The sequence below is a fragment of the Sinorhizobium sp. CCBAU 05631 genome, from assembly GCF_002288505.1.
GTDB classification, from domain to species: Bacteria; Pseudomonadota; Alphaproteobacteria; order Rhizobiales; family Rhizobiaceae; genus Sinorhizobium; species Sinorhizobium fredii_C.
Genome location: NZ_CP023065.1, coordinates 572,726 through 688,068 on the forward strand (window position 1 = coordinate 572,726; position 115,343 = coordinate 688,068).

78 protein-coding genes and 29 pseudogenes (2 of these 107 running past the window's edge) are annotated in these 115,343 nt (G+C 58.6%); 53 read left to right on the plus strand and 54 right to left on the minus strand.

Annotated features, from left to right (window positions below; genetic code table 11):
- Positions 1 to 724, minus strand: a pseudogene (locus SS05631_RS29380) (IS630 family transposase); it reaches 385 nt to the left of the window's first position.
- A gap of 73 nt (positions 725 to 797) precedes the next feature.
- On the opposite strand from SS05631_RS29380, the gene SS05631_RS29385 reads away from it, so the two are divergent.
- The 4 genes from SS05631_RS29385 (at position 798) to SS05631_RS29395 (ending at position 3,032) form a co-directional block, all read left to right on the plus strand.
- Positions 798 to 1,289, plus strand: a complete 492-nt coding sequence (locus SS05631_RS29385; protein WP_050988446.1) for an AraC family transcriptional regulator — start codon at positions 798 to 800, stop codon at positions 1,287 to 1,289.
- Positions 1,290 to 1,421: 132 nt separating this feature from the next.
- Complete coding sequence (locus SS05631_RS32585) at positions 1,422 to 1,553, plus strand: hypothetical protein (protein ID WP_280106989.1); 132 nt, start codon at positions 1,422 to 1,424, stop codon at positions 1,551 to 1,553.
- Positions 1,537 to 2,295, plus strand: coding sequence for a hypothetical protein (locus SS05631_RS29390; protein ID WP_244412465.1), 759 nt, complete (start codon positions 1,537 to 1,539; stop codon positions 2,293 to 2,295). Before SS05631_RS32585 ends, SS05631_RS29390 begins: the two co-directional genes overlap by 17 nt.
- A gap of 164 nt (positions 2,296 to 2,459) precedes the next feature.
- Positions 2,460 to 3,032, plus strand: coding sequence for a hypothetical protein (locus tag SS05631_RS29395; RefSeq protein ID WP_037427435.1), 573 nt, complete (start codon positions 2,460 to 2,462; stop codon positions 3,030 to 3,032).
- 719 nt (positions 3,033 to 3,751) lie between these two features.
- Here the strand turns inward: SS05631_RS29395 and SS05631_RS32355 are convergent.
- Positions 3,752 to 4,225 (minus strand): hypothetical protein, encoded by a 474-nt coding sequence (locus SS05631_RS32355; protein ID WP_244412463.1) that lies wholly within the window; start codon positions 4,223 to 4,225, stop codon positions 3,752 to 3,754.
- A gap of 255 nt (positions 4,226 to 4,480) precedes the next feature.
- Here SS05631_RS32355 and SS05631_RS31240 point away from each other — a divergent pair, with 255 nt between their 5' ends.
- Entirely contained in the window at positions 4,481 to 4,744 is a 264-nt protein-coding gene (locus SS05631_RS31240) for a hypothetical protein (RefSeq protein WP_157213239.1), read from the plus strand.
- A 26-nt stretch (positions 4,745 to 4,770) separates the two neighbouring features.
- The gene (locus SS05631_RS29405) at positions 4,771 to 5,250 is read left to right on the plus strand and encodes a MucR family transcriptional regulator (RefSeq protein WP_037427433.1); all 480 of its coding nucleotides are present in this window, start codon (positions 4,771 to 4,773) and stop codon (positions 5,248 to 5,250) included.
- 264 nt (positions 5,251 to 5,514) lie between these two features.
- Here SS05631_RS29405 and otsA read toward each other — a convergent pair whose 3' ends face one another.
- From otsA to SS05631_RS29445, 7 genes are all read right to left on the minus strand, one after another.
- The gene (gene otsA, locus SS05631_RS29410) at positions 5,515 to 6,888 is read right to left on the minus strand and encodes an alpha,alpha-trehalose-phosphate synthase (UDP-forming) (protein WP_037427431.1); all 1,374 of its coding nucleotides are present in this window, start codon (positions 6,886 to 6,888) and stop codon (positions 5,515 to 5,517) included.
- Between the two features lie 45 nt (positions 6,889 to 6,933).
- Positions 6,934 to 7,722, minus strand: a complete 789-nt coding sequence (otsB, locus tag SS05631_RS29415) for a trehalose-phosphatase (RefSeq protein WP_037427430.1) — start codon at positions 7,720 to 7,722, stop codon at positions 6,934 to 6,936.
- Between the two features lie 807 nt (positions 7,723 to 8,529).
- Positions 8,530 to 10,359 (minus strand): sigma-54-dependent Fis family transcriptional regulator, encoded by a 1,830-nt coding sequence (locus SS05631_RS29425; RefSeq protein ID WP_037427426.1) that lies wholly within the window; start codon positions 10,357 to 10,359, stop codon positions 8,530 to 8,532.
- Between the two features lie 19 nt (positions 10,360 to 10,378).
- Complete coding sequence (locus tag SS05631_RS29430; protein ID WP_095678156.1) at positions 10,379 to 11,467, minus strand: Gfo/Idh/MocA family oxidoreductase; 1,089 nt, start codon at positions 11,465 to 11,467, stop codon at positions 10,379 to 10,381.
- Between the two features lie 44 nt (positions 11,468 to 11,511).
- Positions 11,512 to 12,141, minus strand: a complete 630-nt coding sequence (locus SS05631_RS29435; protein WP_172900211.1) for a cupin domain-containing protein — start codon at positions 12,139 to 12,141, stop codon at positions 11,512 to 11,514.
- Between the two features lie 23 nt (positions 12,142 to 12,164).
- Positions 12,165 to 13,022 (minus strand): phosphoenolpyruvate hydrolase family protein, encoded by an 858-nt coding sequence (locus SS05631_RS29440; RefSeq protein WP_095678158.1) that lies wholly within the window; start codon positions 13,020 to 13,022, stop codon positions 12,165 to 12,167.
- A complete protein-coding gene (locus tag SS05631_RS29445) occupies positions 13,012 to 14,220 on the minus strand; it encodes a Tm-1-like ATP-binding domain-containing protein (protein ID WP_095678159.1) in 1,209 nt (402 codons plus the stop codon). The genes SS05631_RS29440 and SS05631_RS29445 overlap by 11 nt, the downstream gene beginning before the upstream one ends.
- Positions 14,221 to 14,347: 127 nt before the next feature.
- Here SS05631_RS29445 and SS05631_RS29450 point away from each other — a divergent pair, with 127 nt between their 5' ends.
- The gene (locus SS05631_RS29450; RefSeq protein ID WP_037427621.1) at positions 14,348 to 14,932 is read left to right on the plus strand and encodes a phosphoenolpyruvate hydrolase family protein; all 585 of its coding nucleotides are present in this window, start codon (positions 14,348 to 14,350) and stop codon (positions 14,930 to 14,932) included.
- Positions 14,933 to 14,939: 7 nt separating this feature from the next.
- Here SS05631_RS29450 and ugpC read toward each other — a convergent pair whose 3' ends face one another.
- The 5 genes and pseudogenes from ugpC to istA (SS05631_RS29475) all read right to left on the minus strand — a co-directional run.
- The gene (ugpC, locus tag SS05631_RS29455) at positions 14,940 to 16,007 is read right to left on the minus strand and encodes a sn-glycerol-3-phosphate ABC transporter ATP-binding protein UgpC (protein WP_037427619.1); all 1,068 of its coding nucleotides are present in this window, start codon (positions 16,005 to 16,007) and stop codon (positions 14,940 to 14,942) included.
- Between the two features lie 44 nt (positions 16,008 to 16,051).
- A complete protein-coding gene (locus tag SS05631_RS29460) occupies positions 16,052 to 16,885 on the minus strand; it encodes a carbohydrate ABC transporter permease (RefSeq protein ID WP_037427617.1) in 834 nt (277 codons plus the stop codon).
- A 12-nt stretch (positions 16,886 to 16,897) separates the two neighbouring features.
- Positions 16,898 to 17,827 carry a sugar ABC transporter permease gene (locus SS05631_RS29465; protein ID WP_095678160.1) on the minus strand — a complete coding sequence of 310 codons (930 nt, stop codon included), beginning with the start codon at positions 17,825 to 17,827 and terminating at the stop codon, positions 16,898 to 16,900.
- A 78-nt stretch (positions 17,828 to 17,905) separates the two neighbouring features.
- Positions 17,906 to 19,201 carry an extracellular solute-binding protein gene (locus SS05631_RS29470; RefSeq protein WP_037426523.1) on the minus strand — a complete coding sequence of 432 codons (1,296 nt, stop codon included), beginning with the start codon at positions 19,199 to 19,201 and terminating at the stop codon, positions 17,906 to 17,908.
- 426 nt (positions 19,202 to 19,627) lie between these two features.
- A pseudogene (gene istA / locus SS05631_RS29475) lies at positions 19,628 to 20,707 on the minus strand (IS21 family transposase); the annotation flags it as partial.
- A 138-nt stretch (positions 20,708 to 20,845) separates the two neighbouring features.
- On the opposite strand from istA (SS05631_RS29475), the pseudogene SS05631_RS29480 reads away from it, so the two are divergent.
- The 3 genes and pseudogenes from SS05631_RS29480 to SS05631_RS29490 form a co-directional block, all read left to right on the plus strand.
- Positions 20,846 to 21,291 (plus strand): annotated as a pseudogene (locus SS05631_RS29480) (ATPase, T2SS/T4P/T4SS family); the annotation flags it as partial.
- A gap of 318 nt (positions 21,292 to 21,609) precedes the next feature.
- Positions 21,610 to 21,813, plus strand: coding sequence for a hypothetical protein (locus tag SS05631_RS29485; protein ID WP_234818709.1), 204 nt, complete (start codon positions 21,610 to 21,612; stop codon positions 21,811 to 21,813).
- A 340-nt stretch (positions 21,814 to 22,153) separates the two neighbouring features.
- Positions 22,154 to 23,005: an NYN domain-containing protein gene (locus tag SS05631_RS29490; RefSeq protein WP_162109184.1), complete on the plus strand. Its 852-nt coding sequence runs from the start codon at positions 22,154 to 22,156 to the stop codon at positions 23,003 to 23,005.
- Between the two features lie 88 nt (positions 23,006 to 23,093).
- Here the strand turns inward: SS05631_RS29490 and SS05631_RS29495 are convergent, their stop codons facing one another.
- Both SS05631_RS29495 and SS05631_RS29500 read right to left on the minus strand, forming a co-directional pair.
- Positions 23,094 to 23,786 carry an RES family NAD+ phosphorylase gene (locus tag SS05631_RS29495; RefSeq protein ID WP_037426520.1) on the minus strand — a complete coding sequence of 231 codons (693 nt, stop codon included), beginning with the start codon at positions 23,784 to 23,786 and terminating at the stop codon, positions 23,094 to 23,096.
- A 2-nt stretch (positions 23,787 to 23,788) separates the two neighbouring features.
- Positions 23,789 to 24,178 (minus strand): antitoxin Xre/MbcA/ParS toxin-binding domain-containing protein, encoded by a 390-nt coding sequence (locus tag SS05631_RS29500; protein WP_037426517.1) that lies wholly within the window; start codon positions 24,176 to 24,178, stop codon positions 23,789 to 23,791.
- Between the two features lie 288 nt (positions 24,179 to 24,466).
- Here SS05631_RS29500 and SS05631_RS32360 point away from each other — a divergent pair, with 288 nt between their 5' ends.
- The 5 genes from SS05631_RS32360 to SS05631_RS29525 all read left to right on the plus strand — a co-directional run bounded on the left by SS05631_RS32360 (position 24,467) and on the right by SS05631_RS29525 (position 31,839).
- Entirely contained in the window at positions 24,467 to 24,952 is a 486-nt protein-coding gene (locus SS05631_RS32360; RefSeq protein ID WP_244412405.1) for a hypothetical protein, read from the plus strand.
- Between the two features lie 115 nt (positions 24,953 to 25,067).
- A complete protein-coding gene (locus SS05631_RS29505; RefSeq protein ID WP_244412403.1) occupies positions 25,068 to 26,243 on the plus strand; it encodes a ThiF family adenylyltransferase in 1,176 nt (391 codons plus the stop codon).
- A 1,029-nt stretch (positions 26,244 to 27,272) separates the two neighbouring features.
- The gene (locus SS05631_RS29515) at positions 27,273 to 28,742 is read left to right on the plus strand and encodes a UbiA family prenyltransferase (protein WP_244412401.1); all 1,470 of its coding nucleotides are present in this window, start codon (positions 27,273 to 27,275) and stop codon (positions 28,740 to 28,742) included.
- A gap of 18 nt (positions 28,743 to 28,760) precedes the next feature.
- On the plus strand, positions 28,761 to 29,831 hold the full coding sequence (locus tag SS05631_RS29520; RefSeq protein ID WP_037426511.1) for an NAD(P)-dependent oxidoreductase: 1,071 nt from the start codon (positions 28,761 to 28,763) through the stop codon (positions 29,829 to 29,831).
- Between the two features lie 31 nt (positions 29,832 to 29,862).
- Positions 29,863 to 31,839 carry a hypothetical protein gene (locus tag SS05631_RS29525; protein ID WP_244412399.1) on the plus strand — a complete coding sequence of 659 codons (1,977 nt, stop codon included), beginning with the start codon at positions 29,863 to 29,865 and terminating at the stop codon, positions 31,837 to 31,839.
- A gap of 53 nt (positions 31,840 to 31,892) precedes the next feature.
- On the opposite strand, the gene SS05631_RS29530 is transcribed toward SS05631_RS29525, so the two are convergent.
- The 5 genes from SS05631_RS29530 to SS05631_RS29555 all read right to left on the minus strand — a co-directional run bounded on the left by SS05631_RS29530 (position 31,893) and on the right by SS05631_RS29555 (position 36,942).
- Positions 31,893 to 33,392 carry a GMC family oxidoreductase gene (locus SS05631_RS29530; RefSeq protein WP_244412397.1) on the minus strand — a complete coding sequence of 500 codons (1,500 nt, stop codon included), beginning with the start codon at positions 33,390 to 33,392 and terminating at the stop codon, positions 31,893 to 31,895.
- 26 nt (positions 33,393 to 33,418) lie between these two features.
- Complete coding sequence (locus SS05631_RS29535; RefSeq protein ID WP_244412395.1) at positions 33,419 to 33,796, minus strand: hypothetical protein; 378 nt, start codon at positions 33,794 to 33,796, stop codon at positions 33,419 to 33,421.
- Position 33,797: 1 nt separating this feature from the next.
- Positions 33,798 to 34,151, minus strand: coding sequence for an SMR family transporter (locus SS05631_RS29540; RefSeq protein WP_037426505.1), 354 nt, complete (start codon positions 34,149 to 34,151; stop codon positions 33,798 to 33,800).
- Positions 34,148 to 35,194, minus strand: a complete 1,047-nt coding sequence (locus SS05631_RS29545; protein ID WP_037426503.1) for an NAD-dependent epimerase/dehydratase family protein — start codon at positions 35,192 to 35,194, stop codon at positions 34,148 to 34,150. The genes SS05631_RS29540 and SS05631_RS29545 overlap by 4 nt, the downstream gene beginning before the upstream one ends.
- 1,055 nt (positions 35,195 to 36,249) lie before the next feature.
- Positions 36,250 to 36,942: a hypothetical protein gene (locus SS05631_RS29555; protein ID WP_050988412.1), complete on the minus strand. Its 693-nt coding sequence runs from the start codon at positions 36,940 to 36,942 to the stop codon at positions 36,250 to 36,252.
- Between the two features lie 2,280 nt (positions 36,943 to 39,222).
- Here SS05631_RS29555 and nodS point away from each other — a divergent pair.
- The 3 genes and pseudogenes from nodS (at position 39,223) to SS05631_RS29585 (ending at position 44,791) form a co-directional block, all read left to right on the plus strand.
- A pseudogene (nodS, locus tag SS05631_RS29570) lies at positions 39,223 to 39,851 on the plus strand (nodulation methyltransferase NodS).
- Position 39,852: 1 nt separating this feature from the next.
- Positions 39,853 to 41,543: pseudogene (gene nodU / locus SS05631_RS29575) on the plus strand (nodulation protein NodU).
- Between the two features lie 1,067 nt (positions 41,544 to 42,610).
- Positions 42,611 to 44,791: a prolyl oligopeptidase family serine peptidase gene (locus SS05631_RS29585; protein ID WP_037426499.1), complete on the plus strand. Its 2,181-nt coding sequence runs from the start codon at positions 42,611 to 42,613 to the stop codon at positions 44,789 to 44,791.
- A 398-nt stretch (positions 44,792 to 45,189) separates the two neighbouring features.
- Here SS05631_RS29585 and SS05631_RS29590 read toward each other — a convergent pair whose 3' ends face one another.
- A complete protein-coding gene (locus SS05631_RS29590) occupies positions 45,190 to 46,086 on the minus strand; it encodes a LysR substrate-binding domain-containing protein (RefSeq protein WP_010875267.1) in 897 nt (298 codons plus the stop codon).
- Between the two features lie 148 nt (positions 46,087 to 46,234).
- Between SS05631_RS29590 and SS05631_RS29595 the strand changes: the two genes are divergently transcribed.
- The 11 genes and pseudogenes from SS05631_RS29595 to SS05631_RS29640 all read left to right on the plus strand — a co-directional run bounded on the left by SS05631_RS29595 (position 46,235) and on the right by SS05631_RS29640 (position 54,775).
- The gene (locus tag SS05631_RS29595; RefSeq protein WP_037426496.1) at positions 46,235 to 46,996 is read left to right on the plus strand and encodes an SDR family NAD(P)-dependent oxidoreductase; all 762 of its coding nucleotides are present in this window, start codon (positions 46,235 to 46,237) and stop codon (positions 46,994 to 46,996) included.
- Positions 46,997 to 47,027: 31 nt separating this feature from the next.
- Positions 47,028 to 47,867 carry a transketolase gene (locus SS05631_RS29600; RefSeq protein ID WP_037426494.1) on the plus strand — a complete coding sequence of 280 codons (840 nt, stop codon included), beginning with the start codon at positions 47,028 to 47,030 and terminating at the stop codon, positions 47,865 to 47,867.
- Positions 47,864 to 48,901, plus strand: a complete 1,038-nt coding sequence (locus SS05631_RS29605; protein ID WP_050988411.1) for a transketolase family protein — start codon at positions 47,864 to 47,866, stop codon at positions 48,899 to 48,901. The genes SS05631_RS29600 and SS05631_RS29605 overlap by 4 nt, the downstream gene beginning before the upstream one ends.
- Positions 48,902 to 48,966: 65 nt before the next feature.
- On the plus strand, positions 48,967 to 49,971 hold the full coding sequence (locus tag SS05631_RS29610; protein ID WP_037426490.1) for a TRAP transporter substrate-binding protein: 1,005 nt from the start codon (positions 48,967 to 48,969) through the stop codon (positions 49,969 to 49,971).
- A gap of 21 nt (positions 49,972 to 49,992) precedes the next feature.
- A complete protein-coding gene (locus tag SS05631_RS29615) occupies positions 49,993 to 50,523 on the plus strand; it encodes a TRAP transporter small permease (protein ID WP_037426488.1) in 531 nt (176 codons plus the stop codon).
- Complete coding sequence (locus tag SS05631_RS29620; protein ID WP_095678161.1) at positions 50,520 to 51,779, plus strand: TRAP transporter large permease subunit; 1,260 nt, start codon at positions 50,520 to 50,522, stop codon at positions 51,777 to 51,779. Before SS05631_RS29615 ends, SS05631_RS29620 begins: the two co-directional genes overlap by 4 nt.
- A 10-nt stretch (positions 51,780 to 51,789) precedes the next feature.
- Positions 51,790 to 52,317, plus strand: coding sequence for an ATP-binding cassette domain-containing protein (locus SS05631_RS32370; protein WP_244412471.1), 528 nt, complete (start codon positions 51,790 to 51,792; stop codon positions 52,315 to 52,317).
- 41 nt (positions 52,318 to 52,358) lie between these two features.
- Entirely contained in the window at positions 52,359 to 52,682 is a 324-nt protein-coding gene (locus SS05631_RS32375) for a hypothetical protein (protein ID WP_240533549.1), read from the plus strand.
- Positions 52,670 to 52,879, plus strand: a pseudogene (locus SS05631_RS29630) (ABC transporter permease); the annotation flags it as partial. The gene SS05631_RS32375 and the pseudogene SS05631_RS29630, both read left to right, overlap by 13 nt.
- Before the next feature lie 43 nt (positions 52,880 to 52,922).
- Positions 52,923 to 53,824, plus strand: a pseudogene (locus SS05631_RS29635) (substrate-binding domain-containing protein).
- A gap of 56 nt (positions 53,825 to 53,880) precedes the next feature.
- Positions 53,881 to 54,775: pseudogene (locus SS05631_RS29640) on the plus strand (amidohydrolase).
- A gap of 348 nt (positions 54,776 to 55,123) precedes the next feature.
- On the opposite strand, the gene SS05631_RS29645 reads toward SS05631_RS29640, so the two are convergent.
- Entirely contained in the window at positions 55,124 to 55,471 is a 348-nt protein-coding gene (locus SS05631_RS29645; protein WP_162109205.1) for a DUF1778 domain-containing protein, read from the minus strand.
- Positions 55,472 to 56,010: 539 nt separating this feature from the next.
- Here SS05631_RS29645 and SS05631_RS29650 point away from each other — a divergent pair.
- Positions 56,011 to 56,241 (plus strand): type II toxin-antitoxin system Y4mF family antitoxin, encoded by a 231-nt coding sequence (locus SS05631_RS29650; RefSeq protein WP_010875278.1) that lies wholly within the window; start codon positions 56,011 to 56,013, stop codon positions 56,239 to 56,241.
- Positions 56,238 to 57,500 carry a type II toxin-antitoxin system HipA family toxin gene (locus tag SS05631_RS29655; RefSeq protein WP_037427543.1) on the plus strand — a complete coding sequence of 421 codons (1,263 nt, stop codon included), beginning with the start codon at positions 56,238 to 56,240 and terminating at the stop codon, positions 57,498 to 57,500. The genes SS05631_RS29650 and SS05631_RS29655 overlap by 4 nt, the downstream gene beginning before the upstream one ends.
- Here SS05631_RS29655 and SS05631_RS32380 read toward each other — a convergent pair.
- The 4 genes and pseudogenes from SS05631_RS32380 to SS05631_RS29680 form a co-directional block, all read right to left on the minus strand.
- Positions 57,432 to 57,867: pseudogene (locus SS05631_RS32380) on the minus strand (hypothetical protein); the annotation flags it as partial. The gene SS05631_RS29655 and the pseudogene SS05631_RS32380 sit on opposite strands and share 69 nt — an antisense overlap.
- A 533-nt stretch (positions 57,868 to 58,400) precedes the next feature.
- Positions 58,401 to 59,162: an IS21-like element helper ATPase IstB gene (gene istB, locus SS05631_RS29665; protein WP_037427675.1), complete on the minus strand. Its 762-nt coding sequence runs from the start codon at positions 59,160 to 59,162 to the stop codon at positions 58,401 to 58,403.
- Between the two features lie 15 nt (positions 59,163 to 59,177).
- Positions 59,178 to 60,718, minus strand: a pseudogene (gene istA, locus SS05631_RS29670) (IS21 family transposase).
- 745 nt (positions 60,719 to 61,463) lie between these two features.
- Positions 61,464 to 62,177 carry a hypothetical protein gene (locus SS05631_RS29680; RefSeq protein WP_010875281.1) on the minus strand — a complete coding sequence of 238 codons (714 nt, stop codon included), beginning with the start codon at positions 62,175 to 62,177 and terminating at the stop codon, positions 61,464 to 61,466.
- On the opposite strand from SS05631_RS29680, the gene SS05631_RS29685 reads away from it, so the two are divergent.
- Positions 62,176 to 62,409: a hypothetical protein gene (locus tag SS05631_RS29685; RefSeq protein ID WP_083854362.1), complete on the plus strand. Its 234-nt coding sequence runs from the start codon at positions 62,176 to 62,178 to the stop codon at positions 62,407 to 62,409. The two genes, SS05631_RS29680 and SS05631_RS29685, sit on opposite strands and share 2 nt — an antisense overlap.
- Before the next feature lie 433 nt (positions 62,410 to 62,842).
- Here SS05631_RS29685 and SS05631_RS29690 read toward each other — a convergent pair whose 3' ends face one another.
- Positions 62,843 to 63,532, minus strand: a complete 690-nt coding sequence (locus SS05631_RS29690) for an OmpW family protein (RefSeq protein ID WP_037427317.1) — start codon at positions 63,530 to 63,532, stop codon at positions 62,843 to 62,845.
- A gap of 1,160 nt (positions 63,533 to 64,692) precedes the next feature.
- Here SS05631_RS29690 and SS05631_RS32385 point away from each other — a divergent pair.
- The 3 genes and pseudogenes from SS05631_RS32385 to SS05631_RS29700 form a co-directional block, all read left to right on the plus strand.
- Positions 64,693 to 65,043, plus strand: a pseudogene (locus SS05631_RS32385) (Na/Pi cotransporter family protein); the annotation flags it as partial.
- 46 nt (positions 65,044 to 65,089) lie between these two features.
- The gene (locus tag SS05631_RS31245; protein ID WP_157213236.1) at positions 65,090 to 65,248 is read left to right on the plus strand and encodes a hypothetical protein; all 159 of its coding nucleotides are present in this window, start codon (positions 65,090 to 65,092) and stop codon (positions 65,246 to 65,248) included.
- Between the two features lie 31 nt (positions 65,249 to 65,279).
- Complete coding sequence (locus tag SS05631_RS29700; protein ID WP_245369179.1) at positions 65,280 to 65,732, plus strand: NUDIX hydrolase; 453 nt, start codon at positions 65,280 to 65,282, stop codon at positions 65,730 to 65,732.
- 885 nt (positions 65,733 to 66,617) lie between these two features.
- Here SS05631_RS29700 and SS05631_RS29705 read toward each other — a convergent pair.
- The 8 genes and pseudogenes from SS05631_RS29705 to SS05631_RS29740 form a co-directional block, all read right to left on the minus strand.
- Positions 66,618 to 67,043, minus strand: a complete 426-nt coding sequence (locus tag SS05631_RS29705; RefSeq protein ID WP_037427315.1) for a hypothetical protein — start codon at positions 67,041 to 67,043, stop codon at positions 66,618 to 66,620.
- Positions 67,040 to 67,584, minus strand: a pseudogene (locus SS05631_RS29710) (recombinase family protein). Before SS05631_RS29710 ends, SS05631_RS29705 begins: the two are co-directional and overlap by 4 nt.
- A 142-nt stretch (positions 67,585 to 67,726) precedes the next feature.
- Complete coding sequence (locus SS05631_RS29715; RefSeq protein WP_095678162.1) at positions 67,727 to 69,295, minus strand: hypothetical protein; 1,569 nt, start codon at positions 69,293 to 69,295, stop codon at positions 67,727 to 67,729.
- A 15-nt stretch (positions 69,296 to 69,310) separates the two neighbouring features.
- Positions 69,311 to 71,377 (minus strand): Tn3 family transposase, encoded by a 2,067-nt coding sequence (locus SS05631_RS29720; RefSeq protein WP_244412453.1) that lies wholly within the window; start codon positions 71,375 to 71,377, stop codon positions 69,311 to 69,313.
- Positions 71,372 to 72,147 (minus strand): annotated as a pseudogene (locus SS05631_RS29725) (ISL3 family transposase); the annotation flags it as partial. The gene SS05631_RS29720 and the pseudogene SS05631_RS29725, both read right to left, overlap by 6 nt.
- A gap of 466 nt (positions 72,148 to 72,613) precedes the next feature.
- Complete coding sequence (locus SS05631_RS29730) at positions 72,614 to 73,585, minus strand: hypothetical protein (RefSeq protein WP_015633430.1); 972 nt, start codon at positions 73,583 to 73,585, stop codon at positions 72,614 to 72,616.
- Positions 73,586 to 73,672: 87 nt separating this feature from the next.
- Positions 73,673 to 74,645, minus strand: a pseudogene (locus SS05631_RS29735) (IS110 family transposase).
- A 33-nt stretch (positions 74,646 to 74,678) separates the two neighbouring features.
- Positions 74,679 to 76,390, minus strand: a pseudogene (locus SS05631_RS29740) (ISL3 family transposase).
- A gap of 75 nt (positions 76,391 to 76,465) precedes the next feature.
- Between SS05631_RS29740 and SS05631_RS29745 the strand changes: the two are divergent.
- Together SS05631_RS29745 and nodJ (SS05631_RS29750) are read left to right on the plus strand one after the other, a co-directional pair.
- Positions 76,466 to 76,830: pseudogene (locus tag SS05631_RS29745) on the plus strand (nodulation factor ABC transporter ATP-binding protein NodI); the annotation flags it as partial.
- Between the two features lie 3 nt (positions 76,831 to 76,833).
- Positions 76,834 to 77,149 (plus strand): annotated as a pseudogene (gene nodJ, locus SS05631_RS29750) (nodulation protein NodJ); the annotation flags it as partial.
- A gap of 9 nt (positions 77,150 to 77,158) precedes the next feature.
- Here the strand turns inward: nodJ (SS05631_RS29750) and SS05631_RS29755 are convergent.
- Positions 77,159 to 78,304 carry a DDE-type integrase/transposase/recombinase gene (locus tag SS05631_RS29755; protein ID WP_348628910.1) on the minus strand — a complete coding sequence of 382 codons (1,146 nt, stop codon included), beginning with the start codon at positions 78,302 to 78,304 and terminating at the stop codon, positions 77,159 to 77,161.
- Positions 78,301 to 78,504 (minus strand): hypothetical protein, encoded by a 204-nt coding sequence (locus SS05631_RS32695; protein WP_348628911.1) that lies wholly within the window; start codon positions 78,502 to 78,504, stop codon positions 78,301 to 78,303. Before SS05631_RS32695 ends, SS05631_RS29755 begins: the two co-directional genes overlap by 4 nt.
- 312 nt (positions 78,505 to 78,816) lie before the next feature.
- On the opposite strand from SS05631_RS32695, the pseudogene nodJ (SS05631_RS29760) reads away from it, so the two are divergent.
- The 5 genes and pseudogenes from nodJ (SS05631_RS29760) to SS05631_RS29780 all read left to right on the plus strand — a co-directional run.
- Positions 78,817 to 79,299 (plus strand): annotated as a pseudogene (gene nodJ, locus SS05631_RS29760) (nodulation protein NodJ); the annotation flags it as partial.
- A 99-nt stretch (positions 79,300 to 79,398) separates the two neighbouring features.
- Positions 79,399 to 79,566, plus strand: a pseudogene (locus tag SS05631_RS29765) (carbamoyltransferase N-terminal domain-containing protein); the annotation flags it as partial.
- A 109-nt stretch (positions 79,567 to 79,675) separates the two neighbouring features.
- Positions 79,676 to 80,245 (plus strand): annotated as a pseudogene (gene noeI, locus SS05631_RS29770) (2-O-methyltransferase NoeI); the annotation flags it as partial.
- A gap of 101 nt (positions 80,246 to 80,346) precedes the next feature.
- Entirely contained in the window at positions 80,347 to 81,546 is a 1,200-nt protein-coding gene (locus SS05631_RS29775) for an IS256 family transposase (protein ID WP_037427698.1), read from the plus strand.
- A gap of 81 nt (positions 81,547 to 81,627) precedes the next feature.
- Positions 81,628 to 81,783: pseudogene (locus SS05631_RS29780) on the plus strand (methyltransferase); the annotation flags it as partial.
- A 108-nt stretch (positions 81,784 to 81,891) separates the two neighbouring features.
- Here SS05631_RS29780 and SS05631_RS29785 read toward each other — a convergent pair.
- Both SS05631_RS29785 and SS05631_RS29790 read right to left on the minus strand, forming a co-directional pair.
- Positions 81,892 to 82,869: pseudogene (locus tag SS05631_RS29785) on the minus strand (IS5 family transposase).
- A gap of 418 nt (positions 82,870 to 83,287) precedes the next feature.
- Entirely contained in the window at positions 83,288 to 83,752 is a 465-nt protein-coding gene (locus SS05631_RS29790) for a phasin (protein ID WP_034859947.1), read from the minus strand.
- 347 nt (positions 83,753 to 84,099) lie between these two features.
- On the opposite strand from SS05631_RS29790, the pseudogene SS05631_RS29795 reads away from it, so the two are divergent.
- Positions 84,100 to 84,812 (plus strand): annotated as a pseudogene (locus SS05631_RS29795) (IS6 family transposase).
- A gap of 268 nt (positions 84,813 to 85,080) precedes the next feature.
- Positions 85,081 to 85,914 (plus strand): IS5 family transposase, encoded by an 834-nt coding sequence (locus SS05631_RS29800; protein WP_014327878.1) that lies wholly within the window; start codon positions 85,081 to 85,083, stop codon positions 85,912 to 85,914.
- 216 nt (positions 85,915 to 86,130) lie between these two features.
- On the opposite strand, the gene SS05631_RS29805 is transcribed toward SS05631_RS29800, so the two are convergent.
- Positions 86,131 to 86,937 carry a glycosyl hydrolase gene (locus tag SS05631_RS29805; protein ID WP_037427513.1) on the minus strand — a complete coding sequence of 269 codons (807 nt, stop codon included), beginning with the start codon at positions 86,935 to 86,937 and terminating at the stop codon, positions 86,131 to 86,133.
- Between the two features lie 226 nt (positions 86,938 to 87,163).
- Between SS05631_RS29805 and SS05631_RS32390 the strand changes: the two genes are divergently transcribed.
- The 3 genes from SS05631_RS32390 (at position 87,164) to SS05631_RS31255 (ending at position 88,532) form a co-directional block, all read left to right on the plus strand.
- Positions 87,164 to 87,376 (plus strand): hypothetical protein, encoded by a 213-nt coding sequence (locus SS05631_RS32390; protein WP_223843498.1) that lies wholly within the window; start codon positions 87,164 to 87,166, stop codon positions 87,374 to 87,376.
- 452 nt (positions 87,377 to 87,828) lie between these two features.
- A complete protein-coding gene (locus SS05631_RS29815; protein ID WP_037427514.1) occupies positions 87,829 to 88,089 on the plus strand; it encodes a hypothetical protein in 261 nt (86 codons plus the stop codon).
- Positions 88,086 to 88,532: a hypothetical protein gene (locus tag SS05631_RS31255; protein WP_015633423.1), complete on the plus strand. Its 447-nt coding sequence runs from the start codon at positions 88,086 to 88,088 to the stop codon at positions 88,530 to 88,532. Before SS05631_RS29815 ends, SS05631_RS31255 begins: the two co-directional genes overlap by 4 nt.
- 141 nt (positions 88,533 to 88,673) lie before the next feature.
- Here the strand turns inward: SS05631_RS31255 and SS05631_RS29825 are convergent, their stop codons facing one another.
- Positions 88,674 to 92,819: a Ulp1 family isopeptidase gene (locus SS05631_RS29825; RefSeq protein WP_245369180.1), complete on the minus strand. Its 4,146-nt coding sequence runs from the start codon at positions 92,817 to 92,819 to the stop codon at positions 88,674 to 88,676.
- Between the two features lie 885 nt (positions 92,820 to 93,704).
- On the opposite strand from SS05631_RS29825, the pseudogene SS05631_RS31590 reads away from it, so the two are divergent.
- A pseudogene (locus SS05631_RS31590) lies at positions 93,705 to 94,049 on the plus strand (transposase); the annotation flags it as partial.
- A 386-nt stretch (positions 94,050 to 94,435) separates the two neighbouring features.
- Here the strand turns inward: SS05631_RS31590 and SS05631_RS29840 are convergent.
- Entirely contained in the window at positions 94,436 to 95,470 is a 1,035-nt protein-coding gene (locus SS05631_RS29840) for an IS110 family transposase (protein ID WP_095677963.1), read from the minus strand.
- 185 nt (positions 95,471 to 95,655) lie between these two features.
- On the opposite strand from SS05631_RS29840, the gene SS05631_RS29845 reads away from it, so the two are divergent.
- Positions 95,656 to 97,170, plus strand: coding sequence for an ISNCY family transposase (locus SS05631_RS29845; RefSeq protein WP_095678114.1), 1,515 nt, complete (start codon positions 95,656 to 95,658; stop codon positions 97,168 to 97,170).
- A gap of 243 nt (positions 97,171 to 97,413) precedes the next feature.
- On the opposite strand, the pseudogene SS05631_RS29850 reads toward SS05631_RS29845, so the two are convergent.
- Positions 97,414 to 98,437 (minus strand): annotated as a pseudogene (locus tag SS05631_RS29850) (IS110 family transposase).
- A 207-nt stretch (positions 98,438 to 98,644) separates the two neighbouring features.
- Between SS05631_RS29850 and SS05631_RS29855 the strand changes: the two are divergent.
- A pseudogene (locus SS05631_RS29855) lies at positions 98,645 to 100,041 on the plus strand (ISL3 family transposase); the annotation flags it as partial.
- A 415-nt stretch (positions 100,042 to 100,456) separates the two neighbouring features.
- On the opposite strand, the pseudogene SS05631_RS32700 reads toward SS05631_RS29855, so the two are convergent.
- From SS05631_RS32700 to SS05631_RS29880, 5 genes and pseudogenes are all read right to left on the minus strand, one after another.
- A pseudogene (locus SS05631_RS32700) lies at positions 100,457 to 100,597 on the minus strand (transposase family protein); the annotation flags it as partial.
- A 509-nt stretch (positions 100,598 to 101,106) separates the two neighbouring features.
- Positions 101,107 to 101,847, minus strand: a complete 741-nt coding sequence (locus tag SS05631_RS32395; RefSeq protein ID WP_348628915.1) for a transposase — start codon at positions 101,845 to 101,847, stop codon at positions 101,107 to 101,109.
- Positions 101,739 to 102,041, minus strand: a pseudogene (locus SS05631_RS32705) (transposase); the annotation flags it as partial. The pseudogene SS05631_RS32705 and the gene SS05631_RS32395, both read right to left, overlap by 109 nt.
- A 121-nt stretch (positions 102,042 to 102,162) precedes the next feature.
- Positions 102,163 to 102,615 (minus strand): aspartate 1-decarboxylase, encoded by a 453-nt coding sequence (panD, locus tag SS05631_RS29875; RefSeq protein ID WP_037427278.1) that lies wholly within the window; start codon positions 102,613 to 102,615, stop codon positions 102,163 to 102,165.
- 277 nt (positions 102,616 to 102,892) lie between these two features.
- Positions 102,893 to 103,381 (minus strand): hypothetical protein, encoded by a 489-nt coding sequence (locus SS05631_RS29880; RefSeq protein WP_050988441.1) that lies wholly within the window; start codon positions 103,379 to 103,381, stop codon positions 102,893 to 102,895.
- 243 nt (positions 103,382 to 103,624) lie between these two features.
- On the opposite strand from SS05631_RS29880, the gene SS05631_RS29885 reads away from it, so the two are divergent.
- Positions 103,625 to 105,949: a PAS domain S-box protein gene (locus SS05631_RS29885; protein ID WP_157213233.1), complete on the plus strand. Its 2,325-nt coding sequence runs from the start codon at positions 103,625 to 103,627 to the stop codon at positions 105,947 to 105,949.
- 45 nt (positions 105,950 to 105,994) lie between these two features.
- Here the strand turns inward: SS05631_RS29885 and SS05631_RS29890 are convergent, their stop codons facing one another.
- Positions 105,995 to 106,729, minus strand: a complete 735-nt coding sequence (locus SS05631_RS29890) for a response regulator transcription factor (protein WP_037427270.1) — start codon at positions 106,727 to 106,729, stop codon at positions 105,995 to 105,997.
- A gap of 921 nt (positions 106,730 to 107,650) precedes the next feature.
- Positions 107,651 to 108,098: pseudogene (locus SS05631_RS29895) on the minus strand (transposase).
- A gap of 307 nt (positions 108,099 to 108,405) precedes the next feature.
- Here SS05631_RS29895 and SS05631_RS29900 point away from each other — a divergent pair.
- Positions 108,406 to 110,886: an EAL domain-containing protein gene (locus SS05631_RS29900; RefSeq protein ID WP_050988439.1), complete on the plus strand. Its 2,481-nt coding sequence runs from the start codon at positions 108,406 to 108,408 to the stop codon at positions 110,884 to 110,886.
- A gap of 59 nt (positions 110,887 to 110,945) precedes the next feature.
- On the opposite strand, the gene SS05631_RS29905 is transcribed toward SS05631_RS29900, so the two are convergent.
- The 3 genes from SS05631_RS29905 to SS05631_RS29915 form a co-directional block, all read right to left on the minus strand.
- Complete coding sequence (locus tag SS05631_RS29905; RefSeq protein ID WP_095678164.1) at positions 110,946 to 111,518, minus strand: hypothetical protein; 573 nt, start codon at positions 111,516 to 111,518, stop codon at positions 110,946 to 110,948.
- A 420-nt stretch (positions 111,519 to 111,938) separates the two neighbouring features.
- Positions 111,939 to 112,382, minus strand: coding sequence for an NUDIX hydrolase (locus tag SS05631_RS29910; RefSeq protein ID WP_245369181.1), 444 nt, complete (start codon positions 112,380 to 112,382; stop codon positions 111,939 to 111,941).
- 332 nt (positions 112,383 to 112,714) lie between these two features.
- Positions 112,715 to 114,709, minus strand: coding sequence for a DNA/RNA non-specific endonuclease (locus SS05631_RS29915; RefSeq protein WP_037427262.1), 1,995 nt, complete (start codon positions 114,707 to 114,709; stop codon positions 112,715 to 112,717).
- 277 nt (positions 114,710 to 114,986) lie between these two features.
- Between SS05631_RS29915 and SS05631_RS29920 the strand changes: the two genes are divergently transcribed.
- On the plus strand, positions 114,987 to 115,343 hold the start of the coding sequence (locus tag SS05631_RS29920; protein ID WP_245369182.1) for a methyl-accepting chemotaxis protein. Its footprint extends 1,470 nt past the window's final position; the window shows 357 of its 1,827 coding nt (coding positions 1–357); it begins with the start codon at positions 114,987 to 114,989; its stop codon lies beyond the right edge, outside the window.

A 115,343-nucleotide genomic window follows, 5' to 3' on the forward strand; every position in this document is an offset into this window, starting at 1 on the left:
TGAGAAAACGGATGAACTCCTGATGCCTGTGACGCTGCATGTTCCTGCCGATAACGGTGCCGTCGAGCACGTTGAGGGCGGCAAACAACGTGGTCGTGCCATGCCGCTTGTAGTCGTGGGTCATGGTGCCGAGCCGGCCCTTCTTCAGGGGCAGGCCGGGCTGGGTGCGGTCGAGCGCCTGGATCTGGCTCTTCTCGTCGACCGACAGCACGATGGCATGGGCCGGCGGGTCGACGTAGAGGCCGACAACGTCTTTGAGCTTGGCGACGAACTGCGGGTCGTTGGAGAGCTTGAAGGCCCGCCAGCGGTGGGGCTGGAGACCGTGCGCCTTCCAGATGCGGCGCACCGCGCTGGCGCTGACGCCCACCTCGGCCGCCATCATGTCGGCAGTCCAGTGCGTCGTCTCGCCCGGCGGGTCGGCAAGCGAAAGCGCCACCACCTGCTCGCCGATCTCCGGCCCGAGCGGCGCAATGCGCGAGGGGCGCGTCTTGTCGCGCAAGAGACCCTCGAAGCCTTCCGTGGCGAAGCGCTCCTGCCAGCGCCACACGCAGGTCTTCGACTTGCCGGTCTGTCGCATGATCTCGACGGTGCCGACGCCATCGGCACTCAGCAGGATGATCTCGGCGCGCCAGACGTGCTTCTGCGGCGCATTGCGATCACTGATGAGGGCTCTCAGGCGTTGGCGATCGGTCGGCGAAACGGTGAAGGCTATTCCTGTGCGCATGCGCCACACTCGCATACGCACTCGCCAAAGGGAATCCCATACGGACTCTTATGTTAGGCGGATACCACTAGCCTTGGTTGCGGAAGGCAGCCTGGACCGAAGGGCCGTTTACTCCAAGGGGTACTTTGACTACCTGCTGTGGCCGCCTATAGAGCAGGAACTTCTGAGCAGACTTGCAGCCTGCACCGCCGAGATCGCTCGTCGTTCTGCTCCGCCATTCTTCTCAGCCGATCCCATGGTGCAGGACTCATGCGACCTGCTTGCACAGCAGGTCGACCAGAAGATCACCCTCAGCAAATTGGCTCGCATGATCGGCACCAATAGAACAACGCTCGTGAACCGGTTCGAGGCATCCTTCAACTGCGGCCCAATGACTTGGTTACGGCACTACCGGATGACCTTGGCTGCCGGGAGCCTGCGCAACGGCCACGAAAGCGTCGCCACCGTCGCAGAATCCCTGGGGTACGAGAACAGCAACAACTTCTCGACAGCATTCAAGGCGTTTCATGGCCTCTCGCCGCTACGCTATCGCAAAATGGTCGCGGGCAGAGAAAAGCCTGCCTGACGCAAAGGTGGAGGCCGGAATGAACTGGTATACAGCAACAGACGCCCAAAATATTCTCGCACTCAGGCTTTGCGCATTCAGGGCACCTCACGGCTCTTACAGTAACGCTCAGATCTCCCCAGGAGGACAAGCATGTCGAACGCATTTGCAGTGGATATTCACGAGCATGAACAGGCCTTTTCGGACAAGGACTACGAGGCGGCGCGCGCGTTTTTCTACCGCCATCCCCTGGTTTTGGCTGAGAGAAATGCTGCCCCCCAGTGACGACACGATCGCGAATCATCAAGGGGCAGTACAGTTTCACCTCATCGGCCAGAAAACGAACGATCCGATCTATAGCGGCATTATGAATGAGAACCAGGACAACCTGCTGGCGATAGGAGGACTCATTCACGACTACATGCACACCCATTACTCCATCATCGATTCACAAAAACTGGACATCAACACCTGGACAGACGTTGTTGCCAACATCCCCGACGTTTCGATCGGCAGACACAAGCAGAAGAGTTTTGCAAACAGGTTTGCCGGCACCTCTGTCGCAGTCACCTTTCTCTCCTTGCTTGCCAACGCAATCATCATAGATGGCGCATCGCTGCTGATCGATTTCCAGATCTTCCTCACCGAGATGGGCAACCTCACCTTCAGCGGCAATGGCGAGGCGCCGCAATACAAAGCACTGACATGCACCTACCAAAATTATCTTCTCGATAATGGGGCAGGCGGATATTACGATTACGGAGCAATCGTTCTGCGGCAGATAGGGTTCAAAGAGCACTTCCTTGAACTGAAATCCTCTTGCTCCTCGACGCAATACGTCAACGTCAACATCGACTATACCGAGGTCACCAGTCTGGTTCAGACACGACGGATCCGCAAAGGCGGCCCCGACCATGAAAACTTCCGAGGGCTCGTGAATGAAAACTCCACCGACCAGTTCAAGAAGGCAAAGAACTTCTTCAACGGCGGCTCGATCCCGCAAGGAGACATCAAACCGCAGGTCTGATCCTCAGGTCACTGGTTCGCGAAAGCAGCGCACCCCACCAGTGGCGTAGATTCGGACCTCTCGCTCCTGATTTCGATAACAACCCGGCAAGCATTTGCGACCGTCGATCCTCTCTCGCGTCCCGATGCGGCCTTCCGTCTCTCCGCTCAAGGAAAGAAACAAACATGAACCCATTCGCAAAAACAGCTGCAGGCCTTTTCGTTGTTATCGCGCCTCCGAGCAGCGACCCGCTCGAAGCGGAGAGGATCTGCTCTGGGCTGATCCAGAAACTATCCGAGAATCTGACCTACAACCTTGATCCCAGGGCGTGGCAGAACGCCATGCAAATGGTCCCGAACCAGGTGGAGGGCGCCTTGACCTCAAGGACGCTGAAGTGGACGATTGCAGATGGGGATTTGCCCGGTGCCCTTGCGTCAGTTTGCGCAAAAGCGGCTGGCGACCGGGCAACGGGCGTCGACCTGGCGAAGCCAATCAGAATCTACCTTAGCCAATACCGAGAACCTATTGCATTCAATTGTCTAATCCTGGCTCAACCAGACCCGGCGACAATCCACCTATTGTTAGCTTGCCTTACGGTGGTCGAAGCTGGAAGCCCTGACGGTTGCGCAATCACCTCGACGCTTCTCTCGGCGTCGCTGAACCTGTTCGACGAGCATACGCAGTCCACAATCACGCAGGTGTTTGGCCGCTTCGGCCCACCGAGCGACTCACCATACTACCTGCACCTAATGCCCTGATCAGTATACCCGCCGACGAGGTCGGCCGGGCCGCGAAAGGCACTGGTTGAAAACCAAAGTGCCTGCGGACGGTAGAACGATAACCGGATATCGAACCGCCCGCTTTCATTTATTCGAACGGCAGGGGCTGTCTTGAGTCGCAGCGCGCGTGGAGAACGCCTCAGGGCGAAAGCCATCGACAACACGCGCTTCTAATCGTTGCCCTGTGAAGGGAATTCTAGATCGCAGTCTTTAAATCGATAATTCAAGGAGATAGCGATTTTTGGCTAAAATTCCCAAACGCCTTGCAAAAGGCACAGGATTTATCTACTTTATGGTATGGCTTTGCCACGGGGTTATTGCTTTTACGCTAACCGCCATAAGGGACCTTCGGGTCCCTTATGTGTTTCTGGGGTTCCCTTCAGGAGCGACGTATTCCTTGTACGGATCGTCGTAGCACGAATATTTAATCGAGATCGTCGGATCATCGGTGCGAGCGTCTAGAAGTTGGCCTGACTCTGCGAAGCGGTCATATGCTCTATTTCTAAGACCCGTTGGGCGATGCCCCAATGGATGGACCACCAAGTCTGCCAATTGCAGCATCGGGTTTCCCTTGCCGTCTGGCCAGATCGACATCAATGTGTCAGCCAAATCGGCAGATGACATGGGACTGTGTTGAGCGGAGTTTTCAACGCTGAACTCTGTCCCGGTTGTCCGTAATCTCTGAAAGTAGCCTTCAATCAACCGATCCTCTGTTTCTCCTGTTCGTTCATAAACCACCGAAAGCTTACGTTTGAGGGAACGGGCATATTTGGCAGCCTTTCGACGGAAATATCGAAGGCGGTCCGGCTCATCTGCCAACGGACACCCTCAGGGTGCTTGTCATGGTAGCGGTCTCTGTAGCCTGGTCGACAGATGACGCAAGCATGGGCGGGAATCCGGTCGTCGATCAGGACTTCTTCCAGCTCTTGAAAGAACCGCGCTTTCTTCAGGAAACCAAAGCTCCCTCGCGCCCCTCTGATCTTGTTTCCGTGCAGCACGGGCACGTCCCATCTTGTGCAAAAGTCATTGGTCGCGCTGGAGATTTCGTGAACGGCCTCCGATGGAACAATGATTCCACCCAAGCCGAAGCTGAATACATGCGACCACATGGGCAAGGCTTCGCTCGCCTTGCAAGCCGTACGTGTTCCGAAATCATCCTTGAAGAAAATCAAGTGATTCTGGTCTGTAGCCAAAAACTGTAACCCGCTAAATATGGATGAGAATAAAATGATTCAATGGCTGATGACACAGGCGTCTCGCGGCTTAATTAGGAGGCAACCGGGGAAGTTGCAATCGAGTATTTGACGAAGACAGCGTGTGCCATTTTCGGGGTTACCTCTTGCCTGCCGTTTAACGCCGCCTCGGCGTCTTCTCTATCGGGGTCGTTCTGGGTGGCGGATAGTCAGTCGTTGACTGTGAGGGTGCCCGTGATCATGGAGAGCAGCCAAAAGCCGAATGCGATCAGCGAGCGTCGCCTTGAACTTCGCGGATCTAAAAGAGGTCACGCGTTTTTCAGCCGGATGGGCGTTTGCTCGGCCGTGCTTCAAGTTCCGGCCTGCTTACGCGACGAGAATGAACGCAGCGACCAACACGTCAAAAATCTACCGGAAAAACTTTCGGCAAAAATCAACTGGCTCTCTGTCGGCCCTCCTTCTGACCGAAATATCTGCAAATTGCGCGGACGGATCTAAGTGACGGAAGATGCAGGAGAAGAACATTGAACCAACCGCGTTCGGCGAGCGAGCAACGCAATCTTGAGCTGACAAGCCGGGTCGTCGCGGCCTACCTGAGCCGCAATATCGTTCCTGCCGCCGATCTGGCCAGTCTTGTTCAGCAGACGTATCTCTCGCTATGCAGCACCTCTCAGGCAGATAAGGCTGAGGAGGCTGAGGAGGCTGCCGTCGAAGAACAGCGCCCCGCCGTTCCGATCAAGAAGTCAGTGACCGCAGACTTCATCATATGCCTGGAGTGCGGCAAAAAATTCAAATCGCTGAAGCGACACCTGATGGCCAAGTACGGCCTCACGCCGCAGCAATATCGAGAGAAATGGGGTCTACCGGGTGATTACCCCATGGTTGCTTCAAGCTATGCTCAAAAGCGTTCCGACCTTGCGCGCGCTTTGGGTCTGGGAAAGAAACGGGCGGCACCAGAGTTAGATCCTCGCGCTCGCAAGACGATCAGTCTGAAATTCGGTTAATCCTCGCTCGGAAACAACAGTCGCATCGCATGCGAGGTGCGCACGGTAGTTCAGTGTATTCGGGCTCGGTTCCGAGGCAGCAAGAGCCGATATCGGGTTTGGAGACACGGGTCCCCGTGGAATCTCAATGGCGTGCCGACGATTCAAATGCGGCCATTTGGCTAAGGCAATACCGCCGTAGCCGGTCGCCGGTTTCGTTTTTGGCACGGCCGCGCCGCATACTGATGATCTTTGCCTACAAGCGCCCTAACCAAACCGATCCGATCATGCCGTCAGATCGTTGAGAAAATCCCGGCACCAGCGCGAAACGTTGTGCACCAGCAAGTGATCCATCATCGCCGTCCAACGTTCCTGCCGCGCTTCCAGCGGCATGCTGAGCGCGCGCGCCATGGCGTTTGCGGTGCCCTCTATTTCGTAGGGATTGACAAGAAGCGCTCCCTGGAGTTCGCGGGCAGCGCCCGCGAAGCGCGAAAGAACAAGCACGCCCGGATCGTCCGGATCCTGCGCGGCAACATATTCCTTTGCGACGAGGTTCATGCCGTCTCGAAGCGGCGTCACGAGGCCGACTTTGCCAAGCCGGTAAAGCCCTGCAAGAATGCGGCGGCCCACCGAGCGGTTGATGTAGCGTATAGGCACCCAATCGACGGCGCCGAGCGCGCCGTTCACCCTGCCGGCCTGTTCGGCAACAGTGCGTTGCATGGCTTCATATTCCGGCACTTCGGAGCGCGACTTCGGCGTGATTTGCAGATAGGTGACACGCCCCCGCTGTGCCGGATTGGCGAGGATGAAGCGCTCAAACGCTTCGATGCGCTGCGTCAGTCCCTTGGAATAATCGAGGCGATCGACACCGATGATGAGGTCGCGGTGCTCGATGCTTTCACGCGCCTTTTTGACCGTGCTGTTGGTCGATGCCTTTTTGGCGAATTCGGCGAAGGCCGCAGTCTCGATGCCGATTGCATAGACGCCGCCTTTGAATATGCGGCCATAGGCACTGAAGCGGCCTCCGCCAAGTGCGTCGCCGATGCCTTCCCGCCTGAGGCAGCCGGCGAAGTTCTCAAGGTCATGATCGGTCTGAAAGCCGACGACGTCGTAGTGCGACAGGCCGCGCATGATCTCCTCATGAACGGGCATCGTGAAGAGTACGTCTGCAGGCGGCCAGGGAATGTGGAGGAAGAAGCCGATGCGGTTCTTCAAGCCCATTTGACGCAGTTCCGCGGCGAGAGGGATCAGGTGGTAGTCGTGCACCCAGATGACGTCATCGGGTTTGACAAGCGGCGCCAGGCGATGGGCGAAGAAGCGGTTGACGCGGAAATAGCCGGCCATTTCCTTGCGACCGTATTCGGCGAGATCAAGGCGGTAGTGGCAGATCGGCCAGAGAACGCGGTTGGCGAAGCCGTGGTAGTATTCCTCTACGTCGGTATCGGTCAGATCCGTCAGCGCATAGGTGATGTTGCCCTGCTGCAGTTGCGCGAGCGGCGCCGGCTCGAGCTCGCCACTCGATTTTCCCGACCAGCCCATCCATATGCCGCCATGCGCTTCGAGGGCGACTTTCAGCGCGACCGCGAGCCCGCCAGCCGGCGCAATGCCACCCTTGTCCGGAACGGGTACGCGATTGGAAACAATGACGAGGCGGCTCATGCCGTATACCTTTCATGCAAGAAAATATGTCAGGTGCTCAAATATTCAGGGGGCCAACGCGGCGATGAAGCCGCGCAGGATCTCGGCAGAAGGGATGGAGCCGAGCGCTTCGCTCGCAGGCACAGGCGGTCCGATGCGGATCGAAAAGCCGCCGAGCCGGTTGACCGTGCGAAACATTGTTTCGTCGGTCACATCGTCCCCGATCGCGATCGCGCGCCTGCCGGCAAAGGGCGGCTGCGCGAGAAATGCCGCAACTGCATCGCCCTTGTTGGCTCTGGCTGGACGGATTTCGACGACCATCTTGCCGTGCTGGATTGCCCAGTCTGGTCCGGCTCGATACAACGCTCGCTCCATCAGGTGTTCAAGTTCGAGTTGTCTGTCCGGCGCAAGCCGGTAATGGGCAGCGACCGCCGCCCCCTTGTCCTCGATCAGAACGCCCGCCCAGCTGGAAGTAGTGGCGACAAGCTCGGCCTTCAGCCGCTCAAAATCCGCCGTCTCTGCAGCTTTGTGCACGCGGCCATCCGGGTCGCGGCGCTCGGCACCATGAAGGCCCGCAATAGGAAACTTGGCCGGCGAAAAAAGCTGGTCGGCATAAGCAAGGCCGCGACCGGTCACGAGTGCCAAAGCACCGCCGAGTTTTTTCGACAAGCGATCGAGACTTGCAGGCAGCGAAGGTGGAACGGCTACGGCGTCCGGCGTTTCGGCCAGGTCAAGCAAAGTACCATCGATATCGAGGAACAGAGCCCAGTTGTCCAGATCCGTCGAGAGAGCGGAGAGGAAGTCCTCTCCTAAGGCGGCCTCCGAGGCGCTGAGAAGCTGCGTCTGGCATGACATGACGCCATGTCTATACCAGATGCCCGTTGCCGGCCACCCCTACTGTCCATTTAAAGTCAGATGGCGAGTTGAGAGCGCAGCACTTCCTTTGGACAGATCAAAAGCAGATGCATTCGCTGACACCTTAAGATCGCTGTTGAGCAGCGGCGGCCCCTCAACTCGGAACACCTGGCCTGCTTGAGCGTTATCCTTGCCCGTAAGAAGACGATCCTCCGCACAATTTGCCCGTACCTGATCAAGCCGAGGGCCGTGCTGGGGATCGAGTGAAATGTCACTGGTTCGCAACGGCAGAGCTCGGCTGGCGCTAGCCCTGCCTCGTCACAGAGATCTGCTGCGGCACATCAGGAGCCGCGAATTGGATGGCCTGTTTGAAGCCTATGCCGTCGCGGCTGAGGCCATTGAACGCCACCGGAGGGAGACTCCGTACCCAGAGGAAGCGGTACTCAAATACGAAGCCCTTTGCCTAGACATTCAAGCCGAGGTCTTAGCACTTCTGGCGAGGCTAAAGCCGGACAGCGACTGACGGTGTTGCCACCTTTCTACTTCCCGCCTCCCGCCGCCGCCGCTTCAATTACCCCCGAACAGTGCTGTCGTTTCCCTCTGTGAAAGTCGGCGACTGGCTTCTTTTCCCTCTAGGGAAGGCCTGCACGTCCGAGAGAGTGTTCGAGCTGACATGGCGGCCACATGGAGCTTACTCGCTCACTTCTCGCGACAAAACTGTTCTGGGCGCTGCGGCCGCGGTGCCACTCGTGCAGGGGCGCTGCCGTCGCTGAACAAGCGTGGCATTATTATATTTGGCGCCCCCGCTTAGCTTCTTTCTCTCGGCTGCAATGGAAGACCGTACACTCGCATTTTGTTGTATAGGGTCTTTCGGGATATCCCGAGATACCGCGCGGCTTCACCGCGGCGAAACCGATGGCGCTGAAGCGCATCCAGGATCCATTCCCGCTCTTCCCCCGGATGCGGATGCGGCGCGTCCGCGTTCGCATCGCCGAGCGGCGGCAAATGCTCGGCCTTGATCCAGTCGCCTTCACAGCGGATGGCGGCCGTTTCGAGCACGGATCTGAGCTCGCGAATATTTTCTGGCCAGCCATAGGTCATCAGAACTCGATAGGCCGAGTGGTCCACCGACAGCTTCCGACTGCGTCGATCCTTTCTGAGTGCTTGCAGGAAGTGTTCGGCGAGGAGTGGAAGGTCTTCGAGGCGATCGCATAGAGGGGGAAGAAAGACGTGACCCGGCGCGAGACGCGACTCAAGAGCAGGTATCAGCTGCCCGCTCGAGCCCAACTCAGAGAGCGGCCGCGTCGATGTCAGGATCAGGCGGCCTTCGAACCGCCCTCTCTCGTTGTCGCCCAGGCGCCGATAAGCGCCTGTCTCGATGACTTCTATCAGACGTTCCTGAGCGTCGACGCACAGGCATTCGACGTTCTCGATCAGCAGGGTTGCTTTGGGATGGTATTGGAGCAGCCCAAGCACCTTCCTGCCGCCCGCGCTCGGGGCGAAGCCAAAAAGCGACTCTCCACTTGCGTCTTCTGAGCTGATGAGCTTGCTGCCGGAACGTCTGGCAGCTTCATGAATACCCCGTGCCAGAAGCTTTTTGCCGGTTCCGGCTTGCCCGGTAATCAGGACCGGTAGACTAGAAGCGGCAAGCTTTTCGATACGTTGCTTGATTTGCTGGATCGAAGGTGACCGACCAACGATCGAGTATTCGCGCTGCACATGCTCGAGCTGGCGCTCCAGTTCATCAATTCGCTTTTGCAAGGTGCCGACCGACTTGAATGCGGATGTAATCTGCTCCATCGAGGCTTCGAGAGGCACCCGATCGATGGTGGAGCCGCCGATGTATCCGTCTGCCTTGGACAGTGCGGATACCTCGTACATTTGGTCTGGACTGACGATAGGGCCGCCCTCGAGGACACAAAGAGTATCCTCCGAGATGGCCCGTATCTGGCGGAAAATGATCTTCGCATACTCAGCCGCTTGCCTCAGGCTGAGCTCTGTGCGGCTTCCGACAGTCCCTCCGACGTTCCAGCCGAGATTGAGATTTATGATGTCCACGCCGGCAATCGCGGCCTGCTGAGCCTCAGTCACAGTTCGAACATAGGCGAGAGTCGCCATATTTCTTCTCTGAGCGGCGCGAAGCATTTCGAGCTCACGCTGGAACCCCAGTCCTGCTCCCTCGACATCGGCCCGAAACCGTCCATCGAGGAAGATGGAGGTGGGGAAGTTTACAATTCCGCCGAAACCCGCATCCGCAATTCTTTCCAGTTCAGCTTCTATCGAAGACCGCGGATCGAAAGCACTGGCCCCGAAAAAGACCGGAACTTTAACGAAAGGCAGAATCTCTGATTGGGCGAAATCCAGGACAAAGTCATTGCTCTTGCGCAATGCGAGCAGGGAAAAGATAGAAGGGGCGCCCATGCTACGCAAACGCCCTGCATTGAGAGCGAGGATAAAGTCTGCGCCGCCCCGCGAGGCTGCCTGGGCGGCCATTCCCGTGCCGATCGCAGCACCAACGAGAGTGGTGTTTGGCTTGCCAAGCGTGGCCCTGAGTGTCGCGATAATCTCCGCTCTCGCGTGCACGGGAGCGGAGAATTCGGGACGATGAACCCCAGGATGAACGATCGGATCAGCCATTGTCAGGCTAACCTACATCTTATCGAGACTCGATCGAAGCCCCCTCTCGGTAGGACTGGAGGAATTCCTGCACTTTCACCGGTTGACCCAGCCGGACGCTTTCGATCGCTGAGAATACGAGCGCAACAGACTGGAGATTTTCCCAGACGTTGGTTGCCATCGGCGGGCCGCCGTCGAGCCATTGACAAAATTGCTCGATCAACAGGGTATTCTGCCACTTCTTGCCGGGTAGCAGCGACACTTGCTGACCTTTTCCTTGCCGGCTGGCCTGTCGAAGCCGCATCGGGTAACGGTGAAATACCTCAATCTCACGATGGTCGAGGATAGCCGTCCCGGTTTCCCCTTCCACCCGAACATATTCGAAGGCCCAATCGTTAAGCCCCGTGGCTTGTGCCGAAGACCCTTCATAGACACCATGAGCGCCGTTCGCAAAGTCCATCGATACTATGGCGTCTGTGTCGCCCTTGTAATCCGCCCATTCCGGCTTCCACGTACGGGCATAGATCGACGTGCAGGGCGCCCCGGCTAGATCGGCCATGATATCCAGGTGGTGTACGGCGCCCTCTATCAGCATGGGATGCATCATTTCGTGGCGAAAGCGCCCCCAGGAATCATAGACGCGGAAGTCTCCGGCAAAACGACACGATACCGTATTGACACGGCCGATGGCGTCGGCGCTGACGAGCGCTCTTAGAGTCGATTTGTCCTGATCAAACCGGTGGCTCATCGTCACTCCCATGTTAAGGCCGGCCATTCTCACTTTCTCAGCGATGCGGACGGAGGCCTCCATGGTGTCGGCGATAGGCTTCTCGGACAGGATGTGCATGCCGCGCGCAAGGGCCAGGTCGACGATCCCCTCGTGCAGAGCTGGCGGAATGACGATGGTGCAAAAGTCTGCATCCACCATCTGGAAGGCTTGCGCGGCCGAGGTGAAGCACTGTTCGCTCTTCAAGCCGAGATGCTTACGGCCGGTTTCAAGGGCCGTGGCATCGATGTCGACGAGGCCGACCACCTCAATCATCCCGTCCGCCATGTTTGGCGGCAGAAACGTGTCGCACCAGCGCTCTCCGAAGCCGCCGGCGCCGATATGCAGGACCTTATACGTCATTGATGTTCACCTCCAGGTAGGCATCGCTTGGCGCACATGGCGGATCAAACCCGCTCGGGTCGCACATCGGCAGGCCCGTGCGTGTGCTCCCAGAGATGACCGAAGCGCTTCCTGCCCTCGAGCGTCGTCTCGAAATATGCGCCCTTCACATCGGTCCGCACATGGGGAAGATCATGATGGTGGCCCATGCCGATAACGACGCAATCACCGACCTCGACCTCGAAGCTGCGTGAGCCGACGACGACCGTCCCCGCCCCCTCGATAATTACCCAGTATTCGTCGCAGTCGTGATAATGCGAATCGAAGTTCGTCGACTTGGGATAAATGACCGGATCCCCCCTGACCGGAACCGGGGTGTCGGGGCCGAGCTTGAACACCCCGCATCCGCCGAGTTCGTTGCCCCATCTGCCATAAAAAACGAGCACTTGTGCGGCCCCTTCTCCGGCATCCGCGGTGAAGGGACCATTGGCCCCATCCATGTCGAGGAACTGGCCTTCACTCAGAACCTGCGCTCCCTCGGCGCTCCTCACGCGGCACGATCCGCTCGTGACGAGCAGACGTTGCTTTTCGGCGGCAAGCGGAATCGGCAAGGGTTGATCGGTCAAGTCAACGAACTCGAAGTCGGTGAGTTCGCACCAGCCCGGCGGCTGGTCTCCACTTCGAAAGATGGTCATCTGCTTGCGTTCCCTTCTCACGGTCAGGCCGGCTTGCGGCGGATCGCTTTGAAGGCGAGCGTCTGCGACTTGATCGCCTCTTCGGTCGGCAGCCGCTCCATGCTGCTGGCGCCATAGAAACCGTGGCAACCGGGGCAGGCATCGAGAATGAAGCGCGCGTCCTGCGGATTGGCAATCGGGCCGCCATGGCAAAGGATGATGATGTCGTCGCGAATTTCCCGCGCCGCCTTGATGCACTGGTTGATGAGGGCGACGCAGTCCTCCATCGTTTTGCCTGATTGCGCGCCAATCGCTCCACCGGTCGTCAGCCCCATATGGCAGACGAGAATATCGGCACCGGCCTTCGCCATCGCCACGGCGTCTTCCGGGCTGAACACGTAAGGCGTCGTCAGGAGATCGAGGTTGTGCGCCTCAGCGATCATCGCGACCTCTTGGGCATAGCTCATGCCGGTCTCTTCGAGGTTCTGACGGAAAAGCCCGTCGATAAGACCAACCGTCGGGAAGTTTTGCACGCCGGCAAAGCCAATCTCCTTCAGTTCGCGCAGGAAGGTCGGCATGACGACGAACGGATCCGTGCCGTTGACACCGGCAAGCACCGGCGTGTGCTTGACGACCGGCAGAACCTCGCTCGCCATGTCGACGACGATCTGGTTGGCGTTGCCGTAGGCGAGAAGCCCGGCGAGCGAGCCGCGGCCGGCCATCCGATAGCGGCCGGAATTGTAGATCACGATCAGATCGATATCACCGGCTTCCTCGCTCTTGGCCGAAAGGCCCGTGCCGGCGCCGCCGCCGATGATCGGCTCGCCGGCGCGGATCTTATTATGGAAACGGTCGATCAGTTCAGAACGAGTGGGACGCTTGACAAGAGTATCAGTGCTCACGAAGGGCCTCTTTGAAGTTGGTGACAAGGAGTTCCGCAAATTGCGGATCATTGATGTGAAGGGGAACGCGGATGAGTTGCCGCTTGGTCGTCCGGCGAAGGGTGCGCTCGAGCGCTGCGAAGAGCGCGCTATCTGCTTCAGGATCGTGGAAGGGCTGACCGGGCGCATCGATCGCCGAGACACCGAGCTCCGGGATCAGGAAGCGGACCGTCCCCTCACAGAGGTTCAGCCGTTCCGCGATCCATTCGCCGATCCTGTTGCACTCCTCAGGGGTCGTGCGCATCAGCGTGACCTGGGGATTGTGGACATGCAGACGGCGCGAGCGAAATTGGCTGGGGACGGTGTCCAGCGCCCCGAAATTGACCATGTCGAGTGCACCGCAGGAGCCGATATAGGGCAGTCTGGTCCGGGCGAAGGCACCGAAGCGATCGGCCGTACAGGGGAAGACGCCGCCGACCAGATAGTCGCAGACCTCCGTCGTGGAGACATCAATCCCGCCGACAAGCAGGGCGGAATCGGCGAGCTTCTCGAAGGACTGGCCGCCGGTTCCGGTGGCATGAAACACCAAGCAGTCGAAGTCTGCCTCGAGCGCCCGGGTGACCGCCTGGACGCAAGGGGTCGTGACACCGAACATCGTCAGCCCGATGGCCGGCCTCTCGTCCTTGGCGGCGCTAACCTTGTTGAGGACCATGCCGGCTACGGAATGGGCGGCGTTGGCGAGGACCACCCGAGAGATGCGGTTGAGCCCGGAGACGTCCGTCACCGAGTACATCATGCTGATATCGGTCGGTCCGACATAGGGGGCGACATTGCCTGAGGCGACGGTGGAGACGAGCACTTTCGGCGTGCCGATCGGCAGTGCCCGCATGGCCGGCGCGATCAGCGCCGTGCCGCCGGTCCCGCCGGCGCCGATGATGCCATCGACATCCGCACGCGAGCGGATATATTCCACCAGCGCTTGCGCCATGGCGGCGACCGCCTTGCCGCGATCCTTGAGCTCCTCGGGCTTCGGGGGGTTCGGGTGGAAACGGGCGACCTCGGACGGCTGAACGTCGACATCGGCGGCTTGGCTGTGGAACTCCGAGACGGAAACATCGACCAGGACGGCGTCACAGCCGGTCGCGCGGATTAGGTCGCGGAGATATCTGAGTTCGCTGCCCTTGGTATCGCAGGTCCCGACCACATAAACTCTGTTCATCTTTCTCCTTCCGGCTTTCGCCGGCCTCCTCGCTCTTCAAAAACCTTGTCGTCGGCGCCGGAGCAAATCAATTGGCGGGAGCTATCCACTTGGGTAAGATTGGGTAAGTCCGTCACAGGGATACCCAATGACATCGCCTTCCAAGCTTCGCCCCATCCCGATCGTCACCGGTTTAGCCGCCGATGCGCCGCCTCAATCCGTGACGCTTTACTGCCCGGCTTGTGAGGGCCTCGAGAAAAGCACATTTGACAGCCTTGTCCTGCTTCCGATCCATGATGCCAACGGTTGTCTGCTCTCCGGGCTCGGAAGCGGCGTTTCCTGGCCGAGTGCGTTGTTTGCGGGCGTTCTGGCGCTCGACCCGTTCCGCCGCCATGCCGACATCTTGAAAGCGCTCGACAGTGCCGGATGCCACGGCGTCGTCAACTTCCCGAGCGTGACGGCGATCGACGGCGAAATGCGCATCAGCCTCGAGGACTTCGGGTACGGGGTGAAATCCGAACTCGCCCTGTTGCGTGCGGCGGTCGTCAAGGGCTTCAGCGCTCTCGCCGTGGTCGACAGTTTCGGGATGGCGCAGGAAGCGCTCGCCATCGGCGTCAGTGGATTGATCGCGGCGCGGCATGCCAATGAGGCCATGCTGGCCGAGCTTTCCGAGCTGGGACGGGAAACCCTGCTCGGACTGTTTCGACTTCCAGACGCGGTGAGCAAAACTTGAGCCATGATCAACCGGTGATCCGTTCGCCGGTCGCGGGGTCGAACAGATGCGTGCATCCCGCCTTGGGCGCGAGCCAGATCTTCTCGCCCGGACGGACGTCGACCCGGTCGCGCAGCACTGCGACAAGCTCACGCCCGCCGACCGTGACATAGAGCTGGGTCTCCGAGCCGGTCGGCTCGACGACGACCACTTCGGCCGGAATGCCGCTCTCTCCGAGCTGCAGGTGCTCCGGACGAATGCCATAGGTGACCTCGGCGCGCTCGGCGAGCCTGTTTGCAGCATCGATCGGCAATACCACGCCTTCCGGCGTCTTCAGGAGCGGGCTGCTCGCCGTCGTCACCGTCGCCGGCAGGAAATTCATCGAGGGCGAGCCGATGAAGCCGGCGACGAAGATGTTCGCCGGGCGATCGTAGAGTTCGAGCGGCGTGCCCATCTGCTCCACCCGTCCCTCGTTCATGACTACGATCTTGTCAGCCATGGTCATGGCTTCTATTTGGTCGTGCGTCACGTAAACGGTAGTTATCTTCAGCCTTTGGTGAAGCGCCTTGATCTCGGCCCGCATCTGCACCCTTAGCTTGGCATCGAGATTGGACAGCGGCTCGTCGAACAGGAAGACCTGCGGGTCGCGCACGATTGCCCGGCCCATGGCGACGCGCTGTCGCTGGCCACCGGAAAGCGCGCGCGGATAACGATCCAGCAACTTGCCGAGCCCGAGGATCGCCGCCGCCTTGTCGACGCGTTCATCGATCTCGGCCCGCGGGCGTTTGCGAAGTTTCAGCGCAAAGCCCATGTTTTCCGCGACGGTCATGTGCGGGTATAGCGCGTAGTTCTGGAAGACGATCGCCATGTCCCGCTCCTTGGCGGGGCGATCATTGATTACGTCGGCTCCCATCAGGAGGTCGCCGCCGGAGATCTCCTCCAGTCCCGCCAGCATGCGCAGAAGCGTGGACTTGCCGCAGCCAGACGGTCCGACCAGCACGACAAACTCCCCGTCCTCGATCCTGAACGAAAGCTGAGGGATGACGGTCAGAGCGCCATAGCGCTTGGTGACATTGCGGATAGTTACATCAGTCATATTCTGCTCGGCCTTTCTGCGAAGAATTGTACCAACCATGCCTGTCACTTGACGGAGCCCATGGTCAGGCCTTGCACCAGGTAGCGCTGCATTATGAAGGCGAAGACGATGACCGGCGTCGACACCAGGAACGCCGCAGCACCGACAGCGTCCCACTGCACGCCGTACTGGGTCCTGAAGCCGAGCATCGCAAGCGGCGCCGTCGGGCTCACCGAGGTGGTCAGGATGAGGGCGAAAAGAAACTTGTTCCAAACGGCGATGAACACGAACACCGAGGTGGCCAGCATCCCGCCGAGCACCAGCGGCAGCATGATCTTGGTGAACACCTGCCATTCGCTGCAGCCGTCGGAAATCGCCGCTTCGCGCAGCGTCGGATGCACTTCCATGAAGAAGCTGCGCATCAGCCAGATCGCGAAGGGAATGTTGACGGCGACGTTGATGATGACCAGCGCCTGGTAGGTGTCGAGCTGGTGGAGGCGCGTCGCCAGCAGATAGACCGGAACGCCGATTGCGATGCCCGGAATGATGCGGGCGACCAGGATCGCCACCAGAAGCGCTCCGCCCCGCTTGCTGATCTGCGCCAGCGCATAAGCCGCAGGCGCAGAAACCCCGATCACCAGCACGACGCTTAAGATCGTCACCACGGCGCTGTTGATGATGTATTTCTGGAACCCGGTCACCTCGAACAGGTGCCTGAAGCCGGCGAGCGTCGGCTCGAAGATGAAGCGCGGCGGCATCGAGATCGTGTCGACGCCATGCCGGAAGCCGGTCAGCACCATCCAGGTGTATGGAAACAGATAGACAAAGGCGAGCGCGCACCAGAAGAGGGTCCAGAGCAGCTTGCGGGTGGTGCGGCTGGTGTTGGATGAAATAGCCATGCCTCACCTCCCCTAGTGGCGGTTGACGCTTGCGCCGCGGAACAGGCGCCAGATCAGGGGCGCGCTGATCGCGAGAACGAAGACGACATAGATCCACGAGATCGCCGTGGTTCTGCCGATATCGAAGACCTTGAAACCGGTGTTGTAGGCGTAGACGCTGAGCGTCGTCGTGACATTGCCCGGCCCGCCGAGCGTCAACAGGAAGATCTTGTCGAAGTCGGCCATGACGCCGATAATGCGAAATGCCGCGGCAATCATGATGTAGGGGACGAGATGCGGCAGCGTCAGGTAGCGGAAGACCTGGAGCGCATTGGCGCCGTCCGCCTGCGCGGCGCTCACCGTGTCGCGGTCGAGGGACTGCAGCCCCGCCAGAATGATCAGCGTGAAGAACGGCGTCGACTGCCACACGTCCACGATGATGACGGAGGCGAGCGCCACGGTGAGGCTCAGCCACGGTACCGGCTCGAAGCCGAGGGTTCCAAGCAGATAGTTGAAGACGCCGGAATCCTGCTCATAGAGCAGCTTCCAGAAGATGCCGACGACTGCCGGCGTGATCACCATCGGGATCAGCATCAGCGAGCGAAAGAGGCCGCGGCCGAAGAATTCTAGGTTCAAAAGCACGGCGAAGAGGATGCCGAGCGCGCATTCCAGCGAGACCGCGACCACGGCATAGATCAGCGTCACGCGGATCGACGCCCAGAACTCACTGCTCCTCAAGACATCGGTATAATTGAGAAGGCCGATGAAGTCCTGATCGCTGCCGGGAACGACGAGAGACCAGCCGGTGAGGCTGTAGTAGAACGAGTAGACCAGCGGCACGCCGAGCACCAGCAACATGATTGCCGCAGCAGGCAGCGTGAACCACACCACAGTGCTGATGCGGATGCGGCGACGCCGGCGAACCGCCACTGCGCCCCGTGGAACTGTTTGAGAGATTGTCATCAGGTAAACTACTTGCAGATTTGCCGTTGTAAAGGGGGGGCAGACGGGGAGGAACGCCTGCCCCCACGGAGCGCGACCTCAGGTTTTGAGATAGCCGCGGCGCCGCATGAAAGACTCGACCTTGCCCTGAAGATCGCTGGCCGCCTGTTCCGGCGTCCTGATCTTCGCCACCGCCGCATTCACCTCATCATAGATCATGATGTGGACCTGCTCCGCTTCCTTGATCGGCGGATATTCGGCGACGTCGCCCTGCAGACCGGCAAGCACAGCCGGTCGGTTCGGAGCCTGCTTGATCAACTCCGGATCCTTTAGCGCCGAGATGCGTGCCGGAGCCCCGCCAATAAGACCCATGCGGCGAACGATGTCGGCAGATGTGAGCCATGCGACGTAAAGCTTGGCGGCATCCTTTGACCGAGAGGCATCGTTGACGCCCATCGACCAGCCACCCAACAGTGAAGCTTGCGGCATCGGCGACCACCCGATTTTGTCGTGGACCTGGGACCTCTTCGGGTTGAGCAGATCGCCGAAAGCTCCGGGCCACATCATCGACTGCCCCGACTGGCCGGTCGACAGGCTGTTGAACATCTCCGGGAAATCCCAGGCAAGATTGCCGGGAGGGCTGACCGCCGCCAGCTTCTCTACCAGGAACTTCATGGTCTTGACGCCCGCTTCGCTACCAAAGGTCGGCGCGCCGGAAGCATCGAAGTATTCGCCGCCCATCGACTTGAACACCATGATCCAGGTCACGGTCGTTTGAATGCCCTTGCCCGCCGGCATGGCGTAGCCGAATTGGCCGTTGCCGACGAGCTTGGCGCCGCGCTCGACGACTTCGTCCCAGGTCTTCGGTGCGGCGTCAGGATCCAAGCCCGCGGCCTTGTAGGCCTCCTTGTTCCAGACGAACAGCGTCACATCGCCGAGTGTCGGCAGACCGATGAGCTTGTTGTTGGCACGGCCGTAGATTTCGAGTGCTCGTTGCGGATAGTCGTCAAGCGCGAGATCTGGCGCACCCTGAATTTCCTTCGGAATATTCGCAAGATCGGCGCAATAGGGTTCGATCTCGAATTTCCACTGATAGGCGAAGTTGAAGACGTCGAAAGACGCCGCACCGCTGGTTAGATCGAGGATCAGCTTCTGGTACTGCTCGTTATAGGACAGGTTGACGTATTCGACGGCGATGCCGGTCGCCTCGGTGAAGTCTCGGCTGACCGTAGCCATCGCTTCGAAGGCAGCACCGGTCGAGGCCAGCGCTCGGATCTTCTGCCCCGAATAGGTTTTCGGGAGCGAGGCGGCAGCATCTTGCGCGAATGCGCGGGTGAGGCTGGAGCCGAGGAACGGCAAAGCCGCCAGCCCAGCGGTGAATGTACGACGTTTCATATCTCCTCCTTGCTGAAGCATCTGCGGCCCCCTCGACCGCCTTCTCCTCTCGCTCCATGTATGATGGCTTACGGCACCCCCATGACGCATTCAACGCCGATGAGCCCTACGATTGAGTAATATTGGGTAACGGTCGGGCCCTTTGAGGAAGTTCAATCACCAAGGACAAGGCAGGCGGAGTACGAGGCGAGCGTCTGAGATGCGCATTCATCCGCGAGAGCCGAACACTTATCGAGTGGGCGCGCGAAATGGGTTGCGCGGAATAGCAACGGGGGAGCAACGGATCCGAACATAGGAGCGCTCGTGTGCGGCGTAGCTGGGAAAAACTTTTCGATCGTCAGCGTCTCTTCGATCTTGACGACATTGAAACGGCTGATCGATCATCCTTCGTAAAGGGCGCTTATCGCATCACTTTTCAGCGCCTTTTTGCTGGCGGATGAGGGCATGCGGGACGGAATAGAAGAAGCTCTTGCACTCGACATGGTAATCCGTCGAGACCCGCGCCAAGCGCCATTCGGCGAACTCGTAGTCTTCGGCGGGCAGGCTTGCGAGTGCCGGGCGTTCGACCGTCTCGAAGAGGTGCCGGCGGCTGACGCCGCCGGCACATGACATGATCGTTGATGCGCGCGAGCACCTCGGCGATCGCGGCATTGGCCTCGGCGAGCGAGAAGAAGGTCTGCTTGCGGAGGCGTCCGAGCATGCAGCTCTGGGCAAAGCGCACGGCGTTCTCGAGCTTCGCCTTGTCCTTCGGGCGGCGCGGCCGGGCCGGTAGGACGCCGACGCCGTAGTGGGACGCCATCATGCCGTAGCTGCGGTTGATCTCGGGATCGTGGAAGTTGGCCCGGTTGACGCCGGACTTCAGGTTGTCCGGCACGATCAGCCGGGGCACGCCACCGAAGAAGGCGAACATGCGCACGTGCGAGCCGATCCAATCCGGGAGCGTCTGGGTCCAGGTCGCCTCGGCGAACGTATAGCTCGACGCGCCGAGCACGCCGACGAACAGTTCCGCCTCGCGAACCTCGCCGGTCTTGCGATCGACGATTGGCACCCTCTTGCCGGAATAGTCCATGAAGGCCTTGTCGCCAGCGGCGTGCTCCTGGCGCATCGTCGGCGACAAGCGCTGCTCGAAGAGGCGGAACAGTTCGCAGAAGCGGCTGTAGCCGTATCCGTCGGGATGGACGCTGCGATATTCCTCCCAGAGCATAAGAAGCGTCACGCCCGGCTTCTTCAGTTCGATGGAGAGCTCGGCCCAATCAGGCTCTTGGCGTCGCCGTTGGCCCTGCTTGACCCCGGCGCGGGCGAACAGCCGATGCTCGAGCGCCTCGTCGGTCAGTTCGCCAGGCAGTGGCCAGGTCAGGCCCGCCAACGCCGCACGCTTCAGGTTATCCTGCACGGTGCTGCGCGCAACACCAAGCATCACCGCAATCTCGCGGCTGCTTTTCCGCTTCCGCCAAGCCGGAGCATTTGTCGTAATTGTCTCATGGTCAGCCTTCTCTTCGCCGGCATCAAAATCTCCTCGTGTACCCGGAGGCTTGATGCCAAAGTTGCTGACCCAGGGGGTATCGTTAGAGCCGAAAACCGGCCGGTAATTGATTGGAATCGTGGCCGGCTTCAAATCGGAACGGTGGCCGGATATTGATCGGAATGCCGGCCGGCTTCACGTCGGAATCCGCACTTGAACCGATCAGGGAATTTATCGACGATCCGAGGGTGGCGGAAATCGCCGTCAACAAACCGGGCGATGTATATGTGGAACGGTTTGGCGCCATGGAGCATCATCTAATCGTCGCCCTGATGGGTGATGAAATCCAGAACGTCGGCGAGCGTGTTGCGGCCGCGACGAACCAGTTCATCAGCCGCTCGAAACCGATCCTCAGCGCCGCGCTTCCGACCGGCGAGCGTATCCAGATCGTCTTGCCGCCGCGCGGCACCCGAAGGTGGCTCGATCTCGATCCGCAAGCAGGTGGTCAATAACTTCACGCTCGAGGAGTATCGCGACAACGGTTCGCTCGTTAAGGTCTCTGTGGCCGTCGGCGGCCTCAAGCGACATCGATCGCGAGTTGATAGGGCATCTGCGCGCAAATCGGATAATGCTGTTCACCTGATCCCGTCGAGGGGCGACCAGGGGCGCAGCGGACGTGACCATTGCCGCCGCTTTGAGAGCGCGCTGTTCCATATCGAGGTTCTGTTCGAGGGTGGAAACTCTTGCATATCCGGTCTTCTCGCCCATCATACCCCGTTGCGTAATGGAGCATGCTTATGCAATCCTGCCCGGATACGCGGCTCTAGGCAGCTGATTTCATTGCGTTTTCTTCGGCCTGTGCAACGCGTGCATAAACGATCGTTTGCGCAACGCTCAAATGCGCGTAGTATCCCACGCCCGAGAAGCAGCGATTAGGTGTATGACTATGATGAAGGCGATCTGGCCAGAACCTTCGGACCCGGAAAGCATGATGGAAGCCGCGATTGACCTGTTCGGCGACGAGGCAGCCACTGCCGTGGCGCATTGCGGTCTTGAGGCCTGGACCGACGGGCGAGCAGACGATTTCGCATTCTGGGTCGACATTTTCCGCAGTCTGACGGGGATGCCTTCGGCCGGCGCCGGAAATTAAGCGGACTGGTCGGTGCGGCGCCTGTCCGTCGATAGCCATTGATTTTGCGCGATGCAGGCTGCTTCGGCCTCTTGCGGCGCAGCGCCCGCGGCATTATATCCGTTGTAACTTGTTGCAGCTTCGTGTGCAGAATATCTAATTGAGCGCGATTAGGTCTGATTGGCGTGCGTTGCGTCTCATTAGCGTCCATTTCCTGCAGCGTTTATCGTTTCGTATTGACTTGTGCGCATGCGTGGCGCATACATAAATTACTCCGGCGTGACCGATTAGATATTATGGTTGCGCCGGCATACAAAGGGCTCCCGCGGGAGCCCTTGCTACTTTTAGGGTTGGGGGATCTTTGGGGCGCTCTGCTATTTTCGTCGACGCGGGCTATCTGTTCGCGCAGGGGAGCACTGCACTCACCGGTAACAAAGTCGCTAGGGCGAAGTTGTCACTCTCGGCGAGGTCAGTCATTGAGGAACTGAAGGCGTTCTGTTCCACGAAAGCCCCTACTGGGTCACTGCTGCGCATTTACTGGTACGATGGAATAAGACCGGGTGCAGCGATGAGCGCTGATCAGACTGCCATCGCCGACATGGATGACATCAAGTTGCGCCTCGGTTTCATTAATGGGCAGGGGCAGCAAAAGGGCGTGGATTCGCTTATCGTGACTGACTTGATAGAGTTGGCACGGCAAAGGGCTATCTCTGAGGTGGTGCTGCTGTCTGGCGATGAAGATGTCCGAGTCGGCGTGCAGATTGCTCAGAACTATGGGGTTCGGGTTCATTTGCTGGGCATTCATCCGGCGCGAGGATCGCAGTCGCCGACCCTTAGACAGGAAGCCGACACCACCTCTGAATGGGACAAGCTCACCGTCGAAAAGTTTCTGTCGCTGCGGTCGGTTCACCAGCCTGCAATGACCGCTATAGCGGCATCGCCCGCCAAAGCGGCGGTACCCGCCGCAGAAACTGCCGATGATGATAATGGACTTATTATTGCTGCCGCGTGCTCTTTCGTCGCAGATCTCCAAGAGGCCGACCTTCAGGCAATTGAAATCTTCTGGAAGGATAACAGGGGAGTTCCCCCCGAATTCGACGGCAGGCTCCTGGCCCAGACGGCTGAGAAGATCAGCAGGCGTTTAGAGAAGGCCGAGATGAGAGTACTCCGTTCCCGGTTTCGAGAGGAGGTCACAAAGCGACGAGAAGGGTAGAGTTGCCTGCTGAGAACATCACTGTGAATAAGCAGAAGGCGAAATCGATTTTAAGCGGAATGTAGGTGTGTTTTGCTAGATTTAATGCTCACACGGCGAATGCATCATCCGCGCCACACAATACCTCTGGGCGAATTTCGTTGCCTGCATCATCAAAGGCATAAAGAAGGGATACTCGGGTACCATTCCAAACGTAGCGGTAATGGACTGTCTGAATCGTTCGGCCAAGAACGTCGCCTCGGAGTACCGCAATGCAAATGGCTGAGGGCCGCTCCGGCGGATGATAAATCACGCCGTCCGCGCCTTCGGGCACCGAACCTCCCAATCTCCAGCGTTCCTCGCACGATAGATCGATCGGATACTTTCGAAAATCGATGAACCGCCCGCTCACCGGTGTCTTGAGCAATCGCATATCGAGGCCGATTGGCGCTTCCTTGGTTCGCGACAAGAAGGCCTGACGACGCTCGACAGACATAGCGAGCGCGGTCTGACGATCGTCTGCCAATTCCAGTGCCGGGCGACTACCGTCGAAAAAGCGGCTTCCCTCCGGGTTCAGGTACTTGAAGGGAGCCAGGTTCCAGTTCTGCAGCCTCGGCGCCCTCGGATCGGTATGAGCGGATAGCAGCCGGCTCTCCGACTGGAGACGCGGATTCGTCTTGTTCTCTATTTCGACAAGTGCCTCGATCTTGTCCTCGCTGACCAATCCCTCGTACACCGCGACTGGCGGGAACCGTGACGGAATTAGCCGATAAAACTCGTCCTTGATGGCGACCTCATCCATTGTCATCCGCCACGCTGAGCATCGAGGTACTGGCGCACTCTGTAGATATCGACAACCCTCCCCTGCAGCATGGTGTCGAGTGCGCTTGCTCCATCGAAGAAATCGTTGGGTCGGCGAATCCAATCGTCGGCGCGCTCCTCTATGGTAAAGAGAATTCGCAGTGCCTTCCAAATGCTGAGAATGTGCGACAGGCGCTCAACCGTGTCGGCGGGCAACGTGCCGCCCTCCTTCTTCCACTTGAAGAACGTCGACCGACCTGGAGATCCCAACAGCTTGATCTGATCGTCGGCAGACAGACGCCACCGGTCGGCAATGCGGAAGAACGCTTCGAGTTCTGCAGGGACTCGAGCAGAATCGCTGCTTGGAGATGACCCTCGAACTGGTTCTGTCATAAAAATCTGCTCCTAAGTCCAAGTGTGTACTTGAACAACGAATGAGTCCATTCTTATATAATCCATATCTGGACTCATCCAGAATTTTAATCCGGAATTGGGCTCCGTCAAGAACGGAGGCCTGTATTGTAGGGAGATACTCATGTCGAATACGAATAAGCCGGGCCGGGAAGGTCATCCTGAACACCCCGACGTTCCGAAGGGGCCGCCCAGCCATACTCCGGGTCGCCCCGATGGCCCGCCAGTGCCCTCTCACCCCCCGTCCCACCGGCCGGTCGGCTGACGGAGGTGAACGTTCTTAAGCGCGGCTCGGATCAGGACAATTGGTGGCAGGCCTATCCTGGCTTGTATGCCCGGGAGTTGGCGGCCTATGAGGGGCACGGCGCCTCTCACCGGCCGTTAATCCAACAGGACGGCACCTTGATCCTCGAGGTCCTTTGGCCGATGGACAGTGGCGGGTCCATCCGACTTAATGTCGGCTACTCGCCGCTGCATCCGTTCTGCCGACCCTCGATATCCGCGCCTGAACTGCAACTCGAGCGGCATCAGAATCCCTTTACGAGGGATTTGTGCCTGCTGACGCAGGACTCTGCCCAGTGGTACCCCCATCAAATGGTCGCGGACTTCATAGCCGAGCGGTTATCGCAGGTCCTGCAAGTCATGACACTGCGGCGGAACGAGCAGTGGAGTGAGGCAGCCAGCCTCGAAGAACAAGCTCCCGACCCTGTAACGCCATATCATATGCATGTTGCCGAGGACGGCGGTCTTTTTTGATGGGCAGCGGCCCGTTCCAAATGCCCCCCTCGGAACCGCAGTTTTCCTGCTCCAGGACCGCCTGGAGCGAGGAAGGTCTCCACCGTTTCAAGCCATTCTGAGCAAAGTGGAGCCATTGAGCGGCACCTGGATGGCGAAGCCCTTCGATCTCCCGAAACGGGCCGGCCCATGGAAAAACGTCATCGGGCGCTGGATACGCCTGGAGCCGCCATTCCCCGAGGCCCCGGAGGAGATTTTGGCGGCGGCCGAGAAGGCGATAGAGCGACAATCGGCCCTCTTCCCCGCTCACCTGAAGAAGCTCGGATCAATTGCCGACGACGATCTATCGATTACCGCCGTGGTTTTTCAGGAGGAGCTTTCCTACGGCCCTGATAACAAGGGCAACGGTTGGTTCTTTCTCGTCAGTCGGCACGTGCCTGGCAGCCGCCGGCGACAGGTTTCCTTGGTGCGCGGATACCGTCTGTCGAGCGATATGCTCTCGCGACTGCCTGTCGCGAGTGCTTTGAAAAGCAAAAAGGTTGTTCTCGTAGGGTGCGGCGCCATCGGCAGTTTCGCTGCAGTCGAGCTTGCGCGCTCAGGCGTCGGTCAGCTGACGATCATCGATTTCGATCTCGTCGAGCCTGGCAACACGGTCAGATGGGCGCTGGGTCGTTCGGTGTGGGGCCTGCCAAAGACGACCGCGCTGCACGATTTCCTCTATCACAACTACCCTTGGACAAATGTCGGGCGTGGACACGCTAAAGTGGGCTCAGCAATCTCGAATGTGGACGACGTCCGCAAACTCGAGGGGAATCCCATGCGTTGGCTTCGAGCATTGATCGAGGACGCCGACATTGTGGTAGACACTTCGGCCTCGACCGAGTGTCAGGGCGCCTTGGCCTACATGTGCCGTAGCATAGGAAAGCCGTACGTACTCGGCCACGCAACCGAAGGCGCGGCCGGAGGCGTTGTGGCGAGATTCAAACCGGGAGCCCCGGGTTGTTATGTCTGCTTGCAGCAGCATTGGTCCGGCAAGACGCTCCCGCTCCCAACTATTGACAGCTCGGGCACGATAGTTCCGACCGGCTGCAACGCGCCAACGTTCACCGGAGGCGCCTTTGACCTGCAGGAAGTGTCGATGGAAGTTGTACGCAGCACGATCGGACTGCTCGCCCCGGACGTGTACGATTCGGGTGACTGGCACCTTTCCATTCTTGATCTGACCGAAAATGGCCGCCGCATTCTCCCGCGGTGGAAAGCCGAGACGATCGCACCACATTCGAGCTGCAGCTGCGGAGCGTCACAGGGATGACAATTTGGTTGGGGCGCGACGCAGCTCAAGTAATAATCGAACAGGCCAATATATTCTTTCCGCTCGAGACCGGCGGTGTTCTCCTCGGTTGGAGAGATGGCGAAGATCGGGTTGTCGTTGATATTGTAGGTGCTGGCCCGAAAGCGCTGCATGGTCGCCATACTTTCATTCCGGACCACTCATGGCAGGTCGAGCAGATAGACGAAGCATTCAGGAACACCGCGGGCGACCTCGACTATCTTGGGGATTGGCATTCCCATCCGGCTGGGGTCGCCGCAATGAGTTCCGAAGATCGATCCACACTCAGACGCATTTCGCGACGAGTTCGCCACCCTATAATGGTGATCGCAGCTGGCCGGAATGCGAATTGGACATTCGGAGGTTGGATGCAGTTGCGGCCGCGACTCTTGCGCCGTTCCGTCGCGGAGTGTCAGCCAATTCAGTACTTTGCCGTGCCTTCTGAATGGCCGCGAGCTCCTCTTTCAGCCGAGTGACGAGCATCCTCGGTTCTCCCGCTCAGATGACAAGCCGCGCGCCCTACCCGCCTTGCGTTCGGCGTCGTTGTAGAAGCTGGCCGCCTGGGTACCGACTTGTGCAGCGACTGCTGGCGGACAGCGGAATGCCGCGGTTATCCAAGCTCCCTCGTCCCGCTCACTGATCACTCTATGGCGCCGGTTCCTGTAAACGTCAAACAAGAGACACCTGCTGTCCATTCTGTCGTGTCCGCGACACAGCGCTCGCCTGCTGAGATCAGGCGCCACGCATGCACGTCATTGAACAATATACAGAAAGTCTCTTCCCATAAGTTTGTGCAAGCTGGCACAACATTTGATGCTCCTCTGTCGCATGCGTCTGGAGATACCGACCCCGGTGGGGATGGATAGCTTAGCGGTCGTTTGAGAGAGGCAAAAAGCAGATGTCCTCGTCAGCTCATATACGAGAACGCGCGTGCCAGGCTCACCACCTCCCGAAAATGCGCCCGCCGTACTTTGGACCTGTTTCGGGGCGTCCGGCTGGAGGATGCTACTGATGAAACAGCGGCGAAATGAAATGAAGGTGCTTGATCTGGACTGCTTTGATCGTAAGTTGCCTTTGATTTGTGACCTGGATGGCACACTGATAAAATCAGACAGTCTTCACGAGAACCTGTTTGATGCCTTCTTCCATTCCCCGCGGCAGTTGCTTCGCACGATTCCAAACTGGTTTAAGGGGCGCCCGGCCCTGAAGGAAGCTCTGGCGAAAGTCCGTTCGGTTGAGCCGCAGGCGCTTCCCTACCGTGAACAGATGCTTGAACTGATACGCCGCGCGAGATCTGCCGGGCGTGAAACCTATCTCGTTACGGCAGCTGATCAGAGCATAGCAGATGATATCATTTCTCATCTCGGCGGTTTCGACGGTGCCAAGGGGAGTAGTGGGTCACTGAACCTCAAGAGCCGGCGCAAACTGCATTGGCTTCAGGAGAGCTTTCCAGAGGGATTCATCTATGCAGGCGACAGTGCCGCCGACCTGCCGATCTGGGAGGCGGCTTCCGGAGCCGTTCTGGTTGGCGACGGAGTAAAGTTCGAAAGCAAACTCCGTGAGGCTGGCGTCGAGGTTAGGACGCTCAGTCCTGAAAAAAGACATCCGGTGAAGGATTGGCTTTCTGAACTCAGGATACACCAGTGGTCGAAAAATGTGCTGATCTTCGTGCCTCTGTTTCTCGGCCGCATTGCGGACGACTTCCATGCCGTACTGAAAACGACGTTCGGTTTTCTCGCTTTCGGCCTGATTGTTTCGGCAACCTATATTATCAACGATCTGGCTGATCTGGAGGCGGACCGGGCGCATGCGACCAAACGCTTCCGGGCAATCGCTGCAGGCCGAATCAGTGTCATGAACGGCTTTTTGGCGTGTCTGGTTATGCTTGCTACAGGCATTGGGACGGCCCTCCTTTTGGACCATCAATTCGCGCTGGTTGCTTCTGTCTATCTCGCGCTGACACTGGCCTATTCATTCCGCCTGAAGCGTGTTGCGTTACTCGATGTGACAGTTATTGGGGCGTTATTCACCTTAAGGATTGTCATGGGTCAGGTGCTGAACGGCCTGGCATTCTCCCCTTGGCTTTTTTCGTTTTCAGTAATGTTCTTCATTTCGCTGGCTCTGGCAAAGCGTCATGTGGAAGCAATGCGCGCGTGCTCAAATGGCAAGGACACCATCGAAGGGCGCGGATACTTGCCTGGCGACTGGCCGCTAACCTTGGGCCATGGCCTTGCGTCCGCTTCGGCCTCGATCGTCATCATGCTGCTTTTCCTCGCACTCGAGCCCAGAGTGACGCACCTATATCATAATCCAGCATGGCTTTATGTTGCGCCGCTCGGCGTTTCCATTTGGCTGCAAAGGATCTGGCTCCTCAGTCATCGTATGGAATTGCACGACGACCCTATTGTCTTCGCGCTCAACGACAAGACCAGCTGGTTTATCGGCGCCCTCATCGCGTCGGCGTTCGTGATGGCCATGTGAAATTAAGCAAATGCCAATATGCAAGAGATAACCCCTATAACTTTGAATGCGCCGCTCGTACTCCTAACTGGAGCTGCCGGCTGGTTGGGCGGGCGGGTGGCGGCCGCGTTGACGACGGGCCTGCCGGATGCAGGACTTCTCGCAAACGGAAGCTTCCGGGTAAGGGCCCTCGTGCCTACGGGAGAAGACATATCTGAGTTGCGCAAACAGGGCATGGAAATCGCGACAGGTGACCTTCGGGAGATGCAGTCCGTCCGCGCGTTCGTCGCCGGCGCCGAAGGCGCCGTTCTCATTCACATGGCAGGTATCATTCATCCCAAAAATGTTGCCCAGTTTGAAGCAATCAACACACAGGGCACGATCAACCTCGTTACTGCAGCGCAAAAGGCAGGTGTGCGGCGCGCTGTCGTCATGTCGTCGAATTCGCCGGTCGGCTTCAATCCTCACTCGGACCACAGATTCACGGAGGAAAGCCCCTATGATCCCTATGCGGGATACGGCCGCTCCAAGATGCTGATGGAACGGGCACTGCGTGCGGAAGTGGCTGCTGGCAGCACTATGGAGATTGTCATCGTGCGCGCGCCCTGGTTTTACGGTCCCAATCAGCCTCCAAGACAAACGCTTTTTTTCAAGATGGTCAAAGAAGGTAAGTTTCCCATTATTGGATCAGGGCGGAACCGCCGATCCATGGGTTACACTGACAACCTGGCTCAGGGCATTCTTCTGGCCGCAGTTCACGAGCGGGCTGCGGGAGATATTTTCTGGCTTGCAGACGAGACGCCCTACACCATGAACGAAATCATTGAAGTCGTTGGAATGGTCCTGCACGAAGATTTCGGCATGACGGTAAAGCCCAACCCTTTCCGTCTGCCGGACATCGTAGGCGGCGCCGCAACGATACTTGATGCTACCCTCCAATATGCCGGGATCTATCACCAGAAGATCCATGTGCTGTCGGAAATGAACAAGACAATTGCCTGCGATATCACCAAAGCCAGAAAAGTGCTCGGATACGCCCCGAAAATTGCGTTGCGCGAGGGCATGCAACGTTCGGTCGATTGGTGCCTCAAAAACGGTCAGTCATTCTAGTCAAGCTTGCCGAGGAGCTGTGAGGCCGTCAGTGCTGGTGCAAACTTCTTCAATTGTCTCCAGCGCACTTGTTTCAAGTGCTATAGGATATGCCATAGGTTGGCCTGTTTCGAAGTATTTTGACAGCAACACCACGATGCGCCTGCTTCTGTCGCCGGTCATCGGACTTGGGATATTCGGCGCCGCAGCCGTTTCCATTTTTCATTTTTTACCCATTACAGCGATCAACCTGATCCTGATCGTCCTTGGTTTGTCCGCTGTCGCATTCTGGCTCTCGAAAGGCACCATAGACCCGCTCCTGCGATCGCCTGCGAGTCCCGGCTTTTGCTGGTTCACTGTTGCGTTTCTCCTCTGCCTTTTGCCAGCTTTCGAGATCATTCCGCAGCATTATGGAGGTAGCGTCGGCGTCGGTCACCCGATCTGGGACCATGCAAAGATCGCGATCGTAAATGAAATCGCTCAAAACGGATTGCCTCCCGCCAATCCATTCCATTCCGAAGCCGGATCTCCCAACACCCTAATTTACTACTACGTCTGGCTTTTCATAGCCGCCTGTTCATCCGTGATAACAGGCGCAACCGGCTGGGAGGCCGACATCGCTCTTACCGGCATGACCGCGCTTTTCTCCACGTTTGTCGTAACTTGGCTGGCTGTGGCGCGAAGCAGAAGTGCATATGCCGCTTGGTGGGTACTCCCGCTCTTATTCGTCGGTTCGCTTAAGCCAGCCGTGCGATTTGTCTTCGGAAAGTGGCTCGACAAATGGATGGCACCCGAACATGGCCTCCAAACGTGGATTATCCAGGCCCCCTGGGTACCCCAGCACGTCTTTTCCGGGACGCTGGCCCTGATTGCCATCATGGCATACCTGCGAATTTTATATTCCAACGCCGGGCGCAATATGGCTCTGGCAGTATTTATGGGCGCAATCTTGGCTTCTGCTTATGGGAGCTCGATGTGGGCGGGCGGCTTATCGCTGCTTTTGATATTACCCCTTGTGGGGGCGCTGTCGGTCTCACATGTGCTAAAGGTCAAACGGCTTCTGGAGGTTCTCATTTCACTTTCGGTCACAGTCGTCATAACCCTACTCTGTGCAGCCGTGCTTATTCGCGAACAGTCCGCTATATTACACACTAGGAAGGTCGTGGAGTTTTGGATTTTTCCCATTTTTGCCGGCGATTATTGGTTTTTGGACATTCCAGGATTCTGGCTTGTTCTGGTCTTTCTTGAGTTCGGAATAATATATTTATCATTCCTCATCTGGAGTTTTGCCAGACCCTCTGACGACAGTAAGCGATACGCACACATTGACTGCGCTTTATCTGTCTCGGTGCTAGCGCCTCTATTTTGTACACAGATACTCCATAGCGTAATTATGTACAATGATTTAGGATGGCGTGTACTCATTCCATCTATGCTTGTCATGACTGCGCTGACTTCTGGGCTTTTCTCCACAACTATCGGCAAAGGCACGCTAGTTGGGCGCCTCACAACCATAACAGCTATTATTTTACTCACCCCCTCAATTTTGGTTGGCGCCAAGTCTGTCTATTCGAACACCTTCAAATTCCAGGTCGAAGGACCTGATTCAGAAGAAGGCACTGCTTTCAAAGCATCCCCTGAGATGTGGAAAGCTGTCCGCGAGGTAACGCCTCCGAATGAAGCGGTGGCCAACAACCCGCTTGATCTAGCAAGTGTGACCTATACACCGGGAAATATCTCCTGGGCAATTTTGTCTCAGAGACGACATTGCGGAACCACGCTAGATTTTTTGCGCGCCTATGCTGCTCAACTGACGCCTAAAAAAGCATCAGAGATCTATAATTTCTTCGTACGCGCTTTCGCCGGCCTGGCAACAGAAGACCATCTTAGAATTATGAAGGAAAAATATCGTTGTAGAACTCTTGTAGTCACTTCAAGAGATGGTTTGTGGGGCAAACCGGTGCTGGACAACAATTCAGTCTACAAGCTTGTTTCCGAGAAGAAAGGCAAGTGGCGCATTTATCGATAGTTCCCCTGGGCTGCAATTCCCGGTCCTCACTACTGGACCTTAATGTATAACACTTACTCCCTTGCGGCCGATCGGGCGCGTTCTCGAGAGGAATGACTGAGTGCCGCTTCCGCTATCCGGAACGCCAGAGCCATGATCGTCATCTGGGGATTGACGCCGGGCGCCTCAGGAATGACGCTGCCATCGGCGACAAAGAGGTTTTCGACGCCCCGCACACGTCCGTAACTGTCGACTGCACAAGCGTCCCGATGCTCGCCGGGTGGGCAGGTGGAAAACAGATGTATGGTCATCAGGTTGGTCGCTTTTTCAGGCAGAGGCTTGTTCCGGAATTCATCGACCTCATCAGGGTTTGTCCAGCCCTCGTGGCCCGATATACTTGGGATTACCTTCCGGGCACCGGCCGCAAACATCGCCTGTCCGAGGAGGGTGAGAACCTGGCCCAAAGAGATCCAGTCCTCAGGCGCGAGTTTGAAACTGACAAGCGGTTCATTAATACCGGGAAGAGGTCTCACTGAACCCACTCCGCGCGGTCGTATCATGCCGTAATAAGAGCCGCATAAACGCCAAGCCTGCATCAGGTCGCCGCGATTGGTCCAGTCTTCCGCAAGTGAAAGGCCAAAGACAGCAGGCGTGAACACCGACCCGCCTATGCGCTGCTCGGGCATGAATTCGGTAACGGCTGTTAGCGGAAGGCGCGACTGGTGCGCATCAACAGGTTCATCAAAAAGTGCCGTCGCTCTGATCGTCGGATGAATGCGCAGGGTATCGCCAATGCGTTTACGCAGGCCAGAACGACGCAAAAGCGCTGGCGTATGAATTGCTCCCGCGCAGACAAACACAAGTCCGGCTTTTACGCGCACGTGCACGCCCTGTCCGCCGGCGTCCTGCAACTGAGCGACGACCACTGCGGCACGTCCTTTCTCGATACAGATCTTGTCTACGCGCGTTCGCGCAAGCAGCCGCATGCCGCGATCCATCGACTTTGGGAGAAGGGTCACCGCCATCGACTGCTTGGCACCGTTCGGACAAATGAAAGAACACCGATTGGCGCCCTTGCAGTCACGCTGCCCCCGTTTTAGCTCCGAAACTTTCCAGCCAAGCGCTTCCCCACCCAGCCGCAGAATGTCGGTGGGACGCCCGAGTGGGCCGGGGGTCAGGCTCGCATTCACCGTTGTCTCCGCGCGACCATAATATTGCGACAGTTCGTCCGGGCTAAAATTCTCGATCTTGTAAAGCTTGCGCCATTGATCAAGGAGGTCGCTATCGGCGCGCTGGGCAATCGCGCTGTTAATTTCTGTCCCTCCCCCAACGCAGCGGCCCTCCGCATAAGCAATAGGGGGGCGGCCGATCGCCGCGGTTAATCCTCCGCCGCGCCAGGCTGCCGCGAATGCTTCACTCGCGAAAGGAGAAGCCGATGATGAGGGAACATGCCCACCTTCTTCAAGCATGATCACATATAAACCGGCAGCTGTAAGTACATCAGCAACGCTTGCACCGCCCGCGCCGGAACCGATTATCACCGCATCGGCTTCCAGTTGCAGTTCGCTGTTCAACGAAAACCCGCCCTTCATATTCAAGCCTATGAGGTTTGAGCAGGCCGTGCAGCCAACAGCTTTTCGGCTACCGGCGCTTCATCATAAAATGCAAGCAGCGTCATTGAGCGATAAAGGCGTATGACAGAACCGGCAGGACCGGGCATTCTTTGCAGGAGCCGATAAAATCTGTCTGTTCGGAGCGTGCGTGCCAAGGGGCCGCCTGCACCCGCTGAAATCAAGACAGTGCAGAGACCTATGACGATCGAAACGCTTTCGACCGCAAAGCGAATGTGAAATGGGGCAAGTGCGATGGCACGGGTCACACTGCTTGCGACTTCTGACACCACCGCTGGCCTTTCTTCCGCGTCGAGCAATGGCCATAAAGGTGTCAATGTTGCCACGATCACTCCATCGAATGCCAACTTAGCCTCCTCGCGCCAGAAAAATAATGCCCACCAGGACGAGGGCGACACCGATCCATTTGTGAAGGTGGAATGGTTCTCCAAAAAAATAATGTGACGCGATGATAAGCATCGCGAATCCGGAGCCTGCCAGAATCGGATAAGCGACTGATACCTCCAAGGAGTCCAGAGCCTTTGCAAACAGTAGAACGTTAATGCCATAAAATACTACCCCGCCGACAAAGCCGGGAGTGAGAAACGTATCGGCAAGTCCGGCGCTGGCAGGCAGTGAGGCCCGGCCCCATTTCAGCAATATATTGCCAATACAGGAATTCAGGCCCGCAGCAAAAACCAAGATTATCGGAACCGCGCTCATCCTGGGATCAGCCGCATTGCATAGGGAAGCAATGCCAGGAGCTGCTGTTTGACGGGCGCCTTATGACGTGACCCTCCGCCTTTTCCGAGAGAAGCCCTATTAGCCTGGTACCAATTATAGGTCTCGATCATCATCTGAGAATTAGAGTATTTCGGTGCATATCCAAGTTCCTTTTGCGCTTTGGAGATATCGAAATACATTGCTCTCCCATACATCAGCGAATGGTATGGCCCTAAGGGAGAGAGGCCGAGCGCGCTTGCCAGATTCGCTGCAAGGGCAGTCGGTCCCATCGGGATCGATTTGATTCGACTTCCGGTTTCGGCATGCTTGATTACCACTTGCAAAAGTTCACGCATCGTACCGAACTCGGCAGCACCAATATTGTATGTGGCAAACCCCTTTACATTCGAGGCTGCTATGCATGCCGATGCTAAATCATCCGAGTGCACGAACTGATATTTGTTATTACCCCCACCCAACACTGGAATATCGAGCCCCCGTTCAACCCAGTCAAAGAGAATCTGGACGACGCCTTGGCGGCCATATCCGAGAACTGTGCGAGGGCGCACAATCGCCACATCCAAACCATCACGCTGCATTGCTTCCTTACAGATAATTTCTCCTGCGAGTTTCGCGCGACCATAATCTTCCGCCGGGTTCGGTTCTGTTTCTTCTGTTACGGGGTTCGATTTCGGCGCACCGAAAACAGCGCTCGAGGACGTGTAGACGAACTTTTCGATCCCCGTCGCGACCGACTCGTCAACGATGATCTGAGTGCCTCCGCAGTTAACGGACCAGAATAGGTCTTTTTCCTTGGCTAGCGGTACCTGCGCAACGTTGTGGAACACCTTGTCTATCCCGGAAAGTGCTTGTCTGACCGCGTTTCGGTCGAGAATTGTGCCCTTGAGAAATTCAAGATTAGGATGACTGAAGCCGGGCGGATTCAGGTCGAACACGCGAACGTAGGTTCCTTGTCTAAGCAATTGCTTGCTTAACAGTTCCCCAAAATATCCGGAGCCGCCGGTAACGAGTGCTGTTTTCACTATCCTGCCTAGACAAATTACAAAGAGCCATGATCGAAGTCTTCGACTGGCGCACCCATCTTAAAGTCGGAATTTGCAAAGTCTTTCCATGTTCCGCTCCAGCCGAGCCTGATGTGTAACCGATGATCCAAGGAAGTTCTTCACCATTGCTTCGGAGTCTCCAGCGCGGCGGCGCAGTGTGTGTGTGTGTGGATGGCTATGCACGTGTCGTGCCAAGCTTGAAAATCGTTCCAAAGCAACGCGATCACTTCGGTGGCGTTATGTCTCGCCCCCCGAATGTCGGGAACTCGACAAATCCAGTGGAACAGTAGGCGCCCAGTCGATTTCGACACACGGACTGCGCTCGTGCCTTCGGAACCAGGGCACGAATTCCACGGTCTGGTCCGTTCCGATCGTCGCCAATGATCTCGACTGAAGCGCTGTGTCAGCTGGAGTGGCGCGCATAAGCCGATCCATCACACAAACATCCGCGGACCCGCTATCGCCAGTAAGGACAACGAAAGATGCTTGGGCGCCTAATCTCGAACGGGACTGGATTTCGCGCCCGGAAGCTCGCCGCACGCCTCAGGTTCGCCGGGCTACGCCATCAGGCCACTGCCGAAGCGAACACAGCCGGGATCGCGTTGTTCATGAGGCTTGATTGGCGGCGACTGGATCGATGCGCACGACTATCTGGCCCTCCGAGGACCGTCCGGCGTCGGAGAGAGCTGGTTGGCTTGCGCTCGGGCAGAAGGCCTGACGCGATGGTTGCGCCGTCCTTTACCGGTGCGGCGCAAGGCCGTTTGCCCAACTGACGCTTGCTCGTGGAGGGCGATATGCGCGCCTGCCGCGCACCATTTTCAGCTGTTGATCCTAAACGATCGGCGCCTCGAACCTCTCTTTTGATCAAGCGCAAAAAATAATCTCCTCGAGATCGTCGAAGGCCGTGACGGACACTGCTCCACCTTCACCGTCGGCTGGGCACACCACTGGTTCCCCGCTTTCGAGCAGGCCTCGAAGCTCGCGGCGAATAACGTCCTGCAGCATTTTTTCGGTCCGGCGGCAGTTACGCGAACTCACGAAGCGTCGAAACGCTCAAGCATCTTTTTGAGCTGAGCGTTCTGCAGATAAAGTTTTTGAGCCAGCAGACGTCGCAGCTCTTTGATTTCCTCGTCGAGGATGGCCACTTCGTTGAAGAAAGGATCCCCGGACGACGAGGTTTGTACGGTCTCAGCTTCATTTGTGGCGACAGCGCTCTGCGCAACCCCCTCGGCGCGCGCGTTGTTGGAGCGTTCTCGACGTCTGATCTCCGGCTTCTTTTGGGAATTTGCGCTTGTCTGGCTTTGCGGCCCCAGCCTCTTCCCAGCCGCATCCGATTGTTTGGTTTCACTTCGTGCAGGGGTTCCAGGCTCTTGAATGTCAGCTGTGAGGTTCATTTCCTGCAGGGGATTGGGGTCGCTTTCCAGCTGGTCCGATAACATCGACCCGCGATCAACCGCGGAATCGTGATCAGGAGTGCCAGAAGCTTGCGTTGGCTTGTCGAACGGAAGTGGCGACTTGTTTTCCGTTTCGCTTTCGATCACTTCGGGATCAGTGTCAGGCGCAATAAAATTCTCTTGCACGCTTGCCGATCGTCGTCGCGACGCCAATTGAGCAAGAAATTTCCACGGTGTCTTCATAATGTTCCTACCCTCGAAATCGTGGCCTGCGAACGCGCTGCAGGCATGTGCCTTTCCAATGCCCCTCAGCCGGGCATCGTAACGTGCCATCGTCGAATATCTCCCCTCCTCAACATGGACTGGGGGACATTGTCTCTACAAGCGCCTTTTTGCTGGTGATCGCGTGCCAGCATACACAGCCGCATTGCGGTATCGTCCCGGCGTGTGGACCTCGGCTCCGGACCGCCCCATGGAGTGCTTGGAGCATTCTGATCACTGGTTGTGAAGGGGAGCGCACCGCAAGCACTGCGAAGGTTGAAATGGTCCCCTCCATATGACGAAAGGAGGCGATGCAGATCCACCAGCCCGCTGGCGAGCTGGCGAAGACGCGAATTAAGGGAAAATTGACGCGCATCATCCCCAGAAGCTGCTCATGCGAGAGGACACTGATTTTGAGAAAGGCCATCAGAAGAGTGAACTCGCAGAGAGCTTGAGTTTACAATCCGTTCCTCGATGCAAGCGGCGCCCATTCGCCAGACAAATGGAAAATCCTGTTGCAGTGACGCTTCCGGCGGCCCGCGTAACGCGGCACGCACGCGGGCCAGGTACTCCGGCGAGGCAAAGGGTTTGGTGATGTAGTTGCGGGCGCCGCCGGTTTCGAGCCCGGTCACCTTGTCAGCCCGGATAGCGCTGTATAGCTGCAGAAACGGTCGAGACCCTAGATCTCGCGGAAAAGCCGCCGCGCGGTCCGGACGGGACAAGCCTTCACGCGTTCGCGAAGATAGGTCGCGAGCCGGTCGCCAAACATTGTGTTTTGCTTGCGTTGGCCATATTTCGGAGCCTCTAGCCCCCGCTCGACGTACTTGCGCGCATTCTTGCGATCCGTAGCCAATCTGTTTGGCGGCCGCTGACACCGATAGCCCTTGCCCGTGTAGATCCAGGATTATCGTCGTCTCCCCCAGCTTGATTGGCGAAATCCCCTCCCGACCATCGGGAGTAGTATCAGTGACGACGCGCCGAGGATACTCCGGACCCGCCTTGGAAGACCGGCTACGGCGCAAACTGGCGCAGATCCCGCCACGTTTGAGTTGTTCCAGTATCGAGAACCATTCTGCATATGTCCGTCAGGCCGACTTCCTAATCCTGCTCTTGAGAGTCTCACGCAGATGCGGTCGCGGCGTCTGGGAGAAGCAACAGTTCGACCCTCCGCCAAGTCCAATCGTGTAGTTCCAGGACTTCGAGAAATTGATCGGTAGTTCCGCTCGTCATTCATATCCGGGTCGGACCCAGCTCAAGTTACCGAGTTCCCGGCATCAGAGCACCTCTAGTCTAAAAGCGATCGCGAAAGAATTTCGCCTTCTCTCTTTCAGTTTAAGTCAACTTTCTCTATCGCCGTTCAGAAGATTGCGATAACTGTTTATTTGGATGGCAAAGATCCACGCCATGGATGAATGCGTATCAAGTCGGGTACGGTGGATGATGCTGGAGACATGGCGCATGAGAGCGCACACGGCCGCTGGGAGAGCTTGAAATGGCCGGGTCAAAGGAACCGGCGTTCCTCAGACAACTGAGCCTCGATTGTTTTGTCTGGTCGTCAATTATCGAGATCGGCCGAGCTTCCTTCAAGGAAGGAGTGAGGCGATTCTTGGGTGGCGACATCAGGCGCATCGCCAGCAGCACACAAGAGTACGCGGATTTCGTATCCTGGCATCCTGAAGCGGCGGCAAGTCTGGTTCGGCAGCCATAGAACGCTCGCGGATCAGCGTCCCTTATGGACTGGAAAGCGACGGCCTTCATAGGCGCTGGTGCAACCTCCCGGTCTAGCAGCCACCCTCCCGTCCAGCAAGAACAGCTGCTCCCTGAACAGGCGCAGGATCGATCGGGCCGTCTGGGAATCCCAGACGCATCTGCCACATGCGCCTGGAACACGTTCTTCATCATATCCAGCCAATTGTGATTTCGACATGGACGCCTCCCTTGGATAGCTCCCGCCGCATGGCCCGATTTCACCCGATCGAGAATACACACTCTCAAAGCTCAAAGCCTTGTTGAGAAAAGCCGCTGAACGATCCATCGAGAGCCTCTCAACGATCGGGCGACTACTCCAACTCTTCACTCCAGACGAATGCGATCAAGCCGAGCAGCCCCCAACACGCCCGCCCTTGGAGTGACCGGAACTGGCGGAACTTCCACAACCTCGATGCTTGGCATCCAAATAATCGATTTTACGAATTTTGCTTGATGCTGCATTAGAAAAGTATGACTTTCGAGCGAACTCAAGGGCCCACAAGTAGCAGTATTGACGGAGCCATCGTTGCCGGCGACCGCTTTCTCGGGAATTCGCGTGCATTCCACGCCTCCGGATTCGCCTCGCTCTCCCCACCCAGCAAAATCGTGCACAGTGTTTCGGAGCCAAATTTGACGCGGGTCAACAACTATCATTTATTGCACCGTGAGCTGGCGGAGGAGGACCCATGGCGGCTCGACGCCAATGCGTTCGAGCAGGAGCGACATTCGCAGATGCTTCGGTTGTCGTTTTCCCAAGGTCCTATCACCAACGCACTCGAAGTCGGGTGCGCGGCCGGCGCATTCACGGAAAACTGGCGCCTTATTGCAAGCGGCTGACTGTGATTGATGTGGTGCCGCGAGCGATTGCTCGAACGAGGCAACGGATGAAGGAATCGTCTCACATCAACTGGATAGTCGCTGACGTTCGACAGTTCTCGACTCAGCAGCTATTCGATCTGATCGTCGTGGCCGAAGTTCTTTATTATCTCGAGGATGTAGCCGCGATACGCACCGCCGTTCACAACCTGGTGAGCATGCTGGCGCCAAGTGGGCACATGGTTTTTGGATCCGCAATCGATGCTAATTGCCGGCGCTGGGGGCATGTGGCCGGTACGGAGACCGTCATCGCGATGTTGAACGAAACGTTGATCGAGGTGGAGCAGCTTTATTGCCGCGGCGCATCGGTCAATGAAGACTGCTTGCTTTCCCGTTTTCAGAAATCGACTACCTGATTTGGATAGAGACACTAAGCGCGTCTGTGGCATCAAGTTAACCCATGACGGGGCTATCGCCGTTGTCGAGGATGGAAGGCTCGTCTTCTGTACTGAGCAGGAGAAGCGGAATAACAATTCGCGCTATCAAGAAATCAACAATCTCGATGCTGTTGTGGCGGCTCTGGCGGAAAACGGGGTCAATGCAAGAGATGTTGATCAGTTTGTCATCGACGGCTGGGACGGTGAGGCCGAGTCGCGGTTCAAGGTCCTCAGTGGGGAGACTCCTGTTATCCTCAGAGGCGCGCCTTACGTTGAACGTCACGCCGAGGGACTTCTCGATTGGATCGGCGGCTCCGGCCTCACACTTGGTGATCGGGTTTTTAGCTACAGAAGCTATCCGCATGTGACGAGCCATGTCGCCTCTGCATACTGCACCAGCCCCTTTGCCAAATCCGGAGACCCTGCGCTTTGCCTGGTGTGGGACGGCTGCATATTTCCGCGGCTCTACCATGTGGAAGGCAAGCGAGCCAGCTTCGTCAAATCCTTGTTCCCGGTAACAGGTCAGGCCTACGCTGCCGCGGGCCACTACTTCGGCCCCTATAAGCAGACGAGCCGCGGGGGCTGGGACCTCGGCGTTGCCGGCAAACTGATGGCCTTTATCGCACCGGGATCAGTTCACGTACGCATCGTTGCTGTGTTCCAAAAGCTCTATCAAGAACACTTTGCCGGCGATACTGCGCTTGCCTGCGCCTTCCGTGCGAACATCAACAACTCGGAATCCTCACTTGCGGCCGTGCACGATTTTTTCGCTGCGAGCGCGCTCCAATTGGGGCAGAGGCGCCCGAAGACGTGCTTGCATCGTCTCATTTTTCCCTCGAACGTCTCCTCGTTGACGAAATGGCGAACGCCTTGCAGCACCATCCCCTGCCGGGAGCACGCAATCTGTGCATAGCTGGCGGCTGTGGACTCAATATTAAATGGAACAGTGCGCTGCGCGAGACAGGCCTGTTCGATTCGGTTTGGGTACCGCCCTTTCCTAATGACAGCGGCTCTGCGATTGGTGCAGCCTGCTGTGAAATAGTGGCCCAGCAAGGGTTCGTGCCATTAGACTGGTCAGTCTACAGCGGCCCGAGCATGCAAGCAGGCGAAGTACCAGCTGGGTGGCATGCTAGCCCGTGCAGCATCTCGGAAGTGGCCGCCATCCTCGCCAGCAACAAACCCGTGGTTTTCCTTTCCGGGCGCAGCGAGCTTGGACCACGGGCACTGGGAGGAAGAAGCATTCTGGCGGCTGCGACCTCGCCGGAAATGAAAGATCATCTTAACGAAATCAAATTCCGCGAACACTTCCGGCCAGTTGCGCCAATATGTCTGGAGGACCGTGCACCGGATATATTTAGTCCCGGAACGCCCGATCCATACATGTTGTTCGATCACCAGACGAAGATGCCGTGGCAGGACAAAGTTCCTGCAGTTGTACATCTTGACGGATCTGCGCGGCTGCAAACCATTTCTAGGAACTCTCAGCATAAGGTCGCCGAGGTACTTGTCGAATATGAAAAGCTCACGGGCATTCCGTTGCTTTGCAACACAAGTGCCAATTACCATGGGCGTGGCTTCTTCCCAAGTGCAGCCGCAGCCTGCGAGTGGGGCCGCGTTGAACACGTATGGTGCGACGGCATGCTATACAGGAAACCGTCCGCAACCGCGTGATCCTATCGGGCGCGGGCTTCGCGCAAGATACGTGTATGTCAACGCATAAGGTTGCTGCCCCACGGCGAAAGGTCACTCTTCCACTGGGGAGCAGCGAACTCCTGGATCGAATGTACAAGTTGAACTTCCGTTCGCCGTTTTCGATCTAACCAAACGCTCGTATATCATTGCGCAGGGCAGTTCCTATGAGCGCCCTTGGTACGAGCAGGCCTATGACGGTGGCTGGGGCGGTAAAAGGCTTGCCCGCGGTGCGCCGCTCCGCTGACAACCGAGATTGCAGCTCAAGCGCATTCCTCAGCCAGTCACAGGATAAATACGAACCCGTGAGCGACCGTTCTCTTCCAGCAACTCGGCCCTATAAGGCACGCCGCGGATGTTGATATATGTCGGGCGCCCGGCTTCCGGCATGAGGCGCTCGCTCTCTAGTGCACGGTCAAGGTAAGGTGGAAGCTTGCCTTGGACCGAACTGGTTTGGCAGTAGATTGATATCTACCAGTACGTCGATCACGACATTCTAGGCTGGTTCGGAGCCGTGGCGCCAATTCTCGCCAATGATAGGTCCGATATCCGGAAGCTCCTGAGGGGTCCCCGACGGCCTGATGAGCGACAGCGGTCTGGCGGAGGTGTCAATCGGCACTGAACTTTGACCCTTATTGGAGTGCGCCCTTGGGTGGACAGTCCGGGATGACGAATTGACCGGCCTACCAGGTTTTCGGAAAAATCCCCCGAGCTTGTTGACCAAACTGCCGCTGACGGCGCGGCTCTTCATACGCAGAAGCGCGGTTCTTCCACAAAGCAAGGCTGGGTGTCGACAATCCCGAGTCAACCCTATAGCGCGAACTCCCTGAAGTGCCGGATCCGACCGCGCCCGACGTCGTCCAACGCCGTTTCGCGGTTGCGACACACAGTGCCACTTCTCCTACAACGGCCTCCCAATGACCCCGAAAAAACCGGGCTGGCACAGCTCTTGCCCACACAGACTGGCACAGCTTTTGCTGAGAAGGGTGCGAAGCGGTTGATTTTAAACGCTTCCAATACGTTTATCGAGGCTTTCGAAGAGGCAAACCATGCTCACTACATTTCTGAACAACTTGATGATGGCGATGACTATGGTCACCATGACGGCTCCCGCCCAGCCCCAGATGACCACCGTCGCCACGGCGATTGATTCCAACCCCAACAAAGCTTCCAAGGACGCCTCCGATCCTCGCGCCTATCTGAACGAGATCGACGGCGACAAGGCGATGACCTGGGTCGAGGCGCATAACCTTTCGACCGTCGATAAGCTGTCGAAAGATCCGCGTTACAGCGAGTACCAGGCCGACGCTCTGAAGATCCTACAGGCGACCGACCGCATTGCTTCGCCCAGCTTCGCGCGCAACGGGATGATCGACAACTTCTGGCAGGACGGCACGCACGTGCAGGGCCTATGGCGGCGCACGACCTGGGAGTCCTACAGGTCCGGCAACCCGCAATGGCGCACAATTCTCGACGTCGATGCGCTATCCAAGGCCGAGGGCAAGACCTGGGTATTCGAAGGCGGGGACTGCCTGCCGCCCACGAGCAATCTCTGCCTCATCCGCCTGTCCGATGGCGGCAAGGATGCGGATGTGGTCCGCGAATTCGACATTGCCAAGGGTGAATTCGTTAAGGAAGGCTTCGTCCTACCCGAAGGCAAGCAGTCCGTGACCTGGGTGGACGAGAACACCATCTACGTGACCCGGGAATGGACGCCGGGTGAAGTGACCTCTTCCGGCTATGCCTACGTCACCAAGGTGGTAAAGCGCGGCCAGAGCTTGGATCAGGCGGTCGAGATTTTCCGCGGCCAAAAGAAGGACGTCTCGGCTGAGCGCGGCGTGCTACGCGACATCGATGGCAAGTATGTTATGGACACCTCGTATCGCGGCCTCGACTTCTTCAATACCGAACTAGCCTTTTACCCAAACGGCCACACCGATACGCGCAAGGTGGTCCTGCCCCTACCGACCACGGCCGTCTTTAGCAGCTACTACAAGGGCCAGGCAATCTATTGGTTGAAGTCGGACTGGACCTCGGCCAAAGGCACCGTCTTCCACAATGGTGCGATTATCGCTTTCGATCTCAAGGCGGCGCTCGCCGATCCAGCGCGCGTTGAACCGCTTGTGCTGTTCATGCCAAACGAGCATCAATCTGTCGCAGGCACTACCCAGACCAAAAATCGTCTCGTGCTGTCGATCCTATCGAATGTCACCAGCGAGGTGCGCAGCTTCGATTTCGGCAAGGGCGGCTGGTCGTCTTTCAAGCTGGCTCTGCCGGAAAATTCGACGCTGTCCCTGACGTCTAGCGACGATGAGAGCGATCAGTTGTTCGTCTTCTCAGAAGGGTTCCTCGAACCTTCAACTCTGTTTTGCGCCGATGCTGCAACCGGCCAAGTCGAGAAGATCACTTCGACCCCAGCACGCTTCGATGCCGGAGGCCTGCAAGCACAGCAGTTCTGGGCGACCTCGAAGGATGGAACGAAGGTTCCATACTTCCTCGTAGCGCGCAAGGACGTCAAGCTGGACGGCACGAACCCGACCATCCTCTATGCCTATGGCGGTTTCCAAATTCCAATGCAGCCCAGCTATTCGGCGGTGCTCGGCAAACTGTGGCTGGAAAAGGGTGGTGCCTACGCGCTCGCGAATATCCGCGGCGGCGGCGAATTCGGCCCGAAATGGCACGACGCCGGTTTGAAGACAAATCGTCAGCGCGTCTATGACGACTTCCAGGCCGTTGCGCAGGACCTGATCGCCAAGAAGGTTACTTCGACACCGCATCTCGGGATCATGGGGGGTTCGAACGGCGGCCTGCTCATGGGCGTGCAAATGATCCAGCGCCCCGACCTGTGGAACGCAGTCGTGATCCAGGTGCCGCTTCTCGACATGGTCAATTTCACCCGCATGTCGGCAGGAGCCTCCTGGCAAGCCGAATATGGCAGTCCCGACGATCCGGTTGAAGGCGCCTTCCTGCGCTCGATCTCGCCTTATCACAACGTCAAGGCGGGCGTAGCGTATCCGGAACCCTTCTTTGAGACTTCGACAAAGGATGACCGGGTCGGCCCAGTGCACGCGCGCAAGATGGCCGCGCTGTTCGAAGACATGGGCCTGCCCATCTACTATTATGAAAATATCGAGGGCGGTCACGCCGCCGCCGCCAACCTGCAGGAACACGCCCGCCGCTACGCCCTCGAATACATCTACATGTTTCAAAAACTCATGGATAATAAGTGAGTGCGTAAAGCCTTAGGCCATGTCGGGCAAATCTGAGCAAAATGAACCCAGTGGCGAGAACCGACGAAGGAGGCGAAGTTTCGCCTTTCTTCTCGCCCCACCGATGTACCTCCATGCCGCCCGCCAAAAATCAACCCTTAGTACCCTGGTCCCTGCCGTTGCCGCCGGCGTGGTTTCGAATCTGGGAATGAGCGAAACCCGTTCTTTGATCAGTCGAGTTTCCCCGGATCGACCTGCTCACATGCTTCCTATCTGGCAATGACGGTTATTAGTCCCAATCACGCCTCGGGTACGCGGCTCCTTCAGTGAAACGGTTGAGCGACCGGCCTTGAAAGATTTCTCGTCCGCTTCACTCGGAAACGAGTGAGACGTCGCGGCCGAGAAGCCTGGCGGAATGTCTACTCTGAGCCAGTGCTGGCCGGCTGGCATTCGCGCGTCAGCCAATCGGCAAAGGCGCGGGCGAGTCGCCGCTGGCTGCCGGATTTTGGATAGGCGAGATAGTGGCCGATATAGCGGTTGTCGCGACAGATCCGATGAAGAGGACGGACCAACTTGCCGCTTTCCAGCTCGCGCCTGGCCAACACATCGGACTCGAGCGCAATTCCGAGCCCGTTGACCGCAGCATCGACGGCAAGGAAGCTCCGGTCAAAACTCATCGATGGTGATGGTGGTGGTCCAAGGTCATTGGCTTCGAACCAGTCGATCCACTGGATGCGCTTGAGATCGCTTCGGATCAGCGGTTGGTGAAACAGGTCGCGCGGGGACTTGATTTGGTGCGCCAGATCCGGCGCGCAAAGCGGCAAGACGATTTCTTCAGAAAGCGGGATGACGATCAGGTCTTCACGATTGAGTGGCTCGCCGTAGACGATATCGGCATCGAAGAGCCCATCGACGAAGCGGGCGTAGTTGGTGCTGGCCGCCACCCGGACCTCTATGCCGGGATTCTCTTTCAAAAACTGCGGCAGACGGGGCGACAGCACCTGTGCCGCAAAGCTCGGCGCGCAGTGGAGCCGCAGCAATTGCGCCTTGTTGGATGAAATTTGTTCAACACCGCGCCGCAATTCTTCGAAGGCATTGGACGCATGATTGAGTAGTGTCTGCCCCGCGACAGTCAGCGAAACGCTGCGCGTCGTCCGTTCGAACAACGCCACCCCCAGATCCCGTTCCAGCCGCATAATCGCATGACTGACGGCACTCGGCGAGAGGTTCAACTCCTCCGCGGCTGCCCGGAACGAACCGAGTCGCGCGGCAGCTTCAAAAATGCGCATAGCGGAGAGTGACGTCGTCTGCAGCATGGGATTAGTGAATCAGATTCACCCACAGATGTAAAGTTGGCGTTTGAAGGACGGTGCGCGCTACGCCACAACTCTTCCACGAGGACAGGCAGAGGCCTGGAAGGAGACACCAGGCGCCGCATAGTCGGTGTCCAGGAGGAGAGAAAAGATGCTTTTGAAGGGAAAGACCGCCGTCATCTCTGGCGCGGCGAGCAAGCGTGGCATTGGCCGGGCAACGGCGGAGCTTTTTGCATCGCACGGCGCGCGGGTCGCCATTCTTGACATCAACGCCGATGAGGCAAAGGCTGCAGCGGGCGACCTGCCGCCGGTCGAACAAGGCGCGCATATCGGCCTACCCTGCGACGTGGCGGTTCGTACCTCCTGCGCATCCGCTGCAGATGATGTGCTGCACGCGTTCGGCGTGACGAACATCCTCGTCAACAATGCCGGCATCACCCAGCCGGTGAAGACCCTCGATATCTCTGACGCCGACTGGCAGCGCATCGTCGCCGTCAACATGACGGGCGTGCTCAATCTCAGTCAGGTCTTCATACCCAACATGCGTGCCAATGGCGGTGGATCGATCGCCTGCATGTCGTCGGTTTCCGCGCAGCGCGGCGGCGGCATTTTCGGCGGCCCACATTATTCGGCGGCCAAGGCCGGCGTGCTCGGCCTTGCCAAGGCCATGGCGCGAGAGTTCGGCCCCGACAACATTCGCGTCAATTGTGTGACACCAGGGCTCATCCAGACCGACATCACCGGTGACAAGCTGTCACCCGAAATGCGCTCCGACATCATCAAGGGCATTCCCCTCAGTCGCCTGGGCGACGCACGCGACGTGGCCAACATCTATCTCTTCCTCGCATCCGATCTTTCGGCCTACGTCACCGGCGCCGTCATCGACGTCAATGGCGGCATGCTGATCCATTGATCCACGAGAGCGCCTGAAAGGAAAGGAAAGCATGGCCCGGATCGGTCACAACGTCAGTCTTCCCGAGCGAGCGCGCCGCATTCGCCGCCACGCCCTGCGCATGGGCGAAGTTCAGGGCCAGGGCTACATCGCGCAGGCGCTCGGCATCGCCGATGTTCTCGCGGTCGCCTATTTCCATGCGACGACCTACCGGCCGGACGATCCGGAGTGGGAAGGTCGCGACCGTTTCCTATTGTCGATCGGCCATTATGCCATCGCACTCTATGCGGCCTTGATCGAGGCGAAGATCATTCCCGAAGATGAACTGGAAACCTATGGCGCCGATGACAGCCGCCTGCCGATGTCCGGCATGGCCGCCTACACGCCGGGCATGGAGATTACCGGAGGATCGCTGGGTCACGGCCTCGGCATTGCCGTCGGCATGTCGCTTGCGCTGAAGCGCAAAGGTTCACGGTCATTCGTCTACAACCTGTTTTCCGATGGCGAACTCGACGAGGGATCGACCTGGGAAGCGGCCATGTCTGCCGGGTCCTACAAGCTCGACAACCTGATCGGCATCGTTGACGTCAACCAGATGCAGGCGGACGGCCCGTCGCTCGGGGTGCTCAACTTCGAGCCCCTCGGTCCAAAGTTCGAGGCCTTCGGCTGGTTCGTCCAGCGCGTCGATGGCAACGACATCGATGCGCTCGTCGACGCTTTCGACAAGGCGCGCCAGCACCCGCATGCGCAGCCCAGAATCATCCTTTGCGATACAAAGATGGCCAAGGGCGTGCCCTTCCTGGAGGCGCGTGAGCGCAACCACTTCCTGCGCGTCGAACCGCAGGAATGGGCCGAGGCGATCCGGATCATCGACGCGGGAGTGACGGCATGAGACGCTCAAAATACGAACGCCCCGCCCATCTGATCGGCAATGCGGAGAGACCCCGACTTACCACGTCGGCGATGATCGCTTCCATTGCCGGCGCCGACCAGCCGACCCGTCCGGCGCCTCTCGGACACGCGCTTTCCGCCTTGGCGGAAAAGGACGACCGTGTCGTCGGTCTTTCGGCCGATCTCGCCAAATACACGGATCTGCATGTCTTCCGGGCGGCCCATCCCGATCGCTTCTACCAGATGGGAATGGCCGAGCAGTTGCTGATGATGTCGGCTGCCGGGATGGCACGGGAAGGGCTGCAGCCCTGGGTGACGACCTATGCCGTCTTCGCATCGCGCCGCGCCTATGACTTCATCTGCCTCGCGATCGCCGAGGAGATGCTTGACGTCAAGATCGTCTGCGCGCTGCCGGGACTGACCACAGGCTATGGCCCGAGCCATCAGGCGACCGAGGACATTGCCATGTTCCGCGGCATGCCGAACCTCACCATTATTGACCCTTGCGATGCCAGTGAGATCGAGCAGGCAGTACCGGCCATCGCCGCACATCGCGGTCCGGTCTATATGCGGCTCCTGCGCGGCAACGTTCCATTGGTGCTTGAGGAATACGGCTACCATTTCGAGCTAGGCAAGGCGAAGTTACTGCGGGACGGCAAGGACACGCTGATTATCTCCTCCGGTCTGATGACGATGCGGGCGCTCGAAGCGGCCAAGGAACTTCGCAAGAACGGCGTTGATGCCGGCGTTCTTCATGTTCCGACGATCAAGCCGCTTGACGAGGCAACGATCCTCGCCGAGTGCGCCAGGCAGCGACGGCTTGTGGTCGTGGCTGAGAACCACACCGTTATCGGTGGCCTTGGCGAAGCGGTCGCCGCCTCCCTGATGCGGTCCGCTGTGCGTCCCGCCGCTTTTCGGCAGATCGGACTGCCCGACGCCTTTCTGGAAGCGGGCGCCCTGCCGACCCTGCACGACATGTACGGCATATCGACCACGAAAATCGTGACCCGGATCAAGGAGTGGCTCGACGAGTGACGAAAACGGTCACCCGCGCTGGAGGAGCATGGGAGCCGCGACAGTTTCAAAGTGGAGGAGAGACAATGAAGTACGAGATAACCAGACGCCGCTTCCTGGCCGCGTCATCGGCCGTGCTCGCGGCCCCTGCGATCGTCACGATGGTTCGGCCCACACGGGCCGGCACGACACTGACCCTCGGCCATGGTGCCGCACCGGGGAATCCGCGAGCTGTCGCGGCTCAGAAATTTGCGGAACTGGTCGCGGAAAAAACGGCTGGTCGCGTGACCATCAATGTGGCCGGCGCGGAAACGCTCGGCACTGACTCGGCGATGCTGACGAGCCTGCGCACCGGTGCTCTCGATTTCACGGCCAACAGTCAGGGAGCGACGTCCGCGCTCGTTCCGGAGCTTGCCGCGCTCGGTCTTCCGTTCCTGTTCGAGAACACAGCGAAGGCGATGCAGGTTCTCGGTGGGCCCATTGGCGCCGAACTCGTCAAGCGCTTCGAAGCGGTCGGCGTGGTGCCGCTCGACTGGTGGGATAATGGCATTCGCCATCTCACCAATTCCAAGCGCAAGGTCGCAGCCCCCGCCGAGGTGAGCGGAATGAAGATCCGTACGCCCGCCGACCCGATGACCATGGATATCTTTCAGGCTCTCGGTGCGGCGACGGAGCAGATTGCCTTCGGCGAGCTCTACGTGGCTTTGCAGCAGGGCGTGGTCGATGGACAGGAAAACCCGCTCGCCAATATCGATAGCTCCAAGCTCTACGAGGTAAACAAGTACATCAGTCTCACCGGCCATAAATGGGAATCGACGCCGTTCCTGATGTCGCAGATTGCACAAGCCCGTCTAGGCGGCGATCTCGAGGCAGTGAAGGCGGCGGCCAAGGAAGCCGGCGAACTGCAGCGCAAGCTTTCCGCCGACAAGGACGCAGAAGTGTTGGCAGCCTTCAGGCGCATTTCCGCGATCGAAGTCACCGAGGTGGACCGCGAAGGCTTCGCCAACGCGACTGCTTCTGTTGCCGAGAGCTGGAAGAAGAAGCCCTTCGGGGATTTCGTCGCCCAGATCGAATCGGCAGCCAAAGGCTGAGGCCCAGCGCGGGAGCATCCCATGAAAAGCCTCTCAAAACTCGTAGAGCTGACAGCACGGGCCATCGTCTGGTTCGCGCGGCAGGTCGTCATATTCAGCGGCATCGCACTCATGGTCTTCATGACCGCGAATGTCGCTGCCCGCTACGTGCTGGCCGGCGGAGGCTTTCCATTCGCTCAGGAGCTACCGGTGCTGATTTTTCCCTGGTTCATCCTCGGCGGCATCGTGCTGGCGGCCCATTCCGGCGGCCATATGGCGGTCGAGTGGATCTACGACAAACTCCGGGATGGCGCACGTTCAACTGCATTTGTCGCCGCCAATCTTGTCAGCGCGGGAGCATTTCTGGTGCTCGGCTACCAGGCCTACCTTGTAGGCGAGATCGCCGGGATCGAACACAGCCCGGTCCTCCAATTGCCCAACAGCGTCGGGTATTTCGCCCTTGCCGTAGGATCCGTGCTGGTCGCGATCGTCACGCTCGCTGTCGTTCTGCGCGTGCTGCGCCTCGGTTGGGACCACCGGACGAATACCGAAAGCGGCGAGGTGGCGCTATGACGATCGTGATGGTCATTGTCTTCTGCGCACTGATGATGCTGGCAGTGCCGGTCGGTTACGCCCTGATTATCGCCGCCGGCGTCGCGGTCCTGTTCAACGGCTATCTGCCGCTTTCGATTGTGGCGCAGCAGATTTATGACCAGACCCAATCCTTTCCGATGCTCGCGCTGCCGTTCTTCATGCTGGCCGGCACGCTGATGCTTGGCGGTGAGCTCGGCCGGCAGCTGCTGGAGCTGGCATCGCATGCGATGCAGCGCTGGCGGGGCGGACCCCTGTCGACCACCGTCGTTTCTTCCGTCGTGTTTGGCGGCGTCTCCGGTTCCGCCGTGGCGAATGCCAGCGCCCTCGGATCCGTTCTTATCCCGTGGCAGAAAAAGCACGGCTTTCCGCCCGCGCTCTGCGCGGCCAACAACGCGACCTCGGCGGTCATCGACGTTCTGATACCGCCGTCGATTCCCATGATCCTCTTCTCCCTGGTAAGCGGCGTCAGTGTCGCCAACCTCTTCGTCGCGGGCATCTTGCCGGGCATCCTGATGGCCGCGAGCTTTGTCTTCGTCTGCTGGTTCGTTTCGGTGAGGCGCGGCTACGCCTCGCAGCCCTCGCAGACCAGCAGGCGGCAGCTCGCCACGCTCGCACTGAAGAGCCTGCCCGCGGTGCTGCTGCCGGTGCTGATCATCCTATTCCTGCGGTTTGGCCTGGCCACGCCCACGGAAGTCGCGGTGCTCTCGGTCGTCTATTCGCTCGCACTCAGCCTTCTTTACTACCGCGACCTGACATGGAAGCGATTCTGCGACAACGTGGTCGAGGCCGGCATGGCCACCGGCGTGGTCATGCTGGTCATCATGGGCAGTGCCGCCGTGGGTTGGGTCTTGACCTTCGACCAGGCGCCGCAGCAGATGGCGGATTGGGTCGCCGCCAACATCTCGAGCCCGATCGTCATCATCTTGATGATGAACATCCTGATGCTGATCGTCGGCATGCCGCTCGATATGCCGCCCGCCATCCTGCTGCTCGGACCCATCTTCGTTCCCCTTGCCGACACGATCGGTCTGGACCGGGTCCAGCTTGGGCTGATGATGGTGATCAATCTTGGGATCGGGCTCTACACCCCCCCGATCGGCACGACGCTCTTCATCTCCTCGTCGATCGCCAAATCACCACTCGGCGAGACCACCCGTGAACTCTGGCCCTTCTTTGCCATGGCGATGACGCTCCTTCTTGCGGTGAGCTTCATCCCGGCGCTCACGCTCTACTGAGGACAGGACTATGACCGACGCCAGCAAAAACATCGTCTCGGTCCGATCACTTACCAAGTCGTATGGTGCGACAGTCGTGCTCAAAGGCGTGGATTTTTCGGTAGCGCGCGGCGAAATACACGCGCTCCTCGGCGGCAACGGTGCCGGCAAATCGACGCTCATCCGCGTCATCACAACGGCGGCAAAGGATGGTGGCGAACTCGTCTTCCGGGATATGGCCGGCAACATCCTCACCGAAGCGGACGGTCGCCGCAAGGTTGCAGTCGTCCACCAGGAACTCGCGCTTCTTCCCCACCTGACGGTTGCTGAGAACATAGCACTGCCTCATTTCCGCAAGGGCTCGCGCGTTTACGATGGAAGGACGGCCGCCAGCCAGGCCTATGCCGCCCTTTCGATGATTGATCGGGACTTTGCGGGTACCGCGCTGAACCGTCTCGTCGGCGACCTCAGCCTCCATGAGGGACAGATGGTGGAGATCGCGCGAGCGCTGTCGTCGGGGCCGAACTTATCCTCCTGGACGAGCCGACCGCCAATCTGACCGCGGCCGAGACGGAGCGGCTGTTCGGGGTTCTGAGAAAATTGACACGGGAAAATGGCCTCTCGGTCGTCTTTGTCTCGCATCGCATGGAGGAAATCCGCCAGATCGCCCATGTTTGCTCGATTATCCGGGACGGAAGAACCGTGGTGGGGAACGTGCCGACGGCAGAGCTGTCGGATCTCGCCATCATCGAGCATATGGGGCAGGCGCAAGCCACGGCCGTTGCCCGTTCCGCTCGGCCGGCACCGGTGGCGTCTCTGTCCGATGAACCGCTGACGATCGCGGAAAAAGGGTTTTCCGTAACGCTCCAGCCTGGGACCATTCTCGGTGTTGCCGGCGCTCCTGCGGGCCCGCCGCCGTCGTGATCGGCGGCGCGAGCCTGTTCGGCGGCACCGGAACGGCTATCGGTGCGGTTCTTGGAGCCCTGATGATCACGGTCATCCAGAACGGCGTCAATCTCATCGGCATCAACAGTTTTTGGCAGGGGTCGGTTACGGGCATCGCCATCCTGATCGCGGTCCTGATTGATCGCTTCAGCAAATCGCGGCGCGGTGCCGTGTAATCCGTCCTGGGGGAGACCTGGACATCAAGAGGAGGAAGAAGGCATGAAGAAGAAACTGAACGGGTGGCTCGCCATGGCAGCGGGTGCCGCGCTGGTGGCGTTGTCGAGCGTCTCGCATGCGGAGGATAAGAAAACGGTCGCCTATCTCGCGCCGTCGCTCGACATTTCCTACTGGCAGTGGGTCGGCTTCGGCGTGAAGCAGAAAGCGGAAGAGGCTTGGTATGGACTATGTCGAGTTCACGTCGGAGAACTCGCCCGCCAAGCAGATGGACAATGCACGGACCGCCGTGACCAAGGGCGTCGACGCGATCGTCATCGGTCCGGTGAACTCGACCAGCACCCCGCCTTTGCTCGCCTATCTGAAATCCCAGAACATCCCGATTGCCTTTGCCGGTATCGGCCCACAACCCGGCCAGACGGACTACATCCTCGGTTACTGCAAACAACTACGAAACCGGTAAAGCCCAAGGCAGCTTCGTCTGCGCACTCGCGAAGGAGCGCGAAGGAAAAAAGGTCGGCATGCTGTCCCTTCCACAGGATCGCGAAAATGCCCAGAAGTATCTGCAGGGCGCGCAAGAAGGCCGTAGATCGCCTTGATATCCGGATGGGCGGTCAGCATGTCATTGGCTTGCGATGTATGACGAGGCGGGTACCGGCGCGGCGAAGGTGCTCGAGACCCGCGGCCTGACCGGAAAGATCGGCATCGCGGTCGCAGACGGCAGCCCGACGACCATCGCGCTCCTGAAAGCCAACGCCATCCAGGGCATCTTCTTCCAGGAAGCGGTAGGTCAGGGTATTGACGGCACGCAGCAGGTGTTCAACGCCCTGACCGATGCGCCGGTTGAGAAGGACCTTGCGCTTGTGATGCCGCTTGTGACGGCGGACAAGATCGATACGCCGGAAGCGAAGGCCGTCATCGCACGCGTTTTCCCGTCCAGTAATTGACAAGAGACACGCGGGAACGGCGTCGCTTGCCGTTTCCGCAATCCGGTGGAGATACCATGTCCGACATTGCCATCATTGATCCCCATTTTCACCTCTGGGATCTGGAGACCAACTACTATCCCTGGCTTTCCGACGGGGTGAAGCCGTCCGCCTTCGGCGACTACACAGCCATCAACAAAACCTATCTGGTCGGGGATTTTCTCGCTGACGCGAAGAACCGGAACCTTGTCAAGGCGGTCCACCTTGATGTCGGTTTCGACCCCCAAGAACCCCGCCGGCGAGACCAAATGGCTGCAGGGCGTTGCGGACAAGCATGGTTTCCCCCACGGCATCGTCGGTTATGCCGACTTCCGTAGACCCGATGTCGGCGACTTGCTCGACGAGCATATGCAATACGCAAACTTCCGCGGTATCCGCCAGTCGATGAACTATCATACGGATAGCGCCAAGACCTACCTGACCCAGCCGGAGGTCAGCCGTACATTCGAATGGCGGCGAGGCTTCAAGGAACTGGCTCGCCGCGGACTGAGCTACGACCTTCAGCTCTACTATTGGCAGATGGAGGAATTTCTGGAACTCGCCCGCGATTTCCCCGACGTACAAATCATTCTCAATCACACTGGTATGCAGGTCGACGGGCCGTCGCATTTCGAAGGCTGGCGCGAAGCGATGAACACGCTTGCGCAGGCGCCGAATGTCGCCTGCAAGATCTCTGGCCTCGGCATGGGGAACTGGAACTGGACCAGCGAGAGCATCCGCCCATATGTCGAGGAGGCGATTGCCGCCTTCGGGGTCGACAGGGCGATGTTCGCCTCGAATTTCCCCGTCGATAAGCTGTTCTCAAGTTACGACGCCATTTGGAATGCCTTCAAGAAGATCACCGTGGGCTTCTCGGTCTCAGAACGCTCGGCACTGTTCCACGACAACGCGGCCACATTTTACCGAGTATAACGCTGGGACTGAGGCTTACGCTTCCGCAGCGGTGCTACAGGCTTCGCCCGTGCCCGGCGACTGCGTTGATTCGGCAAAGGGGTAGACCGCTACAGTGATCGCCACATTCTGACGATTACAAAACCACATCCGAATTGTGAGGGCGGCCTAAAGATCGTCAGGGATTCAGCGCACTGCTGAGATCATGCAACCCGGCCGTCAGCATCGTGGGGTCGGACGGCGAAGGCAGGAAGCCGATCGCCTCTAGAACGCTCGCGCTCACTGGAAATCGCATGCAACAGCACACCGCGAATGCCGAGGATTTCAAAAGCATGGAGCAGGCGCAGGCCTGCGTCGTGCACCAATGCCCTACGGATGCCGCGACCCTAATAGGAGGGTCGACTGCGAGGCGGCCGAGGACGGCACCCGGAACCGGGTCAGGCATTTGCGCCGGAAACCGCCAGCCGCTTCCGGCTGCTTTACCGCACCGGAAGCGAGTGCGCAGTAGGCGATGACGCGGTTGCCCTCGCAGGCAACGAAGTGCGCGACGAGCAGCGCCTCCTCGGCGCGACGCTCAGAGACCTCCGGCATGAAATTAGTGCGTGTCTTCCCAAGCAGCTCGGCAGCGCGGGCGATCAGGTTGCGGACCGCAGGCTTGATGCGCATATTCAGCGGCACGCTTGCGTCCAGGACTTTTTTCGCGTGCGCGATTGGCACGCGGCTTTTTTACACTGCGCGGCGAGGCTCGTCAGCTTCTCGGCAGCTTGCCAGCGTAGCGTGCCGCCGGGATCTGCGGAGATGAGACTAGCATGGACAATTTTTCGCCAACCAAACTGGCGCTTCGATGCAGGTGCAACATGCCCACCCCGACGATCAGCAAGCTGGCCAGGCGCAAGCCGCCTTTGAGCTGCACTTGCGGGCGCGAGAAAGGCTACCGTCGTCGATGAGGCCGCACGTGAGGCGCCGCCCCTCAGCGGCCTAAAGATATCCGGAGCATCATAAGGGAGGCAGTCCAGGCAGAAACGGCGCGGCGGAATCTGAGCCCGCACGCCGCCCAGGCTTATACTGCGCTTCATAGAATTTGAGGACGGGACGAAAACTCAGCCTGCCACCAAAATTGCCACTCAATTTCGTAATCCCGAGCGGTAAATTTCATTGGCGATACGCCTTCTCGGGCATAAATTTTCCCGACCGGGAAATTTCCCTCGACAGGGCGGCCGATATGATGCTACTTTCCCGAGCGGGAAAACAAAAAAATGGCGAAGCGCATCAAAACTCCAGCCGATATCGGCGCTCTAGTCCGCATCGTGCGCAAGGAGCAAAACTTGCGGCAGGATGAGCTTGCGGGCGTTGCCGGCGTTGGCCTCCGGTTCATTGTCGATCTCGAAGCGGGCAAACCGACAGCTCAGATAGGAAAAGTGTTGCAGGTTTTGCAAACACTCGGCTGTTCGATCGATATTCTGGCTCCTGGTGAACGTAGAAAATGACGGTAAGGGTTCTCAACGTCTGGTGGGATGGTCGCATTGTCGGGCAATTCACCCAGGACAGGCACGGTGATATCGGCTTTGCCTACAGCGAAGCTTGGCTTGACGACGAAAACACGCTTCCGCTGTCTGCCTCCCTCCCGAAGCGCGCAGAACCTTTTTCTCGTCGTGAATGCCGACCATTTTTCGGCGGCCTGTTGCCCGAGGAAAGCCAACGTCTTGTGACAGCGCAGGCATTGGGCGTTTCACCTGCGAACGACTTTGCGCTCCTTGATCGCTTGGGCGGCGACGTCGCCGGCGCACTTCAGCTTTTGCCGGAAGATCAGGAGCCCATAGAGGCAGGGCCGCTTCCAGACCAGCAGCCGACACCTCTGGATGAGGCCGGAATCGTTCGGATACTGGACGCACTTCCGACGCGGCCGCTATTGGCCGGCCAGGAAGGCTTGAGGCTATCGCTAGCCGGCGCGCAGTCCAAGGTGCCGCTTGTTTTGATTGACGGCGAGCTCGCGCTTCCAGTTTCCGGACAAGCAACAACACATATTCTGAAACCACCAATCGCGCGCTTTCCAGGGACAACCGAAAACGAAGCATTCGTGATGAGACTCGCTGCAGCGATCGGCCTCGACGTTGCACCAGTCGAACCGAGGTCTGCGAATGGGCGCCCTTTTCTTGTGGTCGAGCGATACGATCGCTATCGCGATGCCGACGGTGTGGTTCACCGCATCCACCAGGAAGACTTTTGCCAAGCACTTGGTGTGCCGCCTGAAACGAAATACGCCAGCGAGGGCGGGCCGACATTCAAGGACTGCTTTGAGCTGTTGCGGCGAGTATCAGCGCGGCCCGCTACAGATGTGTTGAAGCTGCTGGACGCCGCGATCTTCAACCTGGTTGTCGGAAATGCCGATGCCCACGGCAAGAATTTCTCGATCCTCTACGACGATCAGGGACCGAAAATGGCCCCGCTGTACGATCTGCTTTCTACGGTCGCCTATCCAGACCTTTCACCGAAAATGGCCATGAGGATCGGGAAAAGGGTCACGCTTGCCGAGATGGACGCTGATGGGTGGCAGACTTTTGCAAAGGAAGCTGGAGTTGGCTTACCTTTGGTGCGCCGCCGAATTACAAACTTGGTCGACTCCACCGCTGAAGCCGTAGCGAGAGTATTGGAAGACATCTCAGACCTCTACATCGATTCAGCTAGGATAAATCACTTTGCGGACTCGGTTGCAGGCCGCGCCAAACTCGTCAGGTTGTCGATTTAGCCGCTGTCTTCCACGTCTGGATCGGGCACAAGAATAGGCCATGGCTTTCCGGAGGCGAGATCGGGATGCCGCGGCTCGGTGGTCTTTTTTCCGCTGCAAGACGCCGATGTTGAAGGAAGGTAAATCAACTATGATCATGAATGCGTGACGATGAGGGCCGTGCCATTGCCAGGATCGCGGTTCGAAGTTGATCAAGTCCGAATTCCTCTTTGAGCTGCTGATGGGCCTGTTAGCAACTCCGTCAGGACTTGATTGTGGCAGCTAACGTGCGCAGGTCTGCCTTGGCGGGTAGGTGAGCAACATAGTATTTCTTCTCCCCCTGCGTCCGACGCTCGCCGATAAGTCAGGCTTCGACGCGGAGATGCTGCAAGAACATAGGCGACGTGTCGTACCGGACACAAGGAGTAACACTTGTTGGCCGGAGGTGTTGATGCCGTGGAGAAAAGTGTTCGGTGATGAAGGAACGTCTTCGTTTTCGCAGAAGCGTTCAATGCCAGCAGCGGCGTGACTACGCCGCCTTGCGCAGCTTGACAGGAGCGCGCTGACCAACAAGTGCGCCGGCAAGAGCTGCATCGTCGTCAGAATGCGGCCAAGGCTCCCTAACATCATGCGGCGGCCTACCGATCTGGGCCGACCGCCTCCTTGCCGTCGCCTTGCGCCATACTCAAAACGGGATCAACGGTGGGAGTCCTCCCGCAACAGGGTCATGTGGTGCGGGCTGTTGCGTCCCGCCGAAATTGCGCTGGGCGCCATGGCCGCAGGACAGCCGCTCAAGCCGCTTGCGCATTTCGCTGATTGTGAGCAGCCATTTCACGCGATTGTGAGCGCTCATTTCATTTGATCGTGAGCAGGTATTTCAGGCGATCATGAGCGGCCGCTTCGACCGACGTGTTCATTGATTCAGGTGTTTGAGTCTGCGTCAAGAGCTGAGCGTTGAGCGTTCTGTTTTCGCATGCTTTCTCCGGTGAGTTGAAGACGGTGAGCATTGTGAACGAGGCGGTCAAGAATCGCGTCGCCGAGGGTGGGATCGCCGATAACGTCGTGCCAGTGTTCCACGGGGATTTGGCTCGTGACGATGGTCGATGCGCGACCATGGCGATCGTCGAGGATCTCCAGGAGGTCGCGGCGCTCGGCCGCGGTGAGAACCGACAGGCCCCAGTCGTCGAGGATGAGGATCTGCACGCGCCCAAGCGTCTTGAGCAGGCGCCCGTAGCGTCCGTCGCCCCGCGCGAGGGCGAGCGCCTCGAAGAGCCGCGGGACGCGATGGTAAAGGACCGAACGATTGTCGCGGCAGGCTTTGTGGCCGAGAGCGCAGGCCAGCCAACTCTTGCCAAGGCCGGTTGCGCCGGTGATGAGCAAGTTCTCGTGGCGGTCGATCCAGTCGCCGGCGACGAGCCGGGCGAAGACGGCGCGGTCGATGCCGCGCGGCGTGCGCAGATCGACATCTTCCACGCAGGCGCTTTGGCGCAGCGCGGCGAACTTCAGCCGCGTCGTGAGCCGTTTGGTGTCGCGCTCGGCGGCTTCGCGATCGACAAGAAGCCCGATGCGCTCCTCGAACGACAGGGCATCGAGATCCGGCGATCGTCGCTGCTCCTCGAAGGCTTTGGCCATTCCGGTCAGGCCGAGTGCGATCAGCTGTTCATGAGTGGGGTGGGTGAGCATTGAGACCTCCATGGTTCAGTGGAAATAGCCCTGACCGCGGATGTTGCCGTGGCGCAGAGGTTGGTGATCGGGCGCCTCGTCGAGGAAAGCGCGATCGAGGCCGTTCTTGAGGATCGAACGGATCGAGGCGACGGAGCGCGCCTTGATGAGGATGCCGCGTTGGCAGGCCGCATCGACACGTGCATTGCCGTAGCTCTTGGTCAGCGACAGAATGCCGAGACAGGTGCGAAAGCCCTGTTCGGGATGCGGCCGGTCCGCGATGACAGCCTGGAAGAAGGCGGCGGTGGAAGGACCAATCTTCTCGCCGGCGGCGATCAATCCTCCCGGCGTCCACTTGCCGTAGCGGCGATGCGCGCTCGGCATGTGATCGGCGACTGTCGTATGGCCGCGCCGGTTGGGTGCACGGGCGTGGCTGGCGATCCGCTGGCCCTTGTGGAAGATCTCGACCGTCTTGTCGGCGATCCGCACATCGACGAGCTCGCGAATGAGGCGGTAGGGCGTGGAATACCAATGCCCGTCGATCTCGACGTGATAGTCGGGTGCCACGCGGCAACGCTTCCAGCGTGCAAAGACGTATGGCTGGTCCGGCAGTTCTCCCAGCTTCGGCCTGTCGATCTCGGCGAAGAGTTCGGCTCGGCTGGAGCCGAAACCGCGCATCTGGCGGGCGTTGAGTTCGGCGACGAGCACGCGGATGGCAGCGTTCAGCTCTGCCAGGGAGAAGAAGCGCTGATTGCGCAGACGCGCCAGGACCCAGCGCTGGGCAATTTGCACCGCAACTTCAACTTTTGCCTTATCCTTCGGGCGTCTCGGCCTCGCCGCGAGTACCGCGGTGCCGTAGTGGCTCGCCATCTCGGCATAGGTCCGGTTGAGACCGGGGTCGTAGCGATCGGGGTTGGTGACGGCGGCCTTGAGATTATCGCAGATCACGAACTTCGGGACGCCGCCAGAAAGGTGAAAAGGTTGGTGTGAACGCCAATCCAATCGGGCAGGCTCTCGCTCGGGCACGCCTCGGCGTAGGTATAGTTCGAGGCGCCCATCGCTGCGACGAACAGCTTCATGGCGTGCGCTTCGCCGGTGATGGGGTCGAAGATGTCGATGGTGTCGCCAGCGAAATCGACAAACACTTTCTCGCCGCCCAGGTGCGTCTGGCGCATCGTCGGGCGCGTCCGCCCTTTCCAGGCCTCGAAGGTCGTGCAGAACCAGGTATAGCCAAAGCCGTCGGGATTGGCGGCGCGATACTCTTCCCACAGCAGCACCCGCGTCACGCCGCGGCGGCGCAATTCCTTCTCCACATAGCTCCAATCGGGTATCGGTCGCCGGGGGCTTTGCGATGCCGCCTTCGGCGCCGGGAAGAGGAGCAGCTCAAGGCCTTCGTCATCCATCCCTTCGGGCAGCGGCCAGCTCAGCCCGGCAAGACGGGCGCGCCGTAGATAACCATGCACGACGCCATTGCTCACCCCGAGCGTGCGCGCGATGACACGCTCGGTCAGGCCTTGGACATGTCTTAGACGTAAAACTTCTCTGATCCGGCGCATCGACAATCTCTGGGTTGGCATCAGGCTTCCTCGTTGCATTGACGAGGCATCCTGTAGCCTGGTTGAGATGTCGGCCGAAGCGTCCACAACCTTCGAGAAGGCTGCTCATGATCGTCTGAAATCGCTGCTCACGATCCCGCGAAATCCGTGCTCACGATGCGGTGAAATCCGTGCTCACGATCGCCTGAAATACGCAAGCCGCTCCCCAAATTCTATCGGTCCAAGGCGGCATGAGCCCTCAGTCGGTCCTGAAGTGCCTGCCCATCGGCGACGAGGTTGTCGAGGTGCAGCGGCTCGTGCGCTGGTCGTGGTCCTTGCGCCAATATGCTAACCAGCGCACGCGTGCCGTCCACCACGAACACGCCGCAATCATAATTGTTCCGCTGCTGGGCCATGCGGGGTGACTTCAGGGGGGCGCCCGGCGATCCACGGCGTCGAAGATTTGGCTTAACGGAATACGGTCTCGATGCGTACCTTCCTGGTGATCACGCCCGGCAATTCGAAAGCACTACATCGACCGGCAGGCCCACCAGGACCACGGCACGCGCCCGGCCGCACCAGATCGAGGAGCCCCTCGAAGCCATTCAAGCGAGCGCTGATTCGCGCACCTTCCGATCGGCTCAACGATTAAGACGCCGGTGGCGGAGGCCTCATCACTCCAAACTGCTCGGCACAATCCGAATCCTGTCCGGTGTCCGATCCGAATGGCGTCCGGTTTCAATCGGATTCCGTGCTAACGCCGAGTCGCCAGCCAATCCTCTAGGCTTTATTGCGGATATAGCAGCGGAGCCGGAAAATCGAGCACATTGTTCGTATAGCTTTCGACCACGGCACTAAAAGGCGTGCCATCTTGCAACTTTAGCACCGCATGATGTTCGAGAAGGAATGGCGGTGGAATCAAGGGCCCTGAGCTCGACACTGGTAATTCGGCTGACATGTCCCAGCCTTCCGGAAGAGGGGACCAAAGCAGTCTGGCCGTTAGGTTGGTTCGGGTGAAGTTCAAGGATCGAACGGCTCGACCAAACGAGATATCAGTCGTATTCAGCACCTCGTTCATCTCGGCTGTCAATCTTGCGGGTACATACCAGTTGTCTGCTTCCGAAAGGATGCGATCACCGCATGCTAGGCGGACATGGCGATAGACGATCGGCTCGTTAGGCCCGACGTGCAGCAATTTACGAATATGAACGTTAGCTGGCTTGTCGTGTCCCTGTACATGTTTTGCTACGATCTTCGAACCGGGTGGTGCAAGTCTATGCGCTTCACACCAGCGATCGAGCGTGAGCGTCGCACTGGCATTGCTGAGGAGATTCGCGTTTAGAGTCTGAAGAACCGCAAGGGCTTCCACTCGTGACAAGGGGGTTCCCGGCCACTGCTGCTGGGAGGACAGGTCTTCCGCCGTCAAAGGCCGCACGCTGACGATGGCGGCCATGACGGTGAAGGTGACGAGCCGATTGAACGTGGAAAATGAAAAAACCATGGAAATGAAACTCCTTTACTGCAGACTTACGAACTTCGTGGCGTTTTTTTCTGAGCTTTTGCAGGCAAGCCAGCCGTCCGTCGCGCAAAGCAGCGACATGCGCGATTGCGCCGCCTGCGGCCGCGCGCTTCGGGTCGATCTCGATGATCGGAATTCCCGCGCATCACATCCGTGGCCGACAAAAGGGCAAATTCGCGGTGGTTCGGCGGATCGTCATAGACCGATGGCCTGAAAGTGAGTTCAACAATCAGACCACCTCTAACAGCGGCTCGCAATAGACATTCGCCCTTGCCTCCAGTTGAAGTCAACTCTCTATACCGGCGTTCGGAAGTTGCCAAAACGGTTGTGTGGATAGCAAAGATCCACTGCGTAGATGAATGCGTTTCAAAGTCGGGTATCGTTGACTGACGTACGGTTCCGGCGAAACGGTGTCTTTTAACGGATCATCAGCGGGACGAAAGTCCAGCGGTTATCGAGAGTACATCCGGAGGCGACGGAAGCGACGCGGACATTGCACGGAGTCGGCGATCTTTTGCACCTGTCACTCTGGATTTTCCAGGGAACAGAGGGCGACGTGACCCGCCTTCAGGGTCTGCATAGAGACCGTTTACAATTGGGGACGCGCCCGACGGGCCTGCGTCTCCCTCTCCGGCAGTAATGGTCTATTAGAAACGGTAGGTCACGCCTGCGCCGATCAACCACGGATCGATTTTTGCCTTGCCGCTCAGGGGGCCGAGAACGTCATGATCAGCCTTCCATTCGGTTTCGAGGAAGATTTTCTTCACATCGAAGTTCACGCCCCAATGCTCGTCGACCATGTAGTCGAAACCGGCCTGCAGCGCAGCGCCCACATGATTGTCGACCTCGAGGTCATGGAACCCCGCCTTTTCGCTCTGGTTGTAGAACAGCGAGTAGTTGATCCCCGCGCCGAGATAGGGCTTGAAGGCGCCGAAGTCGGTGAAATGGTACTGCAGCGTAAGCGTCGGTGGCAGCAGCCAGGCCTTCCCGACCGGAACCCCGACCGCGCCAACTTCCTTGATGTTGGCATAGGTCGTGCCAAGGATAAGTTCAGCGGCGATGTTGTCGGTGAAGAAGTAGCTGATGTCAAGTTCCGGGATCAACGAGTCCGAATAGGAAAGGTCCGAGCCAGGCACGCCGTTGATTGAGCCACTGTCCTCAGTGATGACGCCCAGACCGCGCACGCGGATCTGCCAGGGACTTAGCCCGGCCGCTACACCCTCTGTCGCCGGGGCAACAGGCGGTGATGTCAGCTCCGCCGCGGCTGCCCCGCATGCGAAGAAAGCCGCACCCAGTGCCGCGGTACATCTCAGATACCGTGCATCATTCCTGCTCATCTGAGCTCTCCTTGAACCAGCATAAGTTGGATCGGAACCAATCGTTGCAAGGCGAACGGTAGACTGTGCGCAGCGGCGGCATATTGATCGAGATCAACCGTAGTCAGAAAGAAACGCTTTATCGCGCGGAGCGGGCAATGTGTCGCACGGAGGCTTTCGGCTGGAAGCTGAGATTTGGCTCACGTTGAAGTACAGACAGGCTGGACGAAGCTGGCCTCAAGGACCGCGCTTCCCGGCCGCCTTCAACGCCCGACGCCTGATGCCGCCGCCCGATCAAGGAGTCGCGCCGTCACGCACTTTGCAAGGCAGTGGCCGGGCCATCAGTTGGAAATACGTGTAACGGCCAATCAACCACCACTGCCGCCTGGCCTATTTCTAAAATCTTTCCCGACGAGACGCGGCGGGCACTGAAATGTCGCAACTGCGACACGCTTGTCGCCTCCGGATGGCTCTAAGACAGAGGCTATTACAGGAATGCGGCCATCCGCCACCTTCCACAAATCGCTCATGTCGGTGACCTTGTCCGTGGCAGCCTGCCAGACCCACAAGCTCGGCATTTACAAGCTCGGCTGCCGTGCGCTTCTGGGCGAGGCCTTCGGTGCACAGCATACTCGCCTACTATGCAGTACATCCGGCCGCTCTCACCTATCGCCCCGCCGACGCCTCCTTCGCGGAAGGCGTCATGCCGAGCCCTTTGCCATCGGCATGCAACCGGCCGGACAGGCGGGTATCGTGCGGGTCGTAGTCGCCGCAATCCATCGGAGCGATTTGCATCTTGGTGGCGCTAGCGGCCCTTGCCGGCGGCTGGATTTGCACTATCTGCGCGTTGCCGCCAACACGGCGACCCGTTCGCTATTCCTGTGAAGTGCGCGACACAATGTTCGGCCAGGCGCGCGACGCCGCACTTTCCAGCGCAAGCCGTTGAACTGTAGCGGAACTGTTCTTCCGAGCTCCTTCCTGGCAGTTGGCACGTTTCTTGAACATCGCGGATCATCCTCTCGGGAACTGCCAAGCTATCCACCCGAGATCGAACGTCGCAGCCTTCTCCGAGGTGCGGGATCCATGACGGCGGACGCGGATCGACGCTCGTCCACTGGGATGCTGCGTCTGGCTGGAGTCCAAAAATGCGCTGAGCGCTTTTTGTTCAGTGTGAGGAAGACATGGAACTTACGATTGTCGTACTGGTTTTTTTCGGCGCTGTAGCCCTTGCCGCTATTCAGCCTTGCGCAGGTGAAAGGCGTGTCTAGCCTCTTTGGAGCGAAGCTCCAAACTGGGTTCCCGAACGGCACCAACGGCGGATTTGGCTGGTCGTGACAGTCGTGCTGCAGAGATCAACGGCAACGGCCTTGATGGCCGCATCTTTCGTCGAGCGAGAACTGGTCAAGCCGCGCATGGCGAAATTGTGCTGCTCGGCGCCAATACCGGGACCGCGGTCACTGCCTGGATTGTCGCGACCGGCAGTCGAATGGCTGTCGCCGTTGGTGATCCTCGCCGCAATCGTTCTTTATCGCCGCGTCGAGGTTCGCAGAAAGGGAGAAACAATGGTAGGAGCGACATTTGGAGCGCTTGTGCGATGGTCGCGCCTACAGCCTTCAGACGAGTTCGCTGCATCTCGACATGCTGCGCGATCTTATGCGCATCAACGCTCACATCGTCTCCTTCGAACACCCACTCGACGGGATGCTAATCGGAATCGGGCTGAGTGATGCCGGCTGACAGTACGAACCGTACCGCTTTAGCCAAGCTGATGAAGGTAACTGACCTGCTTTTGAAGGGTAAGGTCATGGCTCAATACGCCGCTGCCTGTGTGAGGCCGAATCCGGGAGCAGAGAACGATGTTCAGGTTCTGCTCATCACCAGCCGAGACAGTCGCCGCTGGGTCATTCCCAAAGGCTGGAGTATGCCCAGGAAAAAGCCCCACGAGATTGCCCGACAAGAAGCCTGGGAAGAAGCCGGAGTTCGGGGCCAGGTGAAAAAGAAACCTCTCGGATACTACACCTATGTCAAAAAACTGAAGGGATCAGGAATAGCGCCCGCTCTCGTCCAAGTTCACTTGCTAAATGTCTCGGAGCTCAAACGAGACTATCCGGAGAGGGGGCAACGCGAACGTCATTGGTTCTCGCCAGAGGAAGCAGCCGGCGCAGTAGACGAACCGGAACTCAAGTCGCTTCTTCGAGGGATCCGGAAGTTTTCCAAATAGGCGATGAAGGGCGCGCCCGCAGGATGTGCGTACCGTTAGAGAGCACCAAACAATGCCCGATTTTTGTTGATAACCTTCGTCGCTCGCTTCGTCTCATGACCGGCGGGCGTGCCTTGTAGGTGCAGCGTGGCACTTGCATCTGCTGCGGTAGATTGCCGACATTGCCGTCGCTCGGATCATTTGGCGCGCCTCTCTGCGGTCTCTAAGACCTCTGGCCGACCATGACGGCACAATGATCCAGTGAGACTTCATATTGGCACTTCTATCGAGGTCGTTCGGCGGAGGCGAGCACATGGCCGGCGCACCGCCCTGCTAACCAGTTGCTGGCCCTAGGCGGTCGCCACGCGTCGATCGGGGCGAACTGTTTGAAGTAAACCCATCGCTCTCAACGGATAGACAGTCGGTTTGCCAGCTGCGTCGTAGAGAAGATCCCGCTCGCACCTTGACAATAGTCACAAACGTGAGCCAGCACGCGAAAGTCGGCTGGCATCAAGGCTTGACTCGGGTGGGATCGAGCTGAAGCACCTCCATCCGCATGAGCAAAAGATAGGGGACTCCCGGGTCACTCCCCGCCGGAGGTGGATCAAATCCTGACGCGGTGGCTTGCGGTGTCGCCTTCGCCGGATCGCTCGGCGTAACAGCATTTTTCAGCGCCCGAACAAGAACTGCATCGAACCGGGACCGCCAATTGCGATGATGTGCCATGGCGTTCCTCCTTGCGCCAGCTCTTCGCATATCAACCTCGTACTTTTAACCTTCATTTGATCTGGCGCAATTCCCGCCACTTTTTCGATTCGAGATGCGTTCTTTCGACATGCGCCCGCTATTTGGCCCCGTCGGCTCGAAGCTGTGATTTTGGCCAAGTTGAAGAACGATTGGTGAACGTCAGGGTTTGGCCTGAGCTTTGAGCAGCATGGCAACGTTGTCAGCGGTGAATTTGAAGCCCCTGTGATCGGGAATACGCTCGACGGATATAGGGTATTTCGGCCGCCGCGGATCAATGCCGGTGATCCGGAAACGTTCGCCGCCAGCGATAAACTCGCGTTCGAAGTCAGCAGCCTCCAGACCGTACTGTTCGGCCAACACGGCGAACATCTCCTTATCCAGATTGAGGGGCTTGCCATCTGGCGCGGGAATGCTGATGCGGAATGCAGGTTCGAACGAGAAGCCAGGCTCCAGGCCGCGCCACCCGGCGCTTTCGATGACCAGGCCGTGATCTGAAGCGATCTGCCTGCAAGCCTCAAGCATGCGGGCCTGGATTTGCTCGCAGGTGGCGGATGTCCAACGGGTGATGCGGTTGGCCTTGCTCATTCGAAAACACCTTTGCGCACCTGATAGACCGTGCCGCGCGATATGCCGAGATCGCGAGCGATCTTGCTGGGGCCTTGGCCCTGTTGCAGCCGAAGCAGGATTTCTGCGCGATTGATCTTCGGGGGCGGCCCTTGTAGATGCCACGCTTCCTGGCGGCGGCGATGCCCTCTGCTTGCCGCTCGCGCCGCAGGTTGGTTTCGAATTCGGCAAAAACACCCAGCATGTCGAAGAACGCCTTTCCAGCGGCTGTGGAGGTATCGACAGGCTGCTCAGTGGCCACCAGATGTGCGCCTTTGGCCTTGAGCCGGTCGACGATCACCTGAAGATCGCGTCTGGCCAGCCGGTCGATACGGGTGATGACAAAGGTTTCGCCGGCATGGATGAAGTCGAGAATGGTCATCAGTTGCGGCCGACCTTCGAGCGATGCACCGCTTTTCTGCTCCTCGCGGATGACCTCGCAGCCAGCGTTTCTCAGCGCGGCGATTTGCGCCGCAAGGTTCTGGTCTGTTGTAAATGTCCGGGCATATCCGATACGAGCCATGTCCTATACCATGCAAACTGTTCAATTTGCGTGTGCCATCGCGTCGATTTGTTCGATATCTCAGTCGGGACCCAAAATAAATAGGAATCCACAGCCTCGAACTGTTCATTGGCGAAGTTCACGATGGGTATACGCAAAATACTCACCACGGAGATCCACCGCCTGCGTCCAGTGTGGTCATAACGATATCTTTCATAAGCGGGATGTCCTGTAGAGGATGCTTGTGCATCACGGCGAAGGCTGCGGCTGCCAGTGCTTTTGACATTCGCTCCTTCTTAGCCGATTTGAGAATGATCGCGGTTTTCAGAAATTGCCTCGCCCAAATGTCTCGCCGGCCTTCGAAAAAGGCCCAGATCCTTTTTTCAACAGTCCGCACTGAGCGAGATCCCTGGATGATGCCGCGTGTTTCTCCTGTGTCTTCAAACCAGCTGTCGGTGAACGGGACGAGCGCATCCAGTGCGGACGCATTGCGGAGCATCCGATTCAGCTCTGCCGCTGTCGCATTCTGGATTTCCTTTTGCGGATCGACGTGTTCCAGCAAAGCCTGCAGATCCCTTTCCTGGGGCCGCAATTGGCTCAGGCTGCAAGCCTCCATGACGTCAATGAAGCCTGGCGCTGGTGGGTGGCCGTTTTTCATCCCATCCGCCAGAGCCGCCTCCAGCAGCAGTTCGGCAGTCATTCGATCTATTTTGACGCTGTTTGCTTCCTGGCGGGCATAAGAGACGATGTTGGTTGCTTCGCTCTTTGAACGGCAACGAATGACAAAGGCATGCTTGATGCCGTATCCGGTCTTTAACAGGATCATCGCGACAAATGTCCGGGCTTGCAGTTTTCCGACAATCGTCAGGCCTTGTGCTCCAACACCGTCAGCGGTGGTCGCCATGATGTCGCTGACGATCGGCTCCGCTCTGTTTTGATTGGAAGCATCTGCAAGACCTTGTCGCCGAGCCAGCTTGCCGATGTCATCGATAGCCGCCCGGGCGGCACTCGTCGGCAACCAGCCACGAATAATCGGCAAATAGGATGCAGTTTCAGGCTGCAGCTCCCCGCGCATGAGCCTTTCTCGTAGGCCGTCAGCCACGGCCTCCCGGGTCAATGCTGTACCAGACACCAGCCAATAGAGCGCGCAGCGTTCCAAAAAGGGATTATCGAGGCTCATAAGATGATGAATAAACCCAGCTTTGGCCTCCTCCGGCATTCCTGCCGTCATCTCATCCAGGCCACTGAAGAACTCATACGCGCCGCCGCCTTCAGCCTCAACTTCTGCCGCTAAAACGGCAAGCACGCCATCAAGATCCGGCATCGCAACGTCGACGGTGGCACTTTCCCCCTCCGGATCGAGCATCAGTATATCTGGCACGGGCAGACCGGCGCGGCGATACAGGCCAGCGATTTTCAAACGGTGAAGCGGTTCGAAAGCGTCGGCGGCAATGCGAGCTCTGATCGCCTTCTCCGCATTTTCCAGGAAGGCCTTTCCATATGGGCTGTCATTCTCGATGCCCATTCGGGCCTCATCCAGCAGCAACCCGAACAAGGTTGCCGCGTCCGGATGATCGTCCATGGACTGCATAACCTCAGCAACAATGGCGTCGCAGGCCATGCCATCGGCCAAGAGATCATGCTTTGCTCTCTCGAAGCAGAATTGGAACTGTGCCGACGACAACCCGTGCTGGTAGAGAACATTCAGGCATGCTTCAGCAATCTTGACCATTATCGTCTCCAAAAATTATGCGGCCAGCCGATCAAAGTCGATCCGACTATTCAAGTCGAGATCGAAACGGCCATAAGGATTGACCTGACTGTAGATGAGCGGCGTGAGGCCGCGATAGTCTTCCGGTGCCATCCGGCCGGCCCATTTCGGTTCCACCAGCACGGTCTGAAGCATGCGTGTGTTCACGTAGACCAGTGAAGCTTGCAGCAGGTGCAAAGCCAGGGCGGAGAATTCCTGTTCATCGACGCGGTTGGTGGCAATCTCGCCGCCCTTGCCGAAGAACACAAAGCCATTGGCGCTGTTCCAGTTCTCGACGACATTCAGCCCCTCGTGGATTTCTCGACGGAACGATTCCTGGCGAAGATAGCGGCACAGGAATATCGTCTTGACCGCGCGGCCGAGCTCGCTCAACGCTTTGTAGGTGGGATGCATCACCTCGGCGCGGACAAACCGCCGCAGGATGGCCTCCGGGTCCGCCGTTCTGGTCTGCATGGCGGCGGTGTATTTAACCATCTCGTCATATTGCTGCTCGATCTTTTCCCAGCTGATCACGCTGGAAAGGATCGGCAGGAGGTTCGGTAGCCGCGTCCGCATGCCTGCATCCGGAAGCGCGAGCTTCTGCCGGGCGATTGCCTTCAGGCGTGGGGCGAGCTCAAAGCCGAGAAGTCGGCAAAAGGCGAAGCCGACGGCGCTTTGGCCGTGGCTATCGACGTACTGACGCTGGACTTCCATGTCGGTGCAATGGCGCAGCACGCCGTCGATCACCGCGGCAACCTCCGAGGACGAGCATCGCTTGAGCTGCGAATAGACGCAGGTTGCCCGCCGTTCGACATGCCAATAGATTATCACGCCCCGGCCTCCGTACCGGGCATGCCATTCCGTCATCAGATTGCGGTCCCACGCGCCGAACTTCGTCGAATCGGAGGCGCATGCCGTCCCCGCATCACCCCAGACGACCGCATTGCGGATCGACAGTGTCGCGTTTGCTACCCGTGCGCAGGCCTCCCTCAGCGCCGGCGCATGGATAAAGCGGCGGTGAACACGCAGCAATTCGTCATAGCTGACATCAAGCGTCGCGCCGGCAACCCGCTTGAGACCTGCATTCGTCCCGAGACCATAGAGGCACAACAGCAACCGCCGATCCAGCGCCTCGCGCGACAGTGCAACCCGCGATGCCGAGGTTTCGAAGGCGTCCAGCAAGCCGGTATCGAGGGCCGCTTCCTTCAGCACATCGAGCAGCCCTGTCATCGGCCAGCGCTGACCGATCTCGCCCTTGATCGCTTCCAGCCCCTTCGGCTCCGGCAGAGGCTTGAACGGTGTGATCGATATGCGGTTTTCGCCGCGCCACAGCAGCCGGACCTTGCCGTTTCGTGGGATCGTTTCGTTCAGAAGCCGCAGTTCGTGTTCCAGCTCCGCCCGAATGCCAGCTGTGAAGGCGCGTGCGTCCGGGGTCAGATTGAGGCCGGAATAATAGGCGTCACGCCGGACTTCGAAACCCCAGGGAAGATCATCGTCGGGATTACGGTAACGATCAGCACCAACGACCCAGATCTCCTTGGAGCGGATGCAGTCGCGCAATTGCGTGAGCACACAAAGCTCATAGGTGATCCGGTTGACCCGACCCTTCCCGACGATCGGGAAAATAACATCGCAGACCCGCCCCGCCGGTTCGTCGATCGAGGCGATGGCGATGTCGACCAGCAACTGTTCCTTGCCGTAAACGCGTTCGATATCCTTCGCGATCTCACCGACCACCTTGCGTTTCGAGCGCGATCCGATCTTGTGGATCGTCTCGATCAGCAGATCGACCATGGCGTCCGTGAGCTGCGCTTGTCGTGACGAAAGATAGATCGCGTAGAGGCCGATCTGTTTGGCCGGAGCGTGGCGCCGCATCTCCCAGGCCTTTTCGCCGGCAACACGGCGAACGATCTGTTCCACCCATGCCTTCCCCGTCGTCGCCAGGATATCCTGCGGCAGATCAAGCCTCTGGATGAGGGCGAGCTTTGCCGTCATGCCAAGGATGAGTTGGTTACGCGTCGCTCGATCGTCGTGATCAATCTCGATGTCCCCGTCAGGCAGCAATGCTCTGCCTGTAGCGCGACCGGAAAGACTCATCTGTTCCTCGATAGCGAGCCGCAAATTTTGAATGAGATGAGAGCGATCCGCCACCTGAGATGCTTGCGGCGCACCTTCACGAGCAGCTTGCGCGTAAAGCCCGCATCGATCTCGGCTTACCACCTCAATAGACGGGTGCTGCTTCAACCATCGTGCAACGCTTACCACGCTTCGGCCCTCGAGAATGTCCAAGACCTTTCGGCGTTCAAGATCGACAATGATCGTGCCGTAGCGCCAAGATTTCCTCCAACTCCAGTCATCGATACCGACGATCCGTGCCGGGGGTTCGTCGTCGACCCGTGCAGCATTGCGCTTCAAGTGCCGAAGGATGGTGTCGTCACTGATCGACATCCCAAGCCGCCTCATCAAGCGCTCTCCGGGCCGCCCGCCTGTACTGTGACCGAGCAGGCCGACTATTTCGGCGACCCTCGTTGTCCTGCGGGCGGGCGGGAGGCAATCGCTGGGGCCTGGTCAGTGAACGTTTGTCGTCCGCACGGCCGATATGTGCAGCGCCAGCGGCGCAACTGGAGCTTCACCGTCACGGCACTGCCTTGGATAGGCAGGTCCTGAAGATTGCGGTACGACCAGCCGTGTCGACTTCTGCTCTGATGTCGGCAGTCTGGGCATATGCCAGACGTTGGCCCGCACGCAGACACAACCCAATCACCTTGTTCGCTGGATATGACGCTCTGCACTTTAATGCCCGGACCGGGCGACCATTTCGATTTCGTTCGCATGCCAGCCCATAGCGGCGTCACTGCTAACGATTCAGCGCCCCACATCGGACCGGGTCGGCGCAAAGGTCCTTGCTCCTATCGCATCCCGGTCACTCGTAACTTCGCCATCACTATTGCTCTGAGCCATTTGCTTCCGGGTTTCCCCACAAGAAGGCGTATTCGATGGCATCAGACTGCCCTTGTGCCTGCATGAATCTCGAACCTTTGAGAAGCGCCTCCTTCAGCTCGGCGGTCGATTAAGTTGACGATGCCCTCTGGCGTGATAGAAAGGGATCAGGATCGATCCGTTTCCAACTAACAAACCTGTTCAACCGGTCCCGCTCCGCGCGTCCATCCCTCTTACCAAGAATGATGAACCCGTGGTGCTCGAAGACGCGCGGCCCCTCCTTCGGCTCTTCGTTAGGCATGGTGTTGCAGTGTTTGCCCATGAACGCACTTACCGCGATTGGGACCGTCGATAGGTTATCTATTCATTACCATCACGCCTGTATGGATTTGCTTCACTGTCAGTCCGGTAGTCATCAAGGTTGCTGCCCAGAAATAAGCGTTCGGTCTCTCGTGTTGGCGTTCTGCCCAGCGAGCACATCAGATCCACATCCGCATCGATGTTGTCCTGGTCCTCGACATTCATTCCGAGCCCAATACTGCTCAGTACATCGTCGGGCGTCCAGACCGAGGACTTCGGAACGGTGTAGGTGTGCAGTGTGCTCGCATTGTTGGCGATCGCTCTCGCCCAGTGGTCGCGCGAAACAACCAGCTTCGAAGGATCCTCAACCAACGACACGAAAGGAGACGCTGTTGTCTTGCCGCGCATATGCCATCCGGCTTGGCGCGCTCGATCCATAGGATATCGTTCCAGAGGATCTCCATGGGAGAAATGATCCCGCGCCGTGCTACGAACATGCGATATTGCGCTCGTGTCGTTTTCGATGCGTGGATTGCAATCGCTGTCCTGGTTCTGAAAGCGCCGCAGTATCACATATGACGACCCTGCCACGTCGTCGAAAATACGGCCCCGATCGATACTGCCGTCGCCAACTGCGGTCGCTGGTGACCACCGCCCTGATTGCCGGTAGGCAAGCTCGATCTCGTTTCTAAGCACATCAAGAGGGGCACCCGTCAGCTTTGCGGCAAGCTGGGCGCGCGCTCTCACAAATGATTCGGCCGGATAGCAGCCAGGTTCTGGGGCCACCTCGTTCGGCGCATTCGAGAAGTTGGCAGTCCCGGGATCTGCCGCAAGGGAGACAGAATCCGGCGTTGGGTGAATCAAATGTAAGTCAGCTAGCTGCTGCTCAAAGCTTGCTTGATTCGGAGGGTGCGCCGGTGAGCTGGTCTGCGCGCTCAGCTTGTCTGGCCGTCGGTCCGCCGGGTCCGGCCGCGGCAGGAGATCGTGAACGCCAACCTGAGATTCTGCGGCATTTCGTGGATCAATGTTCATTTTCCCTCCGAGTACGGCTGTTGTTGGCGAACATTTATGCAAGTGCAGCTTTCGAGATCCTTACGGAAGAGGAAAGAAGCCAATAATTCACTTGCGGGGTGCCGGATGTCGTTTGGCGACGGCGGCGACCTTGTAAGGTCTTCGTGCCATCAGCGAGACGATCCAAGAGGGAAGCGTCACTCCTCTGCGAGCTTGCTTCAGGATAGATGTCGCGCCGACGATCAGCAGCGTTCGCAACTGTTTGTTCCCGCGTTTCGATATACGGCCCAGCCGCTCCTTGCCGCCGCTCGAGTGCGTTTTCGGGGTAATTCCGATCCAGGCGGCTAGATCACGTCCGATTGGGAAGGCTGCTGGATCCTGGATCGACGCTCGAACTGTCGCGGCGATGATGGGGCCGACGCCCGGGATACTGGTAAGCCGCCTAGCGGTGTTATCTGCTTTCACTGCCGTGACTATCTTCGCGTCAAGGCGCCTCGATGCGAGCCGACAGCATCTCAATTTGCGCGGCCATCTCGAGAAGTGCAGCCCGAGCCGCCGATGGGAGACGGGTGTCATCATCGTCTCGCAGAATGACGATGAGCTTGGCGATGCTCGTCATGCCCGTCGCAGCAATGATGCCCAATTCGGCCATATGAGCTCTCATGGCGTTCGCCGTCTGGCTTCGCTGGCGGACGAACAACTCGCGGGTCTTCAAAACCATGCCTGCGGCTTGCTCGGCGGGCGTCTTAATTGGCACGAACCGCATTGTGGGACGCGTTACCGCCTCACAGATCGCTTCGGCGTCGGCAGTGTCGGTTTTGTTCCGCTTGACATACGCCTTCACGTAGGCCGGCGGTATCATCCTGACTGTATGCCCGAACTGACTGATGGCGTTCGCCCAGTGGTGAGCGCTCGCGCAGGCTTCGAGCCCGACGAGGCACGGCTCAAGGCTGCGGAAGAACTCTAACATCTGCGACCGCCGCAAGGCTCGGCGGACAACGACGTGGCCGTCTTCGGCAACGCCGTGAACTTGAAAGATCGATTTAGCCAGGTCGAGACCGAGTGTGGTGATCTTCTCCATGGAACGGTTCCTTCTGTTTCGTGGCGATTGGCATCACCACAATAGGCACCTTCGATGCCGTTTCGGAGGGCCGTTCCACACCATCAATTTGTGTGGTCGTGCAGTTGGTTGAGGGGGCAGCATGCGAGCTCTAAGGAGTTCTGGGCCTGCTCTGCCATACATTGCACGCTTGATCGTCTTCAGGCGATTGATCTGGCCTTCCGCCTGGCCGTTGCTCCACGGCAGTTCGATTGCGTTGTGGACGGCGTCAATGTCACGACGCAAAACTCGGGCGAACCGCGCGATCGCGACGAGACCCGAGTTGACCGCTTCGTCAATCCAGATGCCGAGCCTGCTTGAATCACCGCTGCGAAAGAGTCCGCGGAAGCGCATGCCAAGACTACGCATCAAAGCGAAATCCGGCGATACCCGCTTCAAGGCATCGACCTTTCTCGCCTGACTGGCCGTCAGCGCAGCACGCGGTTTCACGCAAAGTGCGGCGGCGACTACGGGCGAGATCAGATGGCCCGTCTCCGGATCCCGTATAGGAACGGCATCGCGGGCGAACTGATGGTCATTGACTGAGGCAAGCGCAGCGCTGTCCTGATCCACCTTCTCGGCGCGTCTCCACTTTGCGAGCAGCCGTTCAAGATTCGAGAAACTGCCAGTGTAGCCGCGCGCCTGGATATCGTGGAAGAGATGCCGCCCGCAGCGGTTTCCATCTGTCCAGCACTCGGCCAGAAACGCCTCGAAGTATAAAGGTGACGTAGGTTTCAACGCGGCCCTGCGTCGGGCCGGCGGCGCGTCGAAGGTCAGCCATTTGGCGATGCTGCGGCGGCCGTACCGGTGCGACGAGCAATCTCGGAACAGGGCAGCCCTTCCTTGCGTAAGGCATGAACAGCATCGAACACCACCTGTCTCGATTGTCGATGAGCGTGACGTGCGCGGCGCCGGTGCGTTGTGTCGGCGTACGGCTCGTTATCCTTATCGGGCCGCAGTGCCCGCCCTGTCGCGCGCCCGGAAAGGCTCATCTGCTCCTCGATTGCGATCCGAAGGTTTTGCAGGAGATGAAACCGATCCGCGACTTGGCGCGCTTGCGGTGCGCCCTCACGAGCAGCTTGCGCATAGAGACCGCACCGGTCTCGGTTGACGATCTCGACAGAAGGGTGCCGCTTCAGCCATTGAGCCGTACTTGCTACGCTTCGGTCCTGCAAAATGTCGAGGACTTCACGGCGCTCCAGATCGACGATCATCGTGCCGTAGCGCCATGATCGCCGCCAGCTCCAGTCATCAATCCCGATAATCCGGGAAGAGATTGGCCTGTTGCCTGCGGCATGGCGTTTGAGGTGCCGCAGGATCGTGTCGTCGCTGACCGGCAGACCCAGCCGCCTCATCAGACGTTCTGCAGGACGCCTGCCGGCGCTGTGTCCGAGCAGACCGACAATCTCCGCGACCCTCCTTGTCCGGCGCTCATAAGGGGAAGCAACCGCTGACAGCCGATCGGTGAATGTTTGTCGTTCACATTTTTGATATGCGCATCGCCAACGGCTCAGCCGAAGCTTCACCGTCACGGTCCTGCCCTGAACCGGCAGATCCTGAAGGCTGCGTGTAAGCCAGCCATGCCGATTTCGGCTCCGCCGTCCACAATCGGGGCAAACGCCAAAGGCTGGTCCTGCAGCGGAAACAACCCAGCTGTCATCATCGGTGAGTGCAACACCCAGAACTTTGACCCCTGGGCCGGGCGACCATTTCGTTTTCGTTCGCATGCCCGCCCATAGCGGCATCGTCGCTAACGGCGAATGAACCACACAAATTGAGGAAGACCCTAATTAAATGCCAAGCGACACTTGTTGGCGCTTGGCAAGACGATTCTACTGACTACCCACTTCATGGAAGAGGCGGACCGATTATGTGACCGCTTGTTATCGAGCACGGACGGAAGATCGTGGAAGGCCGCCCTCACGCGCTGATCGACGAGCAGATCGGGTGCGACGTGATTGAGATCTACGGCGGCAATCCGCGGGAGCTGACTTCAGTTGTCGGACCATATGCTCAGCGTGTCGAAGTGAGCGGTGAGACGCTGTTTTGCTATCCAGAACAGGTGCGCTTGCAATTGCGCGGGCGAACCGGTCTACGCCTATTGCAGCGTCCACCGAATCTCGAAGATGTGTTCTTGCGGCTGACCGGGCGCGAAATGAAGGACTGAGCGATGTGGAAACGTTACGCGGCGGTCCTACCCGCCAATCCTTGGAATTGGATTGCAGTGTGGCGCCGTAATTAATTATATGGCATGGAAGAAAGCCGCGATCGCTTCAATTCTTGGTAACCTCGCCGAGCCCGTGACTTCGCTGTTTGGCCTCGGCTTCGGCCTGGGTGCGATGGTGGGTCGCGTCGACGGCATTCCATATGTCGCGTTCTTGGCGGCTGGCATGGTTGCAACAAGCGCAATGATCTCCGCGACGTTCGAGACTATTCACGCGACCTTCGCTCGCATGCACGCAAAACGAACTTGGGAATCAGCCCTGCCTATTGCCTCACCCAGGAATGTTACTGAAGTTGGGGGCATTGAGATGGCCCGTATCTCCTCCCGCCGCGGCGGGAGGAGATACGGGCGCGCGCTTCATCCAGTCGCCATCGAGTATGATCTGCCCGGCTATTTCCATGCGCCAAGCCTTGACGGCCATTTGCACCGTCCGCAGCGCTTTCTTGGTGAAGCGTGACGGATCGGCGCTCACAAGGCGCTGGAGCACCGCGGCTGCCGAGAGCGCCGGATCTGCCTCAAGCCACGCTCGAATCTGGGGCTCGAATGGCTCCAGCATGCTCGGCCTTTTCGGGTAAGGCTTGGTCCGCCGATAGGGCCGCCGATGTGTCGGCCGTTTCTCTCCAGCCTGCCAGGCTGTCTTCAAGCTCACGGTGAATCGCGGCAGATCGATGGCGAGCGGTTCTTCGGTCCCGGCATTCAAGCCACGGCGATCGACCCGCTTTCCGAGCTCCTCCTGTGCGGCACGAATTCCGGCAAACAGCATCACCGGATCTTCCCTTTCCAACATCGCCTGCAGCCGCTCCTTATCGGCCTCGGCCACACCGGAATGGGCAACCACCCGCGCGATAGGCGGCACGGGCGGATGGTAGCGTTTGACGACGCGGGCGCCGATCCGTGTCTTCTCTCGCAGCTTGAACGAAGGCTGGAACAGATTGCCGTACAGACGCACCACGTCGTAGAGACGCCCAAGGACAACCGTCGCCTCCGCGCCGACGAGCCTTCCGTAACCGACCAGCCGTCGCACGATCGCGCCGTTCTTCTGCTCGACCCAAGCCTGATCGTTCTTTCGATACGCTCGCGAACGGGTCACCTCCAATCCCTGACTTCGGCACCAGCAGACCACACGTTCGTTCATGAAGGCGCTATCGTTGTCGAAGTCCACGCCCTGCAGCGGGAATGGAAACAGCGAGCGGGCCTGATTGAGGGCAGCGATAACGAGACCGCTTTCGCGCGTGCGGACTGGCACGCACTCGGTCCAGCCCGTAGCGATATCGGTCAGCACCATCGTCTGAACGAAACTACCGGACGAAGAGGTCCCCGAATGAGCCACGAAGTCGACCTCGACATAACCGGGCAGCGGATCGTTCCAGTCCCCGAAGGTGCGCACCGGGACCGACCGGCGAACAGCAGAACTCATTCCAGCGCGCCGACGCTGGCCACCACACGTATCTCTGACAGCAACCGGTCCATCGTCGCCGCACTGACGGTCAGTAGCTTATCGCGAAGCTCGGTACTCAGATCGAGCCGGCCGTGACGCTCAAGAGCTGGCAGCAAAATCGGGATCAGCGGCTTCAGACGTTTCGAGCAGAGGCGATCGGATGCTTCCCACAGAGCCACCAGCGCTTCCCGAACCTCGGGACCATACCTGACAGCATATTGCCGAGCGCAAGGCGGCTCGGTCTCACTAGGGCGGAGCACTCGGATCGCATGCTTGCGGTGATATCCGGTAACTGCGACGAACTCATCTAGGATCCTTTGCTTGTCCGCCCGACAGCTCGATCGATATCGTTCGATGATCGCCTCGACCAGTTCCGTCCGTGTCGCCATGCTGATCCGCCGTGCCATCCATCCCCCGAGCCGGGACAGCGAACCATGGCCATCCCATCGGGAGCATCAACACTATCGGTAACATTTTGCTTGAGGCAATGCGCCCTGTGCACCCAACTCACGCTCGCGGACATCGTCCTCGGTGAACTGGCGTGGGCAGCCAGCAAGGCGTTATTGGCCGGGACAGCAATGATGCTCGTTGCAGCCACAATGGGCTTTGCATCGTGGCCATCCGTTCTCTTTGCCTTGCCAGTGATCGCACTCACGGGGTTCGCCTTTGCAAGCCTGGCGATGATCGTCACAGCGCTTGCGCCCGGTTACGATTATTTCATATTTTACCAGACGCTCTTCCTCACACCCATGCTGTTTTTGTCAGGAGCGGTCTTCCCAGTCAGCCAACTGCCCGACACTTTTCAGAAGCTATCGCATCTGCTGCCGCTGTCACATTCAATCGAGCTCATTCGTCCAGCGATGCTAGATCGCCCAGGCGGAGGCGTCGCCCTGCACATCAGCGCGCTTTGTATATTTGCAGTGATGCCATTCTTCTTATCTGTGGGACTGCTTCGGCGGCGTTTAATGTCCTGACCTACGGCAGCAAGAGCACTGCTTGAGCTTAGCAAACGACTAAATTCAGTCGGAGCACAGGGCCTACCTTTTACAAGTGACGAGAGATTGGAGAGTAACATGCTGTGTCTAGGACTGAGTGGCGGTCTAAGCAGGATTTACGAAAACTCGCTCGATCTGCCGAATACATTTATGCACGACGGTGCAGCGGTTCTCGTCCGAGACGGCCGAGTGATAGCTGCTGTCGAAGAGGAGCGACTTAACAGCATCAAACATTCCAACAAGCTGCTGCATTTGACAGCATATCCTTGAGGCTCCAGCGAAGCGTGGCACGAGCACTCAATGTCTCACCAGCGGTCAGCACCCGCATCTGCAATCAATATTGAGGTGTAATTTCATGGAAGTAGGACGGTATCTTAAAGAAGGCCTGCTAATCTCTCTTCAGCAACGCCTTCGCGAATTTGCGGAGGGCATAGGAAAGCCAACGTCTTCCTTGAAGGTCCATCGACAGATCGTTTCGCTCCTTGAAAAGCCTGACCCCGTGATTCTGGACATCGGTTGCAATGATGGAAGCGATGCGCGACGCTTTCTCCAGCTTCGTCCGAAGGCCCAGCTTTTCTGCTTTGAGCCAGACCCCCGAGCCGCTGCTCGCTGTAGGGAAAACATGGGGCCTTTGGACAGGATGAGGCTATTTGAAGTCGCGATCAGTGATCGAAACGGCAGAATCGATTTCCACCCCAGTAATGGAGATGCAAAGGAATGGGATCTGTCAGGCTCAATACGCCAGCCCAAGAATCACCTTTCCGAATATCAGTGGGTCCGGTTTGACGGACCCATCTCAGTTGAGACTCGGAGACTGGACGATTGGTGCAGTGAGGCTGGCTTGGAGAGTATCGACCTGATCTGGATGGATGTGCAGGGGGCCGAGTCCGACGTCATCGCTGGCGGCAAAGAGACTCTAAACGATCGTGTCCCATCAAGTGGTGTAGGTCCTGAGGTGTAGGCGGCCATCAGTGTTTTCCATTTAGGGTCGGGTTGTTCAAGACCAACCTGATGGAAAGATCACCGATGACCAATGACATGATGAACGTGCGTTCGCTCGTTGAGAAGAGCGCCGATGCCGATTTATTGCGCGAGATGATCGGCTTTGCAGCCGAGCGACTGATGGAACTGGAGGTAGGTTCAGCCACCGGTGCTGACTTCGGCGAGAAGAACCCGATGCGTCTCGCTCAACGCAATGGCTATCGTGATAGGGATTGGGAGACTCGGGCCGGAACGGTCGAGCTCCGCATTCCAAAGCTACGCAAGGGCAGCTACTTTCCGAGCTTCCTCGAACCCCGTCGGATGGCCGAGAAGGCTCTGACCGCCGTTATCCAGGAGGCTTATATCCAGGGCATCTCGACGCGCTCGGTCGATGATCTCGTCAAAGCGATGGGCATGAGCGGCATCTCCAAGAGCCAGGTGAGCCGCCTGTGCGAAGAGATCGATGTCAAGGTGAAGGCGTTCCTCGACAGGCCGATTGAAGGTGACTGGCCATACGTCTGGGTCGACGCGACTTACCTCAAAGTCCGGCGTGGTGGTCGCATCGTCTCTGTTGCCGTCATCATCGCGGTCGGCGTCAACAGCGACGGGCGGCGTGAGGTTCTGGGTATGGAAGTCGGCACGTCCGAAGCCGAGCCGATCTGGACGGAATTCCTGCGCAGGCTGACACGCCGAGGATTGCGTGGCGTCAAGCTTGTCGTGTCCGATGCGCATGAAGGTCTCAAGGTCGCCGTCACCAAGGTTCTCAATGCCACCTGGCAAAGGTGCCGGGTTCACTTCATGAGGAACGTGCTGGCACATGCTGGAAAGAGCGGCAGGCGGGTCGTATCCGCCTTCATCGCAACGGCCTTTGCCCAGGAGACCCCGGAGGCAGCAAGCGCTCAATGGCGCAGTGTCGCCGATCAGATCAGACCGAAAGTGCCGAAGCTCGCCACCATCATGGACGACGCTGAAGAGGACGTGCTGGCCTACATGACCTTCCCGAAGGAGCATCGGGCAAAGCTGCACTCAACGAATCCGATTGAACGTCTCAACGGCGAAATCAAGCGCCGCACCGAGGTGGTCGGCATCTTTCCGAACGACGAAGCGATCGTCCGTCTCGTTGGCGCACTGCTGCTCGAACAGAATGATGAATGGGCCGTCCAACGCGCCAGATACCTGACACTTGAGACCATGGTGCAAATGAGCGATGATCCCCAGATCAGTCTGCCCGCTGTGGCACGCTGATATTCCTCCGGCCCTACGTTGGAAAGCACGGCCATCAGCCGCGACCTACACCACTTCCAGGGACACGATCCTCTAAACAATACGCGCTTCATCTACACTGAATATAGTGACCAGGAGCTGTATGAAGGTCAACTGCCCCTGCGCGCAATTCTTGACCTACTGCCTTCGTTCGAATTGGTGGCTCAGTTTCCACGCGGAGTGGAGGGTGACGTTTTGCTCAGAAACACGAGGCTTTAGCACCAGTCGGCTTGTTCTGCCCGACCGGGCAGTCCGCTGGCGCAATGCTGGATTAGCACTGTTGCATGGATCAGAGTTTGGACGAGGCAACCCTATCCACCGCATTTTTCATGCAACGCGCTCGAACTTGGGCCGGCCAAGTTCTGTCATCCTGTTAAGAACACGGACGCCAATCTTCGCTTCAGTCTTCTGATTGTCAAAATGTCGTGCTTTGAGTTTGGGCCCGATCACAGCCTTCCATCGACCCATCTGGGTCTCAGCGCGACTGCGCTTGTTGTAGCCGGCGGATTTCTGCCATGCCATCCGCCCTTTGGTCTGGATTTCTGCAATATGGCGATCGCGGACAGATGGAACCAGCACCGATTGAGGGCTGGCAACGGCAGTCTTGGGAGGTGGGATAATGACCTCCACGATCTCACCAAAGCGTGTCGCCAGAAGATCTCGGGTTGGCGTTCCATCATAGGCGCCGTCGGCAATGAACTTCTCGACGGGGCCACCGATCCGGTCCAGAAGTCCTGGTAACGCTGTCGGATCGCCGACATCATCCACGGTCAGATCGGAACAAACAATCTCACCACTGACAAGATTGAGACCAAGGTGCAGTTTGCGCCATCTTTTGCGTTTGGCCTTGGTTTGTGCTTGTTTTCCAGCCACTCGCCCTCGCCGAAGACCTTCAAGCCGGTGCTGGCGACAACCAGATGGACCGGACCTGATGTTGTGGCTCGGGACTTTGTCGACGGCAACGCCAGCCCTTTGCTCCGGCGAGACAGGGTGGAGAAGTCAGGCACGGCAATATCGAACCCCATCAGCGCCGCGACACTGCGCATCAAGCCTTGGGTCTGGCGTAGCGCCAGCCCGTAGACGACGCGCAGGGTCAAGCACAACGTAATCGCCAGATCCGAGTATTTCGGCTGACCACCCCGCGATGTCCGCCTCCGCGCCGTCCATAAAGACAGGGCCTCATCCTTCACCCAGATGGTCAAATCACCACGTTGACGCAGGCTTTCATTATATGCCGGCCTTCGTCACTTGATATTTCTGCTTGGCAATCTTGTCCCGCCGATCGGCATTGAACTTGTGCGGCATCGTCGAAATCCGGATCAGGAGACTGAAAACTTGAGACTGAAAACCACCGCTCAATATCAGTTGCCGGGTGATCCACGCAACAACGCCACGACGATCGGCCTTGTGTTTGTACGGCATGGCACTCGGATCAAGCTGAATTCCATCCTGCCTGCCTATCGCCAAACCGTTGACAAAGGATCCATCCACCAACGCTCTCCCTTTGTAGGCCAGTATGTCTTCAACCATACGACAGCTCAGAGGGAAAGCGGAAATACAGCCACACCGCTTCGGCGATGATTTCGCTGGAAAGCGATTGCGGTGATAGAGCCGTTCACGAACGTTGGTCATGACGCATTATCGGTGATTGAGATGACTGGCAAGTTAAGGTTACACTGCCCATTGGACGTTTTCACGCGGGTATTTCCGGGCGCTTGAGCTATCAGGCGGCCTTGAGATCCCTGAGTGACTTGTCGAAGACGTCCTTGGCCAATTTGGAAATATCGGTAACCGCCTTGGTAGTGAGCGCCCGAAAATCCTTGGCCTGCTCGACTCCCATTTCGACGCGCTTGCCTAGGAATTTGGTCTGCAGCTCAATGATCTCGGACAGCGACTTCGCACCGGACAGCGCTTCGAGATGCGAAAAATCGACTTCGACATTGGCGCGCAGCGCGGCGATCGTCGTCAGCGACAGCTCATTGCCGACCGACCTGGCGGTTTCGAAGGTCGACTTGAGCACTTTCTGGGTCTCTTCGACGCCGAACTGGAATTTGGCAAGCGCTTCTTGCGATTGTTCGATGCCCTTTTCGGCGACCGCGCGGAACTGATCGGCGGCCTTGCTGGGGTCGATTGCTTGGAATTCCACGGTCTCAGCGGGTTGGTTGGGCTTGTCTGCGGGCTTGGACATTTCCGGATCCTTCTGGTTACGATGGTTTGTTGCCTACGAATGCTATGCATATGCCGTGCCAAAGGAGAAATCGTTTCGGAACAATACGATGGCTCGAACACAACTGTGTCGCATGTCCGACATCGTCGGATGCTGTCATCCAATCACGCCGTAAAATGCGCAAATGTCGCGTTGGTGCGCGGATATGAAATCGAACGCATTGGATGTTGTCGGTTATGCCTGCCTGATTTGATGCCGGACAGACTCCGAGCGTCCACACCTCGGCATGCGGTTGAGAACGATGAAAATCGATGGCAGCGGCACCGTAAAGTTAACCGAGGGCTGATGAAGATGTGCGTACATGGGCCATGTCAGAAGTTGCTCGTGATCCGCTTTATCGTCGCCATCGCTTTCCCGCTGAGATCATTGCGCACGCGGTATGGCTCTACTTTCGCTTTCCGCTCAGCCTGCGCATGGTTGAGGACATGCTGGCGTCCCGCGGTATCATCGTCACGAATCAGACCGTTCGAAGCTGGGCGGAGAAATTCGGACGGCATTTCGCCCGGGAGATCAAGCGACGGTCGGCCGGCTGCCTGGGCGACAAATGGCATCTCGACGAATGTGTGGTGGCCATCAATGGCAAGAAGCAGTGGCTCTGGCGTGCCGTCGATCAGGACGGCTTCGTTCTCGAAGTGCTGGTGCGAAGCCGCCGAAATGCCAAGGCGGCAAAGCGCCTGATGCGCAAGTTGCTGAAGGCTCAAGGGCGGACACCACGGGTCATGATCACCGACAAGCTCCGGTCCTATGATGCCGCCAGGCGCGACCTCATGCCCGGTGTCGAACACCGGTCGCACAAAGGCCTCAATAATCGAGCGGAAAATTCGCACCAGCCGACCCGACGACGCGAAAGGATCATGAAACGCTTCAAGTCGGCACGCCAGCTTCAGCGGTTCGTTTCCATGATCCGATTGCCAACCTGTTCCACTTTCCCCGCAATACGCTGTCATCGGCTCAACATCAAGACCTGCGTAACGCCGCCATGCAAATCTGGAACAAAATCGCGTGTGTCGCCGCAGCCTGACAGCCGTCCCGGCCAGCTATCGCTGCATCAATCCGCTGATAACTTTACAGTGCCGCGAAGAGTTCTTCCCGGGAAAGTGTCCGTCGTGGCATCTTCGAGCATCTTCACTATTGAAGTACGAGTCTTACGATTAACTGCAAAACCACACCACGCTATCTTGAGGGGCAAGAAGACCGCCGCGCAGTCCTTAGAGCCTGACCGAAAAAGAGTTGAGTGAAATCAGCCAGTTGTGATTCTGTTTGTTTGCTTAGGACGAACGGAGACCACAATGGGCTGGACTGATTTCACCCGTCGGCAATATGCCCGACGCGCAAGGCGGTATGCAAGCGATCTGACGGACCGGGAATGGGGATTGATCTCGCCTTGCCTGCCTGGACCGCGGCGGTTGGGCAGGCCGCGCAGCACCGATCTTCGCGAGGTCGTGAATGCGTTGCTTTACATCGCCACGACGGGGTGCCAGTGGCGGATGATGCCCAAGGATTTTCCGCCTTTTACAACTGTCCAGTCCTATTTCTACGAATGGCGAGCGACAGGGTTATGGGGTCGGATCAACCATCATCTTGTGATGGAGGCGCGCGAATTGGAAGGCCGGGAAGCCTCGCCATCTGCTGGCGTGATTGACAGTCAAAGCGTGAAAACCACGGAAAGCGGCGGAATTTCGGGCTATGACGCGGGCAAGAAGATCAAGGGACGGAAGCGTCATATCGTCGTCGACACGCTCGGGTTGATGGTCGGCCTCAGGGTTCACAGCGCCGATATCCAAGATCGCGACGGCGCACCTGCCGTCCTCAAAACCATTCTCAAGCGCTGGCCGTGGCTGAGACATATCTTCGCCGACGGTGGTTATGCCGGACCGAAGCTGAAGGGCGCACTCCAAAAGATCGCTGCCTTCACTCTCCAGATCGTCAAGCGGACCGACAAGGCCAAGGGCTTCGAAGTTCTGCCGCGGCGCTGGGTCGTGGAGCGCACCTTCGCATGGCTTGGCAGATGCCGACGATTGGCTAAGGATTGGGAGAAGTCCATCGCATCAGCCGAGGCTTGGATCACTATCGCCCACATCCGGGTCCTGACACGACGCTTGGCAAGGTACGGATATTGTTGAGACCTTTTCGAGTCAGGCTCTTAAATCCGCTACGTCACGGGAGTTGGTCGCAACAGGGTTAGCCAGCTCTATTGCTGCGAAAGGACGCATCCGGCACTCCATAGATACGCCGGTGCAACATTGCCGAAAATGGCTCCTTTGCATCGGCCATTCTTCGAACTTCCCCTATTGCCCGTGCCGCCGCTCGCCGCGCCTGCGCGCCCCCCGCGCCGATCTTCACTTCGAGGTCACAGACCAGTTGTTGAAATTGAAGTTCTTTCCCCCCGGGGACGAGGTAATCTCGACGCCGTATTGGACGCTACCGACTTCTATGTCGCCAAAGTACCCCTTCGACTTGATCCACTGCAGGATACTCTTGATGTCCACTGTCCCGCTGTTGGTCTTCGAAGTGCGCAGCAGTGAGATGACCTTGTGACCATCGGGCCCTTCACCTTCAAACACGTTCCAAGTCGCTCCGCCTACATTGACATTGCTGTAGACCGGAATGGCCGCACCGGAAGGGGCATAATGATATGAAATGGGCTTAACGTTGCCGCTCCCGTCCGAGTTTCCGGTGTAGTTTGTCCAGAGCATTATCTCATGCTTGTTTGAGCTGTCCCAGATATCGTAGGCGACATCCCAGGCGCCGCCAGTGGGAACTTCCTGATTGAAGCTTGAGCTCAGAGTGTTGATTGAACTGAGCGGTTTCCCGATATTGAAAGCCACGTGCGGGTAGCTCTTGATGCCAGGAGTATTAGGCTGGTCCGACCACACGCTCCACCGGTTGACTCCACTCACCGAAATCGTCTGAGGCCCAGGGCGCGGGCCCCATACGTCGTTGTTCCAAGAGTAGCCATCGCGTGAAAAGCTTCCGTATGGAGCGTGCGAACTCCAAATCGGAGCCCGTGCCGATACAAGCGCGGCAGATGATAATGACCCGGCTTCATTCGCGACCTGCCTAAATAGATCATGATCCTCCTGTGTCCGGACGTACCCCGTTGGGGATCCTTTCGCGGCGCCACCGTTTATCCGATTGGAATCCATAAAGCTCTCCTTTCTACTATGATGACAAAGTCTCCTGCAGATCCGCCCAGCGGGTACCCAAGTTCAGTATAGGCGGTATCGGCATAGAGACTAGATTGGAATGCTAGGAAGGTTGGCTTTCGAGAAGCTGACGAGCTCGAGGAGAAAGGTGGACCCGCGCCCGGGTTTGCCGTCTTTCGGATGACAACGCCGGCACGGTCTATCAGGTACGCAACGGTGCTTCCGAATGAGCAAGGCCAACCGCATCACCCGTTTGACATCCGCCGCCTGCGAGCAGATTCAGGCCCGCATGCTTGAGGCTTGCAGGCAGATCGCTTCAGATCACGGACTGGTCATCGAAAGTACCGGGTGGCGTGGCCTGAAACCTGGCTTCTCATTCGAAACCAGCATTCCGCATCAGCATTCCCACGCCAGATGGCAAGCCCACCAATCTGGATAGGAGATGTTCGCCGTGTTGGCCGAACGGTACGGCCTGGAGGGACTTCGAACGCGAGTTTATCGCTGGCGGCGAACGCTTCCGGATCACCGGCATTGATCCGCGGCGGCCGAAATACCCTATATCCGTTGAGCGTATTCCCGATCACAGGGGTCAAGTTCACCGCTGACAACGTTGCCATGCTGCTCAAAGCTCAGGCCAAACCCTGACGTTCACCAATCGTTCTTCAACTTGGCCAAAATCACAGCTTCGAGCCGACGGGGCCCACAAGCGGGATGAGCAACCATACCGCGGTCCGATCATGTCTTGGACGAGTGGCTGAACAGATCGAGGTTCGTGACAACAAGGCGCCATACCGAATGAGCCGAGCCACGAAAGGCCCGGTCTCGGTGTTCATGGACGGCACATATGTCCGAGCAGTTCCCGGGTTCCAGACGCGTCATTTCGAGGTCGTCATGGGGCGCCTCGAGGCGTCCGGTCGCAGCCCCTCGCATTTCGCAACGATGCCAAACGTCAAGACTGCGCGACACCAGACAATCCGCGCCTGCTTGAGGACGCAAGGCTGGTTGCCAGGACGCGAGATTGTTGTGTTCAGCGATGGTGATCCGTCGCTGGCCGATGCGGTCCGGCATGCGGCCAACTCCAACGCGGTGCACATTCTGGACTGGTTTCACGGATCGATGCGCGTTCAGCACCTTCTTGCCGATCGCTGGTGAAGGCGGACGAAGCCGGTCAGTTCGAGTTCCAGTTTGCTGCCCGCGATCTCGATCAAATGCGAGCGAAGTTGTGGTGCGGAAAAGTCACGACAGCACGCTGGCTACTATGTGCGGCGGCTGGCGAACTGCGCCGCGTGGATCGCAAACAGCATTCCCGACGCGTCGTCGCGAAGATCAATCGCTTGGCACAGATGATCATCGAATTCGACAGGTATCTCGAAATCAACCAATCTTCCATGCCGAACTACGCCAAACGGTCGCTGCAGGGACTACCCGTGTCGAGTTCGCGTGCGCAATCATCCGCAAATGCCTTGGTCAACAGGCGCATGAACAAACGTCGACAAATGCGATGGTCACCACAGGGCGCGCAGCGCGTGCTCCAGACGAGAGTAGCAGTGCTCGATGGACGCCTGCAGGATGGCCGCTTTTCTCTCGCCGCCTAACCCCACGGTTCCTTCCACTCTCGGGGTCGAGACGGCCCGCGTGATGGCACGTCTCTACGCCGCGGCGCGCCTGCTGGTGAACTTCTTCCAGCCGTCATTCAAGCTCAAAGAGAAGCGCCGCGAGGGTCGCCCACGGCGACATCAACCCCTGAGTCGCGCTTGCAGTGCCTGCCGATTGGCAACGACGTTGCTGAGGTTCAGCAGGTCTGGCTCCCGTCCTTGCGCCAATTGCCTAACCAGCTCCCGCGTGCCGTCCACGACAAAGACGCCGCAATCATAAGTGTTCTGCTGCTGGGCCATGCCGGCTGGCTCCAGGGCGAGGTTCAGCCTTTCTGCGAGTTGTCTTGCATGCGTCTCGTTGTATCTCCCGTAGGAATCGTAGTGATGGGCGACAGGCCGTTGCCGGTTGCTGCGATCAACGAACAGCAGCGACCAATGCCTGCCGCGGTCCGTAGCACTGGCATCGTTCACTGGCAGGAACAGGAAGTCGGCTGTATCGTTATCACGCCGATCATGGACGATGCGATGGAAGACGCGTAGCACGTCGCTCTCCGCGCCCAGGCGCAGCCGCAGCGCTTCGAGGGGATCTACGAACCGCGTCCGGGCGGCGAGATCCGAATCGCTCCTCTGCAAATCCAGCTCCTGAAGCTGGTAATCCCTGAGGATATGCTCGTCGCCCAGCCATTCCGTATCCTCGAGCACCAGCCCGCGGTTGTGGGACAAGGCTATCGGATTCAACGCCCCGATCTGAGCATCGGACGAGGTGATCGGAAACCGCCGCACGATATCGTCGCGCAATGGGGACGGTGCGGGCGCGGTCAGATCAACCAATGGAAGACCGCCGTAGGTGTCTGAGCGAGCCCTGGCAGAAGGCGCTGGCGCAAAGTGAGCACTATCATCCAACTCGGCCGCATCCGGATCAAGCAGTGCCCCAAACCCACGATAGAGATCCTGAGCCCTGGCAGTTGATGGTGATGCCGGTTCTTGCATCTGCCGCGCAAGCTCCTCGCTCAACCACGCCAAAGCGTCATCGTCCGAGTGGGCGGACACCGGAGAAAGCCCCTGCGGCGAGCCGAGCTGTCGAGCGCCCTGGTGATGCCCCGGTACCGGCCCGGCAAACGGCGGCGGAAAGCCAGGCGCCGGGCTCCAAGCATTGTCGCGCAACTCAAATGATGCGGGCGAATTCGGATTAAACGATACCGCAAGACCGCCGTAGGTGTCTGAGCGAGCCCTGGCAGAAGGCGCTGGCGCAAAGTGAGCACTGTCATCCAACTCGGCCGCATCCGGATCAAGCAGTGCCTCAAACCCACGATAGAGATCCTGAGCCCTGGCAGTTGATGGTGATGCCGGTTCTTGCATCTGCCGCGCAAGCTCCTCGCTCAACCACGCCAAAGCGTCATCGTCCGAGTGGGCGGACACCGGAGAAAGCCCCTGCGGCGAGCCGAGCTGTCGAGCGCCCTGGTGATGCCCCGGTACCGGCCCGGCAAACGGCAGCGGAAAGCCAGGCGCCGGGCTCCAAGCATTGTCACGCAACTCAAATGATGCGGGCGAATTCGGATTAAACGATACCGCAAGACCGCCGTAGGTGTCTGAGCGAGCCCTGGCAGAAGGCGCTGGCGCAAAGTGAGCACTGTCATCCAACTCGGCCGCATCCGGATCAAGCAGTGCCTCAAACCCACGATAGAGATCCTGAGCCCTGGCAGTTGATGGTGATGCCGGTTCTTGCATCTGCCGCGCAAGCTCCTCGCTCAACCACGCCAAAGCGTCATCGTCCGAGTGGGCGGACACCGGAGAAAGCCCCTGCGGCGAGCCGAGCTGTCGAGCGCCCTGGTGATGCCCCGGTACCGGCCCGGCAAACGGCAGCGGAAAGCCAGGCGCCGGGCTCCAAGCATTGTCACGCAACTCAAATGATGCGGGCGAATTCGGATTAAACGATACCGCAAGACCGCCGTAGGTGTCTGAGCGAGCCCTGGCAGAAGGCGCTGGCGCAAAGTGAGCACTGTCATCCAACTCGGCCGCATCCGGATCAAGCAGTGCCTCAAACCCACGATAGAGATCCTGAGCCCTGGCAGTTGATGGTGATGCCGGTTCTTGCATCTGCCGCGCAAGCTCCTCGCTCAACCACGCCAAAGCGTCATCGTCCGAGTGGGCGGACACCGGAGAAAGCCCCTGCGGCGAGCCGAGCTGTCGAGCGCCCTGGTGATGCCCCGGTACCGGCCCGGCAAACGGCAGCGGAAAGCCAGGCGCCGGGCTCCAAGCATTGTCACGCAACTCAAATGATGCGGGCGAATTCGGATTAAACGACACCTCAAGACCGCCGTAGGTGTTTGAGCGAGCCCTGGCAGAGTGCGTTGGCGCTGCTTCCACGGTCGGCCAGGCAGGTTCCTGCCCAGCTTGGACTATGTCCTGCGCCTGCTCAGGGGGAACGTCGGGCCACGATGGGCCGTCTTCCACCATTAAGCGCAGATCCTGATCGTAACCTTCCAAGAGGACCAATGGCCGACTGACAGCTCGCTGCCGCGCGCTGTGCTGCGCAGCGGCGTCCCCGACGTACGTCGCGACCGCATGCGGCGCCGTGACATCTTCGTAGCCGCTCCGCAGCAGCATCGGCTGCGTCTCCCATGACGACGTACCCTGTTGATGGGTAGGCGCCGGTGTCGGCTGGCCGCCTGAATTGGCGATCTCGCCCAGCTGCCGCTCGCCGGCAACGCCTTGCGGATTGTTTAGGGTCCTCTGCCTCTTCGCTGGCCTCAACTCAGCTGTGTCATGCTCGTCGTTGATGAGGACCTCCTTGCTTGGCAGGCGGTTGCTCCTGGCAAGCGCAGCCATCGGCTCGTCCGGGGACTGCTGGCGGTCGGGCTCTCCGGGATCCGGTGCCTGGTCATGGCGCGCGGCTGGCTCGAGAGATGACGACGGGCCGGGTTCGTCCATCAGCCCCAAAAGCAAATCCTGATCGCGGCCTTCCGCGGGAAGCTCCTCTGGCCGACTGCCAGTTTTCTGCGACGCGCTGTGCTGCGCAGCGGCGGCGTCGACGCGCCTCGGCTCCATCAGCACCGTGTCTTCGGGATTGATAAGGGCCACGTTCTGGGGGTGAGGATTCAGCTTAGCGCGTCGTGAGATCGGCACTTCGCCCGTCGACCGCAAGGTCCGGAGATAGTCGATTGCCTGAACGAGTCTCTTTGGATTACCCTGTCCGGTGAACTCGAGCACCTCACCGCCATCGGTCAGCGACTGGTTGTCGAGCCGAGCACGAATGCTCGGTTTTTCTTTTGCGAAAAGCCAACGGCTAAAGCTACGAAGAGAACCTCCGTGCTGCTCGGCAGCGGATTTGCTGAACCCGCCCTTGATGAGGGCCCCCTCAAGCCCCGAAATAAGGGGAGCATCCTCGGAATAAAGAGGCCGATTGTCGCGCCCTATCGCAATCCCAGGTGACTGAGCCGGCTGCGGCGCCGAGGACGACGGGCCGGGTTCGTCCATCGGCCCCAAAAGGCGCTCCAGTTCCATGGCCTCGGCGCCGGCCTGCGATTTTCGGAGACGAGCCAGTGCGGCACCAATCCTGGAATCAGCACCGGCGACCTTCCTATAGCTCTCGACATCTCCATCAAACGACGTGCCGAGCCCAGCAGCAATGCCCGGCCTGTTGTTGTCACGCAGGTAGTCGCTGAAACTGCGAAGAGCAGTTGCATCCTTCCTGCTTGCATCCTTCTTGCCGGGATCTGTCGCTGCTTCGTTTTTGTACTCTTCGATGAGAGCCGCGTCCTGGGGATAAGGATGATACTCAGTGCGGCCTGCGATCCGCACGACTCCGCCCGTCGACTGCGAGGTTCGGAGATGAACTATCGCCGCAAGAAGTCTTAAGGGATTACCCTTTCCGATGAACTCGCGCGCATCAGCGGTCAGCGGGTCTTCGTCCTCGAGCCGAGCAGCAATGGGATCTTTGTTATTTGCGAAGAGCCACTGGCCAAAGCTGCGAAGAGTACGTACATAGCCCCTGGCGGTGCGTTCGGCGGCCCCGCCCTTGATGAGGGCCTTCTCAAGCCCCAAAATAAGGGGAGCATCCTGGGAATAAAGGGGGCTTTTGCTGAGCCTTCTCAGAATCCCTTTTGACTGAGTCGGCTGCGGCGCAGCGGCGGCCGGCATTGCTCCACCACCCCCACCTGAACTGCCGATCTCTTTCAATTGCCGCTCAAAGGTCGCCGCGGCTGCAGACGGAGCCGCGGGTGAGCTCTCTTGCGGACCCGTGCTGTCCGATTGTTCATGCACCGACTTGGTCGAGGGGAAATCCATCCCGTCCTCCTCTCAAATATGAACCTGGGCTATCGATCTGACATGCCGGCAATCAGCAACAAACCGCCCTTTACAGCGCTGGCAGGCATGCACCGGGAGCATCGGCAGCCGATGTTCTTCCAAGGGGATCAGCCCTGTATGTTTGTTAAATTTAAATGGGGAAGCTATCGAGAACCTGATGACGACAATTGCCGCGCCAAGACAGCATGGCGCATGTGCCTGCGCGCTTCGCCGTCAACAGCCGATAGACCGAAGATTCAGAGACAAAATACTGCTCCTCATCGGTGAGGCGTACGGCCAGCTTTCGCGGCGAGGACTATCTCCAGCCCATTGCGTCGCAGAAGGGTGGCAGTTGGCCAGAGGAATTGCTTCCTGCGGAAGGCCATGATCAGGATCCATATTTCCCCCGTTCCTGCTCCCGAGGATGCGGCACTGATGGAGTCTAGGCGGGTCGGCGCCGTCGCTGCGCAGCACAACATCTTTGTAAATCGACGCTGAACATTGACCCATCAAGCACTTGGGACGCCGATCGGCGTCCGGACCCCATATGTGGACGTATATGGACCCCCGCCCGATTGCAACGACCGGCTTGATCAGGATCGACGGCCACAACTGCTGACGTATATCCGGCTTCTTGATGCGGCTGGACAACGTCTCCGCCGCGAGCCTCGATGGTTTTCGCCCGCTTCCACCTCAACGGCGCCGAGACATCGGCGCAAGCCGTGCCGGTCCAGACAGGTTCGGGAAGCGACGGGGTGACCGTTTCGCCATCTCCTGCCATTTGTTGCAATTGCCGGGTGAGACCTCCTTTCCTTGGTAAGCACTCGATTGGCACCGCCTGCCGGATAGCGCCTTGATGGCCTAAGACACGTCAGGCGTTGGGGTGACGAGAAGAAGCTCGACGTTGTCATGTCGGTTGGGCTCGACGGTGCGACGGTCACAGAGGTTGCACATCGGCACGATGTGACCCGGCAGCAAATTTACGCTTGGCGGCATGAGCTGAAGAAGAAGGGTTTATTGCCGCCCACGGCCGATACGGTCTTCCTTCCCCTAGATACCTCCGCCATGGACGACGCCCCGCTCGGGCGTGAGGAGGTTGCGCGCGAGCCCGCGCTCACGGCTGAACTACGGCCGTTTATAGCAAGAGAGAAAATCTGTGATGCCGTCCTGGTCGGGTGCAAGCCATGTGTCCGGCCTTTACGAGGCGGCACATACAGCCGCAGGCCCTGATGAAGTCCGCAGATCGGGTTCCAATCAAATTAACGCGCTCGAAGCGCCTTGAGAATGTCGGATTAATCCAATCCCCGGTTCGACCGGTTTGCCATCACTGCAGCGCGACATATGTGGAACGACCCGCTTGGCAAGGGCATTTTTCAGCGATTCATCCCGCGGGAACGGTGCGGTCATATGTCCGGCCTATCAGCGCGGTTCTGTGGACCGCTGGCCTCGATGAAGTCCGCGAAACGAGTGACTGATCAACCAAACGCGCTCGAAGCGCAATGTCGCGCTGGCCTCTCTCGCCTCGGGATTTCGTCCCGTTGTGGAATCATCGCTTGTTTGTGCACCTTGCCACTGGCGGCTACCGTGCCGCGCAGTTCGTGATGTTCGTTGTCAGCTTATGAGCTGGCCGCACTGCTCTCGAGACCGCGATATGTTCCGCCCTTGGTCAGGAGCGCCCAGATGATCCGCGCCATTTTGTTGGCGAGCGCGATCGCAACGACCTTGAAAGGCCGTCGCGCTAACAGTGCGACTAGCCACCGTGGGGCTTTGTGGTTGCCTCTTGCATGTCGCAGGACCGAGGTTGCACCGGCGACGAGCAGAGTGCGAAGCTCGGGATTGCCCATCTTCGATATTTTGCCCAATCGCTCCTTGCCTCCGCTCGAATGGGATCTCGGCGTTAATCCCAGCCATGCGGCGAAATGGCGCCCGGATTTGAACCCACCCGGGTCTGGGACAAGCGCCTTGATGGAGGCCGACGTAATGGCTCCGACGCCAGGGATTGTGGCCAGCCGCCGCATGTCTTCGTCATGCTTCACTTCGGCGACAAGCTCTCGCTCGAGTTTGTTGATCTGCAGCGCCAGCGCGTCGATTTGATCCGCAATTGCCGTCAAAGCGAAGCGGGCCGCGTTCGGGAGACGCGCATCGGTTTCATCACGCACGATCGCGATCAGGCTTGCAATTTTCGCCGTGCCGATGCCGGCAATGATTCCCAGTTCGGACAGGTGAGCACGTAGCGCGTTGATCGTCTGAGTTTGCTGACGAACCAGAAGGGCGCGTGTCTTCAAGACCATCGCCGCCGCCTGCTGTTCGGGGGATTTCACCGGAACGAAGCGCATCGTCTTGCGCGTCACTGCCTCACTAATCGCCTCAGCGTCGGCTGCATCCGTCTTCCCCCGTTTGACGAACGGTTTGACATAGGCCGGCGGAATCAAACGTACCTCGTGGCCGAGTGCGCCGATCTCCCGCGCCCAGTAGTGCGAACCGCTGCAGGCTTCGATACCAACCAAACATGGGGGCTGCTTCTCAAAGAAACGCAGCACCTCGGCGCGGCGCAGCCTTCGGGTGAAGAGTGGAGAGCCCTCAGCGTCGGCGCCATGAGCCTGAAAAATCTGCTTGGCCAAATCCAACCCGATAGTGATAACTTGCTTCACGGAACGGCTCCTACTTTGTGGCGTTCAAAACAACGACCACGTTAGCACGTTGATGCTGTGGTAGCGGGTCGTTCCACCTCATCAACCAAGATGAGACGCGCATTGCCTCGTCGAAACTGTTCCTGAATATTCAACCGTTGCCTCACATAATTTGCTCCCTACCGAGGGGATGAACAGGGGCGACTATGGGGCAGTTGAGCATGGCGACAAGGAAAGAACTGACGGCGGCGGTTTCGGAGCGTTATCGTGCTTCGACGCGAACGGAGAAGGCGAGAATTCTGGATGAGTTCGTCGTCATCACGGGCTTTCACCGCAAGCACGCGATGCGGCTGCTGCGGCGCCACGGGAGAGAGTCTACAGGTCGGCGAGCGCGGCCGCGGGTTTATGATGAAGCGGAACGCAATGCGCTCATATTGCTGTGGGAGGCGTCTGATCGGGTCTGTGGGAAGCGGCTGAAGGCGTTGCTGCCCGTCCTTGTCGAGGCGATGGAACGGCACGGTCATTTTAACCTCGCGCCTGAGATCCGCGGCAAATTGCTGGCGATGAGCGCGGCCACGATCGACAGGACGCTGGGACCGATCCGAGAGGGTTTGGGACGTCCTCGACGGCGGCCCGCGGCGCACGCCCTGCGACGGAGCATTCCCATTAGAACGTCGGCGGATTGGGACAATCCGGCGCCAGGCTTCGTTGAGGCGGATCTCGTCGCCCATTGCGGCCCTTCGGCTCGCGGCAGCTTCATCCAAACCCTTGTTCTCACCGACATCGCGACTGGCTGGACGGAATGTGCGCCGCTGCTGGTTCGCGAACAGACACTGTTGAGCAGTGTGCTCACAGAATTGCGCAAGCAACTGCCCTTCGCGCTTCTCGGCCTGGATACGGACAACGACACCGTCTTCATGAACGAGACGCTGAAGGCCTATTGTGACGCCGCCAACATCGTCTTTACGCGCTGCCGCCCCTACCGCAAGAACGACCAGGCCTTTGTCGAGCAGAAGAATGGCGCCGTCGTGCGCAGGATGGTCGGATATCGTCGGTTCGAGGGACTGGAGGCCGCCACGCTGCTAGCGAAGCTCTACCGATCAGCGCGGCTGTTCGTAAACTTCTTTCAGCCATCATTCAAATTGATCGCGAAGCAGGGCGACGGCGCTCGTGTGCGCAAGACGTATAGTCCGCCAGCCACGCCGCATCAGCGTCTGATTGCCGACGCTCGCACGTCAGATGTAGCCCGCTCCCGTCTGCAGGAAATCTACGCCGGACTCGATCCTGTCCTGCTATTGCGCGATATTCGCGCCCTGCAGGAGCGACTCGCTGCGCTTGCCGACACGCCGCCGGCCATGCGCACTGACGGGGTAGCTCAGCCGATCGACCTTTTCCTGGCGAGTTTGCGGACTGCCTGGCAGGACGGAGCTACCCGGCCGACGGATCGCCCGATTGTAAAAGCCAAAAGAGGACGGCGGCGTCCTGACCCTCTCGTCAAAGCGACTGCCGACTTGCGAAATTGGTTCGAAGCCGAACCATGGCGAACCGGCAGTGAACTTCTGTCACGCCTGCAGGCCGAGTATCCCGGCGATTACCCCGACAAACTGCTTAGAACACTTCAGCGCCGGCTGAAGGTCTGGCGCAGTGAACAGGCGGACGTGTTGCTGTTTGGCACCTTGAACACGGAGCCGCCGATCCAACAGATTGCAAGGCCACACTGAGGCGCCGTGCCGCTGGCGAAGGAGGCCAAGCGCTGCGAAACCCCTGCCATCTCCGCGCCCGGCCTCCTTCGCCCCAACCCGGGAGCAAAATGGATGAGGCAATGTTCAAGCCTCCGGGAGCATGGTTACGTGCGGCAATACGTGATCTCAGCCAGATTGTCGCTCTACAGCCATCACATCTCATCACCCTCGCTATCTACGCGTCCAGCGTTTCTATTCGAGTTTGCCAAACGGAAGATTCGATTATGCAGCGCCAACGTGAGCGATATAGGCTTGGTTGCGCGCCAACAATGCCCAGGCAACACGCGCAGTCTTGTTGGCCAGGGCCACCGCGACCAGCCGGGCCGGTTTACGCGTGAGCAGCTTTGCCGCCCAACTCTTGCTGGCATTATCCTGCCGTGCCCGACGGATCACCGCCGTGGCACCGATAACAAGCAGGCGCCGAATATAGCCATCCCCCTGTTTGCTGATGCCGATAAGTTTCTCCTTGCCGCCACTGCTATGCGCGCGCGGCGTTAGACCAAGCCACGCCGCGAAGGAGCGGCCCGAGGAAAACAGTGTTGCATCTGATACCGTCGCCACGATAGCGCTTGCCGTGATCGGCCCGATGCCGGGAATGCCAGCCAGCCGCCGGCTTGCCGCATTATTCCGATGCCAGGCCAAGATCTGCTCTTCGATCTTGTCGATTTCGCTGGCCACGACGCGCATTTGTTTGATCAATCCATGCAGCGCCTTACCCGCCAATGTGGGCAGGCTGTCTTGCATCGCATGAAAAGCCTCGATCGCCGCTTTCACTCCGGCGGTCCCTTGCGCGGCGATGATGCCGAACTCAGCAAGGTGTCCGCGCAGGGCGTTGATCAACATGGTGCGCTGGCGCACCAACAGGTCGCGGGTTTTATGCAGCATCAACACGCCCTGCTGTTCCATACTCTTGACCGCGACGAAACGCATGGTTGGTCGTGCGACTGCCTCGCAGATCGCCTCCGCGTCGGCCGCATCTGTCTTGCCTCGCTTGACATAGGCTTTCACGTAAGCTGGCGGCATCAGCCGGACCGTGTGGCCAAGCTTTCCCAATTCCCGGCCCCAATGATGAGCCGTCGCACACGCCTCGATGCCGATCAGGCAGGGAGGAAGGCTCGCGAAGAATTTCATCACCTCGCCGCGGCGCAATGGCTTACGGACGACTACCTTGCCGCAAGCGTCGATGCCGTGCACCTGGGAAGATATTCTTGGCAAGGTCGAGTCCGATTGTAACAATCTGGTTCATGGAGTGGCTCCTTTCCCTGTTTCTCACAACAGCGATGCTAGACGCCGTTGGGAGGCCGCTCCACCCCATCAAACTAACTGCCCGTTCTCGAATTTAAGTGTCACGTCAACAGATTGAAATCATTGGCACAGTATTCTCATAATTAAAGGGTCTTCCTCAATTTGTGTGGTTCATTCGCCGTTAGCGACGATGCCGCTATGGGCGGGCATGCGAACGAAAACGAAATGGTCGCCCGGCCCAGGGGTCAAAGTTCTGGGTGTTGCACTCACCGATGATGACAGCTGGGTTGTTTCCGCTGCAGGACCAGCCTTTGGCGTTTGCCCCGATTGTGGACGGCGGAGCCGAAATCGGCATGGCTGGCTTACACGCAGCCTTCAGGATCTGCCGGTTCAGGGCAGGACCGTGACGGTGAAGCTTCGGCTGAGCCGTTGGCGATGCGCATATCAAAAATGTGAACGACAAACATTCACCGATCGGCTGTCAGCGGTTGCTTCCCCTTATGAGCGCCGGACAAGGAGGGTCGCGGAGATTGTCGGTCTGCTCGGACACAGCGCCGGCAGGCGTCCTGCAGAACGTCTGATGAGGCGGCTGGGTCTGCCGGTCAGCGACGACACGATCCTGCGGCACCTCAAACGCCATGCCGCAGGCAACAGGCCAATCTCTTCCCGGATTATCGGGATTGATGACTGGAGCTGGCGGCGATCATGGCGCTACGGCACGATGATCGTCGATCTGGAGCGCCGTGAAGTCCTCGACATTTTGCAGGACCGAAGCGTAGCAAGTACGGCTCAATGGCTGAAGCGGCACCCTTCTGTCGAGATCGTCAACCGAGACCGGTGCGGTCTCTATGCGCAAGCTGCTCGTGAGGGCGCACCGCAAGCGCGCCAAGTCGCGGATCGGTTTCATCTCCTGCAAAACCTTCGGATCGCAATCGAGGAGCAGATGAGCCTTTCCGGGCGCGCGACAGGGCGGGCACTGCGGCCCGATAAGGATAACGAGCCGTACGCCGACACAACGCACCGGCGCCGCGCACGTCACGCTCATCGACAATCGAGACAGGTGGTGTTCGATGCTGTTCATGCCTTACGCAAGGAAGGGCTGCCCTGTTCCGAGATTGCTCGTCGCACCGGTACGGCCGCCGCAGCATCGCCAAATGGCTGACCTTCGACGCGCCGCCGGCCCGACGCAGGGCCGCGTTGAAACCTACGTCACCTTTATACTTCGAGGCGTTTCTGGCCGAGTGCTGGACAGATGGAAACCGCTGCGGGCGGCATCTCTTCCACGATATCCAGGCGCGCGGCTACACTGGCAGTTTCTCGAATCTTGAACGGCTGCTCGCAAAGTGGAGACGCGCCGAGAAGGTGGATCAGGACAGCGCTGCGCTTGCCTCAGTCAATGACCATCAGTTCGCCCGCGATGCCGTTCCTATACGGGATCCGGAGACGGGCCATCTGATCTCGCCCGTAGTCGCCGCCGCACTTTGCGTGAAACCGCGTGCTGCGCTGACGGCCAGTCAGGCGAGAAAGGTCGATGCCTTGAAGCGGGTATCGCCGGATTTCGCTTTGATGCGTAGTCTTGGCATGCGCTTCCGCGGACTCTTTCGCAGCGGTGATTCATATGTGGACGCCCCCTATGGCAAGGGCTTTTTGTCGGGTGGTTTGATCGGTTGCTTTCATATGTCCGGCCTGTTTGTGCGGTATGAAGGTTGACCGCTGGCCCTGATGGAAATCCGCCGATGAGGACCCTGATCAAGCTGGCGCGCGTTTGAAGCGCATTGAAGAGCTCGCATGCTGCCCCCTCAACCAACTGCACGACCACACAAATTGAGGAAGACCCTCTTTAAATGCCACATCCGGCTGAAACAGCCGCATTCTCACATTTACGTGCCAAGCGACAGATAGACTTGCTTGGCACTGAGCTCATGCCGCTCACGCACTGCGACGATGATATGCCTAACTGACCATAACCTAACGCTCAGGCGCTAAGCATGAGCTTTCTGCAGCACTGTTTCTGAACAATCAATCTCTCCGTGAAGATCCGCCGCGGACAATCCGGGTTGACGCACCGCAAACGGCGGGCTTGAAGCCTAACTTCCACGACACGTCCATGCTAAGGCAGATCTGCCAACTGACGCTGATAATGGCTGTGAACCCGGCAGGTGCGCAAGCCGCAACAGGGGCAACATGTTTCCTTTACAGCCGGGCGCGCTGCAACACGCAGGAGCTTGGCGAATAAATCCGAAGCGGCATTCGGCGCTCAGTTTACGCGAACTCGAGCGCTACATCGCCCTCGACATTGTCGGCTCCTACCATCAATCGATCCACAACAGCTTGAGCCGCCCGCCGAATGCCGTCTGGCGGGAACACGAGGGCGAGATTCCGCTTCGACTGGCACAAGATCGGATGCGTTTCTGGTTGAAATTCCTGCCCGAGCAGGAGCGCACATTGCGGCCAATCTGTTTGGTCTGTGCTACTGGTCACCTGCGCTTAGCGCCGACGCCGGTCGCTCGAACCGTCGTCTGCTAGGAGACCTGTGCGCGGGAAGTATTTTTTGTTGATTTTGTTTGATCTTATCGGCTTCGAGGGTAAGGGGCGCAATGATATCAGCGCCGGCGCCGTCGGCTGTGTCTTCTGACGCTCTGGTGTGAGCGTCAGTGGTGTTTTTGCCGCCTATCCAGCCATAGCGATGACCTTCAAACTGCGTTTCATATTGTAGGCGATGGCGGTGAGGCGAATTTGAACGCCTGCCTTGGCAAGCCCTCGCCATCGCATGCGTCGAAGACCATAGCTCCGCTTCCAGGTGCCGAAGATCTTCTCGATCCGGCCACGGATGCGATGGATCGGTTGGTTCCAGGCATCGAGACGTGCCAGGGTTTCGGCCTCGTCGCGCCCCCACATACCGGTGGCGATGACGCGCGGCGTGCCACCTTTGGCGCGCACCGCATCACTGAAATGGCTGCCTCGGTAGGCGCTGTCGGCATAAACCTCGCCGGGATTGTCAGGCAGAGCATCGGGACCGGCCTTGCCGTCGTTGATGTTGGCGGGCGTGACGGCGATCTCCTCGACCAGAGCGGTATCGGCATCGGCACCGACATGGGCCTTGAAGCCATGAACCGCTGGTCGGCCCTTATGCTTGACCCAATGGCCCTCTTCGTCATCCTCACTGGCCGAGGCGATGATCGTTGCATCGACAAGCGTGCCGGTCTTGACCCGGATCGCTTGGCCCTGAGCTGGCGGGTGATCTCGCCGAACAGCGTCTTGTCCAGACCATGGGCGACAAGGGCTTTTCGGAAACGAACAAAGGCGGTGCGCTCCGGCGTCGGCTCCGAGACCGAAAATCCACAGAAGCGCCGAAAAGAGGCGCGGTCGTCCAGGGCTTCGGCGAGCTTGACGTCGGACAGGTCGTACCAGATCGACAGCAGCATCGCCCTGAACAACGCCAGCGGCGGCCAGGCCGGTTCGCCCTTGGCAGCATTGGAGATCATCCCGAGAGCGCCATCGATCGGTGCCCAGTCGATCAGTTTGACAAGCGCATCCAGCGAGGAAGGTTTACCGCGTTCGACGACAAAGCCGAACTTCTCCTGACCTATGCGCCGACGTCCCATCGCATCCCTCAATCCATTGTTCACATTGAGAGAATCACAGATCAACACGCCAGTCCAGACACCCGCGCACAGGTCTCTTATATAGATCTTTCCAGCAGAGCGTCACGTGCCCTCAATGCCACTATGCGCCGGATACCATCAGCGGAATCGGCAAAGTGGTGTGCGTCTCATCCAGAATATCGAAGGTGTACCGCCCGTCGGGATCGACGTCGACGGAATAGCTCAGCCGGTCGATAACGTGATTGTTCTCGTCGAAGGTAAGCACCTTCGGCTTCAGCGACGTGATCTGGCTTTCGTCGAGATAGACCGAGTTGCAGATAATGATCTGGTCACCGGGCTGACAGGTGCGCGCCGCCGCGCCGTTGAGTATACAGCACCTTGAGCCGCGCTCGCCAAGAACGACGTAGGTGGAGATGCGTGCGCCCGAATTCTTGTTCCAGATCTCGACAAACTCCATCGGCAGGATGCCGGCTTCTTCGCAATGGTCCGGGTCCAGCGTGATCGACCCATGATAGTTGAGGTTCGCCTCCGTCACGTGGATGCCATGCAGTTTGCCTGCGACCAGCTTTCTCATGTCCCTCACCATCACTTTCGTCGGCGCATTGTTAGAACAAAGCCCGTGCGACCGAAAGTGTCGCGTCCGTCCGGAACACCGTCGGTCCGACGAAGCGCAGGCGCGCTGCGACTTGATCGCTCTGCAACCCGGCCCCCGATGGCGTCCTTACATGCCGCCCGCCTGGACCGCAACACATCGTTCAAGCATGGTCTTGAGCCGCATGTTCTGAGCGTGAAGCTCTATCGCCAGCAGCCGCCTGAGCCGCTTGTTTTCCGCATCGAGGACAGCAAGCTCGTCAGGCAACGCATCCTTGACAGTGTTGGTTTGCGGGTTTTGATCTTCGCGCGAGCCCTTCGAAACATCTGAGATCCGATGCGCCGGTGCGCTTGGTCCGCTTGCGACGAGCGTTCATCGGTGTCAGTGGGAGCTGCGACACGTCCTGGCTCTGCTGCACCTGTTCGACAGCTTCGGCTGCCGAACCGGCCCCATCCTCGCCCGACACTGCGAGCTGTGCGTCATTGAGGGGCGGGATCAATTCTTGTTCTTCACCCGCATCGCCGGCGGGACCGCTCGAAGCGTTCACGACCACTGGATGGACCGGAGTGGTGCCACCCGTGTCGGGCTTTTCCGGTGGTTCATCTGCACTGAACAGATGCGGCGCTTTCTCTTCCACTTCCCGGGTCAGGGCCTTGAAGTCCGTGTCGCCCCAGATCGAATTCGCCCCCGCCTTTGCCTGCCGTCGCCCCTTGAATTCAACAACGAATGTTCGTTCTGGCCTTCTCATACACTCTCGATTCCAGGTACCCGCCAAGTAGACACCGATCGGCGCCGCTCTCATTCCCGACAGACACCAATACAGCGCCTCGTCGTGGGCTTCAACTCCCCGGGGTTACGAGCGCAGCTGTGGTGTTTCACGCCGCCATGTCGCTGCCTGCCGCTATCCTTGAACGCCGACGAGCTGAATAGGGCCGGACCCTCGACAACGGAAGCTGGTTGATTAGGATGCCCTCAACCCAAGGCGATCGCCTTGGCAATTGCGAGTCTTGAAACAACCAAAATGAATGATGGCAACCGCAACGCCCTGCAACAAAGTGCATCATATTACGTACAGCTATTCGATTCTCACCCGCAACCGATGTGGGTATACGATATTGAGACCCTTCGTTTCCTGATGGCAAACAACGCTGCTGTTGCCCGCTATGGGTACTCTCAGCAGAAATTCCTCGAGATGACGATGAGGGACATTCTTCCTCCCGAGGATGTGCCCGCCTTTTTGGAAAGTGTAGCCAACGGCCGCGATGGTCTAGAGCAACCGGGCGTCTGGCGGCATCGTCTCAACGATGGTCGGATCATCTTCGCAGAGACATCGTCCCATGCCTTCGACTTGGAGGGGCGATGCGCAAGGCTGGTTATGGCGCTGGATGTCACCGAGCGCCTTGCTGCTGAACAGAAGATTCGTGAAAGCGAGGAATTATTCCGGGCCGTTTCAAATGTAACGGCGGATGTAATATGGGATTGGAACGTTGTTACGGATAAAATCTGGTGGAGCGAAGGTCTCAAAGACATATTCCGCCATTCACCTGAAGAGAGCCGCCGAAACCTGGAGTTTTGGAAGGCGCATATTCACCCCGATGATCTGGAGCGTGTCTTGCGTTCGACCGTGGCCGCGATTGAGTCCCGGGAACAGACGTGGGAAGATCAATACAGGTTCTTTCGTGGTGATGGCTCGGTCGCTTACGTCGAGGACTCCGGATACATCATTTACGACCGCCAAGGGAGGCCAGTTCGATTCGTCGGTGGCATGACCGACGTTTCAGCCCGCAAGGAAGCTGAAGGCAGGCTTGCCCAGCAGGCGGCCCTTCTCGATATGGCTCGAGATGCGATTATCGTCCATGACGTCGCGCACAGGATTCTGTTCTGGAACAAGGGCGCAGAGCGAATCTACGGGTGGACGGCGGAGGAAGCGGTCGGTCAAACGCTTGGCGCGCTGCTTTATGGCGGTTTCTCTAATCCCGTCGCCTACGTCGCTTCTGTCGTAACAGGTGGTGAATGGAGTGGCGAGATCGTGCAATGGCGCAAGGATGGGAGCCGCATTACAGTAGAGGCCCGCTGTTCGCTGATGCACGACGGCGCGGGGAGTCCGCAAGCCATTCTTTCGATCAATTCGGACATAACGAAACGGCTAGCGATCGAGGAGCAACTGCGGCAAGCGCAAAAGCTTGAGGCAGTAGGGCAGCTTACGGGCGGCGTTGCGCATGACTTCAATAATCTTCTAACGGTAATCTTGGGCAACGCCGAGGTTCTCACTGAACGGCTGAGCGAGGACAAGAATCTTCGCTTTGCCGAAATGATCTCTGCGGCCGCTCAGCGCGGCGCTGATCTCGTTGATCGGCTGCTCGCCTTTGCCCGCCGCCGGGCGCTTGAGCCGCGAGCGGTCGATCTCAATTCGCTGTTGAAGGATATGGATGGACTGCTGCGACGAGCACTTTCCGAGGATATGGACATCGCATTCAGGTGCCATAGCGGCTTGTGGAATGCGCTTGTCGATCCCTCGGAGCTCGAGACTGCCCTCTTGAACCTTTGCCTCAATGCGCGCGATGCGATGCCGCGCGGCGGGCGTCTGACCATTGAAACCGCCAATAGCACGCTCGATCAAATCCATCCGGACTGGAACGCGGACATTGCGCCCGGTCAATATGTATCGGTAGCCATCTCCGACACCGGCACTGGTATCGAACCTCACATTCTTGCGCGCGTTTTCGAGCCATTCTTTACAACTAAAGAGGCCGGAAAGGGGAGCGGCCTCGGCCTGAGCATGGTCTTTGGTTTTGCCAAGCAGTCGAACGGGCATGTTAAGATCTCCTCGCAACCCGGTCGGGGAACGACAGTCAAGATCTACCTTCCGAGGGATGTTCAGGGCGAGACGGAGACGAGATCGCGCCCTGATAAGCCCGCTCTACCCCCTGGCAGGGAGAAGATTCTTTTGGTGGAGGACAACGTCCTCGTGCTGAGCTATGCCGCCGCGCAGCTCGAAGAGCTTGGTTACCACGTGATTTCCGCTAGAAACGGCTCAGAGGCTTTGAGCCTTCTGCGCGATATCCCTGATGTCGACCTTCTGTTTACTGACGTCATCATGCCGGGTGGAGTGAATGGCAAGCAGCTGGCCGACGAAGCTCGCAAGATTCGAGCTACCATAGCTATTCTGCTGACTTCCGGATGCACAGGAAAGCTCCCGGCCCTTCATCGAAGTGGACTCGATCGTGGGCTCCACTTTCTCAGCAAACCTTATCGACCAAGCGAGTTGGCTGCAAAGCTGCGCGTGATACTCGATGGTAAGACTGAAAAATTATGAGCGCGATTTGCACTTCCGCTCGCCAGGTCGATGCTCTGAAGGTCATTACGTGGATTTTGGTGACTTTGAGGTAGCGGCTATTCCCATTGGCGTGATCAAACGATATCCGACGCCACGGACCGTCTGGACATACTCCACGCTCTGCGAATCCAACTCCCCGATCTTTCGTCTCAGTCTTGAGATGTAAACATCCAGGGTCTTGTCGCGCGGATCATATTCCCTGAAGCAAGCGTGCTTCGAAAGCTGCGATTTGCTACACACGCGGCCGTGGTTTCTGTTGAGTTCCGAAACCAACCGCGCTTCGAGATCCGTGAGGGGCACTGTTTTGCCGCCGCACGTCAAGGCTCTGCTGGTCAAATCGCAGTTTACGCTTCCAATCGCCAACGCGTATCGAGGAATCTCGAAACGCATGCTCACCGACTTTGCCACGACGCGGGTAAGGCGCGCCTGAAGTTCACGCACCGAAAAAGGTTTCATCACATAGTCGTCGGCGCCCGCATCCAAGGCGCTTGCCCGACTTTCTGCGGTTCCTGTCCCCGAAATCAAGATCAGAGGTATCCCTGAGTCCCTCCTTACAGTGCGCAGGATCTCGAGCCCGTTTCCGTCTGGCAAATGGATGTCAACGATCGCGCCATCGAAGACGTCAATCTCCCCACTATGTATTGTCCGCAGGCACTGGCTGTAGTTCGAAAGCAAGCGAATTTTGTCTCCCGGCACTGGCCAGCAGTGGATGATCGTTTTTGCGACCAGATCATCGTCTTCAATTAGTAGGATATCCAAGCCTGAGGCCCCCCTCCGCGACCCGACCCAGCTAACCCTTTAAACTTTCAATTTCCCTCGCGTGGGAAGCAAGCCGCTTGGCGTTGGGCGCGGCAGTCTGGGCTAAATGTGACGGAAAACGTATCAGTCGACCTCAAGAACTCTCTTCAGGTCATGAATGGTCGCGAGTGGGAATTGGACACGCGACAGAACGTTGATAAGTCGAGAAGGCTGCTCTTTAATAAATTCCACCTCGACCTCGTTCTTTGAACGGTTTGATACCGTTGCTCCAATGAAATACTCGTAGTTTCCAAGGGCGATGTAGAGGTGGTCCGGAACTGCAGAGTAGCTCGTTCTTATTCGTGCACCGCCCTCCGATATTTCTACAACCGCGGCCTTGATTACGGTCAGGTTTCGTAAGGCCTTTGCAGGATAGACAAGCCTTACTAAGAAACGACAATCTCTCTTTAGGCGTGCGCGTGTTCTGGGGTGGGCCTCAATGCGAGTCAGGTAAGTCGAACGGTTCCTAGGAGCGGTGAAAGCCATGAGCGATGACCCGTTTTGGAGACGATTGCTGATCTCGGTCACCGACAGTGAGAGAGAAAAGCTGCGCCGTTGGTGTCATGCCCGCGGTTAACTCGAGCCTTCGGGACAGTTAAAAAGGGTTAAAACGGCATCGCAGTCGGCGATGCATCTCGCGGCCCCGCGCACGCCCGCATGGAGAACATCGAACCTGGGAACAGGGCTATACCTGTTCAGCGCGGGTCCCGGCCCGGTGCCGGCGGAAACGCTTCGTCCTGGACAGCGTCGCCCTTGAGGAACTCGTCGCGATGTCGACCGGGAGTTCCTTCCCAGTCTCTAGCGTTAGCAATCGTCTGGTGGCGCCGCTCCATCAGCCCGAAGGGGATGTGAGTCGGTTCTTCATCCACTCGGATAACTTGGTCAATCCAGACCGAGCCTCTTGCGCAGATCTGCATTTTCCGCGCGCAACTTTTCCGCCAGAAGCTTGCGGAGCCTCTGGTTTTCTTCTTCGAGCGCTACGAGATCTGCGAATTCGTCGCCGGTCGCAACAGGCTTCTCGGCCTTTTGCTCCACGGGCTTGGCAGTTTTTTTCCACTGATAGTAGATTTGGTCCGAAATGCCGGCGCCCTTGATGGCGTCCTTCAGTGTGCCTTTGCCTTCACTGACTTGCGTCTCGATGAGCTGGAGCTTCTCGTTTCTCTCGTGCTCGCTATACCGCCTCGGTTTGGCCGCCGTCTTTGACTGGGCCGGTTCAGCGACCGCCTTCTGGCGCCGTGGCGACTTCGGTTTTCTTGGCCGTTGGTATTTTCACGTCGGTGACCGTCTCTGGATCCGCAGTCACCGGGCCCAAGTTACTCTCGTCCGCCATCCTATGTTCCCTTTAATGAGCGTCATTCCTGCTCCAGTGAACACCAGAGTGGGCACGATGGTCAAACTCCGACTTCTTGCATGATCTTTCAGCGCCCGGCATGAGGCTGTCGAGCGATGGCGCTTGGTTCACGCCTGCCGGCCGGGTTGTCCAGAAAAGGCACACTTGCTTATTTCTTGTTCACGGTTGCTACCTTAGGATGTTGACAATGCGCGGATGAGCACCTTCGCTGCAGCCGGTGGTGTTCCGCCACGCGGCCTCAGAGCCACTCCCGCCAACATTCCTAAGAGTGATTGTCGAAGACATGATGGAAAAGACGCAACTCAAGTCGCCGGAGCAGATGAAGTTGTTTGACCACGATTTCGAGACCATTCTCGATGCTATTCCCCAGCCGATTATCATCAAGGACGAGCTGTCTCGCTTCCGTTTCCTGAACGCTGCGGCATGTGCCCTGGTCGGGAAGACGCGCGGAGATCTGGTTGGCCGCACCGATTGCGACATCTTGCCTGGCGTCGAGGCCAATCGCATTCGCGAGATGGACAAGGAGGTCCTCAGGACGGGTACTGCTCTCTCCGTCGAGGAAGACATCACCTTGTCGGACGGCACGGTAAGGCACCTTGTGACGCAGCAGCGTCGTGCCGAACTCGCCAGTGGAGGCTCGAAGCAGAGGCTTGTCGTCGCGACGATCCAGGACGTCACTGCCTGTCGCAAGGCCGAGACCGAACTGCGCAACAGTGAAGAGCACTATCGGTCATTGGTTGAGCTGCATCCCCAGGTCCCGTGGACCGCAAGTCCATCCGGAGACGTTCTCGAGGTAGGTCCGCGCTGGAAAGACATCACCGGCTTCGAAGCCGGCGATGCTCTGAAGAGAGCGAAGGCGATACATCCCGACGACCTCGACGGCGTGCAGCGCCTGTGGTTGAGATCGCTTCTGACCGGCGAGCCGCTCGACGTCGAGTTCCGCCTTGCGACCGCAGAGGGATGCTATCGTTGGTTTCGCAACCGTGCTGCTGCGCGAAGGGCGCAAGACGGCACGATCGTTCGCTGGTACGGGATTGTCGAAAATGTCGACGATCGCCGCAGGGCGTGGGAAGCCCTCCAGGAAAGCGAATCCCGTTTCCGAGCGATCGCCGACGACGCGCCGGTGATGATCTGGGTGACGGACGCAAGTGGTGCCGCCACTTACCACAGCCGTCTTTGGCTCGAAACCACCGGTCAAATCGCCGAGCAGGCCAGAGGTTTCGGATGGGCGGATGCCGTTCACCGAGATGATCGTCAAAAGGTCGAATGCGGCTTTGACGATGCCTTGCGGCGGCAAGAACCTGTTCGGGTGGAATATCGACTTCGTCGCGCTGACGGTAGCTTAGCCTGGGTCATTGATATCGGGCAGCCGCGCTTTGCTTCGGATGGCGGGTTTCTCGGCTATGTTGGCATTGCGCTCGACATCACGGAACGTCGCAAAGCGGAACAGGAGCGGCTACTGGCACAGAAGCAAATTCACCACATGGCGCGACACGATTCGCTCACGGGATTGCCAAACCGACAGTTTCTGCGCGAGGAGTTCAAACGGATTTCGGACCAGATCGCGCCAGGCACAAAAATCGCGCTTCTCTGCCTTGTTCTCGATAATCTTAAAGCGATCAATGACGCCTATGGTCGAACCACCGGCGACCTGCTGTTACGTCACGTGGCTGAGCGGCTCCGAAAGTGTGTCAAGCACTCCGACATGCTCTGCCGCTTCGGTGGCGACGAATTCGTCGTCTTGCGCACGGGCATCACGGGCAGCAACGAGGCGCGCAACCTGGCTCAGCAGTTTATCGGTGTGCTTGAAGTGCCGTATGAGCTCGATGGAACGCAGGTTGATCTTGGCGTCATCGTCGGCGGGGTGGCCGGCCGGGTGGCTGACCAGTCACTCGACGAGCTTGTTCAGTCTGCCGATATTGCCCTTGAGCGGGCCAAGGCCGGCGGCCGCGGCACATACGTGGAATATGAGCCCGGTATGGACGCTGATCTTCAAACAAAACAGCAGATGAAGGTCTCCCTTCGGCGTGCGCTCGCAAACGGCGAGCTGGAGGTCCACTACCAGCCGCTGGTAAGCCTGCCAACAGGCGTAGTCACGACCTGCGAGGCGCTCGTGCGGTGGACACATCCAGAGCTCGGGCGGATATCCCCAGCGGAGTTCATCCCGATCGCCGAGGAGACCGGGTTGATTACTCCGCTCGGTGACTGGGTTCTGAGGCAGGCATGCAAGGAGGCGACCAAATGGCCATCGCATGTCAGTGTGGCAGTGAACCTGTCCCCCCTGCAGTTCAGGAATTCGGGGCTCGCATGCGACGTTCGCGATACTCTGGGCGAAACCGGGTTGGACCCATCACGATTGCAGCTCGAAGTGACCGAGTCAGTGTTGCTCGATGAGAGCGACAACAACCTCCGGCTCCTTCAGGAGCTGCGTCAGCTCGGCGTCAAGATCGCCATGGACGATTTCGGGACCGGCTATTCATCGCTCAGTTATCTGAGGAGCTTTCGTTTCGACAAGATCAAGGTCGATCGCAGCTTCATTTCCGACTTGCCGATGAGCACGGAATCGTTGGCGATCATACGCGCGGTCGCCGGAATTGGTCGCACCTTGGGAATTACAACGGCTGTCGAAGGTGTCGAGACGGAGAGCCAGCTCGACGCCATCAAGGCAGAGGGGTTTGATGAGGCGCAAGGTTATCTGTTCGCACGCCCCCTCCCCGCCGAGCAGATACCTGAGCTCATCCAGACCATCCATATGCAACCCGCGTGAACGACGCCATCGCAAGAACACGGTCAGGAGACAAGCACGACAAGTCGGATCTCTGGGCGTCAACGACCGTCGAAACGTTCAAGCATTCTCTTGAGCTGCCTGTTTTGCAGATGAAGCTTTTGAGCCAGGAGGGTTCTCAGCTCCTGGATTTCCTTGTCGAGGATGACCACCTCATTCAAGAAGGGGGGGTCCCCGGAGCGCGAAGGTTCTGCGTGTCGATCTTTATCTGCGAAACCAACGCTCTTCGCGCCGGCGGGGGGCCTCTGCTTACGCTGTCGGTGCTCGACCCGCGGTGTCGTCAGAAACTCTGTGCTTTGCTTACCTTGTGGCGCCTCGTCAGCCGCTTCCGTCGCTGAAGGTTGCGCTGCATTTAGCGTAGTGGTTTCCATTTCTCCAATGGGCAGGTCCGTTGGCTGCGCGGCAACAGCGGCGTCGTCCGCTTTGTCCACCGCCAAGGAAGAATGATTGACCGGGATGCCGGCGTCGCGATCAGCGGTGCCTGGCGCTTCCGTCGGATTATCGAACGGACGCGCCGGCGTGTGTTCGGCTTCGCTTTCAAGAGCGTCGGGTTCAGCGCCCGACGGTCGTCGCCGCGACGCCAGTTCAACAAGGAATTTCCACGGGGTTTTCATCGTTCCACCTTAAGAACCTGGAGCGCGATTCGCCGTAGCCATTTTAGACCTGCCGTGCTGCCGGTTACTACGAGGCAAGGCCACGAATATCTCATCTGCTTGACCGCCGCGCCGTGATGGTTGTCACGCTCAACCGCCACTTGTTTCCCGCGGATGGCACAAAGATGGCGCATAGCCGTCGCCTCTGATGCAGATCCAGCCGGTTCCAGGCGTTTCGTAGCTGCCATGGGGTTTCGTCGGTGCGGTATGCTGCCGCGGAGCTTATGAAAAGTGAGCGTTTGGGTAGTCCGCTCTGCTCCCGCACGCCAAAAAGTTCGGTTTCGTTATAGAACCACGACGGTGCGCTTGGCGGGCCGCCCAAGCGAGATTTGTCGCGTTTAACATCGGTCCGGCAGCACAGGCTGAGGAGACGGCGGAAAGCTATGAAATTAGGACGCTGTCGAGGATTTGCGGTCGGATACGGCCACCTGAGCACAACAGAAGATCCCGAAGCCCGGGCTGCGAAACCTGATTTACCGCCGCGTCAAGCGGGGTCCATTTCAATCTTCGGATCTGCTTTTCCGGGAAGTCTGCGAGTGTTTCCTTCACTTCAAGCAAGTGGACGCTGATGTGGTAGGATAGATCACTGCCTTCCTTGGTGTAGTCGAACGAGCCAATCGTCTCCCTTGATACGACGCCGCTTACACCGCCCTCTTCCATGGCTTCGCGAGCAGCCGCAACAGCAGAGCTTTCTCCTGCTTCGATCTGCCCCTTCGGGATTCCCCAGCTCCCGTTTCTGCGGCTGGTGACAAGCAGCACCTCGATCGCGTTGTCTGCAGATGCTCGATAGCAGATCGCACCGGCTTGCTCGATGGTGCGCGGCAAGACGGCGACGGCCTCCGGTCGGGCAAAGCGGCTTGATGGCAAGCGATCGTCCCCCTTCACCTCGTAGCCCCGCGGCAAGCTGGCAATCGCAGCAGGTTTGCTGCCGTTTATGACTGTTCTATGACATGCAACCGTAGCCGTGAACGGGGGCGATCAGACGAGAAACCGAATGTCCCTCCCGAACGTGCCAGATTTGCAAAGGCCGCGTGATGTCCAGGGCGACAGATCCTCGACGGCGATCAGCGGGCCGGCGGTGCAACTGGCGACGTTTGGCTTCACGATGCGCCCGCAAACCTTGGATGCAGCCCGCGGCAAAGAGCGGCTTTGCATGATCAGCGCCGGGGATGCTGTATGTCCGCCACGGTGCGCAATGCTCGCCCGGTTGACGGTCCGGAATAGGCGTCGGCGCTCAAGATCTCGTCTGCAAAGACAATACCGGTGTCTTCGATAATCTTTGCCACCGGGACCTGGAAATTCTGACCAGGTTTTGTGCTGTTCGGCCCGACCGGGAGTCGTTCGAACGGAATGTCGAGGGCAAAGTCCTGCTGACTGACCATGTAGCCGCTGGTATAGAGCCTGTTGTTCTTGTCGGTTACCGCAATGACCTTCCAGAAAAACTGTGGGATCAGAATTCCCCGGTGCTCTTCATCGTCCGCGCGAAACAGCGGCCCGGAGAAGACGGACGCCTGAACATCCTCCTCGTCGGTGTTGTAGAGCAGGAAGTTTTCGAGACCCTGCCAGAGATCGGCGCCCTGATTGAAGCCCCAATATTGCGGCGAGCAATTGGTCCACTGGAACGTGTTGTCATTGGCCTGCTTGGCAACGCGGATCTCGCCCCAAACCGGATCGAGGCGGCGCACGAGGTGGCCGCGGTCGAAATAGTTCTTCGATGGCACCGGCTCGTTACCGTAGAGTTCGTCGCCGTTTTGCAGTTCCTCTGGCACGCGCGGATCATAAAACCATTTGTCATTTCCCCGCTCCAGGTTCGTCCAACGGGCACCGGCGATGTTCACGGCCGTGTAGAAGGCCATCTTGCGCTTGGGATTGGCATTCAGGACCACGGAGAAATGCTGGTAGCGCAGGACGTCGTCGGTTGCACCGGTGACCTTCGCCGGCGAACCATGCCGCAATGCGTTCACCCCGAGTGTGGGCAGCGGGATTTCGACGGGCAGGAAATCCGATCGATATCCTTCGCGTCCATCGAAATAATTGGCCGGGTGCGTATGCTGCGTCGGCCGGCGTCTTGCTTCGGCAGGAACAAGCCTGAGGGCCGGTGCGGCGACGAGCGGCGGCCCGACGATGCTCTCTCCTGGTGTCGTGCCAGCAAAGGCTTTCACCCCGGTGGCATCGGCAATGAGATCGTCGATGAGGGTCGAGCGCGGAAAGCCCGGGGCTGCAACCTGCTGTTCGGCGTCAGCGATGAGCTTGGAAATGCGAACGCCTTCATTCGCGAGCCAGTGAACTTTGTCGACGGGCAGATTGATGGCGATGCGAGCGGGCGCCGTTGTCTTGTCGGTCAGCACCCAGTGTTCCTTGCCATCGATCATCCTTCGGTCTGGAACGCCTGCGTGATGCAGGCAAACCACCTGCCAGGCATCCGTGAAGACGGCTGCGCCAGACGAACCATTTGCCGTATCGGAAGAGTACCAGAGGAAATTGTCGCGCTCCGGGTCCGCCTCGTCCCCATATTTGACGAACTTGTTTTCTCTGAGCGAGATGCGCTTCGTCTTGGCATCGGGATGTTGAATGATGGTCGCATACTGGCCGACCTCCGTCTTTCCGGTGCGCGCGTCGAGACGCAAGAAACCGAAGTCGGAGATTGGCGTCGCGCCATCCTCGCTGTTTTCCTCGATCGCAACGACCGTGTAATCGAGCGCATCCCTCGGGCTCGTTACAAAACCATCTTGCGGGGAAAGCCGAAAGCGTGTCGTGCGTTTCAGCCGCCCTTCGGCGTCGAGTTCGTAGCCGAATTCGACCGTAGCCTTGAGAGCGTCTTCAGCGGAGTCGATGACGTGATTGTTGGTCAACAAGAGCCGCGGCCCGATCAAGAACCCTGTCCCCCAGTCGCTACTGTCGCCAACGGGTGCCGGAACATTGATCCTGCACACCGCCCTTGATGCCATCAAACCACGCTCGAGATAGTTGATTTCGACGAGATCGTTTTCGCCGATGAGGGACTCAAAGACGTCGAAATCCACCCCGGCCCCAGCGCGCGCCCGATGGACGACCTGCTCAATCAACCGTATGGGATCAACTTGGGGCACAGCCTCGCGGCCTGCGGCGATCTGATCGGCCAGTTGTTCGTCCGCAAATTTGGAGAGTTCCATTGGTAGCCCCTCTTCAACTGTGGCGAAAAACTACAGCACGGAAACAACAGCGACGTGACGAACCGACTGGTGATCCAACAATAGCGGAAAGAATTGCTCGCGGTTTGCAGTATCCCCCAGTCGATTGAAAAATAATACAAATCAGCTTGTGTGAATGTTTTGTGACATTTGCATGTGATCGCCGCTTCATTATCGATTTGTTATCCCTCGCCGCCTATCGATGCCGTGATGCTGCGCGGCACGCGGCTGCCACCTCAACGAAATTTCGGGACATCTCATGGGCTGGGTCGATCGCCTCCTCTCGCGTTTCAAAATCCGAACGAAGGTGATGCTGCTGGTGTTGCCCTTCATCCTGAGCATCAGCGCGGTCGGGGTGACTGGCATGCTCGCATCCGGGCTTCTGCAAAGCCGCATGGCGATATCCAACGACGTCGCGGCATCGCTGCGCGGCTTCAAGGATGTCTATGCGGCAATGATCGGCTTTCTCGACCAGACGACCGAAGAAAACCGGGCGCTCGTCTTCAGCAAGCTCGACGAGCAGCGCGCCGCGCTCGACGCTGCCGGCGCACGCCTGACGCCGAAGGCCGAAGGCTGGGCGGAGCTCGAAAGCGCATCCGCGGCGCTTTCTGCGATC

What these genes read in the sequence shown, in the direction of transcription:
- SS05631_RS32585 (WP_280106989.1), top strand. Translation starts at nt 1,422, where the DNA reads ATGTCGAACGCATTTGCAGTGGATATTCACGAGCATGAACAGGCCTTT.
- SS05631_RS29390 (WP_244412465.1), top strand. Translation starts at nt 1,537, where the DNA reads ATGCTGCCCCCCAGTGACGACACGATCGCGAATCATCAAGGGGCAGTA.
- SS05631_RS29395 (WP_037427435.1), top strand. Translation starts at nt 2,460, where the DNA reads ATGAACCCATTCGCAAAAACAGCTGCAGGCCTTTTCGTTGTTATCGCG.
- otsA (WP_037427431.1), bottom strand. Translation starts at nt 6,888, where the DNA reads ATGAGCCGCCTCGTCATTGTTTCCAATCGCGTACCCGTTCCGGACAAG.
- otsB (WP_037427430.1), bottom strand. Translation starts at nt 7,722, where the DNA reads ATGTCATGCCAGACGCAGCTTCTCAGCGCCTCGGAGGCCGCCTTAGGA.
- SS05631_RS29425 (WP_037427426.1), bottom strand. Translation starts at nt 10,359, where the DNA reads ATGGCTGATCCGATCGTTCATCCTGGGGTTCATCGTCCCGAATTCTCC.
- SS05631_RS29430 (WP_095678156.1), bottom strand. Translation starts at nt 11,467, where the DNA reads ATGACGTATAAGGTCCTGCATATCGGCGCCGGCGGCTTCGGAGAGCGC.
- SS05631_RS29435 (WP_172900211.1), bottom strand. Translation starts at nt 12,141, where the DNA reads ATGACCATCTTTCGAAGTGGAGACCAGCCGCCGGGCTGGTGCGAACTC.
- SS05631_RS29445 (WP_095678159.1), bottom strand. Translation starts at nt 14,220, where the DNA reads ATGAACAGAGTTTATGTGGTCGGGACCTGCGATACCAAGGGCAGCGAA.
- SS05631_RS29450 (WP_037427621.1), top strand. Translation starts at nt 14,348, where the DNA reads ATGACATCGCCTTCCAAGCTTCGCCCCATCCCGATCGTCACCGGTTTA.
- ugpC (WP_037427619.1), bottom strand. Translation starts at nt 16,007, where the DNA reads ATGACTGATGTAACTATCCGCAATGTCACCAAGCGCTATGGCGCTCTG.
- SS05631_RS29460 (WP_037427617.1), bottom strand. Translation starts at nt 16,885, where the DNA reads ATGGCTATTTCATCCAACACCAGCCGCACCACCCGCAAGCTGCTCTGG.
- SS05631_RS29465 (WP_095678160.1), bottom strand. Translation starts at nt 17,827, where the DNA reads ATGACAATCTCTCAAACAGTTCCACGGGGCGCAGTGGCGGTTCGCCGG.
- SS05631_RS29470 (WP_037426523.1), bottom strand. Translation starts at nt 19,201, where the DNA reads ATGAAACGTCGTACATTCACCGCTGGGCTGGCGGCTTTGCCGTTCCTC.
- SS05631_RS29485 (WP_234818709.1), top strand. Translation starts at nt 21,610, where the DNA reads ATGATGAAGGCGATCTGGCCAGAACCTTCGGACCCGGAAAGCATGATG.
- SS05631_RS29495 (WP_037426520.1), bottom strand. Translation starts at nt 23,786, where the DNA reads ATGGATGAGGTCGCCATCAAGGACGAGTTTTATCGGCTAATTCCGTCA.
- SS05631_RS29500 (WP_037426517.1), bottom strand. Translation starts at nt 24,178, where the DNA reads ATGACAGAACCAGTTCGAGGGTCATCTCCAAGCAGCGATTCTGCTCGA.
- SS05631_RS29515 (WP_244412401.1), top strand. Translation starts at nt 27,273, where the DNA reads ATGAAACAGCGGCGAAATGAAATGAAGGTGCTTGATCTGGACTGCTTT.
- SS05631_RS29520 (WP_037426511.1), top strand. Translation starts at nt 28,761, where the DNA reads ATGCAAGAGATAACCCCTATAACTTTGAATGCGCCGCTCGTACTCCTA.
- SS05631_RS29540 (WP_037426505.1), bottom strand. Translation starts at nt 34,151, where the DNA reads ATGAGCGCGGTTCCGATAATCTTGGTTTTTGCTGCGGGCCTGAATTCC.
- SS05631_RS29555 (WP_050988412.1), bottom strand. Translation starts at nt 36,942, where the DNA reads ATGGCACGTTACGATGCCCGGCTGAGGGGCATTGGAAAGGCACATGCC.
- SS05631_RS29585 (WP_037426499.1), top strand. Translation starts at nt 42,611, where the DNA reads ATGCTCACTACATTTCTGAACAACTTGATGATGGCGATGACTATGGTC.
- SS05631_RS29590 (WP_010875267.1), bottom strand. Translation starts at nt 46,086, where the DNA reads ATGCTGCAGACGACGTCACTCTCCGCTATGCGCATTTTTGAAGCTGCC.
- SS05631_RS29595 (WP_037426496.1), top strand. Translation starts at nt 46,235, where the DNA reads ATGCTTTTGAAGGGAAAGACCGCCGTCATCTCTGGCGCGGCGAGCAAG.
- SS05631_RS29600 (WP_037426494.1), top strand. Translation starts at nt 47,028, where the DNA reads ATGGCCCGGATCGGTCACAACGTCAGTCTTCCCGAGCGAGCGCGCCGC.
- SS05631_RS29605 (WP_050988411.1), top strand. Translation starts at nt 47,864, where the DNA reads ATGAGACGCTCAAAATACGAACGCCCCGCCCATCTGATCGGCAATGCG.
- SS05631_RS29610 (WP_037426490.1), top strand. Translation starts at nt 48,967, where the DNA reads ATGAAGTACGAGATAACCAGACGCCGCTTCCTGGCCGCGTCATCGGCC.
- SS05631_RS29615 (WP_037426488.1), top strand. Translation starts at nt 49,993, where the DNA reads ATGAAAAGCCTCTCAAAACTCGTAGAGCTGACAGCACGGGCCATCGTC.
- SS05631_RS29620 (WP_095678161.1), top strand. Translation starts at nt 50,520, where the DNA reads ATGACGATCGTGATGGTCATTGTCTTCTGCGCACTGATGATGCTGGCA.
- SS05631_RS32370 (WP_244412471.1), top strand. Translation starts at nt 51,790, where the DNA reads ATGACCGACGCCAGCAAAAACATCGTCTCGGTCCGATCACTTACCAAG.
- SS05631_RS29650 (WP_010875278.1), top strand. Translation starts at nt 56,011, where the DNA reads ATGGCGAAGCGCATCAAAACTCCAGCCGATATCGGCGCTCTAGTCCGC.
- SS05631_RS29655 (WP_037427543.1), top strand. Translation starts at nt 56,238, where the DNA reads ATGACGGTAAGGGTTCTCAACGTCTGGTGGGATGGTCGCATTGTCGGG.
- istB (WP_037427675.1), bottom strand. Translation starts at nt 59,162, where the DNA reads ATGCTCACCCACCCCACTCATGAACAGCTGATCGCACTCGGCCTGACC.
- SS05631_RS29685 (WP_083854362.1), top strand. Translation starts at nt 62,176, where the DNA reads ATGGAAATGAAACTCCTTTACTGCAGACTTACGAACTTCGTGGCGTTT.
- SS05631_RS29680 (WP_010875281.1), bottom strand. Translation starts at nt 62,177, where the DNA reads ATGGTTTTTTCATTTTCCACGTTCAATCGGCTCGTCACCTTCACCGTC.
- SS05631_RS29690 (WP_037427317.1), bottom strand. Translation starts at nt 63,532, where the DNA reads ATGAGCAGGAATGATGCACGGTATCTGAGATGTACCGCGGCACTGGGT.
- SS05631_RS29700 (WP_245369179.1), top strand. Translation starts at nt 65,280, where the DNA reads ATGAAGGTAACTGACCTGCTTTTGAAGGGTAAGGTCATGGCTCAATAC.
- SS05631_RS29705 (WP_037427315.1), bottom strand. Translation starts at nt 67,043, where the DNA reads ATGAGCAAGGCCAACCGCATCACCCGTTGGACATCCGCCACCTGCGAG.
- SS05631_RS29715 (WP_095678162.1), bottom strand. Translation starts at nt 69,295, where the DNA reads ATGGTCAAGATTGCTGAAGCATGCCTGAATGTTCTCTACCAGCACGGG.
- SS05631_RS29730 (WP_015633430.1), bottom strand. Translation starts at nt 73,585, where the DNA reads ATGAACATTGATCCACGAAATGCCGCAGAATCTCAGGTTGGCGTTCAC.
- SS05631_RS29755 (WP_348628910.1), bottom strand. Translation starts at nt 78,304, where the DNA reads ATGAGTTCTGCTGTTCGCCGGTCGGTCCCGGTGCGCACCTTCGGGGAC.
- SS05631_RS29775 (WP_037427698.1), top strand. Translation starts at nt 80,347, where the DNA reads ATGACCAATGACATGATGAACGTGCGTTCGCTCGTTGAGAAGAGCGCC.
- SS05631_RS29790 (WP_034859947.1), bottom strand. Translation starts at nt 83,752, where the DNA reads ATGTCCAAGCCCGCAGACAAGCCCAACCAACCCGCTGAGACCGTGGAA.
- SS05631_RS29800 (WP_014327878.1), top strand. Translation starts at nt 85,081, where the DNA reads ATGGGCTGGACTGATTTCACCCGTCGGCAATATGCCCGACGCGCAAGG.
- SS05631_RS29805 (WP_037427513.1), bottom strand. Translation starts at nt 86,937, where the DNA reads ATGGATTCCAATCGGATAAACGGTGGCGCCGCGAAAGGATCCCCAACG.
- SS05631_RS32390 (WP_223843498.1), top strand. Translation starts at nt 87,164, where the DNA reads ATGAGCAAGGCCAACCGCATCACCCGTTTGACATCCGCCGCCTGCGAG.
- SS05631_RS29815 (WP_037427514.1), top strand. Translation starts at nt 87,829, where the DNA reads ATGGGGCGCCTCGAGGCGTCCGGTCGCAGCCCCTCGCATTTCGCAACG.
- SS05631_RS29825 (WP_245369180.1), bottom strand. Translation starts at nt 92,819, where the DNA reads ATGGATTTCCCCTCGACCAAGTCGGTGCATGAACAATCGGACAGCACG.
- SS05631_RS29845 (WP_095678114.1), top strand. Translation starts at nt 95,656, where the DNA reads ATGGGGCAGTTGAGCATGGCGACAAGGAAAGAACTGACGGCGGCGGTT.
- panD (WP_037427278.1), bottom strand. Translation starts at nt 102,615, where the DNA reads ATGAGAAAGCTGGTCGCAGGCAAACTGCATGGCATCCACGTGACGGAG.
- SS05631_RS29880 (WP_050988441.1), bottom strand. Translation starts at nt 103,381, where the DNA reads ATGAGAAGGCCAGAACGAACATTCGTTGTTGAATTCAAGGGGCGACGG.
- SS05631_RS29900 (WP_050988439.1), top strand. Translation starts at nt 108,406, where the DNA reads ATGGAAAAGACGCAACTCAAGTCGCCGGAGCAGATGAAGTTGTTTGAC.
- SS05631_RS29905 (WP_095678164.1), bottom strand. Translation starts at nt 111,518, where the DNA reads ATGAAAACCCCGTGGAAATTCCTTGTTGAACTGGCGTCGCGGCGACGA.
- SS05631_RS29915 (WP_037427262.1), bottom strand. Translation starts at nt 114,709, where the DNA reads ATGGAACTCTCCAAATTTGCGGACGAACAACTGGCCGATCAGATCGCC.